General features: G+C 40.6%; 105 protein-coding genes and 1 tRNA gene. 80 read left to right on the top strand and 26 right to left on the bottom strand.

What is annotated here, in order from left to right; genetic code table 11:
* Positions 1-32: 32 nt before the first annotated feature.
* Entirely contained in the window at positions 33-1,112 is a 1,080-nt protein-coding gene (gene dinB / locus DBR32_RS03900) for a DNA polymerase IV (RefSeq protein ID WP_124634995.1), read from the bottom strand.
* Complete coding sequence (locus DBR32_RS03895; protein ID WP_124634994.1) at positions 1,112-1,921, bottom strand: LexA family transcriptional regulator; 810 nt, start codon at positions 1,919-1,921, stop codon at positions 1,112-1,114. Before DBR32_RS03895 ends, dinB begins: the two co-directional genes overlap by 1 nt.
* 68 nt (positions 1,922-1,989) lie before the next feature.
* On the opposite strand from DBR32_RS03895, the gene DBR32_RS03890 reads away from it, so the two are divergent.
* The 5 genes from DBR32_RS03890 to DBR32_RS03870 all read left to right on the top strand — a co-directional run bounded on the left by DBR32_RS03890 (position 1,990) and on the right by DBR32_RS03870 (position 8,679).
* Positions 1,990-2,742, top strand: a complete 753-nt coding sequence (locus tag DBR32_RS03890; RefSeq protein WP_124634993.1) for an ImuA family protein — start codon at positions 1,990-1,992, stop codon at positions 2,740-2,742.
* Positions 2,739-4,238 carry a DNA polymerase Y family protein gene (locus DBR32_RS03885; RefSeq protein ID WP_124634992.1) on the top strand — a complete coding sequence of 500 codons (1,500 nt, stop codon included), beginning with the start codon at positions 2,739-2,741 and terminating at the stop codon, positions 4,236-4,238. Before DBR32_RS03890 ends, DBR32_RS03885 begins: the two co-directional genes overlap by 4 nt.
* Before the next feature lie 3 nt (positions 4,239-4,241).
* Entirely contained in the window at positions 4,242-7,403 is a 3,162-nt protein-coding gene (locus DBR32_RS03880; protein ID WP_233559652.1) for an error-prone DNA polymerase, read from the top strand.
* A gap of 8 nt (positions 7,404-7,411) precedes the next feature.
* Positions 7,412-8,005, top strand: coding sequence for an alpha-ketoglutarate-dependent dioxygenase AlkB (locus DBR32_RS03875; protein ID WP_124634991.1), 594 nt, complete (start codon positions 7,412-7,414; stop codon positions 8,003-8,005).
* 218 nt (positions 8,006-8,223) lie between these two features.
* Entirely contained in the window at positions 8,224-8,679 is a 456-nt protein-coding gene (locus DBR32_RS03870; RefSeq protein WP_124634990.1) for a DUF1801 domain-containing protein, read from the top strand.
* A gap of 271 nt (positions 8,680-8,950) precedes the next feature.
* Here DBR32_RS03870 and DBR32_RS03865 read toward each other — a convergent pair whose 3' ends face one another.
* The 3 genes from DBR32_RS03865 to DBR32_RS03855 form a co-directional block, all read right to left on the bottom strand.
* Complete coding sequence (locus tag DBR32_RS03865) at positions 8,951-10,852, bottom strand: T9SS type A sorting domain-containing protein (RefSeq protein ID WP_124634989.1); 1,902 nt, start codon at positions 10,850-10,852, stop codon at positions 8,951-8,953.
* A gap of 259 nt (positions 10,853-11,111) precedes the next feature.
* Positions 11,112-11,195: transfer RNA gene (locus tag DBR32_RS03860), tRNA-Leu, on the bottom strand.
* 114 nt (positions 11,196-11,309) lie between these two features.
* Positions 11,310-12,596 (bottom strand): pitrilysin family protein, encoded by a 1,287-nt coding sequence (locus tag DBR32_RS03855; RefSeq protein WP_124634988.1) that lies wholly within the window; start codon positions 12,594-12,596, stop codon positions 11,310-11,312.
* A gap of 114 nt (positions 12,597-12,710) precedes the next feature.
* Here DBR32_RS03855 and DBR32_RS03850 point away from each other — a divergent pair, with 114 nt between their 5' ends.
* From DBR32_RS03850 to DBR32_RS03675, 36 genes are all read left to right on the top strand, one after another.
* Entirely contained in the window at positions 12,711-13,478 is a 768-nt protein-coding gene (locus DBR32_RS03850; RefSeq protein WP_370453694.1) for a phosphosulfolactate synthase, read from the top strand.
* Positions 13,479-13,486: 8 nt separating this feature from the next.
* Positions 13,487-14,416, top strand: a complete 930-nt coding sequence (locus tag DBR32_RS03845) for a class I SAM-dependent methyltransferase (RefSeq protein WP_124634987.1) — start codon at positions 13,487-13,489, stop codon at positions 14,414-14,416.
* A 108-nt stretch (positions 14,417-14,524) separates the two neighbouring features.
* Complete coding sequence (locus DBR32_RS03840) at positions 14,525-14,953, top strand: peptidylprolyl isomerase (protein WP_124634986.1); 429 nt, start codon at positions 14,525-14,527, stop codon at positions 14,951-14,953.
* An 89-nt stretch (positions 14,954-15,042) separates the two neighbouring features.
* Positions 15,043-15,750: a MotA/TolQ/ExbB proton channel family protein gene (locus DBR32_RS03835; protein ID WP_124634985.1), complete on the top strand. Its 708-nt coding sequence runs from the start codon at positions 15,043-15,045 to the stop codon at positions 15,748-15,750.
* Positions 15,751-15,760: 10 nt separating this feature from the next.
* Positions 15,761-16,816 carry a dTDP-glucose 4,6-dehydratase gene (gene rfbB, locus DBR32_RS03830; protein WP_124634984.1) on the top strand — a complete coding sequence of 352 codons (1,056 nt, stop codon included), beginning with the start codon at positions 15,761-15,763 and terminating at the stop codon, positions 16,814-16,816.
* Positions 16,817-16,820: 4 nt separating this feature from the next.
* A complete protein-coding gene (gene rfbC / locus DBR32_RS03825; RefSeq protein WP_124634983.1) occupies positions 16,821-17,354 on the top strand; it encodes a dTDP-4-dehydrorhamnose 3,5-epimerase in 534 nt (177 codons plus the stop codon).
* A gap of 21 nt (positions 17,355-17,375) precedes the next feature.
* On the top strand, positions 17,376-18,236 hold the full coding sequence (gene rfbA, locus DBR32_RS03820) for a glucose-1-phosphate thymidylyltransferase RfbA (protein WP_124634982.1): 861 nt from the start codon (positions 17,376-17,378) through the stop codon (positions 18,234-18,236).
* 10 nt (positions 18,237-18,246) lie between these two features.
* Positions 18,247-18,834 carry an acyltransferase gene (locus DBR32_RS03815; RefSeq protein ID WP_124634981.1) on the top strand — a complete coding sequence of 196 codons (588 nt, stop codon included), beginning with the start codon at positions 18,247-18,249 and terminating at the stop codon, positions 18,832-18,834.
* Positions 18,824-19,846: a Gfo/Idh/MocA family protein gene (locus DBR32_RS03810; protein WP_124634980.1), complete on the top strand. Its 1,023-nt coding sequence runs from the start codon at positions 18,824-18,826 to the stop codon at positions 19,844-19,846. The genes DBR32_RS03815 and DBR32_RS03810 overlap by 11 nt, the downstream gene beginning before the upstream one ends.
* A 152-nt stretch (positions 19,847-19,998) precedes the next feature.
* Entirely contained in the window at positions 19,999-20,784 is a 786-nt protein-coding gene (locus DBR32_RS03805) for a polysaccharide biosynthesis/export family protein (RefSeq protein WP_158605901.1), read from the top strand.
* A gap of 4 nt (positions 20,785-20,788) precedes the next feature.
* Positions 20,789-23,167: a polysaccharide biosynthesis tyrosine autokinase gene (locus tag DBR32_RS03800; RefSeq protein ID WP_124634978.1), complete on the top strand. Its 2,379-nt coding sequence runs from the start codon at positions 20,789-20,791 to the stop codon at positions 23,165-23,167.
* A gap of 77 nt (positions 23,168-23,244) precedes the next feature.
* Positions 23,245-24,570 carry a nucleotide sugar dehydrogenase gene (locus tag DBR32_RS03795; protein WP_124634977.1) on the top strand — a complete coding sequence of 442 codons (1,326 nt, stop codon included), beginning with the start codon at positions 23,245-23,247 and terminating at the stop codon, positions 24,568-24,570.
* 76 nt (positions 24,571-24,646) lie between these two features.
* Positions 24,647-25,513 carry an ABC transporter permease gene (locus tag DBR32_RS03790; RefSeq protein ID WP_124634976.1) on the top strand — a complete coding sequence of 289 codons (867 nt, stop codon included), beginning with the start codon at positions 24,647-24,649 and terminating at the stop codon, positions 25,511-25,513.
* A gap of 26 nt (positions 25,514-25,539) precedes the next feature.
* The gene (locus DBR32_RS03785) at positions 25,540-26,781 is read left to right on the top strand and encodes an ABC transporter ATP-binding protein (RefSeq protein WP_124634975.1); all 1,242 of its coding nucleotides are present in this window, start codon (positions 25,540-25,542) and stop codon (positions 26,779-26,781) included.
* Positions 26,778-28,067, top strand: coding sequence for a glycosyltransferase (locus DBR32_RS03780; RefSeq protein WP_124634974.1), 1,290 nt, complete (start codon positions 26,778-26,780; stop codon positions 28,065-28,067). Before DBR32_RS03785 ends, DBR32_RS03780 begins: the two co-directional genes overlap by 4 nt.
* Positions 28,068-28,141: 74 nt before the next feature.
* A complete protein-coding gene (locus DBR32_RS03775; protein WP_124634973.1) occupies positions 28,142-29,257 on the top strand; it encodes an acetyl-CoA carboxylase biotin carboxylase subunit family protein in 1,116 nt (371 codons plus the stop codon).
* Positions 29,254-29,886 (top strand): acetyltransferase, encoded by a 633-nt coding sequence (locus tag DBR32_RS03770; RefSeq protein WP_124634972.1) that lies wholly within the window; start codon positions 29,254-29,256, stop codon positions 29,884-29,886. The genes DBR32_RS03775 and DBR32_RS03770 overlap by 4 nt, the downstream gene beginning before the upstream one ends.
* Positions 29,887-29,888: 2 nt before the next feature.
* The gene (locus DBR32_RS03765) at positions 29,889-31,037 is read left to right on the top strand and encodes an acyltransferase (protein WP_124634971.1); all 1,149 of its coding nucleotides are present in this window, start codon (positions 29,889-29,891) and stop codon (positions 31,035-31,037) included.
* Positions 31,034-32,164 carry a dTDP-4-amino-4,6-dideoxygalactose transaminase gene (gene rffA / locus DBR32_RS03760; RefSeq protein WP_124634970.1) on the top strand — a complete coding sequence of 377 codons (1,131 nt, stop codon included), beginning with the start codon at positions 31,034-31,036 and terminating at the stop codon, positions 32,162-32,164. Before DBR32_RS03765 ends, rffA begins: the two co-directional genes overlap by 4 nt.
* 18 nt (positions 32,165-32,182) lie before the next feature.
* Entirely contained in the window at positions 32,183-32,800 is a 618-nt protein-coding gene (locus DBR32_RS15680) for an acyltransferase (RefSeq protein WP_124634969.1), read from the top strand.
* A gap of 11 nt (positions 32,801-32,811) precedes the next feature.
* Positions 32,812-33,723, top strand: a complete 912-nt coding sequence (locus tag DBR32_RS03750; RefSeq protein WP_124634968.1) for a glycosyltransferase family 2 protein — start codon at positions 32,812-32,814, stop codon at positions 33,721-33,723.
* 23 nt (positions 33,724-33,746) lie between these two features.
* A complete protein-coding gene (locus tag DBR32_RS03745; protein ID WP_124634967.1) occupies positions 33,747-34,562 on the top strand; it encodes a hypothetical protein in 816 nt (271 codons plus the stop codon).
* A gap of 4 nt (positions 34,563-34,566) precedes the next feature.
* Positions 34,567-35,397 (top strand): glycosyltransferase, encoded by an 831-nt coding sequence (locus DBR32_RS03740; RefSeq protein ID WP_158605900.1) that lies wholly within the window; start codon positions 34,567-34,569, stop codon positions 35,395-35,397.
* A gap of 11 nt (positions 35,398-35,408) precedes the next feature.
* Complete coding sequence (locus tag DBR32_RS03735; protein WP_124634965.1) at positions 35,409-36,350, top strand: glycosyltransferase family 2 protein; 942 nt, start codon at positions 35,409-35,411, stop codon at positions 36,348-36,350.
* Positions 36,347-37,504, top strand: a complete 1,158-nt coding sequence (locus tag DBR32_RS03730; RefSeq protein WP_124634964.1) for a glycosyltransferase — start codon at positions 36,347-36,349, stop codon at positions 37,502-37,504. Before DBR32_RS03735 ends, DBR32_RS03730 begins: the two co-directional genes overlap by 4 nt.
* 157 nt (positions 37,505-37,661) lie before the next feature.
* On the top strand, positions 37,662-39,053 hold the full coding sequence (locus DBR32_RS03725) for a hypothetical protein (RefSeq protein ID WP_124634963.1): 1,392 nt from the start codon (positions 37,662-37,664) through the stop codon (positions 39,051-39,053).
* A gap of 60 nt (positions 39,054-39,113) precedes the next feature.
* Positions 39,114-40,151 carry an acyltransferase gene (locus DBR32_RS03720; RefSeq protein ID WP_124634962.1) on the top strand — a complete coding sequence of 346 codons (1,038 nt, stop codon included), beginning with the start codon at positions 39,114-39,116 and terminating at the stop codon, positions 40,149-40,151.
* 43 nt (positions 40,152-40,194) lie between these two features.
* Positions 40,195-41,304, top strand: a complete 1,110-nt coding sequence (locus DBR32_RS03715) for a glycosyltransferase family 4 protein (protein WP_124634961.1) — start codon at positions 40,195-40,197, stop codon at positions 41,302-41,304.
* Between the two features lie 17 nt (positions 41,305-41,321).
* Positions 41,322-42,476: a glycosyltransferase family 4 protein gene (locus DBR32_RS03710; protein ID WP_124634960.1), complete on the top strand. Its 1,155-nt coding sequence runs from the start codon at positions 41,322-41,324 to the stop codon at positions 42,474-42,476.
* A complete protein-coding gene (locus DBR32_RS03705; protein WP_124634959.1) occupies positions 42,477-43,559 on the top strand; it encodes an EpsG family protein in 1,083 nt (360 codons plus the stop codon).
* 8 nt (positions 43,560-43,567) lie between these two features.
* Complete coding sequence (locus DBR32_RS03700) at positions 43,568-44,467, top strand: glycosyltransferase family A protein (protein ID WP_199724344.1); 900 nt, start codon at positions 43,568-43,570, stop codon at positions 44,465-44,467.
* A 5-nt stretch (positions 44,468-44,472) separates the two neighbouring features.
* Positions 44,473-45,570 carry a glycosyltransferase gene (locus tag DBR32_RS03695; protein ID WP_124634957.1) on the top strand — a complete coding sequence of 366 codons (1,098 nt, stop codon included), beginning with the start codon at positions 44,473-44,475 and terminating at the stop codon, positions 45,568-45,570.
* Positions 45,548-46,708 carry a glycosyltransferase family 4 protein gene (locus tag DBR32_RS03690; RefSeq protein ID WP_124634956.1) on the top strand — a complete coding sequence of 387 codons (1,161 nt, stop codon included), beginning with the start codon at positions 45,548-45,550 and terminating at the stop codon, positions 46,706-46,708. Before DBR32_RS03695 ends, DBR32_RS03690 begins: the two co-directional genes overlap by 23 nt.
* Positions 46,709-46,792: 84 nt before the next feature.
* Positions 46,793-47,398, top strand: coding sequence for a sugar transferase (locus DBR32_RS03685; protein ID WP_124634955.1), 606 nt, complete (start codon positions 46,793-46,795; stop codon positions 47,396-47,398).
* Positions 47,395-48,027, top strand: coding sequence for an acetyltransferase (locus DBR32_RS03680; protein ID WP_124634954.1), 633 nt, complete (start codon positions 47,395-47,397; stop codon positions 48,025-48,027). The genes DBR32_RS03685 and DBR32_RS03680 overlap by 4 nt, the downstream gene beginning before the upstream one ends.
* A 25-nt stretch (positions 48,028-48,052) precedes the next feature.
* The gene (locus DBR32_RS03675; protein WP_124634953.1) at positions 48,053-49,051 is read left to right on the top strand and encodes a bifunctional phosphoglucose/phosphomannose isomerase; all 999 of its coding nucleotides are present in this window, start codon (positions 48,053-48,055) and stop codon (positions 49,049-49,051) included.
* A 46-nt stretch (positions 49,052-49,097) separates the two neighbouring features.
* Here the strand turns inward: DBR32_RS03675 and lpxB are convergent, their stop codons facing one another.
* From lpxB to DBR32_RS03650, 5 genes are all read right to left on the bottom strand, one after another.
* Positions 49,098-50,210, bottom strand: coding sequence for a lipid-A-disaccharide synthase (gene lpxB / locus DBR32_RS03670; protein ID WP_124634952.1), 1,113 nt, complete (start codon positions 50,208-50,210; stop codon positions 49,098-49,100).
* 51 nt (positions 50,211-50,261) lie between these two features.
* Complete coding sequence (locus DBR32_RS03665) at positions 50,262-51,143, bottom strand: NAD(P)-dependent oxidoreductase (protein WP_199724343.1); 882 nt, start codon at positions 51,141-51,143, stop codon at positions 50,262-50,264.
* Between the two features lie 6 nt (positions 51,144-51,149).
* Entirely contained in the window at positions 51,150-51,983 is an 834-nt protein-coding gene (locus tag DBR32_RS03660; protein WP_124634950.1) for a glycosyltransferase, read from the bottom strand.
* A 34-nt stretch (positions 51,984-52,017) separates the two neighbouring features.
* Positions 52,018-52,932: a glycosyltransferase family 4 protein gene (locus tag DBR32_RS03655; RefSeq protein WP_158605899.1), complete on the bottom strand. Its 915-nt coding sequence runs from the start codon at positions 52,930-52,932 to the stop codon at positions 52,018-52,020.
* A gap of 108 nt (positions 52,933-53,040) precedes the next feature.
* Complete coding sequence (locus DBR32_RS03650) at positions 53,041-54,180, bottom strand: DegT/DnrJ/EryC1/StrS aminotransferase family protein (protein ID WP_124634948.1); 1,140 nt, start codon at positions 54,178-54,180, stop codon at positions 53,041-53,043.
* 138 nt (positions 54,181-54,318) lie between these two features.
* Between DBR32_RS03650 and DBR32_RS03645 the strand changes: the two genes are divergently transcribed.
* Positions 54,319-55,056, top strand: a complete 738-nt coding sequence (locus DBR32_RS03645; RefSeq protein ID WP_124634947.1) for a tyrosine-protein phosphatase — start codon at positions 54,319-54,321, stop codon at positions 55,054-55,056.
* Between the two features lie 5 nt (positions 55,057-55,061).
* Here the strand turns inward: DBR32_RS03645 and DBR32_RS03640 are convergent, their stop codons facing one another.
* Positions 55,062-55,814, bottom strand: a complete 753-nt coding sequence (locus DBR32_RS03640; RefSeq protein ID WP_124634946.1) for a LytTR family DNA-binding domain-containing protein — start codon at positions 55,812-55,814, stop codon at positions 55,062-55,064.
* A gap of 237 nt (positions 55,815-56,051) precedes the next feature.
* On the bottom strand, positions 56,052-56,279 hold the full coding sequence (locus DBR32_RS03635; protein ID WP_124634945.1) for a hypothetical protein: 228 nt from the start codon (positions 56,277-56,279) through the stop codon (positions 56,052-56,054).
* A 151-nt stretch (positions 56,280-56,430) separates the two neighbouring features.
* Between DBR32_RS03635 and DBR32_RS03630 the strand changes: the two genes are divergently transcribed.
* Positions 56,431-57,048 carry a hypothetical protein gene (locus DBR32_RS03630; protein ID WP_124634944.1) on the top strand — a complete coding sequence of 206 codons (618 nt, stop codon included), beginning with the start codon at positions 56,431-56,433 and terminating at the stop codon, positions 57,046-57,048.
* A 69-nt stretch (positions 57,049-57,117) separates the two neighbouring features.
* On the opposite strand, the gene DBR32_RS03625 is transcribed toward DBR32_RS03630, so the two are convergent.
* The 3 genes from DBR32_RS03625 to ispG form a co-directional block, all read right to left on the bottom strand.
* Entirely contained in the window at positions 57,118-58,437 is a 1,320-nt protein-coding gene (locus DBR32_RS03625; protein ID WP_124634943.1) for a polysaccharide deacetylase family protein, read from the bottom strand.
* A gap of 75 nt (positions 58,438-58,512) precedes the next feature.
* Complete coding sequence (gene dusB, locus DBR32_RS03620) at positions 58,513-59,502, bottom strand: tRNA dihydrouridine synthase DusB (protein ID WP_124635067.1); 990 nt, start codon at positions 59,500-59,502, stop codon at positions 58,513-58,515.
* A 103-nt stretch (positions 59,503-59,605) separates the two neighbouring features.
* The gene (gene ispG, locus DBR32_RS03615) at positions 59,606-61,600 is read right to left on the bottom strand and encodes a (E)-4-hydroxy-3-methylbut-2-enyl-diphosphate synthase (protein ID WP_124634942.1); all 1,995 of its coding nucleotides are present in this window, start codon (positions 61,598-61,600) and stop codon (positions 59,606-59,608) included.
* 268 nt (positions 61,601-61,868) lie between these two features.
* Here ispG and DBR32_RS03610 point away from each other — a divergent pair, with 268 nt between their 5' ends.
* Positions 61,869-62,228: a DUF4907 domain-containing protein gene (locus DBR32_RS03610; protein ID WP_124634941.1), complete on the top strand. Its 360-nt coding sequence runs from the start codon at positions 61,869-61,871 to the stop codon at positions 62,226-62,228.
* Positions 62,229-62,304: 76 nt separating this feature from the next.
* The gene (locus DBR32_RS03605) at positions 62,305-64,260 is read left to right on the top strand and encodes a gliding motility-associated C-terminal domain-containing protein (RefSeq protein WP_124634940.1); all 1,956 of its coding nucleotides are present in this window, start codon (positions 62,305-62,307) and stop codon (positions 64,258-64,260) included.
* 240 nt (positions 64,261-64,500) lie between these two features.
* On the opposite strand, the gene DBR32_RS03600 is transcribed toward DBR32_RS03605, so the two are convergent.
* Complete coding sequence (locus DBR32_RS03600) at positions 64,501-64,914, bottom strand: hypothetical protein (RefSeq protein WP_124634939.1); 414 nt, start codon at positions 64,912-64,914, stop codon at positions 64,501-64,503.
* Between the two features lie 96 nt (positions 64,915-65,010).
* Entirely contained in the window at positions 65,011-66,468 is a 1,458-nt protein-coding gene (locus DBR32_RS03595; protein ID WP_124634938.1) for a thiol protease/hemagglutinin PrtT, read from the bottom strand.
* A 337-nt stretch (positions 66,469-66,805) separates the two neighbouring features.
* On the opposite strand from DBR32_RS03595, the gene rplF reads away from it, so the two are divergent.
* The 10 genes from rplF to DBR32_RS03545 all read left to right on the top strand — a co-directional run bounded on the left by rplF (position 66,806) and on the right by DBR32_RS03545 (position 73,982).
* On the top strand, positions 66,806-67,360 hold the full coding sequence (gene rplF / locus DBR32_RS03590) for a 50S ribosomal protein L6 (protein WP_124634937.1): 555 nt from the start codon (positions 66,806-66,808) through the stop codon (positions 67,358-67,360).
* A 201-nt stretch (positions 67,361-67,561) separates the two neighbouring features.
* The gene (gene rplR, locus DBR32_RS03585; protein WP_124634936.1) at positions 67,562-67,924 is read left to right on the top strand and encodes a 50S ribosomal protein L18; all 363 of its coding nucleotides are present in this window, start codon (positions 67,562-67,564) and stop codon (positions 67,922-67,924) included.
* 59 nt (positions 67,925-67,983) lie between these two features.
* On the top strand, positions 67,984-68,502 hold the full coding sequence (gene rpsE, locus DBR32_RS03580; RefSeq protein ID WP_124634935.1) for a 30S ribosomal protein S5: 519 nt from the start codon (positions 67,984-67,986) through the stop codon (positions 68,500-68,502).
* Positions 68,503-68,563: 61 nt separating this feature from the next.
* Positions 68,564-68,746 (top strand): 50S ribosomal protein L30, encoded by a 183-nt coding sequence (rpmD, locus tag DBR32_RS03575; RefSeq protein WP_124634934.1) that lies wholly within the window; start codon positions 68,564-68,566, stop codon positions 68,744-68,746.
* A 95-nt stretch (positions 68,747-68,841) separates the two neighbouring features.
* A complete protein-coding gene (gene rplO, locus DBR32_RS03570) occupies positions 68,842-69,288 on the top strand; it encodes a 50S ribosomal protein L15 (protein WP_124634933.1) in 447 nt (148 codons plus the stop codon).
* Between the two features lie 133 nt (positions 69,289-69,421).
* Entirely contained in the window at positions 69,422-70,750 is a 1,329-nt protein-coding gene (gene secY / locus DBR32_RS03565; RefSeq protein WP_124634932.1) for a preprotein translocase subunit SecY, read from the top strand.
* Between the two features lie 208 nt (positions 70,751-70,958).
* Entirely contained in the window at positions 70,959-71,333 is a 375-nt protein-coding gene (locus tag DBR32_RS03560) for a cytochrome c (protein ID WP_124634931.1), read from the top strand.
* 14 nt (positions 71,334-71,347) lie between these two features.
* Positions 71,348-71,890, top strand: a complete 543-nt coding sequence (locus DBR32_RS03555) for a YceI family protein (RefSeq protein ID WP_124634930.1) — start codon at positions 71,348-71,350, stop codon at positions 71,888-71,890.
* 24 nt (positions 71,891-71,914) lie between these two features.
* Complete coding sequence (locus DBR32_RS03550) at positions 71,915-72,814, top strand: DUF5777 family beta-barrel protein (RefSeq protein ID WP_124634929.1); 900 nt, start codon at positions 71,915-71,917, stop codon at positions 72,812-72,814.
* Between the two features lie 94 nt (positions 72,815-72,908).
* Positions 72,909-73,982 (top strand): PA0069 family radical SAM protein, encoded by a 1,074-nt coding sequence (locus DBR32_RS03545; protein WP_124634928.1) that lies wholly within the window; start codon positions 72,909-72,911, stop codon positions 73,980-73,982.
* 89 nt (positions 73,983-74,071) lie between these two features.
* On the opposite strand, the gene rny is transcribed toward DBR32_RS03545, so the two are convergent.
* Entirely contained in the window at positions 74,072-75,649 is a 1,578-nt protein-coding gene (gene rny / locus DBR32_RS03540; RefSeq protein ID WP_124634927.1) for a ribonuclease Y, read from the bottom strand.
* Positions 75,650-75,904: 255 nt separating this feature from the next.
* Here rny and DBR32_RS03535 point away from each other — a divergent pair, with 255 nt between their 5' ends.
* Positions 75,905-76,771 (top strand): bifunctional 5,10-methylenetetrahydrofolate dehydrogenase/5,10-methenyltetrahydrofolate cyclohydrolase, encoded by an 867-nt coding sequence (locus DBR32_RS03535; RefSeq protein ID WP_124634926.1) that lies wholly within the window; start codon positions 75,905-75,907, stop codon positions 76,769-76,771.
* A 147-nt stretch (positions 76,772-76,918) separates the two neighbouring features.
* Positions 76,919-78,052, top strand: coding sequence for a T9SS type A sorting domain-containing protein (locus DBR32_RS03530; protein ID WP_124634925.1), 1,134 nt, complete (start codon positions 76,919-76,921; stop codon positions 78,050-78,052).
* On the opposite strand, the gene hxpB is transcribed toward DBR32_RS03530, so the two are convergent.
* Together hxpB and DBR32_RS03520 are read right to left on the bottom strand one after the other, a co-directional pair.
* Positions 78,049-78,711 carry a hexitol phosphatase HxpB gene (gene hxpB / locus DBR32_RS03525; protein ID WP_124634924.1) on the bottom strand — a complete coding sequence of 221 codons (663 nt, stop codon included), beginning with the start codon at positions 78,709-78,711 and terminating at the stop codon, positions 78,049-78,051. The genes DBR32_RS03530 and hxpB overlap by 4 nt on opposite strands.
* A gap of 29 nt (positions 78,712-78,740) precedes the next feature.
* Positions 78,741-79,598: a DUF6089 family protein gene (locus tag DBR32_RS03520; protein WP_124634923.1), complete on the bottom strand. Its 858-nt coding sequence runs from the start codon at positions 79,596-79,598 to the stop codon at positions 78,741-78,743.
* 121 nt (positions 79,599-79,719) lie between these two features.
* Between DBR32_RS03520 and DBR32_RS03515 the strand changes: the two genes are divergently transcribed.
* The 5 genes from DBR32_RS03515 to DBR32_RS03500 all read left to right on the top strand — a co-directional run bounded on the left by DBR32_RS03515 (position 79,720) and on the right by DBR32_RS03500 (position 83,384).
* On the top strand, positions 79,720-80,376 hold the full coding sequence (locus DBR32_RS03515) for a DUF2461 domain-containing protein (protein ID WP_124634922.1): 657 nt from the start codon (positions 79,720-79,722) through the stop codon (positions 80,374-80,376).
* A 7-nt stretch (positions 80,377-80,383) separates the two neighbouring features.
* On the top strand, positions 80,384-81,568 hold the full coding sequence (locus tag DBR32_RS03510) for a GlmU family protein (protein WP_124634921.1): 1,185 nt from the start codon (positions 80,384-80,386) through the stop codon (positions 81,566-81,568).
* Between the two features lie 21 nt (positions 81,569-81,589).
* On the top strand, positions 81,590-82,351 hold the full coding sequence (gene tpiA / locus DBR32_RS03505; protein ID WP_124634920.1) for a triose-phosphate isomerase: 762 nt from the start codon (positions 81,590-81,592) through the stop codon (positions 82,349-82,351).
* Positions 82,352-82,411: 60 nt separating this feature from the next.
* Positions 82,412-82,555 carry a hypothetical protein gene (locus DBR32_RS15545; protein ID WP_158605898.1) on the top strand — a complete coding sequence of 48 codons (144 nt, stop codon included), beginning with the start codon at positions 82,412-82,414 and terminating at the stop codon, positions 82,553-82,555.
* Positions 82,556-83,018: 463 nt separating this feature from the next.
* A complete protein-coding gene (locus DBR32_RS03500) occupies positions 83,019-83,384 on the top strand; it encodes a hypothetical protein (RefSeq protein WP_124634919.1) in 366 nt (121 codons plus the stop codon).
* Positions 83,385-83,494: 110 nt separating this feature from the next.
* On the opposite strand, the gene DBR32_RS03495 is transcribed toward DBR32_RS03500, so the two are convergent.
* The 3 genes from DBR32_RS03495 to DBR32_RS03485 are packed head-to-tail and all read right to left on the bottom strand — an operon-like array spanning position 83,495 to position 84,914.
* Positions 83,495-84,169: a DUF1345 domain-containing protein gene (locus tag DBR32_RS03495; protein ID WP_199724342.1), complete on the bottom strand. Its 675-nt coding sequence runs from the start codon at positions 84,167-84,169 to the stop codon at positions 83,495-83,497.
* 13 nt (positions 84,170-84,182) lie between these two features.
* Positions 84,183-84,488 (bottom strand): DUF59 domain-containing protein, encoded by a 306-nt coding sequence (locus DBR32_RS03490; RefSeq protein ID WP_124634918.1) that lies wholly within the window; start codon positions 84,486-84,488, stop codon positions 84,183-84,185.
* 9 nt (positions 84,489-84,497) lie between these two features.
* On the bottom strand, positions 84,498-84,914 hold the full coding sequence (locus DBR32_RS03485) for a SufE family protein (protein WP_124634917.1): 417 nt from the start codon (positions 84,912-84,914) through the stop codon (positions 84,498-84,500).
* A gap of 139 nt (positions 84,915-85,053) precedes the next feature.
* On the opposite strand from DBR32_RS03485, the gene DBR32_RS03480 reads away from it, so the two are divergent.
* On the top strand, positions 85,054-86,280 hold the full coding sequence (locus DBR32_RS03480) for an exo-beta-N-acetylmuramidase NamZ domain-containing protein (protein ID WP_199724341.1): 1,227 nt from the start codon (positions 85,054-85,056) through the stop codon (positions 86,278-86,280).
* Positions 86,281-86,382: 102 nt separating this feature from the next.
* Positions 86,383-88,167 (top strand): arginine--tRNA ligase, encoded by a 1,785-nt coding sequence (gene argS, locus DBR32_RS03475; RefSeq protein ID WP_124634915.1) that lies wholly within the window; start codon positions 86,383-86,385, stop codon positions 88,165-88,167.
* 51 nt (positions 88,168-88,218) lie between these two features.
* On the opposite strand, the gene DBR32_RS03470 is transcribed toward argS, so the two are convergent.
* Positions 88,219-89,058, bottom strand: a complete 840-nt coding sequence (locus tag DBR32_RS03470) for a VanW family protein (protein ID WP_124634914.1) — start codon at positions 89,056-89,058, stop codon at positions 88,219-88,221.
* Between the two features lie 211 nt (positions 89,059-89,269).
* Here DBR32_RS03470 and DBR32_RS03465 point away from each other — a divergent pair, with 211 nt between their 5' ends.
* The 6 genes from DBR32_RS03465 to DBR32_RS03440 all read left to right on the top strand — a co-directional run bounded on the left by DBR32_RS03465 (position 89,270) and on the right by DBR32_RS03440 (position 97,514).
* Entirely contained in the window at positions 89,270-90,880 is a 1,611-nt protein-coding gene (locus tag DBR32_RS03465; protein ID WP_124634913.1) for a DUF349 domain-containing protein, read from the top strand.
* A gap of 147 nt (positions 90,881-91,027) precedes the next feature.
* Entirely contained in the window at positions 91,028-93,643 is a 2,616-nt protein-coding gene (gene alaS, locus DBR32_RS03460) for an alanine--tRNA ligase (protein ID WP_124634912.1), read from the top strand.
* A gap of 33 nt (positions 93,644-93,676) precedes the next feature.
* The gene (gene mqnE, locus DBR32_RS03455; protein ID WP_124634911.1) at positions 93,677-94,843 is read left to right on the top strand and encodes an aminofutalosine synthase MqnE; all 1,167 of its coding nucleotides are present in this window, start codon (positions 93,677-93,679) and stop codon (positions 94,841-94,843) included.
* A gap of 166 nt (positions 94,844-95,009) precedes the next feature.
* Positions 95,010-96,155 (top strand): hypothetical protein, encoded by a 1,146-nt coding sequence (locus DBR32_RS03450; protein ID WP_124634910.1) that lies wholly within the window; start codon positions 95,010-95,012, stop codon positions 96,153-96,155.
* Positions 96,156-96,389: 234 nt separating this feature from the next.
* Positions 96,390-96,830: a hypothetical protein gene (locus DBR32_RS03445; RefSeq protein ID WP_124634909.1), complete on the top strand. Its 441-nt coding sequence runs from the start codon at positions 96,390-96,392 to the stop codon at positions 96,828-96,830.
* Positions 96,831-96,887: 57 nt separating this feature from the next.
* Positions 96,888-97,514: a group 1 truncated hemoglobin gene (locus tag DBR32_RS03440; RefSeq protein WP_124634908.1), complete on the top strand. Its 627-nt coding sequence runs from the start codon at positions 96,888-96,890 to the stop codon at positions 97,512-97,514.
* A gap of 142 nt (positions 97,515-97,656) precedes the next feature.
* Here DBR32_RS03440 and DBR32_RS03435 read toward each other — a convergent pair whose 3' ends face one another.
* Positions 97,657-99,528 (bottom strand): DUF4139 domain-containing protein, encoded by a 1,872-nt coding sequence (locus tag DBR32_RS03435; RefSeq protein ID WP_124634907.1) that lies wholly within the window; start codon positions 99,526-99,528, stop codon positions 97,657-97,659.
* Positions 99,529-99,665: 137 nt separating this feature from the next.
* A complete protein-coding gene (gene dnaK, locus DBR32_RS03430) occupies positions 99,666-101,561 on the bottom strand; it encodes a molecular chaperone DnaK (protein ID WP_124634906.1) in 1,896 nt (631 codons plus the stop codon).
* 333 nt (positions 101,562-101,894) lie between these two features.
* Here dnaK and DBR32_RS03425 point away from each other — a divergent pair, with 333 nt between their 5' ends.
* From DBR32_RS03425 to DBR32_RS03380, 10 genes are all read left to right on the top strand, one after another.
* Complete coding sequence (locus DBR32_RS03425; RefSeq protein ID WP_124634905.1) at positions 101,895-103,226, top strand: pitrilysin family protein; 1,332 nt, start codon at positions 101,895-101,897, stop codon at positions 103,224-103,226.
* An 85-nt stretch (positions 103,227-103,311) separates the two neighbouring features.
* On the top strand, positions 103,312-105,387 hold the full coding sequence (locus DBR32_RS03420; protein ID WP_124634904.1) for an insulinase family protein: 2,076 nt from the start codon (positions 103,312-103,314) through the stop codon (positions 105,385-105,387).
* A gap of 79 nt (positions 105,388-105,466) precedes the next feature.
* Positions 105,467-107,737 carry a S9 family peptidase gene (locus DBR32_RS03415; protein WP_124634903.1) on the top strand — a complete coding sequence of 757 codons (2,271 nt, stop codon included), beginning with the start codon at positions 105,467-105,469 and terminating at the stop codon, positions 107,735-107,737.
* Between the two features lie 152 nt (positions 107,738-107,889).
* A complete protein-coding gene (locus DBR32_RS03410; RefSeq protein ID WP_124634902.1) occupies positions 107,890-109,149 on the top strand; it encodes an ABC transporter permease in 1,260 nt (419 codons plus the stop codon).
* Positions 109,150-109,168: 19 nt separating this feature from the next.
* Positions 109,169-109,681 (top strand): heavy-metal-associated domain-containing protein, encoded by a 513-nt coding sequence (locus DBR32_RS03405; protein ID WP_124634901.1) that lies wholly within the window; start codon positions 109,169-109,171, stop codon positions 109,679-109,681.
* Between the two features lie 9 nt (positions 109,682-109,690).
* Positions 109,691-110,647 (top strand): hypothetical protein, encoded by a 957-nt coding sequence (locus DBR32_RS03400; protein ID WP_124634900.1) that lies wholly within the window; start codon positions 109,691-109,693, stop codon positions 110,645-110,647.
* Positions 110,648-110,819: 172 nt separating this feature from the next.
* Positions 110,820-111,512 (top strand): succinate dehydrogenase cytochrome b subunit, encoded by a 693-nt coding sequence (locus DBR32_RS03395; RefSeq protein WP_124634899.1) that lies wholly within the window; start codon positions 110,820-110,822, stop codon positions 111,510-111,512.
* 93 nt (positions 111,513-111,605) lie between these two features.
* Complete coding sequence (locus DBR32_RS03390; protein ID WP_124634898.1) at positions 111,606-113,582, top strand: fumarate reductase/succinate dehydrogenase flavoprotein subunit; 1,977 nt, start codon at positions 111,606-111,608, stop codon at positions 113,580-113,582.
* 75 nt (positions 113,583-113,657) lie between these two features.
* Complete coding sequence (locus tag DBR32_RS03385) at positions 113,658-114,428, top strand: succinate dehydrogenase/fumarate reductase iron-sulfur subunit (protein WP_124634897.1); 771 nt, start codon at positions 113,658-113,660, stop codon at positions 114,426-114,428.
* 85 nt (positions 114,429-114,513) lie between these two features.
* Positions 114,514-114,987 carry a hypothetical protein gene (locus DBR32_RS03380; protein ID WP_124634896.1) on the top strand — a complete coding sequence of 158 codons (474 nt, stop codon included), beginning with the start codon at positions 114,514-114,516 and terminating at the stop codon, positions 114,985-114,987.
* Positions 114,988-115,343 lie beyond the last annotated feature (356 nt).

Here is a 115,343-nt window from a genome sequence, read left to right as displayed (position 1 = left end):
AGAGTGTTATGCGTTACGAAAACAACTAAGGGTTAAAAAAGCTTCAATTGCCTGTTGTCGGAAGGCCTTGTATCAAAATTTGATATGCCCACTCCTAAAAGGCGCACTCGCTTCTCCTCTATAGGAGCCATTTCCAATATGGCATTCACTGCGCTGATCATCCCCTCCCGATCATTCATTACATCCGCTACAGAAAGACTGCGGGTCATTAAAGTAAAATCATGAAACTTGAATTTCACTGTTACGGTTCTGCCTTTTAATCCTGAACGCTGCAATCTTTTGGCTAAACGTTCCGATAAAATTTCCAGCTCCGGCAGCATCGCATCTTTTGTGATAATATCATGCTGGTACGTATCTTCTACACTCACGGATTTTGTTTCGCGATGTGGGTGTACGGCACGGTTATCAATACCTCTAACAATTTGGTAATAGAATTTGCCGGGCTTTCCAAAGTGTTTTATCAGGTCATGCTCTGACAATCGTTTAAGATCTATGCCCCTGTGTAAACCCATCGATTTCATCTTAGCCGCAGTTACTTTACCCACGCCAAAGAAGCGCTCGACCGGCAGCTCTTCCATAAAGACCTCAATCCTGGAAGGACCGATAAAAGTTAAGCCATCTGGTTTATTCATATCAGAAGCAATCTTAGCGACAAACTTATTGATCGAAACACCCGCCGATGCTGTAAGTGATAATTCATCCCTGATTGCATTTTTTATCTGTGTTGCAATCTCAATAGCAGAGCCGATGTCCTGCTTGTCTTTAGTTACATCCAGGTAGGCTTCGTCTAGAGAAAGGGGTTCTATAATATCTGTGTATCGGCTAAAGATTTCACGAATATGATTAGATGCGGTTTTGTAGGCATCAAACCTTGGAAATACAAAAATGGCATCCGGGCAGAGTCGCTGCGCGGTTTTGGAAGGCATAGCAGAACGAATGCCATACTTCCGGGCTTCATAGCTGGCGGTAGCGACTACACCGCCGCGTCCTTCAGGAGTACCACCTACAATGAGCGGCTTTCCTTTATATTCCGGAAAGTCCCTTTGCTCCACAGAGGCATAGAAGGCATCCATGTCAATATGAATAATCTTACGTTGTACGGCATCTATCATTATCCATTCCGGTTCTTTATTTTAAGTTCATTTTTTAAATCTTGCAGCATCGCTTTGATCTCTTGCATATCGGTCTCCGGTTCAGGGATAGTGCCTGTTTGGTGTTTGAGGTATTTCCATACTTCCAGCACCTCATGGCTATCTACAGTATAAGGTTCATAAGCTTTATTAAGCGATTTGAGGAGTAGTGTGCCATCCTCTTGTACGGTAACTAATTTAAACACAAAGTCTTGCTCTCCTTTTAATATGACAATACTAGGTGTTTCCGGTTTCAGGCTGTTCCAATCCTGCACATATTGGGCAATCACATCGCTACCTTCCGGTATGGGTAACATAGAATCCCCGGTAGTGGGAAACATCCGGTAAGTACCATGTTTAGGGAGATTGGGTAAACTTAATTTAGGGAGACTGGCGATAAACTCCGGGTTATTATACCCGGACCGGTATCCGGCTTTGGCTTTTATGGGTACATATTCAGCATTTTCTTTATTATGCTTATCTACGGTAATGGCCAGCACCCTTAACTGGCTTCCGGTCAGGTATGTTTTATTCGCCGCCTGGAGCGTTCTGATTTCCGATTCGTTAAGCAGCGTCAGGTCCATCCGCATTAAAGCATCGATACTAATCTTAAAATGGTCAGAAAATTTCAGCAAATCTTCTGCAGTAGGATTTTTCGTTTGTCCCGATTCTAAAGCATGTAATTTGGTACGTTTGATACCCATTAATGCGGCAAAATCTTCCTGGCTAAACCGCTTGCGTTCCCTTAAAAAACGAAGATTGCTATAGAAAAAAATTTTTAAAACTTCCATTTTATTGTTATTATTGATAACATCTAATATGTCATTATTAATGACAAAGATACTTAATAATCAATAACATGATACAAGAAGCAGCAAAAAAAGAGGTGATGGATCGATTGCGGAAAGAGATTCTTGCAGCTGAGGGATTACAACGCCCAACTTACGAACCCCGATTGCATTTGGGACTACAGGCACTGGAAATGGCTTTCCCTGATCAGACCTTCCCCACGGGATGCATCCATGAATTTATTAGTCCGGACACGGAGCGTGCCGCTGCGACCACAGGGTTTATAGCAGCCCTGCTCAGTCATATTGCCGTGCAAAAAGGCCCCTGTGTATGGGTGAGCCGGCAGCACCGGATTTTCGCGCCGGCGCTGCTCAGCTTTGGGCTGCAGCCCGACCAGGTTATTTTCATTAATCCTGATAAAGATAAAGACCTGCTTTGGACAACAGAGCAGGCGTTAAAATGTAGCAGTCTTACGGCCGTAATCGCCGATGTACAAGAACTGGATCTTACGGCTTCGCGCCGACTGCAATTGGCGGTGGAGCAGAGTAGGGTAACCGGCTTTTTGCACCGGCACAATCCTAGGACTATGGGGCATACGGCTTGTGTAGCCCGCTGGCAGGTGCAATCACTGTGCAGTGAAGCGACCGCTGTTCCGGGTCTTGGTTTCCCACGTTGGCAAGTAAACCTTTTAAAAGTGCGTAATGGCAGGCCCGGAAGCTGGATTGTAGACTGGACTGCTGATCAGTTCCGGATAACGGAGCCTGTACCCGAAACGATAACAAGGGAAGAAGCTTATACTTATACTAAAGTGGCACAGGCATGAGTCGGTATTTAGCAATATGGTTTCCCTACCTCGTTCCTGATCGGTTGGCCAGGCGCAAACCAGCACTCAGGAAGCAGTCATTTGTAACCAGCTTGCCTGAGCGGGGGCGTCTGGTTATCCAGTCCGCAAGTGCACAAGCTGTACTCAGCGGGATTAAGCCCGGTATGATCCTGGCCGATGCCCGTGCCATTTATCCCGATCTTATAACGATAGATCATGATCCTAAATTGCCGGAAAGGCTCTTAACTATTTTAGCGGAATGGTGCCTTCGGTTTACCCCGATAGCCGCTACGGATCTTCCTGATGGATTGATACTTGACATTAGCGGTTGTACACATCTTTGGGGTGGAGAGTCATCTTATTTGAAAGAGATCATTAAAAGATTATCAAAAGGAGGATACCATGTTCATGCAGCCATCGCAGATACTGTTGGCGCTGCCTGGGCATTAAGCCGCTATGAGCAAAATGGAACGATAATAGAAAAAGATAAGCAAAAAGATGCTCTGATATGTTTACCGGTATCTGCCTTACGGTTACCTGTAAATATTAGTGATCGCTTGTACCAGTTAGGTTTGACAACTATTGGCGGCCTGCTCGCTATACCACGACAGGGATTGAAAAAACGTTTCGGGCAGGAGTTGCTGACCCGGATTGACCAAGCATTGGGTATGCTATCGGAACCGATAAAACCTGTTTGCCCTGCACCTGTTTTTCAGGAACGGCTTTATTGCCTAGAACCGGTGTGTACCGCAAAAGCCATAACGATTGGCTTACAACAATTGCTGGCATCGCTGTGTAGTCGTCTTGTAAAGGAAAAAAAAGGTTTGCGCAAAGCGGTACTTACATGCTATCGTATCGATAATAAAGTACAGCAAATAGAGATCGGTACCCATAGGGCGGCAAGAGATACTGCGCATCTCTTCCGTTTATTTGAAAACAAGATCGCCAACATTGCACCCGGCTTAGGCATTGAACTTTTTGTATTGGATGCTCCGGTCACAGATCCGCTGGATGTACAGCAGGAAAGCCTGTGGATGGATGCCGGTATGGAGCAGAACCGGGCGATAACCCAACTATTGGATCGGATCGGCGGTCGTTTAGGCCCAAATGCCATACAACGCTACCTGCCTGCCGAGCACCATTGGCCGGAACGCTCTTATATGCCTGCTGCTACCTTATCAGAGCGGCCTGCAATACCCTGGCCGAAAGGCTTAAGCAGACCGGTATATGTACTACCTCGTCCAGAACCGATAAAGGTTTCGGTGCCGATACCGGATTATCCGCCCATGTTGTTTATCTACAATGGGGTCGTGCACAATATTAAAAAGGCAGATGGGCCCGAACGCATAGAGCGGGAGTGGTGGATCGATAAAGGGCTGCAAAGAGATTATTATTGTGTAGAGGATACTACAGGAAAACGTTATTGGCTATTTCGTTCAGGACATTACGACAGTGCACATGCACCGGATTGGTTTATTCATGGATTTTTTGCATAAAGGATGGAACACATATTATATACAGAACTGGAGGTGACCAGCAATTTTACTTTTTTGCGGGGCGGTTCGCATCCCGAAGAACTGGTGGAACAGGCCGCTGCTTTGGGTTATAAGACGATCGCTATTACGGATCACAATACTTTGGCCGGTATTGTAAGAGCACATGCTGCTGCGCGGAAATGTAGCATTAGGATTATTCCTGCCTGCCGCCTGGTTTTGTCCAATGGCCCCGACCTGTTAGCGTATCCTACCAATAAAGCCGCATATGCACGGCTGTCTGCCCTGCTTACCTTAGGTAATTTACGTACAGAGAAAGGTAAATGTGAATTGTACAAACAAGATATTTATGATCATAAAGAGGACATAAAATTTATATTGGTGCCGCCTGATCGGCTCAATAAAACATTTGACTTTGAAGCTGATTTTTACAAGGCGGCAGAGGAATATAAATTGCATTTGGGTGACAGTCTTTACATAGCCGCTACCTGTAACTACCAGGGTTTTGATCAAAAAAGATTGTATCGTATAGCCCAATTAGCCGGTGCGCTCAATATGCCCATGGTCGCTACCAATAATGTACATTATCACCATACAGAAAGAAGGGAGCTGCAGGACATATTAACCTGTGTGCGGGAAAAGAAAACGATCTATAATGCAGGTTTTCTGCTATACCAAAATGCAGAGCGGTACCTAAAACCTAATGGGGAAATGCACCGCCTGTTCCGGCAATATCCTGATGCGATCACCCGCACACGGGAAATTGTGGAGGCTTGTCAGTTCTCTTTAGATAGCCTGCAATATGTGTATCCTGAAGAATTGACTACCGAAGGGCGAACGCCCCAGCAAGAATTGACAATGCTGGCTTGGCAAGGAGCAACAGAAAAATTTGGGGAAGAGATACCAGAAAAAATAAGAGCGGCTATACAATTTGAGCTGGACTTTATCGAACGGAAAAACTACCCTTCCTATTTTTTAACGGTATACGACTTTGTGCGCTTTGCCCGAAGCCAGAATATACTCTGCCAGGGCCGCGGTTCAGCGGCTAATTCTGTGGTTTGTTATTGCCTAGGCATTACCTCTGTAAATCCGGCTAAGTTTAAATTGCTTTTTGCAAGGTTTATGTCAGATGCCCGGGATGAGCCGCCCGATATAGATGTAGATTTTGAACACGAACGCCGGGAGGAAGTGATGCAATATATCTATAACAAATACGGTCGCGACCGGGCAGGTATTGTCGCTACGGTTACACAGGTACATTGGAAGGGTGCCATACGTGATGTGGCCAAAGTAATGGGCTTGTCGGTCGATAGTATTGACCGATTAGCCAAGTATGGATATGAACTTACCGAAGCATGGAAAGAAGGGGAAACCGCCTCCACGGAAGGATTCAACCCTAACGATCCGCATTTACGAAAAGTGCTTGAGCTGACCAGGCAGTACATCGGTTTTCCACGGCAATTGGGACAGCATACCGGGGGCTTTGTCATTACACAAGGTAAACTCTCGGAACTTTGTCCGGTTCTGAACGCGCGCATGGATAACCGGACAAATGTAGAATGGAACAAAGATGATATCGAAGCTTTAGGTTTTTTAAAAGTGGATGTATTGGCACTAGGTATGCTTACCTGCATCCGCAAGGCCTTCGACCTGGCCAAACAACATTACGGGCTTCATCTAACCCTGGCTACTGTACCGCAAGACGACCCTGCAGTATATGAGATGATCTCGCATGCAGATACCATCGGCGTATTCCAGATTGAAAGCCGGGCGCAGATGTCGATGTTACCCAGGCTACGGCCAAAGAATTTTTACGATCTGGTTATAGAGGTGGCTATTGTGCGGCCGGGGCCAATACAAGGAGATATGGTGCATCCCTATCTGCGCAGGCGTAACGGAGAGGAACCGGTATCTTTTCCATCTAAGGAATTAGAAGAGATACTAGGCCGTACGCTGGGTGTACCCTTGTTTCAGGAACAGGCTATGGAAATCGCCATAGTGGCCGCGGGTTTCACCCCTGCCGAAGCAGATGGTTTACGCAGGAGCATGGCCACCTTTAAATCGCATGGGCAAGTGAGTAATTGGCGTACCAAGCTGGTAGAAGGTATGAAAGCCAAAGGCTATGAACAGGCATTTGCAGAGCGGGTATTTAAACAGTTAGAGGGTTTCGGTAGTTATGGTTTCCCGGAGAGCCATGCCGCCAGCTTCGCTTTATTGGTGTATATCTCCTCCTGGATCAAATGCTATTACCCGGATATATTTGCTACAGCATTGCTCAATAGTATGCCAATGGGCTTTTACCAACCTGCTCAAATTGTAATTGATGCCCAAAAACACGGAGTAACCGTATTGCCCGTCGATGTTAATTATTCCCGATGGGATAATCAATTAGAAAAACAGGAAGGAAAATATTTTGCAATCCGGCTCGGATTTCGGCAGGCAAAGGGTTTGAAGGAAGAAGATATGCAATTGCTTACCGATCGACGCACTGCGCCTTATCAACATCTGCATGTTTTATACGAAGCCGGTATATCTATAACCGCACTGGAATACCTGGCGAATGCCGATGCCTTTCGCTCTCTGGGTTATGACCGGCGTAGAGCCTTATGGGAAATAACCGCTTTGCAGGACAGGCCGGATGGCCTGTATAAAGGGCAATTGATGATCGATGAGATAGATCGGCAAACGGAGCTTCCTGAAATGACCCTGACAGACCATGTACTACATGATTATAAGAGTACAACGCTATCGCTTAAAGCGCATCCCGTAAGTTTTGCAAGACCACAGCTTTTTAAACGCTGTGTGTTAAGTACAGTTGAACTCAATAACTGGCCCGATGGAACACCCGTACAAGTGGCCGGGCTGGTACTGGTACGCCAGCGCCCCGGAACAGCTACCGGCGTTTGTTTTATTACCTTGGAAGATGAAAGTGGTATAGCAAATCTGGTTGTATTTAGTAAAACATTCGATCTATATAAGAAGGTGATTTTACAGTCCAAGCTGCTAATGGTAAGCGGAAAACTGCAAAGAGAGGGCGAGGTAACACATGTAGTGGTAAGTCGATGCCAGGACCTCACAAAACTGTTATACCCTGTATCGCCCACTCATCACAAAAGTATGAAAGCCGTACAGGGAGAGATTTTCCCGGATGGCAGAAATTTTAAATAGCAATGATCATGCAACCTAAATTATTTGATGATATAGAACAGCTTGTTTGGCCCGAAGAGCTATTAACTTATACACCGGGCTTTATCAGCCGGGAAGAAGGAGATCGCTTGCTGAAACTATTGCTGAAAACGGTGCCCTGGCAACAGCATAAAGAGATCATGTATGAAAAGGAAGTGATCACTCCACGGCTATCTGCCTGGTATGGCGACCAACGAAAACGGGATGAAGGGAAAAGGGAAGCTTTGTCCTGGCTGCCTGAGCTATATGACCTGAAGCAACGAATAGAACAGCATACCGGTGTTCACTTCCAGGGAGTATTACTGAATTATTATCGTGATGGCAATGATTCCGTAGCTTGGCATGCCGATAAGGACACCATACCAGGACTAAAAACAGACATTGCCTCCTTTAGTATCGGGCAGGAGCGGGATTTTGATTTTCGTAGTAAAGAAGACCATCGCAAAAAATACAGCATCAAGCTGGAGCATGGTTCTTTATTATTAATGAAGGCCGATCTGCAGAAAAGATGGGAACATCGTATCGCGAAGTCTTCCTTTACCATGAAAGCCAGGATCAATATGACATTTCGGAAAGTGATGTAATTATTGATCAGGAATACAGGATTGAAAAAAATAGTCTAAATCGGTTCATTTGCGATGATCTTTTTATCTTCTTCGTAAAAAATGGTAATTTTATTTTGGTTATGGAAAAGAGATTAAGATAAGAATTAAAGCAGTATTGTTGCAACATAATTGTAAACAAAAGCCTGCGATCTGGTGACCATTCAATCAAACAAGAAAACCGTTAAAGCCAATAATATATGAAAGCATCCGGAAAAACAGTAGCAGAAATCCTGGCCAATATTCCTGAAGACCGGTCTGCATCCTTCAATAAACTACATGAGACCATTATAAAAAGCCTGCCCAAAGGTTTTGAAGCAGCGATTAGTTATGGTGGATTGGGTTATGTTGTACCACATAGCATGTATCCTGCAGGCTATCACTGCAAGCCCAGCGAGCCGCTTCCATTTGCAGGTATTGCGTCGCAAAAAAATTCCATTAATTTTTACCACATGGGTATTTATGCTGATCCGGAATTGCTGGAATGGTTTCAGTCAGAATATCCCAAACACAGCAAGCAAAAGCTCGATATGGGGAAAAGTTGCATCCGTTTTAAAAAACCGGATGAGATCCCCTTTAAGCTTATTGGGGAATTAATGAAAAAAATGAGCGTAAAAGAATGGGTCAATATGTATGAAACTAAGATGAGAAAATAGCCGGTCAAGCAATTTGTTTCGTCCTGAAATATCCATACACTAAAGAAGTTCCAAAATGGAATCAGCTCACAATTTTGACCCTTTTGTATTCTTCATCGGGGTTAAAGTATCTTTTGCTTTCGTAAAAGGACATCAAGCGTATAAAGTACCGGAATTTCAATTTAGTATTTTTACTTGTATTTCAACATGGAATACTTAAAATGCCAGAGAGGCTGTCTCGAATGGGACAGCCTCTCTGGAGATATAAAAATGAGCTATTAAAAGGTATAGATTACTGTTTGATGAACATCTGGCGTGTGATTACCTTTTTGTTTTTATGGATAACAACGATATAGTATACCCCATTGGATAAAGCTGAAATATTCATGCGCACCTGAGGCTCATTTGGTGTAACTGTCCTTGTATACAGTTCCTGGCCCAGGGTATTAATGATGTTGATCACAGCACTTTCCGCAAGTCCGGCTACAACCAGTTCATCGGAAGCAGGGTTTGGATAAACAGATACGGAATGCTCTTTGTCTAAGGTAATCAGTACAACACTGCTGTAGTGGAAGTTGCCATTCTGATCCAGTTGTTTTAACCGGTAGAAACTTTTACCGACTTCCACATCCTTATCCATGAAATTGTAGTCGAGGTTTGCATTACTGTTGCCATTTTCTGCTTTAGTATTTACAAATCCAATCGGACTCCAGCTGTTTCCGTCGTTGCTTCTTTCTATATTGAAACCTTTATTGCTGCGCTCGCTTATCGTCGACCAGTTCAACTGCACGCTTGTATTAACTTTAGCGGCTTTGAAATAAAGCAGGTTAACGGGTAATGGCGTGGAGGTGGCAATGCCAAAATTTTTGTTGTTTACACTGCTTGTGCCCATAACTACAGTCAGGGAACCATCTGGCGTTCCATCTCCGCTGCCTGCATTATTATTGCCATTCTCGCCGGTAGTGCTCCAGCCTGCTGGCGGTGTTGTATTGATTGGTGTGGTCTGTACTTTGGTACCCAGAGGGTATTGCTGTGTAGAAAGCTTAACCGTATAGGTCTGGTTAGAGGATGCCTGCAGGATATAACTTCCGTTAGCAGCTACACGGGAAGAATCAACTATGATATTATTGCTGTTGACGAGGTACACATACAAGGGTGCGGGTAATGTGGTAAAATTTTCTCCGGCATTGATAATCGTATTGCTGTTACCGTCGTTAAACAGGCTTCCGCTGATCTCCAGGCTGCCACAGGGGGTTACGGTCAATGTCGTGACTACGATACTATCACAGGCATATTGTGATGCACCAATTAATGTGTCTGAATAGGTACCGCTGGAGGTATAGCAAACCTTTTCACTGGCATTGATTGTTTTAGCACCCATGTCCGGATGTACGATACATACAGAATCGCCGGCACAAATGCTCAGGCTTCGGGTATTAACCGGTATCGGGCGAATGACGAATGTTTGTGTGCTGGAACTATTGGCACATCCTCCTGTGCCCACTATATCGTAGCGAAAAACACTGTTGACGGCGGTGCTGGTCAGCTGTGCGGTTCCTGCCGCAGCGTTAAGCGTAAAACCTGATCCCGATTGGTATGTCCATGCCCCTCCGGCATCGGCGGGTAGGGATTGGTAAGCTGATAAGGGTAATATAGAGGTATCATTGGCGCAGAGATCAAAGGTCTCGCTACTACCGGCACGTTTACAAGCGATACCGAAATTCCTGTTTGCTAGGGGTGTTGTACCCACGTTGCCCTGGATAATGCCATTTGGATTGGCATCACCGAAACCGGAGTTGCTGATATTCTCACCGGTGGTTACATAACCGGTTGGTGCTGTATGGTCGATGGGTGTACTGGTAATATTGGTACTGATTGCATATTGCAACGTTGAAAGATGCAGGGTAAATCCGCTACTATTTACCGCATCAACAGTATAAGTCCCGTTTGCCGCCACATAAGCAGAGTCAATAATAAGGTTCGAGGGATTAACCAGATAGATATATAGTTGAACGGGCAGACCGGCAAAGTTTTCGCCAGCGTTGATTACGGTATTTCGGTTATCATCTCTGAATACAGTACCGCTGATCGTTGTTTGGGCTTGTGCCTCTTCAGCCAATCCCATCGTTAAGGCCATAAGGCCAGATAGGATCAGGGATTTTTTTAGCCCCGATAAAAAATTACGTTGTTTCATGATTGTTATGTATTGGGTGAATTTCGGGGCGAAAGTAGGTCAATACACAACTGCTAAATGAAAGTGTAGTAATACTTGAACAGATATATTAAGGAAATACGTAATTGTTTCGTTAATGGTTATTACGTTGCGGAATATTTGCGATTTGGGAGACCAATTATAGCTGTTTTAAGAGGGGGGCAAGTATGGTAGGGATACCTCACTGGATTTGTCGATAGTTAAAAAATAAAGGTGATGAGCATTTGCTCATCACCTTCGGTGCCCGAGACTGGATTCGAACCAGCACATCCTTGCGAACGCTGCGACCTGAACACAGTGCGTCTACCAATTTCGCCACTCGGGCAACGGGCTGCAAATATAAGATAAAATCAATTAAATAAAACAAAAAAAGAGTTCCTTTTTTCCAAAATAATTTTATCCCAGAATACTTGCCGGATTATTATCACCCTTCATGATCTTACACCACAATCAACTCATAAAATGCCTCCGGATTCAGGTATTGCTGTGCGAGTTCCTGTAATCGTTCTGCGGTAATATTTTTATACACAGCAATGCTTCTGTGGAAATCTGCTTCCGTTTGGTTGTTTAGGATAAGGTTTTTCCAACGTTGCATGATGGAAAATGGGCCATCAAGATCGCCCAAGATACTGCCTAATAAATAATTTTTGACCAGCATCAGTTCTTCTGCATCAATAGGGCTGTCTTGTAGCAGTTTCATTTCCTTGTGTATTTCCGCTACCGTCTGTTCGCAGACATCTTTCCCGGCTTCCGTGGCAATCATCATCATGCCCTCATACTGATAACTAATCAGGCTGCTGTAAATGCCATAGGTAAATCCTTTTTCCTCCCGGATATTAGCCATAAGTCTGGATCCGAAATATCCTCCGAATACCGTATTCAGCACTAATGTTTCGGCAAAGATGGGGTCAGTACGCATTAAAAACGGACGGGCCATGCGCACGGCACCCTGCACCCCGTTGGGATCATTATTGATGCGATGCTTTAAAACCTCGTTCGGTTGTTTATCATAGCCAATAATGGAAGTTGTCGCTTGAGTATCATTCCAGCTGTCTTTTCCGAAATGATCCATCACCAGGTTCAGGTTGGATTCCTCAAAATTGCCGGATACGAAAATGGTACAATTCCCTGCGGAATAATGTTTTTTATGAAAATCATTCAACACCGAAGAAGACAACGCTTCTATGTCTGGTTGTTCGGTAAACTTACCATAGGGATGTTGCCTGCCGAATACAAAAGCATCAATATGCCTGTTGGCCACAAAGTCGCACTGGCGAAGGTTTACCGACAATCTTTGCAAAGCATTTTGTTTGTATATATTCACCTCTTCTTCGGGGAAAATTGCTTCTGCAATAATCTCTTTAATGACCGGAAGCAAGAGGGGTAAATGTTTGCTGAGGGCGTGCAGGGTAACCGTCGAAAAATCATTATTCGCCGTTACTTTAAGGGAGGCACCGTAATATTCGATAGCTTCGTTGAGCCTGTAAGCCGATTTGTGTGCCGTACCATTTTTTAATAATGCAGCAGTAGCCTGCGCGACAGCTGTTTGAGATTCTGCCCATATGCCCGCTTTAAACACCCAAGAGACTTCTACCACTTCTTGCGTGCCTGCCTGGAGCCAATATATAGGAATCTGGTTCAGACATACGGTTTTTTGACAGGCTGGTAACTCAAATGTGAAACTTACGGCATCATGGATCGCCGGAGCAATGGATCTATCTAACATGGCACAAAAGTAGTGTTTTAATATATGTATACAGAAGGGAAAATCATAAAACTATCTAGTGTTTAATATGCTTTTGTAAAAGATGTGTATTTTTGCACGAATAAACAACAACGAATGATTAATTTTAATTTAACCCAACTTCCGGAAAGAACCACAGCACCCAGAGTAAATGGGATTACGATGGTTATGGATAAAGGCCTTAGTATTCCGGAAGTACATAATTTTCTTTCTATTGCGAAACCGCATATAGATGTCGTGAAACTGGGATTTGGAACGGCTGTCGTCACTCCCAATCTGAAAGAAAAATTAAAGGTTTATAGTGATCAGGATATTCCTGTATACTTCGGCGGTACTTTGTTTGAAGCCTTTTTGGTAAGAAATCAGTTGGATGATTATATCAAATCGCTTAAAGATTACGGAGTACAATATGTAGAAGTTTCTGATGGCTCTATTTCCATTCCCCATGAAGAAAAGTGTGCTTATATCTCCCGCTTAGCAGCCGAAGGGTTTACCGTATATTCTGAAGTAGGAAGTAAAGATGCGTCTAATGTAATGCCTCCATATAAATGGATCGAGCAAATGGATGCAGAGCTTACTGCTGGTTCTTCCTGTGTCATCGCAGAAGCTAGAGAAGCCGGAAATATTGGTATTTACAGAGGTTCAGGAGAGGTGAGAGAAGGTTTGGTGCAGGAAATTTTAACAAAAATACCGGCAGAAAAGATTTTGTGGGAAGCACCACAGAAGGCGCAACAGGTCTATTTCCTTAAATTATTAGGTTGTAATGTAAACCTGGGAAATATTGCCCCTAATGAAGTTATTCCTTTGGAAGCCATGCGTATTGGTTTGCGCGGCGATTCGTTCACCATGTTTTTAGATAAATAGTTGCATTGATGGAAGCGTTTGCGAATCGATTGCAAAAAAATAAAAAGCATTTATTGAAATGGGCTAAACGGCAGGGAATCAGTTGTTTTCGTATTTACGATCATGATATCCCTGAGTTTCCTTTTTGTGTAGACCGCTATGAAGATTGTGTACATATTTCCGAATATGTACATCGTTATAAAATGACGGAAGAAGAGCATGAACAGTGGCTTATCGATGCGGTCAGTACCGTAGCGGAGCAATTGGCGGTACCCGGGGAATCTATTTTCCTGAAAGAGCGGAAAATCCTTTCCAGAAGGGTAGAGCAATATGAAAAAGTAGCGGTAGCAAGCAAGAAAATCGTGGTACAGGAAAGTGGCCTGAAATTTTGGGTCAATCTGACCGACTACCTGGATACGGGTTTGTTTTTAGATCATCGTCCCTTAAGGCAATTGTTTCAGGCGGAATCGGAAGGCAAAAAAGTATTGAATTTATTTGCGTATACCGGATCATTCTCTGTATATGCGGCTGCGGCAAAAGCCAAATCCGTCACCACCGTAGATCTTTCTAATACCTATTTGAACTGGGCTAAAGAAAACTTCGAGCTAAATGGTTTTGCAGTGCAGGAGGGTGACTTTATACAGAGTGATGTAATGGACTTTTTAAAGAAAGCGCCCGAAACATTATATGACCTCGTTATTGTAGATCCGCCCAGCTTTAGCAATAGCAAACGCATGAAGGGTACATGGGATACGCAAAGAGACCATGCCACAATGTTGCACCTGTTGTTACAGCATGTTGCCAAGGGAGGCGTGGTTTATTTTTCTAATAACTTCAGGAATTTTACCCCTGATTTTACCCGGCTTAAAGTGAGTAGTATCGCAGAAATTACCGATAAAACGATTCCGGAAGACTTTAGAAATAAGAAAATACACCATTGCTACAAAATCGTACATTAAGCATCTAAAACAATAAATTAACTAATATTTCGGGGGAATTAAGTTTGTCAGTATATAATTAAAAGATATATTGCATCCAATTTTTAAAAATCAATATAATAGTAAATTATGGCACAAGTAAAAGCAGGCGATACCGTAAAAGTGCATTATCATGGAAAATTAACTGATGGCACAACTTTTGATAGCTCAGAAGGACGTGAACCACTGCAATTTGTAGTTGGAGAAGGTCAAGTGATCAAAGGATTTGATAACGCATTGATCGATATGCAGGTTGGAGACAAAAAAACAGTAAATATTCCTGTTGAGGAAGCTTACGGTCCTGCAAGTCCGGAAAACCTTGTAGAATTTCCAAAAACAGAATTTCCTCAGGATGCAGAACCTCAGGTAGGAATGCAAATGCACTTAAGCGATAATCAAGGAAATGTATTCCCGGTTATTATTGCGGAAGTAAAAGAGGAATCTGTTGTATTAGATGCCAACCACGTTTTAGCGGGTAAAGACCTGGTATTTGATATTGAATTGGTAGAGATCGTATAGTATTACACTCTTATAACATTTAGTATGGGCGAAAGTTTTACATTTTTGCCCATTTTTTTTACTTTTGTCTTTGACCTTAAATTGATAGCATGAACTTCAGCCCAATTTTACTACAAGTAGTTGCAGATACAGTGCAAGCAGCTGCAGTGCCCCTTGTAAAGCCCGCCACACAAGAACAATTGTCCTTATGGTATTTGCTAAAAGAAGGCGGTGTATTGATGATTCCGCTTTTAATCTGTAGTCTGATCTCTATTTATATATTTTTTGAACGTTTTTTAGCCATTAGAAAAGCGATGAGTGCTCCTGCAGACTTCATGCAGCGGGTAAAAGAAAAAATTACCGAAGGAAATTTAAGTGGCGCACAATCCCTTTGTAAAAACTATGAAGGTGCTGTTCCGCGCGTTGTTTCCAAAGGAATTAGCCGCATCGGCAAACCGATTGACCATATCGAAAAATCCATGGAAAACTCCGGAAAACTGGAAGTATATGCGATGGAGAAAAACGTAGGTATCCTGTCTACTATTGCCGGTATTGCACCTATTTTTGGTTTTTTGGGAACGATCGTAGGGATGATCATTATGTTCTATAACATTCAACATGATCCTGCCTTTTCAATCAATAGCGTAGCAGGCGGTATTTATACCAAACTGGTTACTTCCGCTGCCGGTTTGATTATCGGTTTGGTGTCTTTCGTTGCCTATAATTATTTAAATGCCTTAATCAACAGAGGGGTTAACAGAATTGAAACGTCCGCAACGGAATTATTAGATATTCTGCATGAACCTGCTCACCATTAATCCTATACCCATGTCCACAAATAAAACGATTATCATTACCGGAGGTGCCGGATTCATTGGCTCTCATGTGGTAAGAAGATTTGTAAATAACTATCCTCAATATAAAATTATTAACCTGGATAAACTTACCTATGCCGGTAATTTAGCCAACCTGACCGATATCGAAAAAGCACCGAATTATATCTTTGAAAAAGGAGATATCTGTGATGTCGCTTTTGTCGATGCATTATTTCAAAAATATACGCCTGATGCGGTTATTCACTTAGCAGCAGAAAGCCATGTAGACCGCAGTATTGCAAACCCTGTGGAGTTTGTAATGACCAATGTAGTGGGTACAGTTACCTTATTGAATGCGGCACGTCATGCCTGGAAAGGTGCTTATGATACACACCGTTTCTATCATGTATCTACCGATGAGGTGTATGGTGCGCTGGGTGCAGAAGGGATGTTTACCGAAACAACTGCCTACGACCCGCATAGTCCTTATTCGGCCTCTAAAGCGAGTTCTGACCACTTTGTAAGGGCTTATCATGATACTTATGGAATGGACTGTGTGATCTCCAATTGTTCGAATAATTATGGATCGCATCACTTCCCGGAAAAACTGATTCCATTATCTATCAATAACATAAAAAATATGAAGCCGATACCGGTATACGGTAAAGGGGAGAATGTAAGAGATTGGCTTTGGGTAGAAGATCATGCTAGGGCAATCGATGATATTTTTCATAAAGCGAAGACCGGTAAAACCTATAACATCGGTGGGCATAATGAGTGGACCAATATTGATCTGATCCATTTATTATGCAAAATCATGGATAAAAAACTGAATAGAGCAGAAGGCACATCGGCAGCGCTGATTACTTTTGTTACAGACAGGGCAGGACATGATTTACGTTATGCCATTGATGCTACTACTTTGAAAGAAGAGCTGGGATGGTTACCAAGTTTGCAATTTGAAGAAGGTTTGGAAAAAACGGTAGATTGGTATTTGGAAAACGAAGAATGGCTGAATAATGTAACCAGTGGTGCTTATCAGAAATATTACGAAAATCAGTACAATTAAAGATATGACAGCACAGGAAACGAAACTTAAAGGATGTTTTATCTTATCCCCACAGGTTTTCAAGGATTCGAGAGGTTATTTTTTCGAAAGTTTTAATGAAGAAAAATTTACTGAATTGACGGGTGCATCGGGCCGATTTGTGCAGGATAACCAGTCTTTCTCTGAATATGGTACTGTTCGTGGATTACATTTACAAACGGGGGGTGCTGCACAGGCAAAATTGGTACGCGTAATAAGTGGTGTGGTGTTGGATGTCGCGGTCGATCTTCGTCCCGATTCAGAAACCTATAAACAATGGGTAGCTGTGGAGCTGAATGCAGAAGATAATAACCAGTTATATGTACCGAGAGGGTTTGCACACGGTTTTTCTGTATTAAGCGAAACCGCTGTTTTTGCCTATAAATGCGATAATTTTTATAATAAAAGTGCCGAGGGAGGGATACGCTATAACGACCCTGCCTTAAATATTGATTGGAAAATTCCACAAGATAAAATGTTGCTGTCTGAAAAAGACCTCATTTTACCATTTTTAGATTAAAAATATTTTAAATATCAAATCATGAAGGGTATTGTACTCGCCGGTGGATCCGGAACCAGATTGTATCCCATTACAAGAGGTATTAGTAAACAACTGATGCCCATCTATGATAAACCTATGATCTACTACCCTTTATCGGTATTGATGATGGCTGGGATTAAAGATATTCTGATTATTACCACACCTGAAGACCAGGCAGGATTTAAAAGATTATTAGGAGATGGCGCACAATGGGGCTGTAATTTTGAATATGTGATTCAGGAAGTTCCCAATGGTTTGGCTCAGGCATTTGTATTAGGGGAGTCATTCATCGGAGCAGATAAAGTCGCCTTAGTACTTGGAGATAATATCTTTTATGGCTCCGGTATGGGCACTTTGCTACAAAGTAATACGGAAGTAGAAGGTGGCGTGGTATATGCTTACCAGGTACATGATCCGGAGCGTTATGGCGTGGTAGAATTCGATGAGGATTTTAATGCCTTGTCCATCGAAGAGAAACCGGCCAATCCGAAATCTAATTATGCCGTTCCCGGACTGTATTTTTACGATAATGATGTAGTGGAAATTGCAAAAAACTTAGCACCTTCTGAAAGAGGAGAGTATGAGATAACGGATATCAACAAAATATACCTGGAGCAAGGACGATTAAAAGTAAGCGTACTTAATCGCGGCACCGCCTGGTTAGATACAGGAACTTTTGACTCCATGATGGAAGCCAGTCAGTTCGTACAGATTTTGGAGAACCGTCAGGGTCTAAAAGTGGGGTGTCCCGAAGAAGTAGCTTACCGGATGGGCTTTATTTCCAAAGAACAATTGCTGGAGGTTGCTGCTCCATTGAAGAAAAGTGGTTATGGGGTATATTTGGAGCGATTGGTAAAATAATAAAATATACATGAGTATACATATCGATTATTATGTACATGAAACAGCTGTAGTAGATGCGGGGGCCACGATAGGAAAAGGCACCCGCATTTGGCATTTTAGCCACCTGATGTCTTCTGCTGTTTTAGGAGAAGGTTGTAACATCGGGCAAAATTGTTTTGTGGGCGATAAGGTTGTGCTGGGTAATAATGTAAAAGTACAGAACAATGTATCTATATATGAAGGGGTGACCTGTGCTGATGATGTCTTTGTGGGGCCTTCTGTTGTATTTACCAATGTGATCAATCCGAGAAGTGCCATTAACCGTAAAGAACAATATTTACAAACAAGAATAGGTAAAGGAGCTTCTATAGGGGCTAATGCAACCATTATTTGCGGCAATGATATTGGCGCTTATGCATTTATTGGTGCAGGAGCAGTCGTCTCTAAGGCGGTCAAAGCCTATGCACTGGTGGTTGGAAATCCTGCAAAACAAATAGGCTGGATCAGTGCCTACGGACACCGTCTGGTTTTTGATGAAGACCAGCTTGCGGTATGTACTGAAAGCAAGGAACAATATTCTTTAATCAATAATGAAGTAATTAGAATTGAGTCATAAAATAAAATTTATAGTCATCGGTTGCGGGCATATCGGAAAAAGGCATGCGGCAATGATTTTGAATAATCCCGAAGCCGAATTGGTGGCGCTGGTGGATATTAAAGACAGGAATGAGCTTTATATTGATCAATACGATGCTCCTTTCTTTAATTCCTACGAGGAACTGAAGCAGGCCGGAATTGATTTTGACGTGGCCAATATTGCCGTGCCTAATGGCTTGCATGCAACATTGGCATTGTCGGTATTAGAAGATTGCAAAAATGTAGTGATCGAAAAACCTTTGGCCTTGTCTACCCGGGAAGCACAGCAAATTATTGATCTTGCAGAAAAGGTAGAGCGCAAAGTGTTTGTCGTGATGCAAAATCGCTACTCCCCGCCTTCTGTATGGCTAAAAGAGTTGGTTGAATCAGGTAAATTAGGGCAGATCCATATGCTGCAGATGAATTGCTACTGGAACAGAGACGAACGATATTACACTCCGGAAGGCTGGCATGGTAGCAAACAATTAGATGGAGGTACATTATTTACCCAATTTTCTCATTTTATAGACATCCTATATTGGGTATTTGGACAAATAAAAAATATTGATACAAGGCTATACGATTTCAATCATCAAAACCTTACAGAATTTGAAGATAGTGGTCATGTATTATTTGAATTAGTGCAAGGAGGAGCGGGAAATATTAATTTTTCAACAGCTGTTTGGGATAAGAATTTAGAGAGCTCGTTAACTATAATTGCAGAAAAGGGGAGTGTGAAGATCGGGGGGCAATATATGGACAAAGTGAGTTATTGCCATATTAAGGATTATGTAATGCCCGAGCTGCCACCAACCCTTCCCGGAAATGATTATGGGTTTTACAAGGGGTCTGCCGCAAACCATGCTTTTGTCATACAAAATGTGATTGATGTATTGAACCATAATGCCGCTATAACGACAACCGTTTATGATGGTCTGGAGGTTGTACATATGATAGAGCAAATATATCAGGCACAATATGAGAAAAAATAGATATTATTGTATGAAATAATATGATTTTGGGTTGATAGACCTATCATTGATAAGTGCTAAATGTTTTTGTTTAAATGTTAACGGCATTTTATTTAAAGGATTGCAAATTTATAAAATCATATTTTAACATTAACTTCGCGCAAAATCCTGTTATGAAATTAAAATCATATATACCTGTTTTTCTTGCCTTTAGCCTTTTTTCTTGTAGTCCTAAGAACAAGAAAGCCTTAACTTATTTCAATAATTTACCGGATAGTACTTACACGGTAAAACAAGTTGAGAATAAAACGGAGCAAAGGATAAAAGTAGACGATGTTCTTTCTGTGAAAGTAAGCACGCTTAATGCCGAATCCAATACCTTATTCAATGCGGGTGTACTGACCGGGGCACAAAGTGAGAATGCGCTTAATGAAGGGTATAAAGTGGACAAAAACGGAGATATCAATTTTCCCGTACTCGGTAAAATAAGCTTGGCTAATAAAACATTGGAGGAAGCGCAGGATTTAATTACACAAAAAATCAGTACTCAGGTTAAAAATCCTATTGTAAATGTACGCCTATTAAATGCTCAGGTTTCCGTTTTGGGAGAGGTGGGTGCTCCGGGTATCATCAACATATCGGCGCGTAAGACGACGATTTTAGAGGCTTTGGGTAAAGCAGGTGATATTACGGCTACCGGTAGAAAAGATAATGTATTGCTGATTAGAGAAAACGGAGATAAACGGGAAATGATCAGATTAAATATGAATGATGTAGTCACCATGTCCTCACCTTTCTATTATCTGCAACAGAACGATGTGATTATCGTAGAAGCGACTAGGCGCAAACAAAGACAAACGAAAGGAATTCCGGACGCCATTACTATTTCGTCCTTAACCCTATCTTCCGTAGCCACTATTTTAGGCTTATTTTCAACCATCAGATACCTGAAAAACTAATAGAATGGAACCATTAATAAATGATAATACGACTTCAGGCAATAAGATAGGCAATGTTATTCCTAATATTAATCTTAAGGACTGGCTTTTTAAGATCCTAAGGTACTGGCCATGGTTTCTGATATGCATAATCGCGGCTTTAGCACTGTCTTTTATCTATTTACGATATGCAACAAAGCAATATGTCTCTTCGGCAACCCTAATGGTAAAACAGGACAACAAGGAAGCAAAGTTGTCGTCAATAATGGGGGCTGCGGGTCCTGGATCAGGTGTTGATCTCCAAAGTGAGATCATGTACATCAAGAGCCGCTCTATTATGCAACGTGTAATCGAGGAATTACAATTAAATGTAAGCTACTTTGTAGAGGGAAAAGTAAAGAAAATGGAGCTTTATAAAGCCGAATTCCCCTTTAACTTAGTGGTTAGTGATTACAATAAAATGCAATACGGCCAATCGGTAACACTGGAAATAAAAAATGTTTCGAGTTTCTATTGGATTGAAAATGAGAAAAAATACCTGGCCACCTTTGGCGTTCCTTTTAAAACGGGAGCCGGTGTGTTTAATCTCAATAATAAAATGAAATTAGACAATGGTACTTATGAGATCATATTCTCCGATCCGACCATTGTTGCCTCGCAATACAGTTCAACCCTTTCTGTTAATCCTTTGGATAATACGAATGTGTTAGTTTTGTCGATGGTGGATGCCCTTCCTCAAAGATCGGTCGATATCATCAATAAGCTAATGGAGGTGTACTCTGTTGAAGTCATTAAAGATAAGAATGTCGAAAATGACAATACAATTACCTTTATTGATGGCAGGTTACGCCTGTTGGTTTCAGAACTGGGAGACGTGGAGCGAGATGTGGCCAATTATAAAAGCCAATATTCTTTGGTTGAAGACAATAATGCCAGTGTTTATATGGGTCAGGCTACTGACTATGCTAAGCAAACGGAACAATATAATATACAGCTCAATATATTAAATTCTTTGAAGAGTTATATGTCTTCTAAAGATAAAAATAACCTTGTGCCCACAAGTATGGGGATTAACGACCCTACCTTAAGTGGGCTAACTGCTAAATATAATGATCTGCAAAACCAACGGAAGCAATTACTAAATACGGTTGAACCAACGAGTATTCAGGTTAAAAATTTAGATGCGGAAATTACCAGTTTAAAATCAAACATTAATGAAAATATTAATAATGTAAAAAAAGGATTGGAAATCACCCGGAATAACCTGAATCAGAATACCAATACTTTTGAAAGCAAAGTAAAAGCCTCTCCGAATATTGAAAGACAGTTATTGAGCATTAAAAGAGAACAGGGAATTAAATCAGCTATTTATGGCTATTTACTACAGAAACAGGAAGAAACCTTAATTCTTGCGGCGGCTACGGCACCTAATTCCAAAATAGTGGATGCTGCAGCAACGAATACGAATCCGGTAAGCCCCAATAAAAAAGGAGTTTATGCTGCAGGGTTTTTACTCGGATTATTAATACCATTAGGTATTGTGTTTCTAAAAGAAATCCTGAATAATAAAATTACTAGCGTTAATGATGTAAAATCGGTTGTTGATGTACCCATTATTGGAGAGATCAGCCATCATGATAACCAGCAAATGCTGATTGTCAAAGAAGGCAGCAGAGATGCGGTATCTGAATTATTCCGATTAGTGCGTACGAACCTTCGATTTTTACATAAAAGCGAAGACCATAAAATCATATTAGTCACCTCTAGTATGAGCGGTGAAGGTAAGACCTCTTTTACGACCAATCTCGGAGCCAGCTTAGCCTTAACCGGAAAAAAAGTAATTTTACTGGAATTTGATATCCGCAGGCCTAAAATGTTAAGCGGTATCGGGATGAAATCACAGTATGGTATTACCAATTACCTGATTGATGATTCGATTACTTTAGGAGAGATCATCCACCCCGTAAAAGGCTCCAAAAATCTGTATGTAATGGGGGCAGGTCCGATTCCGCCTAATCCTTCAGAGCTGATGTTGAGCCCGAAATTGAAGCAAATGATGAGTATGCTGAAGCAGGAATTTGATTATGTACTGTTAGATTCGTCGCCGATCGGTCAAGTGGCAGATGCCTTTAACCTGAATGATTTTATTGATACGACCATCTATATAGTACGCTACAATTATACTTATAAAGAGCAAGTAAATATTATTAAAGATATTGTTATCCATAAAAAGTTCAACAATCTGGTTGTGGCTATGAATGATGCCAATGTAACCAACTCTCAGGGTTATGGTTATGGTTATGGTTATGGCTACGGTTATGGTTATGGAGAAGATAAGGTTAATGCCTTAAGTGATTCCAATACAATCTTAGCCAGATTTAAAAGACGAATGGGAAAAGGTTAGTATTTTAAAAGAGGGTAGCATATATTGCACCCTCTTTTAGGATAGGGCCGGGTGAAATAAATTATTGCGATTTTACAATGAGTATCGAAACAAATTCAGAAAAGACTATAAATTTTCTAAGCGCAAATCCCAAGATCGCCATCATTGGATTGGGTTATGTCGGACTGCCTTTAGCTTGTTTAATGGCGGGGAAATACAGGGTTACCGGCTTCGATATAAGCGAAAGCAGGGTTGATGCCTTAAGAAAGGGTAAAGACAGTACCCTTGAGATAGAGGCCGTTGATTTGGGTAAAGTGCTGTTAGCTGATAACACGCATGCCGAAAAAGGATTGTATTGTACTGATAAAGAACAGGATATAGCAGATGCGACGGTATACATTATTACGGTACCCACACCGGTAGATAATAATAACCAACCCGATCTTTCCCCGGTTATCACAGCGAGTAATACTGTAGCACAATACCTCAAAGAGGGAGATGTGGTGATTTATGAATCTACGGTATATCCGGGTTTGACGGAAGAAATATGTGTACCCCTGTTAGAACAAGGGAGCTCTTTAATATTCAATAGTGGATTCTTTGTGGGCTATTCACCCGAAAGAGTAAATCCGGGTGATAAATCTCGTACCATAGAGAATATTCTGAAAATTACTTCGGGTAGTACGCCTGAAATTGCAGCATACGTCGATCAGTTGTATCGATCCGTCATAAAAGCAGGAACCTATAAAGCGACCTCGATTAAGGTAGCGGAAGCAGCCAAAGTGATTGAGAATGCCCAAAGGGATATCAATATTGCTTTTGTCAATGAATTAGCAAAAATCTGCAACAAGCTGGGTATCGCAACAAAAGAAGTTTTAGATGCAGCAGGAACGAAGTGGAATTTTCAGGCTTATAAACCCGGCCTTGCCGGTGGGCACTGTATCGGCGTTGACCCTTATTACCTGGCCTTAAAAGCGAAACAAGTGGGTTATTATCCCGGACTGATTCTGGCCGCGAGAAGATTGAATGAAAGCATGGCAGAATACATTGCTTCCCAGATTGTAAAGTGCATGATCACAAAGGAACTGACCATCAAAGGAGCCAGGGTACTGATGCTAGGGATTACGTTTAAGGAAAACTGTCCGGATGTCCGGAATACTAAAATCGTGGAAGTCATTCATGAATTAGAAACCTACGGTTTAGTTGTGGATATTTTTGATCCTTGGGCCGATTCGGAAATAGTGGCATCGGCTTATAATCTGACGAGCCATAAGGAGTTACCAATTGAAAAATATGACGCGATTGTACTTGGGGTGGCACATCAGGAATTTCTGCATCTTAATTATGAAAATCTTAAAAAAGACCAATCTATTATTTATGATGTAAAATCTTTTTTACCAATCAAGGTTGATGGTGCGCTGTAAAGGATTGTGAGATGATGATTTTGTGATTAGGTCAATATAATATTTGTGAATTTCTATAATAACTTACTTTTGTAAAATGGATAAAAGCATAGAGAATAAAAGTGAATGGACAGAAGTGATTAAACCCCAAGTCAGTCTATTTGATTTGCATTTAAAGGAAGTCTGGAGATACCGGGATTTACTCAGTTTATTAGTGCGTCGGGACTTTGTATCCAATTTTAAACAAACTATTTTGGGTCCTTTATGGTTTTTTATTCAACCATTAATGACCACGATTATATTTACGATAGTCTTTGGGAATATTGCAGGATTAGCTCCTGCAGGTATTCCTACATTACTATTCTATCTTTCGGGAATCACGATGTGGAGTTATTTTTCGGAATGTTTGACCAAGACGTCAACAGTATTTAGAGATAACGCCAGTATTTTTGGTAAGGTCTATTTTCCAAGACTGATTATGCCGCTGTCAATTATTGTAAGCAATCTCTTGAGAATGGGGGTGCAATTGGTATTATTTCTTTGTTTTTGGCTTTATTATTATTTCTCAGATAGTTCAATAGAGCCCAATTGGGCTATGGCATTATTCCCTTTGTTAATTGTATTAATGGCGGGTATGGGCTTAGGTTTAGGATTAATAATTAGTGCTTTAACAAATAAATATAGAGACTTAAGTTTCCTCTTGACTTTTGCGGTGCAACTAATGATGTATGCAACGCCCGTGATAACACCTTTGTCAAAAGTAAGCGGGAAGTATTTGTGGATTCTTAAGATTAACCCGATGACCTCTATAATTGAAACCTTTAGATATGGATTTCTTGGCAGTAAAAGCGCGGTGCTTGACTATGGAATGTTGGGATATAGTGCGTTATTTACGGTAGTAGTAGTAGTAGTAGGGGCCATAATCTTTAATAAAGTGGAAAAAACGTTTATGGATACGGTATAATCTTTTCTACAAATATATTTTAATAGATGTCAAACATAGCAATCAAAGTAGAAGATGTAGGTAAAATGTACCGTTTAGGTCAAGTCGGTACAGGTACTATTTCTCAAGATTTAAATAGGTGGGTTGCCAGAATCAGGGGGAAAGAAGATCCCTTCACAAAGATAGGCGAAACAAATGATCGAACAATTAAGGGAGAAAGTAATATGGTATGGGCCCTTAAGGATGTCAATTTTGAAATTCAAAAGGGAGATGCTGTTGGCATTATTGGTAGAAATGGAGCAGGTAAAAGTACTCTTTTAAAACTACTCAGTAAGGTGACCAAACCAACAACAGGTTCCATTAAAATAAATGACAGAATCGCAAGCTTATTAGAAGTTGGTACGGGATTCCACCCGGAAATGACGGGTAGAGAGAACATTTATTTAAATGGGGCCATTTTGGGTATGACCAAGAAAGAAATTAAACGAAAATTTGATGAAATAGTTGATTTCTCGGGCGTAGAGCGCTATATCGACACCCCTGTTAAACGATATTCTTCAGGAATGTATGTTCGCTTGGCTTTTGCGGTAGCGGCACATTTAGAATCAGAAATACTTATTGTTGATGAAGTTTTGGCGGTAGGAGATGCAGAGTTTCAGAAGAAGTGTTTGGGTAAAATGGGGGATGTATCAAAAGGTGAAGGCAGAACGGTGCTATTCGTAAGCCATAATATGGCTGCAGTTAAGACCTTATGTAATAAGGGCATATTAATGCAATATGGATCCGTTGCGTATCAGGGAGATATTGCAAAAGTGATTGATCGGTATATTGCGAGTACCGCAAAACCTAAAGAGGAAATGAAGTATGAGATTGATGCCAATAAAAAAGCGCAGATACTGCTAGTCGATATTTTTAATGAAAAAAATATTCCGACTACAGAGTTCTCTCATTTAGAAGATATTAGGATATGCTTGAATATCCTGAATGATAGAGGGGGAGAAGGAACTAGGATCAATATTGCTGTTTTAGACCAGTTCGAAAATGTATTATTTATCTCCAGACGTAAATTAGATAAAGGATTCAATTCTTTGGAAATAATGCTTAAGGGAAATGTACTTATCCCCAATAGGTATGTTTTATCCATAGCGATTGATAATCCTGGAGTAGAGTTATATGATGTAATTGATGGGGGCATAATCTTTGATATTATTGATCTTGGTAATGAAAACTCCATAAATGGAGATACTGAAAATGGAATATTTGTTGCGCCTTTAATTTGGAATGCATGATAAAAAATATATTGATTATTTCTACCGGCGATATCAATGGAGCTTATGATGCGGCATATAAGTTGGCAACAATTGCTATTAATATGGGTCATAATGTAAAGATGCTGGTAAAGTATAAATCCCGGCCAGATCATTTTATTGTTCAATACCCTCAGCCGGTACTGACGCTTGGACAAAGAGCTTTATTAAAGATTAATAATAAAATAAAAAAAAATGAGCCACTTAGAACAGATAGCGAATATGGATTTCTAAGTATAAACGAAACGGTGCAAAATGTAGATGTTGCGCTTATCTTAAAAACTATTGGATTTAAGCCAGACTACATTTTTGTTGGAATGACGATTCAATTTATGAATACTACAGATTTATATAATTTATCGCAAAAAGCAAATGCTCAGGTGGTAAATGTGACTGTAGATATGAACCATTTCACAGGAGGATGTCATTTCTCTTGGGGTTGCAAAGGATATGTTTATGGATGTAATGAGGAATGCCCGGCTATAATAGCGCCTAAGGATAAAATAATTGCCAAACACAATTTTGAACGTAAGTTGCTTAATGCTACCAATGGTAATTTTCAGATATTAGCAGGTTCTGGATTGACTTTAGAGCAAGCAAAAGAATCTAAAATTTATAAGAATCAAAAATATATTGAAAATATCAACAGTTTGATTGATATGAAGATATTCAATGACAATAATAAACAGTATGCTAAAAAAGTTTTCGGCCTGAATGAAGACAAATTCTATATTTTGGCGGGCTCTCAGACCACTAAAGAAAGAAGAAAAGGGTTTTCTTTTCTTATAGAAGCGCTAAAGGAGTTGGAATTGTTATTAACGCCGGAATATAGGTCAAAAATTATTTTATTAGTTGTTTCCCGTGAGGTTACTCATGTCTTTGACGAAATTAATTTTCAAACGCAACACCTAGATTACATAAAAGACCATCGTTTACTTTCCCAGTTGTACCAAGCTGCAGATGTCTTTGTAAATACTTCCATTGAGGATTCAGGTCCTATGATGGTGTCAGAAGCTTTAGCCTGTGGAACGCCAGTGGTCGGATTTGATACGGGGATTGTTACAAATATGGTTATTGATGATTATAATGGATACAAAATTAGGATGAAAAATAGTAAAGAATTGGCTTTGGGAATCAATAAGATATTTGATCTCTCTAAAGACGATTATGCTACGTTTTCTAAAAATAGTGTTAGACAGGTTCAGGAATATTCCTCTTTTGAATATGCAGAATCAATATTGAACAAAATAATTTTTCGTAATCTGTAGTAAACGCTGTTCAGATCTGAAAATCATAAAGAAGCATTTTTATATTCATACATGATTATTAGAGGTCATTTATTATGAAAAAATTAGCCATAGTTGGAGCAAGTTATTTGCAGTTACCTTTAGTTGAAAAGGCGAAATCAATGGGTATTGAAACCCACTGTTTCGCATGGGATGATGGTGCCGTTTGTAAAATGATATCAGACTATTTTTATCCGATTTCTGTTTTGGATAAAGAAAATATACTGATGAAATGTCAGGAAATCGGTATAGATGGTATTACAACAATAGCAACAGATATTGCAATACCTACAATTTGTTATGTGGCACAAAAAATGAACTTAATTTCAAATTCCCTGGAATCTTCGTTGAGGACAACCAATAAGGGAATAATGAAAAATAGGTTTATCGAGTATGGTATAGTAACACCCAAATCATTACAAATAGAGGCTTATCAAGAAGAGGATTTTCGCATGTTTTCATTTCCACTTATTGTTAAACCCATAGATAGGTCAGGGAGTCTAGGGGTGTGTAAGGTGGATAATGCAATTGGGCTGGAGCAAGCAGTAAAAGAAGCTATAACATATTCTTTTCAAAAGAAATGTGTTGTAGAGGAGTTTATTGAGGGGAAAGAGGTAAGTGTCGAGAGTATTTCTTGGAAAGGCAATCACAAAGTATTGGCTATTACTGATAAAGTAGTTACAAAAGAGCCATATTTTGTTGAATTGGCGCACCATCAACCAGCAGTGCATCAACAGGGAATTTTGGATAGAATCGAAGACATAACGGAAGCGGTATTAAATGCAGTAAATGTTGAATATGGTGCCGGCCACACAGAGCTCATGATTACACCTGAAGGGAAGATATATGTAATCGAAATCGGCGCGCGAATGGGTGGAGACTTTATTGGCTCACATTTAGTACAGCTCTCAACCGAATATGATTTTCTGAAAGCGGTAATTGAGGTTGCATTAGGTAATTTTATACTTCCCGACAGAATTAATAATAAAACCTGTTCTGGGGTTTACTTTTTATCACATGATACTAGAGAACTCCTCCCTTATTTTGAAAAGGATAATGTATTTGATGTGCAGAAGGTGATCAATAATGATAATTTGATCGCAGCGAAGAGTAGTAACGACCGTTCAGGATATTTAATTTATAGTTCACCTAATAAAATAGACCTCTTGTGAAAAGGTTGGCCATTATCGGAGCTGGGCATCTGGGGCAACAAATCGCCTATCATGCAATTGCAGATAAGCAATATAATGTTGTCGGTTTCTTTGACGATACTCACGACAAAGGTTCCATAATAAATGGAATTATGGTATTGGGCAACATCAAAGAAGCGAAGGATAGTTATGAGGCAGGAGTGTTTGATGAGTTACTTATTGGTATAGGCTATAAGCATATTCAAATGCGCAAAGTACTATTTGAACAGTTTTCTGGTAAAGTACCATTTGCAACATTTATACACTCGTCATGCTGGGTAGATGCTTCTGCAACAATTAAACAGGGTGTTGTGATGTATTCGGCTTGTGTTATTGATAAACATGTTGTAATTGAAGAAAATGTGCTTTTAAATATTGGCTGTTGTATTGCACACGATACAAAAATCGGAAAGCATAGCTTTCTATCCCCCCGAGTTGCAATCGCGGGTTTTGTCGTTATTGGGGAACTCAATATATTAGGGATAAATACAACTGTTATCGATAATGTTTCGATTGTGGGTAATACACAGGTCGGAGCTGCGGGAGTGGTAATAAAAAATATAGTAAAACCTGGATTATATGTTGGTAATCCGGTAAGATTTATAAGGTAAATATGGCTTCTTCTCACTCAAAATCAGGTTTCTTTTTTAACGGTCTAAATGAATTACGGGCTTTTGCAGCATTAGCTGTATTATTTCACCATATAGAAATGTTGAAGTTTAAAGATGGCATCATTAGTTTGTTTGATTATAAAATATCCCGCTACTTTATAGAGAATGTAGGGAAAAACGGAGTATATCTTTTCTTTGTTTTAAGCGGATTTTTAATCACATTTTTATTGTTGAAAGAGAAGGCTAAGACCGGAACCATATTGTTTAAAAATTTTTACTTGAGGCGCATTTTTAGAATTTGGCCATTATATTATATTATATTACTGATTTCATTTGTTATTATCCCCTTGCTTAATCAGTCGTTTGCCATATTTTCCGATACTTCATATTATTTTAATAGATTGGTTAATGAGGGTAATTACCGCTTGACAACAATATTGCTATATGTATCATTCTTGCCTAATGTCGCTTTGCAGCTAGGTACAGTTCTTGTTGGATGCTCTCAATCATGGTCCGTTGGGGTAGAGGAGCAATTTTATATTATATGGCCCTTTTTGATCTATTTTTTCTCTAAAAAGAAAATATTAGGCGTATTTTTCGGCATCCTTATATTGTTTATTTTGTTCAATTTGCAGTCGATATTGCCCATCATTAAATTTGTAACCTCTATCTTTCCTTTTGAATTCATGGCCATAGGCTCTATTGGAGGGTTTATATACTTTTATTATAAGGAGCATATTGAATTGATCTCTAACAATAAATATGTATACTTGTTATGTATACTGGGCATCATTTTTTTATTGGCAGTACCTGTTTTAGGTCTATATATACAAAATGTATTATTAGCATTTCTTTTTCTTGCCTTAATAATTATTAGTGTAAACGATTCTAATCCATTGGCATATCGAAATCGCGTATTCTCTTTTCTTGGGAAAATCTCGTATGGAATCTATATGTACCATTCTTTTCTCATGTTTTTAATATTTCCTATTGTTGCAAAACTACTTCCTGCTCATGAAAATATAATTATCTATAACGTATTACTGTATTTTTTACTCGTAACGAGTACGATACTTATAAGCCACTTATCTTATAAGTATATTGAAACCTATTTTATTAAAATTAAGGATACAAGATTTAAATCTATATGATACCATTTAATAAGCCATTTATTGTTGGCAATGAATTGAAGTATATTGAAGAAGCTGTAAATGCCGGAAAAATTTCCGGTGATGGTATTTTTACAAAAAAATGCCATGCCTTTTTTGAGGAAAAATATGGATTTCAAAAAGTATTACTCACGACATCGTGCACCGATGCTTTGGAAATGGCGGCAATTCTTATTGATATCCAACCTGGAGACGAAGTCATTATTCCGAGTTATACTTTTGTTTCTACCGCGAATGCATTCGCATTAAGAGGGGCAAAAATCATTTTTGCCGACTCTTATGCTGGCAATCCAAATATTGATGCAGAAAATCTGGAGCAATACATTACTTCAAAAACAAAGGCAATTGTACCGGTGCACTATGCAGGTATCGCTTGCGATATGGATAAGATAATGGAATTGTCAGAAAAATATAGATTTTATGTTATAGAAGATGCGGCTCAGGCTATTGATAGTTATTATATTAGTGAGAATGGAGAGCGAAAAGTTCTGGGTTCAATCGGCCATATGGCTGCGTTTTCATTTCATGAAACGAAAAACATAATTTCAGGAGAAGGTGGATTGTTGGCCATTAATGATGCTTCCTTCAATGAGCGGGCAGAAATTATTAGAGAAAAAGGGACAAACAGGAGTGCCTTTTTTAGAGGAGAAGTGAATAAATACGGTTGGGTAGACTTAGGGTCTTCTTTCTTACCTTCAGAACTTATTTCCGCATTTTTATATGCACAATTAGAAGAAATTGAAAAAATACAAAAGAAAAGAAAAGAATTATGGGACTATTACTATAGTAGATTCTCCGGATTATCAAAGCAATTAGGGATAACGCTGCCTGCGGTGCCGGATTATGCGACTAATAATGCACATATGTTTTACATCGTCTTTAATGATCCTAATAAGAGAAGTGAATTTATTTCAATATGTAAAAATAATGATATCCATCCCGTATTTCACTACCTTTCACTCCATAAAAGCGAGTTTTATACTAAAAGCAATCCAGATATTACAACTGAATGTCCTAACAGCGATAAGTTTACAGATGCATTGTTAAGGCTACCATTGTTTTATACACTTGAGAAAAGTGATATAGATAAAATAGCTGATTTATTTTAATGGAAAATAAGAATTTGAATGGGACTAAAAAAAATATTAAAAGATAGAATTTATTTATTTCTGGATGGTTACTACTCCGATTTGAAAATACGCAGATCCGAATATATCAAAAAGGAATTTAGTAAAGTGGGCATCAATTTTATTATTGAGGAGCCTTTACGCTATTTAGGACTAAAGAATGTGACGGTTGGTGATAACGTTAGTATTGGGAAAGATTGGAGAGTAGAGGCCTTTAACAAGCATAATGATCAGGAATTTGATGGCCGTATACAAATAGGCAATAATGTGAATATTGAATCCTGTTTTCATATTGGGGCTATTGGAAAAATTACTATTGGTGACAATGTATTAATGGCAAGTAAAGTATTCATCTCAGATCATTCTCATGGCAATGTTAATAATCCTGATGAATTTAAACTTGCTCCTGCAAAAAGACCCTTATATAGTAAAGGAGATATTTATATCGGTAATAATGTCTGGATAGGGGAGGGTGTTTGTATTTTATCGGGTGTTACAATAGGGGAAAACGCAATAATAGGCGCAAATAGTGTTGTTACCACTAGTATTCCTTCTAATGTGATCGCTGCCGGTGTTCCGGCCAAGGTCATTAAATATATTGATATTCCCCAGAATTAATCCGGCAAAAAATGAAGCAATTAACGATCGTCATTGCCTATTATAATATCCAATACTTTGAACAAACGCTGATTTCTTTGCGTAATCAGTCTTGTAAGGATTTTAAGGTTTTTGTTGGGAATGATAAAAGCCCGAATGATCCTCAGGGGATTATTGAAGCATATCAAGAGCAATTAGACCTGCAATATATCCATTTCGGAGAAAATCTGGGCGGTCGTGATCTAACCTTACAATGGAAACGGTGCTTGCAGTATGTGAATACAGAATGGTTCATGATTTTAGGAGATGATGATATGCTGTCTGCTGATGCTGTAGAAGGGTTTTATAAGGCTATTAAGACGCCGGAGCCTCAAGCTAAGGTGTTGCGGTACGGTATACAAATCATAGATGGCGAAGGTGTGGCTCAGACAGATATTATTCGGTATGAAGATATGGAACCCGCTACTGAGTTCATCTACAAGCGAGCGAAAAATGCAGTACGAAGTAGTTTGGGCGAATATATATTTCGCTTAAAGGATTATAAAGTAAATGGCATTACTTCCTATCCTAAAGCATTTTATTCCGATAACATGATGGTACTTGAAAATGCGCATTTCGGTCCTGTGAAAAATGTGCCCTTCGGACATGCCCTTATTCGGATTTCCGAAAATAGCTTCTCTGGCAACGATGCCAACAAAAAAGAATTAACGAGATCGGGCTATTTATTTTATACAGACTTATTAGTGAAGTACGCAGTACATTTTAAGACCCTGCATAAAGATGAATTTTTGGATTATGTATTGGCTGGATATTTGACAGAGAGCAACAACCTTAAGTTAAGTCAGATCATAAAACTTGTATTTAAGAATGCAAGTTTTAAAAAATGCATAATAATATTCCTGAGGCTATTGAAGCGTAAACTTACTGCTGGTAATAGATCTTAGTTTAGCATTTTAAGTATAAGAGTATGGGATTTATAGATAAAATTATAGGTAAGATTCAATATTGGAAAAATAGGATCGCGTACAAACGGGCGATTAGTACTCCGTTGGTAAAGGCTCAGATAAATAATCCTTTTTCAATACCTATTTTGATTATTAACTATAATCAATTGTTTTTTTTAAAACAACAGGTTGACTTCTTGGTTGGGAGAGGTTTTCATAATATTGTCATAATAGATAATCTGTCTGATTACCCACCTTTATTGGCCTATTATAACGATTTACCCAAAGGTGTTATCGCAGAACGGATGGACAAAAATTACGGGCATATGGTCTTTTTTGAAAGTGACTATTTGCAAGAGAAATATGGAAAGGGATATTATGTGGTTTCTGATGCAGATATCGTACCCAATCAAAGTTGTCCGGCTAACTTTATGTCAGTATTAATTAACCAACTCAATAAACACTTCCAGAATATTACGAAAGTTGGATTCGCTTTGCGTATAGATGATATTCCTGATAGCTACGCCCTTAAAAAAAATGTACACAAATGGGAACAAAAATTTTGGGAAAATGAGTTAGAAAAAGACGTGTTTGCGGCGAATATAGATACAACATTTGCATTATATAAGCCGAATTACCCAAGTAGTTTTTTTAAGCTACCATTCCTCGCTGGTTTACGCATTGCAGGAGATTTTACAGCAAAGCATGGAGGTTGGTATTTAGATGTAACTAATCCTAGTGCCGAAATGCTTCACTATCAAAAAACGGCTTCTGCGTCAAATTCCTGGAAAATGGATGCGTCAGGCGACATTAAAGGCGATTTTAAAGGTACATACTAATTTTATGATCTCAATTATTATTTCTTCCTATAAACCAAAATTGTTCGCGGCTTGCATCAGCAGCATCGAGCAGACAATTGGTGTTCCCTATGAAATGATACAAATAGAGAATCCCGGTTTGATGAGTATTGCAGAAGCATATAATAAAGGGATTGCTCAAGCGAAAAATGAGATACTTTGTTTTGTGCATGAAGATGTAGTCTTTCATACACCGGATTGGGGGAAACGATTGGAGCAGGCATTGGCGGATAAAACAATAGGTCTATTGGGTGTTGCCGGCTCTAAGCTGATGGGCAATGCGCCCGGTGCCTGGTGGGATTTTGGCGCCGTAAATTATGTTCAGAATATTATCCAGCACAAGAAAGGGCAAATACAACACAACAGAACATTTTCGGAAGGAAATGGATCAACCATAGTGGAAGTGGCGGTTATCGATGGCGTCTTCATGGCCTCCAGGAAAAGCGTGCAGGTAATGTTTAATACCGATGTGCCGGGGTTTCATGCATACGACCTTAGCTACTCGATGGAGCTGCAAAAACGCAATTTAAAAGTAGTCGTAGCCGATGGCATACTCCTTGAGCATTTTTCTTCAGGCAACATCGATCCAGGTTGGTTTTATGCTATGGATCATTTCTATACCAATTACTGTAATAGCCTTCCGGTTGCAGTACAGGCCGACCCGCAGCAAAGCAGATATGAAGAAGAAGCCATAAAGTATTATATCTTAAATGCACCGACAAAAAAGCTACAACGAAAATACTGGCGTATTTTTTTTCGGAGAAAACCATTTGCAAAATTTAATATTGCATTTTTAAAGACCTATATTTTAGGTTAATTTTATTGACTATGGTTAGTATCATCGTTCCCGTATACAACACTGCTGCTTATCTTAAAGAATGCATCCATTCTATAAGGAGCCAATCTTATGCCGATTTAGAAATAATACTGGTCGACGATGGCTCAACCGATCACTCTTTATCTATCTGCCTGGAAGCCGCAAAACAGGACGAACGGATCATTGTTTTAGACAAAGAAAATGGTGGGCAGGCTTCAGCCCGTAACCTGGGATTGGATATCGCTAAAGGAGATTATATTGCCTTTGTGGATAGTGACGATACCATATCACCAGACCTTATCGCGGAGAATATTAAGCTTTTTGAGCAAGATCCGATGATAGAGGTAGTGCAATTTCCTATTTACAGAAATTATGGATTACCGACTGCCTTTAAAGATATTGCGCGCACGGGCCTGATAGAGGGTCTTGAGGAACTATACCGCCAATGGATAGAAAAGGATCGTATTTCCTGGATTGTATGCAATAAAATATTTAAAAAAGAGGTCTTTGCAGGCCTGCGCTTTAAAGAAGGGATGGTCTATGAAGATAATGATATGGTTACCGAAGTATTATCGGTAATTCAGAAACTCTATATCTCTGATGCAGGAATGTATTATTATCATTCAAGAGACAATTCTACAACAACATCGGCGCATACCCTTAAAAAAGAACAGGATACCCAAAAAGTAAGTTTCAATATTTATCAAAAACTCCTGTTACACCCTTTATTAAAACAGGGAAGAGTTATCATGGAAAGCCGTATCCTCAACGTTGCTTTATCGATACAGAAGAATTACGGGGAGCAAGCGATAGGATATCTTCCCTCCGGTTTCAGACAGCGTATTAATTTAAAAGATGTTCAGGCAAGTCATTTGCCCGCAAAAGAAAAGATTAAATTATATTTACTGAAAATACTGGGTGTACCCTCTTTTATAAAAATATTTGCCCGATGAACACGCCTAAGAAAATAGCATTTGTAATCGAATCTTTAGACTGCGGTGGCGCAGAGAAGAGCTTGGTTACCTTATTGCAAAATCTGGATTATAAGCAACTGAAAGTCGATCTGTTGCTACTGAACAGAGGGGGGGTGTTTGAGCAATTTGTTCCTGAAAATGTAGTCATCAGGCACTTGGATCTATTTTCAAAGGGAAATAAAATAAACAATCTTTTGCAGAGAGCCCGATACTTTTACCTTCGTAAATTCGGCAATAAACAACAACATTCCGCACAGAAATTTTGGAAAGCATTTAAGTCATCCATTCCCGTCTGGCCCCAAAGCTACGATGTGGCCATCTCTTATAGCCAGGGCTTTTGTACCTATTATGTGGCCACGCGTGTAGAGGCAGCGAAAAAAATCACCTGGCTCAATACCGATTACCTTAAGGCAGGCTATGATGCCGCGTTTGATTTTCCCTATTATAAACAATATGCTAAGGTGGTGCCTGTTTCGGAAGAAGGAGCAAGTGTTTTTAATCAGGCCATGAATCGTTTCGGGAAGCTCGATACACATATTATTAAAGATATTTCGGATAAGAAGGTTATTGTTGCACAGAGTAAAGAGGGGATAAAAGAAGTATTTGATGCACAACAGACCAATATTGTTACCGTATGCCGTTTGGAACCGCCTAAAGGATTAGACCTTGCTGTAGCAGCCTGTAGCATCCTAAAAAAGAAAGGATACAACATACATTGGTACCTTGTGGGGGATGGTTCTGAAAGAAGAAAAATTGAATCAGAAATTAGTGCATTACAACTTACCCATCATTTTACCCTATTGGGGTTTAGAGAAAACCCATATCCATATATGGCCCGGGCGGATATCTATGTGCAGACATCAAGATATGAAGGCTGGGGACTTACCCTTATAGAGGCTACACTGTTACAAAAGCCAATAGTGACGACCAACTTTCCTACAGCCCAGAATATTGTGCAGGAAGGGATTAATGGCTATATTGTAGCAATGGACGCAGCAGCTTTGGCAGAAAAAATAATTTTTCTGATGGAGCATAAAGAGATTGCAATCCGTATGTCCGAACAAGTAGATACGTACAGTGAACAGAATAAAGAGCATTCTCTGGCAAATTTTTATCAGTTAATCAATAATTAGAAATTTTTCTGCTTTAACCTATGATATCAATACCTATATTTGTCTGAATATAGGTTAGTTAAGTGAGCCGAGTGATCATGTGTTATAATAGAATATGCAGAACTTAATATTGGTACATTCCGAGATATACGCGTATCAAAAAAATATAATTGAAACGTTGATAAAAAATAGTGAAGTTCTTATTGCACTATTTATTGTCGCCGGCCAACCAAAACCTTATAAGGATAATCCCCTGACCTTAGGCATTGATAAAAGATTTTTTCAGAGTAAAATAAAGGCCACAGAAAAGTATGATCTGGAGCACTTGATAAAAGCATGGCCCCAGGTGACCCTACTTCGGGAGGCCGCTGGACTGGATTTTAATTGTATTATCAATTTAGCAGATAGCCCTGTAAGGGATCTTAATATTGGTTCTTTTAAGGAAGTATTAAAACCCGATATTGATCCCCAAAATTGGTTTTCGGCTGCCATGCATCATAAAAAATACACCAATATTCGATTACTTTCCGCTGATAAGGAACCCGATCATTTCAAAACCTGCCGGCAACTTTCTTTACGCACGATAAAAGGTATCTATAATAATAGAGATAAGGCCTTGTATTATTTTTCATACCTTATTTCTGGTTACTTTAAGCGGGCGAACTACCCTTTCTTTCACACGAAGCCATATAAATATAATGTATTGTGTCTTTTTATATATTATCTGGGATTGATCACAGAGATCTTTCTGCGCAGAGGACGCAGTATTTTGTATAAATTCAATTGGAAGATAGCAACCATCACGAATAACACGGTAACATTCTTAGACCAACCGAAAAATACCTTTTGGGCAGATCCTTTTATCGTATCGGAAGCGGGAAAAAAATGGGTGTTTTTTGAAGAGCTGGACAGAAAATCAGATTTAGGTCATATTTCGGTTGTAGCCCTGGAGGAACACAATAAAATAGGAATACATCAGAAAGTGTTACAAAAAAGCTTTCATTTATCTTTTCCCAATGTTTTTAAAGTGGGTGCTTCTTATTATATGCTGCCCGAACAAAGTAGTGCCAACCGGCTGGTCCTGTATAAATCAACAAACTTTCCCTATACATGGGAAGAGCATAAAGTTCTCATTGACAATATGAAAATTATTGATCCGGTCTGGTTGTTACATGATAATAAGTACTGGCTGTTTTTTAATAAGATTGAAGAACATGAATATGAGAATAATGAGCGTTTGTATATCTACTATGCCGATGATCTGTTCAGCTCAAACTGGAAACCCCATAAAATGAACCCCGTAATCATAGATATCCCCAAAGCAAGAAATGCCGGACAATTTTTTACTAAAAATGGAGAAATCTTTCGACCTTCGCAAAATTGCGGAGAAACCTATGGCTCAGAAATTACGATTAATAAAGTCGTAAAGCTTACGGTAGAAGAATATGAAGAAATTGAAGTAGAAAAGTTGAGGAATGAGGAAAGTTATTATGGAATGCATACGGTCAATGAAGCCGGTGGCGTAACCGTTACAGATTTTTTGTTTAAAGAGCGAAACTATAAAAGATAAATATTGTATATATGAGTAGCCCTAAAGATATAAGGACATCAATAATTGCATAAAAAAGTAATGGAGATAAGCATAAAACAATCTAAAATATTGAAAACCATAGCCATATTAATGATGCTATGCCTTCATTTGTTTAATACCTTAGATTATAAGTATTTGTTTACCCCTTTAGTGTTTGTTGGATCCAAACCACTGATCTATTATATCTCATTATTTTGTGATGCCTGTGTCCCCATTTTTGCTTTTGTTAGCGGTTACGGCCTGTTTTTTAATTTTCAAAAAGAAGGAAAGCAGTATAGTGTCAAAAACCGAAAACGATTATTAAAGCTGTATATAAACTATTGGATTATCCTGATCATTTTTGTCGGGATTTTGTCCCATATTTTGTCGCATCCCATAGCGCCCCACAGCTGGGCTAAGTTTTTACTTAATTTTACGGCTTTGATCGGTAGTTACAACGGAGCCTGGTGGTTTTTGTTGATTTATATCCTCTTGGTTTTAAGCGCTCCATTCCTGTTTAAGCTAGTTTTAAAGTATAACATTGTAGTGATTCTGCTTGCTACATTTGTGTTGTATGTATTGTCTTTTTATTTGAGAATCTACAGACCTAATATTTTTCAGAATCATTTTTTACAATGGCTGCAAACCAACGGCACACTATATGGCTGTACTTTACTGCCGTTTTTAGCGGGAGCGATTGCACAGAAGGATCAATGGAATACAAAAGTCAGTATACTATTTAAAGAGCGTAAGTATACTGCTATTTGGGCCGTTTCAGGTATTATTGTGCTGATTGTCATCCATGGCTTGGTTCCCAATTTTATTATTGCCCCATTTACCGGCATTGTATTCGTTTTTCTGTTTAACCAGATCCCGATCCATCCGGCCATAGAACGGTTTTTGCTATGGTTGTCTGATCATGCGACAAACATGTGGCTGATACATATGTTCTTCTATATGATTTATTTCAAACAGTTTATTTATAGCCCCCGATACGTTTTGCCCATATTTTTACTATTAGTGACTTGTTGTGTCTTATCTTCCTTAGTCATTAATTATATTAATCAAAAAACGCTTGAGGTATGTCGCATCAGATAAGCACCGGTCTTATATCAGATCAATCACTTAGAACTTATACACTATGAACCAGGTTTTGAAATTACTTTATATAACAAATGGAATTGATGGTTCGGGTGGCTTAGAGCGAGTCTTATCTATTAAGGCAAGCATGCTGGCAGAAGCGCCGGACTACGAAGTACATATCATTACTTTAAACCAAAAAGGAATTGACACCTTCTTCCCGTTCTCAGAAAAAATACAGTTTCATAATTTATCTGTTTCGGGTAATCCGATACAGTATATGCGCGCATACAGAGCAGCCCTGAGGCATGCCGTGGCGGCAATCAATCCTGATCTCATTTCTGTATGTGATGACGGCTTAAAAGGTTTTTTTGTACCCCGGATGCTGAACAATAAATACCATACTATATACGAGCGGCACGCCTCAGTACACATTACTTCAGGAAGCTCTATAATCAGTAAACTGAAAAATAGCTTAGTTCATAAACTCATGATGTCCAGAGTTCGGACATTTGATCGGTTTGTGGTCTTGACAGAAGGCAATAAAAAGGAGTGGCGGGGTAATAATATTTTAGTCATCCCTAATCCCATTAGCGACTATCCGGCACAAACAGCCGATCTGTTACAGAAAAGAGTAATCGCGGTGGGCAGCCAAAGCTATAATAAAGGCTATGACCGACTTCTTCAGTCCTGGGCATTAATACAAAAGATACATCCGGATTGGGAATTGGTCGTTTATGGGAAGAAAAATGAATCCCTGGGCCTGGAACAATTGGCTACAGACCTCGGTATCCATAATACCGTAACCTTTTATGATCCCGTTCAGCAGATTACAGAACAATATTTAAGGGCCTCCATTATGGTATTGCCCTCCCGTTCAGAAGGGTTTGGAATGGTATTAATTGAAGCAATGGCATGTGGCCTGCCCTGTGTTGCTTATGATTGTCCGCATGGACCAAGAGATATTTTGACCGACAATGTAGATGGTTACCTGATTCCTGATGGGGATATAGAAGCATTTGCCCAAAAAATAGCCTTCCTTATGGAGCATAAAGAACGCCGTCAAGCCTTCGGAACGGCTGCACTGGAAAAATCGAAGCGTTACGATCCACAAGTAATCGTGGCTACCTGGAAAGATTTGTTCCGGTCACTTGTGGCCCCTATCCGATAAAAATATTTTGTTTTTATTTGCAGAACTATTTTCCATTAACAGACTATACCTATACTATGAAGATCGCCTACTTAATTGATCAGTTTTTTGAACATGGAGGCATTGAGAAGATACTGGCTCAAAAAATAAATTACTGGATCACCCATTTTGGATATGAAGTGGTCTTGATTACCTGTCGTCAGCAGGAAAAGCCCTTTGTGTATCCTTTGGTGGAACAGGTACAGCATATTGATCTGAATATTCAATACGATTTGAGTAAAAGCTATTTTACCCGTGTAAACATTCTTAAAAGCCAAAAACATTGCTCCGCATTAAAGCAGATCATAAAAAAGATCAAGCCTGATGTGGTGATTTCTACAAGTTTCACCCCGGATCAATATTTCCTACCTTATATCAATAAATCAATACCCAAAATAAAAGAATTGCATGCTTCAGGCTTTACCTTAACCAAAAATATGGGAGGGCTTAAAAAAAGGCTGTTTCAGACGTTAAAGAAATATGACCGCCTTGTCGTGCTAAACGAAAGAGAACAAGCCTATTTTCCGGATTACCCTACAGCCATTATTACTAACTTTATAGAAGCGGCTGCAACTGAGGTAGCTGATCTAGACAAGAAGAAAAATATTATATTGGCGGCCGGCAGAATCGCTCCGGTAAAGCAGTACGACCATCTCCTAAAAGCCTGGGCAATAGTCGCCAAAGATTTCCCGGATTGGGTCCTGCACCTGTATGGGGCAGGAGATGCCACGTTAAAAAATAAATTGCAAGACCTGATCAATACACATCAGCTCACAACGCAGGCATACTTAATGGGCGGAACGCAAGTACTTGCAGAGAAAATGGATGAGGCGAAGATATTTGGGATGACCTCAGAGACCGAATGTTTTCCTATGGTATTGTTGGAGGCACAGCGATCCGGAATGGTGGTGCTCAGCTACCAATCCCCGCATGGCCCCGAAAGCATTATTAACCACGATATCGACGGCCTCCTGACGAAATATAACGATTTTGAAGAATATGCCCGTCGATTGGCCGGGTTGATTGGGGACAATCAAAAAATGCATTATCTTGCGCAAAATGCCCGGCGCAATGTTTCCCGGTTTAGTGCCGATGTGGTGATGGGCGCATGGAACCATTTACTGATGACCCTGACCCAAAAAGATAAAAAATAAATGTTCGATTTCTTACCCATATTTTATTATACCACGATATATTTTCATGTATTACTCCTCATCATGCTTGGGTTATGCGTGCATCTATTATCCATCAATCTGCAAAACCTGAAAGCCATAAATATGACCGGGGTTTTGGGCTATTTGGTATTGATCTGGGTGATATTATACATGGGTACGCGACCCGATTCTCCTCAGTTTGGGGACTCTTATTTTTATGCACACTCCTTTAGAATGGAGCAATTAGGGCTTGTCTCTTATAAAAGCAAGGATTTTGTCTTTTCCAACTTTCTAAAGTTCAGTGCCCAGACGATGACCTTGCAGCAATTCTTTTTATTAATTGATGTCATTTATATTGTTCCCTGCTTTCTTTTTGCCAAAAAGCATTTTAAAAACTACTGGTTCTATGCCTTTTTTATGTTTATCGGCTCCTTCTCCTTTTGGTCGTATGGGGTAAACGGACTTAGAAACGGGATTGCGACCTCTATTTTTATCCTGGCCTTAACCTTTTATGATCGAAAGCTCATATGCTATGCTTTAATGTTTTTAGCTTTTGGGTTTCACTCCTCTGTTATTATACCGGTGGTCGGTTTTGTAATGGCTACATTTTATCGAAATACAAGGATATTATTAATCGGTTGGCTGTTGCTCATCCCGATTTCTTTGGCGAGCGGAGGCTTTTGGGAAGGGCTGTTTAGTGGTTTTATGGATGACGGGCGCACCACATATTTAGGAAGTGCTAATGTAGATAATCAAACCGTACGTGGGTTCAGATGGGATTTTATCGTCTACTCGGCCATGGGCATATTTGCCGGATACTACTTTATCCTGAAACAAAAATTCACAGAAAAATTTTATGTGCATTTATTTAATACTTTTCTGACTGCCAATGGTTTTTGGATATTAGTTATCCGTGCCAATTATAGTAATCGGATTGCTTACCTGTCTTGGTTTTTGATGGCTCCAGTCATTATTTATCCTTTAGTGAAGATGAAATTCTGGAAAAATCAGAATATGATCTTGGCCGCAACCATTGCAGTATATTATATGTTCACCTACTTCATGCTCGTAATCAAAGGATAATGCAAAAAATGTTAACAGTATTTACACCGGCTTATAACAGAGCACATACTTTGCCGAGGCTATACCAAAGCCTTTTACAGCAAACAAGTACTGATTTTGAATGGCTTGTGATCGATGATGGCTCAATAGACGAGACCAAAGCATTGATGGAACAATGGATTCTGGAAAAGAAAATTACGATCAGGTATATTTATCAGCAGAATCAAGGTATGCACGGTGCCCACAATACCGCTTATAAACATATTCATACAGAACTAAATGTCTGTATTGATTCAGATGATTATATGCCGGATAATGGGGTAGAAGTAATTGTTGGTTTTTGGCGAAAATATGGAACCGATCGTGTTGCCGGCATTATCGGATTAGATCAAATGATCGGTGGGGGTATCATCGGGGCTTCTTTTCCCGAAGATCTAAAGGAAACGACCTTATTGGGCTATTATGAAGCCGGCGGTAGTGGCGACAAGAAATTAGTATATCGAACGGAAATTATTACACAATATCCGGAGTATCCTGTTTTTGAAGGAGAAAAATATGTAGGCCTGGCTTATAAATACTATTTAGTAGACCAGGATATGCCTTTATTAGTTTGTAACGAGGTCTTGTGTGTTGTCGAGTACCAGCCCGACGGTTCGAGCTTTAGCATGTTTAAACAATATTGGAATAACCCCAGGGGATTTGCCTTTTACAGAAAAGAGCGCATGAAAGTAGTGCATTCCGTGAAAAGACGGTTTGTCGAAAACATACATTATGTATCCAGTTCGCTAATGGCTGGAAACAAACACTTTATAAAAGAATCCCCCTTGAAATTGTATACCGCACTGGCATTGCCTTTCGGATGGTTATTAAAGCAATATATTGCCCGTAAGGTGAAGAAAGGAGCACAAATGAATTTTAATAAATCATAATCCGCATGAAAATATTACAAATTGTCAATAGTTTGGGTACAGGCGGGGCAGAAAAATTATTATTAGAGACCATTCCTTTGTATTGCCAAAAAGGGATAGAAATGGATATCCTGCTTTTAGATGACAAAAAGACTCCTTTTTATGAGCAGCTGGAAGCCCTGAATTGCTGTAATATATACCATACTTTGCATGATGTAAGTGTTTACAGTCCTAAGCATATTAGACAAATAGCAAAATACCTGAAACAATATGACCTGGTACATGTACACCTTTTTCCGGCACAATATTGGACGGTATTGGCTAAAAAACTGAAAGCCGCTAAAACGAAACTAATATTTACAGAGCATAGTTCTACAAATCGGAGATTAGAACACAGATGGCTCAAGAAAATAGATAAAGTACTGTATAAATATTATGAGAAGATAATCTGTATCACAGCCGAAATACAAAATATAATACACCAGCATACAGGATTAAACAAAGAGCGATTGCCCGTTATTCAGAATGGCGTCAATCTGCAACAGATTAAACATGCCCCGGTTTTAGAAAAGCGGCAAATAGATCCCACATTTAAAGACAGCGATGTTTTATTGATCCAGGTGGCCGGATTTCGGGAAGGCAAAGATCAGGGCACCCTTGTCAAATCCCTGCAACACCTTCCGGAACAGGTTAAGGTATTGCTCGTTGGCGATGGGGTAACCAGGCCAAAAATCGAGGATCTGGTCGCGTCTTTGCATCTGCAGGATCGTGTTTTTTTCTTAGGGCAAAGAATGGATGTACCCAGCCTGTTAAAATCGTCCGACATCATTGTACTTTCTTCTGATTTTGAAGGATTATCGCTTTCCAGTATTGAAGGCATGGCTTCCGGCAAACCCTTTGTCGCCAGTAATGTACCGGGTCTTAGAGAAGTGGTGTCCGGCGCAGGGATATTGTTTGAACGTGCCAATGAAAGAGCACTTGCAGAGATTATTCAAAAATTATCGTCTGATAAAGAATTGTATGCCCAAACAGTACGTAACTGTGAAGCACGCGCCGGGCAATATAATATAGATACTATGGTAGATAAACACATCGCATTATATGAGCAAGTTGTTAAAGCCTAAGATCATCAGAACCGCCACTATTGCGCTTTCATTAGATTATTTACTGAAAGGGCAACTTGCCTATTTAAATCAGGACGCAGCAGTTATTGCAGTATCCGGTCGGGACGAACATTTGGAGACCGTAAGGGAACGCGAAGGTGTTAAGGTTATCTCCTTGAAGATGGAGCGGGCCATAAGCCCTTTAAAAGATCTAGTCTCCCTGATTAAACTGTATCGGTTATTCCGAAAAGAAAAGCCTCAAATCGTGCATTCCATAACGCCTAAAGCAGGCTTGCTCAGCATGCTGGCCGCAAAAGCGGCAGGGGTACCGGTACGGATACACACCTTCACCGGTTTGATCTTTCCTTCAAAAACAGGTATGCTGCAGCAGATATTGATTCGAATGGATAAGTTGCTGTGTAGCGCAGCCACCTATATTATTCCGGAGGGATTAGGCGTAAAACGGGATTTGGAGCAATATAAGATTACCGCTAAACCCCTTAATATCCTGGCTAATGGAAATGTAAATGGTATAGATACGGCATATTTTGACCGAAATGCGGTAACACCGGAAACAATAGCAGCCCTAAAAGCCTCTTTGCAAATAACAGAAGCGGATTTTGTATTCGTGTTTGTAGGGCGATTGGTGAAAGATAAAGGAATTAACGAATTGGTTGCCGCTTTTAATGAGGTTTCAAGGCAGCATCTGCAGGTAAAATTACTATTGGTAGGAAATTATGAAGAGGAATTAGATCCCTTATTGCCGGAAACGATTGCCTGTATCCAAACCAACACTAATATTATATCCGTTGGTTTTCAAAAAGAAGTAAGATCCTATTTTGCGATCAGTGATGCTTTGGCCTTTCCGAGTTACAGAGAGGGTTTTCCGAATGTGGTTCTTCAGGCCGGAGCGATGGGGCTGCCCGCGATCGTTACAGATATTAATGGTTGTAATGAAATTATTATACCAAAACAAAATGGGATCATTATTCCTCCGGGTAGCACCGATGCATTAAAAGAAGCGCTAGAGACATTTTTACAGGATAAAGCCTTACTGGCTCAGTTACAAGAGCATGCACGTCCCATGATTGTTACCCGTTATCGGCAAGAAACAGTATGGTCTGCTACCAAAGCCTTGTATGGTGAATTGTTATCTTAATGTAATTAATTTCGAATCGGTAGCGCATATATGTGAAACAAAACAAAAAGAAGTACATTTGCAAAAAAATATGTATATTGAAATATGTATAGTGTGGGCCTAAAAAGAATAATAGATTTTTTCGTTGCGATTGTTGGCTTTATACTACTCTTTCCTATATTTTTACCGCTTACCGTTTTATTGTTCATTGCCAATCAGGGAAAGCCTTTTTTCTTTCAGCGCCGGCCGAGTAAAAACGGAAAGGTATTTCGTATCATAAAGTTCAAAACGATGAACGATAAGAAAGATGCCCATGGTATGTTATTGAATGATGCCGAAAGAATGACCGGGATCGGCAATTTTGTACGAAAAACATCCTTAGACGAAATTCCTCAATTACTTAACGTAATTAAGGGAGATATGAGCTTAATAGGGCCAAGGCCTTTACTGGAAGAGTATCTTCCCTTATACAGCAAAGAGCAGGCCAGGCGGCATGAAGTAAGGCCCGGTATTACAGGTTGGGCCCAGGTGAATGGCAGAAATGCAATTTCCTGGAAACAAAAATTTGAATATGACGTTTGGTATGTTGATAATCTCTCTCTTGGATTAGACCTGAAAATTGTAGCACTTACAATTAAGAAGGTCTTTAAATCGGAAGGAATTAACGCCGCTGCAAATGTTACGATGGAAAAATTTAAAGGAGAGGCATGAACACAGGAAATTTCATATTATACGGCGCCAGTGGGCATGGTAGTGTGATTCTGGATACACTGGAAACAGGGGGGCACGATGTTGAATATTTTATAGACGATAATCCGAATTTGACTATTTTTGAAAATGTTGCAGTAATTTCGAGAATAGGCTTCGACAATTTGGTAAAAGATAAAGCAAGGAGTCTTATTATATCTATTGGAAATAATAAAATTCGTAAAGCTATTAGTACCACCTTATCAGATTATGATTTTGGCCAGGCAATACATGGAAAAGCAGTTGTCTCGCGAAAAGTCTCTGTTGGGCAAGGTACGGTGATTATGGCAGGAGCCATAATCAATGCAAACGTGACGATTGGCCGGCATGCAATTGTCAATACAGGAGCATCAATAGACCATGATTGTGTCATTGCCGATTATGTACACATCTCTCCCGGTGCTACATTATGTGGTAACGTGGTCATTGAAGAAGGAGTGCATGTCGGAGCAGGCGCAACCATTATTCCGGGCGTACGGATAGGAGCATGGGCAACCATAGGAGCCGGAGCTGTTGTGCGTAAAGATGTACCTAATGGAGCGATGGCTGTGGGCAACCCGGTAGTGATAAAAAACGCGGGAAACATTAAATAAACTTATAGAAAAAATTAAAACATACATGAGTGAGTATAGAGTAATGAATGAATATATACAGGAATTTCCTGAACATATTACGGAGGGATTGAATATTGGTCGCCATTATCAGTTTAAACACCAGGCAACAAATATCAGGAATGTAGTGTTGGCCGGTTTAGGAGGTAGTGGTATTGGGGCGGAGATTGTCGCTAACTATATAGATAAGCAATTAAAAGTGCCGGTCGTAATCTGCAAAGATTATTTCCTGCCGGGTTTTGTAGATGAATATACTTTAGTTATTGCCTGTTCTTATTCCGGCAATACCGAAGAAACCATGATGGCACTGGAAGAAGCGAATGCAAAAAATGCCCGCATTGTTTGTATTACCTCAGGAGGAAAGATTGCTGCATATGCCAATGACCATAATATGGATTTGTTACAGATTCCCAGCGGCATGCCGCCAAGGGCCTGTATCGGTTATTCCTTTATCCAGATCCTATTTGTCTTAGCACATTATGAAATCATCGGCCGTGACTTTGAGCAAGAGCTGGAGGAAACGGTAACCTTTTTAAATGCACAGCATAGCGATATTAAAACCCTGGCATTAGAAATTACCCAACAGATAGGCGATAAAATGCCGGTTATCTATGTAGACCAACATATCGCCGGTATCGGTACGCGTTGGCGCCAGCAATTTAATGAAAATAGCAAGATCTTAGGTTGGGAGCGGGTGATACCGGAAATGAACCATAACGAGCTTGTCGGATGGAAAGACCAAAGTGAGCATTTAGCCGTTTTGTTTTTACATACCGGAAATGAGTATGAGCGTATAGTAAAACGCTTTACCATCAATAAAAATATTGTTTCTCAATATACCGCTACCGTTATTGATGTATATGCCAAAGGGGAAACCTATTTTGAGAAAGCAATGTATCTCGTACTTTTGGGTGATTGGATCAGCTGGTACCTGGCGGAACAAAGAAACGTAGATGCCGTAGAAGTGGCTGTTATTGATTATTTGAAAAAGTCACTTTGTGAATAGGATCAGAAAATAGTTTAAAAAATAGACGTGGGCTTTTAGCCTACGTCTATTTTTTTTGTGCCAGTTGAGATACAATATGAGCTACCTCTAAAGAAGCCTTGTTTTGATGCGCTAAACTCTGCCATAAAAGCTTATAATCGGCTAAGATGGGTTGGCGCCTTGCACCCTCGTCAAGAATATCTTTTAATGCTGCCGAAAGCCGGACTACCGTGCAGTCTTCCTGTATCAGTTCCATTACAGAAGGTTTATCCAGGATCAGGTTGACCAAAGAGATGTATTTTACCTTAACAAAATGCCGGGCAATCCGGTAAGTGGTTGGGCTGGTTTTATATACCACTACCTGCGGTACACCCAATAGCGCCGTTTCCAGCGTGGCCGTGCCACTGGTTACGATGGCCGCGTCGGCTATTTTCAGAATATCGTACGTTTTATTTTTTAGCAGGCGTACCTGCTTATTATCTCCGATAATGCTTTTGTATAAGGTCTCTTCCTGTGCCGGTGCCTGAGCAATAATACAATCATAATCGGGATACGCTTGCATGCATTCCAGGATAACCGGTAGCATCTTCTTAATTTCCTGTGTGCGGCTTCCGGGTAAGAGGGCGATCGTCTTTCTGCCTTGCTCCGGGAGGAGGCTGGAAGGTATGGCCAATTCTTTTTCCATCACCTCAATTAGAGGATGTCCTACATAATGCACCTTATAGCCATACTTGTCATAATATGCTTTTTCAAAAGGTAGGATCACCATCATTTTATCTACATATTTATGGATGTGGTGCACCCTTTTTTCCTTCCATGCCCATACCGTTGGGGAAACATAATAGGCGGTCTTAAACCCTTGTAGTTTGGCCCATTTGGCCATACGCATATTGAACCCCGGGTAATCGACAAAAAGAATCACGTCCGGTTGGTATTGAAGAATATCTTCTTTGCAAAATTTAATGTTTTTTAAAATCGTACCCAAGTGCTGGATCACCTCAATAAAACCCATAAACGCCAGGTCCTTGTAATGTTTTACAATATAGCCGCCGGCAGCCTGCATCAAATCGCCTCCCCAACACCGGAAATCGGCCTGGGAATCCAGCGTTTTTAATGCCTTTAAGACATTACTAGCATGCAAATCGCCACTAGCTTCTCCGGCTATAATATAGTATTTCATTACACTTCAGGTTTCTGCAAAAGTAGGAGATGCCGCGTATAAAACAGCAAATTACTTGTAAAAGTCCAATACCGGATGCGGGTTCCATAAACCCGTCTGCCGGGCTTTATCATCATTATAGGTAAGATCGGTCGTTATCTTCTTTAAAGTGTTGGTATTTAGAGGTATCCAGGGTATAAAATTACCCATTATAGAAGTGCTTTTTGCCAGGAAGCGCGGGATTGTTAAAGGCAGTCTCTTTCCGGATTGAAGGGCTATTGCTTCACTAAGCGCCTTAAAACTGGGGTGTATACCATCCGTAAGATTATAGATCCCACCCAGGGCAGATAAGCCTGATAGTACCTGAGCCACATCCGAAGCCAGCACCATACTTTTATGTGCATCGCTTTTGTAAATATTAAAATAGGTCCCTCTTTGGATTGCCTGCTGCATACGTGCCAGATTGCCCGGAGCATTATGCCCCACTAAAAGAGGTAAACGTAAAATGGTACAAATAACCTTGTGTTTGGTACACCAATCCTGGATTATTTTTTCTGCCAGGATTTTACTTTTCCCATAAGCCGATTCGGCTGCTAAGGGCGTATCCTCCTTAATATTCTGACCCGATTCACATCCGTAAACGGCTACAGAACTGATAAAAGTAAAGGATTTTGGTTTTTGAGGTAACTCTTCCAGTGCAGCCAGTAAGTGTGCAGTACCGGTTACATTCGTATCGAAAAAAGCCTGTTCCTCTTCCTTGGTATTGGGGATCATGTGCGCCTTTCCGGCGGTGTGGATGATGTGTTCAAATACCAGATCGGGGAGGTCAAACGGACTTCTGAGATCAATATTAAGCATGGCATTATTTCGAGAAAGGGTGTATCGTTGTGCTTGTGGTATTTCCGCACAAATGTATTTTCCTAAAAAACCGTTGGCACCTGTTACCAGTATCATAATAGACTATCTGTTATACGCTAATTGAGACAAAGTTTTGGCATTGATTCGCTTACGTTCTTTATCGCAAAACCAACCCCACTTATTAAAATAATAGACGGCAGATTGCATGCCAATCTTAGTTAGCCGAAACGATTTATGTGATCCTTTTTCAAAGGCATGGTATATGGTGGCATCGGGAAAAAAAATAGTTTTATAACCTGTTGCGATCAATCTTCGGCACAAATCGGTTTCTTCTCCATACATAAATATCTGCTCATCAAAAAAGCCTGTTTCCTTGATGGCCTTCATATTCAGCAACATAAAACAACCGGATAGATAAGGCACTTCCATGATCTTATTATAGCCACTGAACCGCAATTCAAACAATTCATTGCGCTTGTCCACCATCTTCTTTACAGGATTAAACCTTCTTCCGATCCAGTCATAAGGGCTCGGAAGCAATTTGCATAGATACTGCAGGCGGCCATCGGGGTATAATACTTTAGGCATGATATTGCCCACATCAGGATGTGTAGAGAGATAAGCCATTAAGCACTCCAAGGTACCCGAATCAAAGTGAACGTCCGGGTTTAATACCAGATGGTAAGGTGTCTTTTGGGCAATACTTTTATGTAACGCAATATTATGTCCGGCCCCATAACCCTTATTGGTATCCATAAATTGATAATGCACCCTTTTGTCGTCAAAGGTATCTGAGTATAGGGGCTTGGGAGAATGATCTATCAAATATAGGTGTTGAACAAGACCACATTGCAGCACGCTTTTTATCGCATTGCTGAGCACTTCATGGTCATTATTATACAACACAATGCTACAGGATAGAACAGGTAGAGTCATTGTGGTAAAAATACACTTATTCTTGCTTAGCCGTTTAGGAAAAACACAAATATTTTCTTTTGAGCAGGAAGTACACAATACTCAGAGGAGTAATGATGACTAAGGTCGTTATAATAATATTCCAGTCTGTAAAGACAACGATACTATTGACCAATAGCTGTACTGCGGCATATATGGTTGCAATCACCAGGTGGCTATGCTTTCCTTCATTTGCAAGGCGCTGATATAAATGTTGGCGGTGCGGATTAAAAATGTTTTCTCTCTTCTTTAATCGTTCTAAGATCGTATAACCCGTATCAATACCATATACCGATAAGAAAAGGATGTATTCAAAGTGATGTTGTAGAAAGATGATATACCCCAAAGCTGCGACGGTCCAAAAACCTAAGCCGATAGAGCCCACATCACCTAAGAAACAGATGGCTCTTTTGCGGAAGTTGAAAAACAAAAACACCAGGCAGGAAACAATCCCATAATTTACAAAAGCCGTGCTCTCCATGTGTTCCGTATATTTAATGACATACCAGAACGAACAAAAGGATATGAGGCTATACAATGCCGTCATCCCGTTGATGCCATCCATAAAATTGTAGGCATTAATGATCCCCAACATAATAAAAAGCAGGCTTACGGATACCCATATCGGCCAGTTTTCAAAAACACTAAAGCCATGCATCAGCATTAATACGGAGATGATGTGGATGGGCAAGCGGACATATACGGGTAAACTCTTAATGTCATCAACAAAACTGATAAAGGAGATCAGCATGGCTCCGGCAAATACATAAATAAAATGCGGATAATATTGCGAAAACGTAATCGTGTAGGCAATCAGGGAAAAAGGAAATACGATACCCGCCCCGCGCACAATGATGTGATTATGGGAAGACCGGAGATTAGGAACGTCGACAATATTAAAGCGCTTGGCAATAAATATATACAACAACATTAAACAAAATAGGGCAATGCCGTACTGTAGGTAAAACATTAATGATCTATAGTTTCGAAGTTTTATGGGGATGTTTAAAATACTTTTTGCTTTTAGTAGAACGGAAAACTACTTAAAGCAAGTATCAAAAACGTTAAAAATACGTTCGAAATCTATATCAGTAAGGTTAGAGCCCGAAGGTAAGCATAAGCCGTGGGTAAATAAGTCTTCCCCTACATGGCCTCCATAATAAGGAGCCTGCTCAAATATCGGTTGCAGGTGCATCGGCTTCCATAAGGGGCGGCTTTCGATTTGGTGTTCGAGCAATTTTTCTCTCAGCGCTTCTCTGTCCAGGCCCTTTGTTTTGGCCGGATCAATGACGATGGCCGTAAGCCAGCGGTTACTTTTATTTTCAGGAAGCTCCTGTTGTAACGTAACCCCTTCTATAGTAGCAAAATAGGCCGCATAACGGTCAAAATTGGCCCTTCTCTTTGCAATCCATTGGTCCAGTACTTCCATTTGCCCCCTTCCGATACCCGCTACGATATTACTCATCCGATAATTATAACCGATATGAGAGTGCTGGTAGTGTGGTGCATTGTCGCGGGCTTGTGTAGCCAGGAAGGTGGCTTTCTGTGCCAGGTCGTCATTTTGGGCTACCAAAGCGCCGCCACCTGAAGTAGTGATAATTTTATTACCATTAAACGATAAACAGGCCATGGTGCCAAAGGTACCGCATTGTTGATTTTTATAAGTAGATCCAAGGGCTTCAGCTGCATCTTCCACGATAGCGATGTTGTACGCCTGGGCAATACGCATCAGTTCATCCATCTTGGCCGGCATGCCGTAAAGATGTACCGGAACAATGGCTTTTACCTGTTTCCCTTTAGCCAGCCGGTCTTTTATTGCCGTTTCCAAAGCAATCGGGCACATACACCAGGTATCGGGTTCGCTATCCACAAAAACGGGCGTTGCACCCACATAAGTAATCGGATTGGCGGAGGCCGAGAAGGTCATGGACTGACAAATGATTTCGTCGCCGGGCTGTATGCCCAAAAGGATGAACGCAAGGTGTAAAGCTGCGGTTCCGGAACTGAGTGCAGAGATAAATACTTTATTTCCTAAATAAGTCTTTAGGTCTTCCTCAAAACCATTGACATTGGGGCCTAAAGGAGCTACCCAATTGGTGTCAAATGCTTCTTTTACATACTTTTGTTCTGTGCCACCCATATGGGGAGACGAAAGCCAAATTTTTGTTGGAACCGACATTGTTTTGTTAAATTTATTTAATTTTGTGCCTTTGAAAAGGAGCATTTGCGCAAATTTAATAAGAATATCTTTGTTTGAACCCTTTTTCTTAATAATACAGCCGCAACTGACACTTATTTTTAAAAGGAATAAAGCTACATGTTTTCAATATTTAAGAAGAATAAAAAAGTTACCGTACATATTGGCAATATCGTAGAGCAGGACATGCACTCGCATATCTTGCCGGGTATAGACGACGGTGCAGCAGATGTAGATATTTCTATTTCCTTAATCAGAGGAATGATGGCATGTGGCATCAAAAAATTTATAGGTACACCCCATATTATGTCTGAACTGCATAAGAATAACAGAGATACGATTACTAATGCCTACCAAAAGCTAAAAACAGCATTGGATGAGCAGCAAATAGAAATCGCAGTCCGATATGCGGCAGAGTATATGATAGATGAAAATTTCCCCAATCTATTGAAAGAAGGTAATCTTTTAACCGTTACCGGAAATAAAATATTAGTAGAAACACCTTTTTACTATGAACCCATTGATATTGAAGACATTCTTTTTCAGATAGAAACAGCAGGTTATCAGGCTATTTTGGCTCATCCGGAGCGATATCATTTTGTAGATCATAAACTGGGTATCTTTAAGAAATACTTCGATCATAATGTAGAACTACAGCTCAATATCTTATCCCTCTCCGGGTATTATGGTTCTAAAGAGAAAGAAGTAGCGGAAAAATTGTTAGATGCAGGATTGTATACCTACATCGGTACAGATCTTCACCATGAACGGCATTTGAAAAGATTATCTCATATACAGATAGACCGGAGTGTGCTAAAAAAATTAGAAAATACCGATTGGCTTAACAAACATATCTAAACAGATCAAACTGGCTGCAGGTAAGATAACAGTTCCTTTAATGATAAGGTAGTGCTCACATAGATGTTATTGGATAATAACAGGCTTGCCGTACTGTTATCGTAAGCGACAATATGCTTTTTGTTGATAATATAAGATTTGTGCACTTTAATAAAATCGGTGCTATGCTTCAGCAATTCACTGATCTTTCGCATATTTCTGCTGGAAGTCACGTGTTCCCCATTGCCTAGCCAGATAATGCAATAACTGCCCTCGGCCTCTAAGTGAGAGATGTCCTCTATTTTCAATACCTGAAAACCGTTTCTATTAGACACAATAATATTTTCTTCTTCAAAAGAAAGGCCCGTTCTGTTTACCGTATGGCTATTTGGTTTGGCCTCACGTATACTGCCGTGTTTTTGGATTAACTGGTCCATATCCGATTGTACAAAGGGAAACAGGAGGTAGTCTTGTATCCCTTCTCTAATGGCTTCATAAGCATGAGAGCGGTTGGGGGCAAAAAGCACGATAGTCGCAGCCTCCAAGGTTTTGACCGGCTTTAAAATATCGAAAACCTTTATAGCTTCTATCGAAGCCGATAAGAATAAGATATCGGTCTTAAATAATGCCTTTTGTAATAAGGCCTCCTCGTAGGTATATGCGCTTGCGGTAATGGATATGTCTTGTCCACTATGCTTCAGGCTTGCCACAATTAAGTCAACAGATTCCTGCTCGCCAATAATGCTTACAGAAATCCTATTGGATTTTATACGTTCCATTAATTTTGTTTTTATATAGGTATAGCATTATAATACCACAAGTCTATTGGGCCGGATCGCGATGGTTTTAGTGGTATCGGATCCTGTCCATATGTTATCTACCTGTGTGTATAACAGCAAGTGTATAGCTACAAAACGATTATAGTCGATTGTAGCATAAACCTGTTGTTTTTACTAAACAAAGATAAGGGACTGATTTCATATTATGACTATTTTATATAATAGAACGATGGACATTCATATAGTGAAAGTATCCATGTCCGGGCTCTCATTAGCGGCTCCTTTTAGCTTTTCATATTTCCAGTAATATAATTTCCGGATCAGTTCCGCTTTTTCTCCTACAATATTGCGGTCGTTTTTTACTTTTCGTACCCATTGTTCCGATGTGGCTACGTCTTTATGATGGGCTACCCATTTTATCGCCTCTGCTTGGATTGCATCGTATTTTCTGTTATATTTGTTCATTTGTGCGGCTAGTTTCGTTGTTTACAAGTACAAAATAGAAGATAATTTTCAATAAAACCAAAACCTGTAGAAGAATATTTTCAATATTATGAGTAGTATTTTGAAAAGAATAAGTCAAATTGCTGAGAGCGAGCATCTTACTATCACAGCAATGGAACAGCTTATTGGCGCCAGTAAGGGTGTTTTATCCCGAGCTTTGGCTAAGGATACCGATATTCAAAGTAAATGGATTATTAAGATTGTTGAAAACTATCCCCACTATAATGCGGAATGGTTGCTAACCGGAAAAGGAGAAATGCTCAAAGAGCTAATCCCCAAAAAGGCCAATCTGATACATCTTTATAAAGATCTTGGGCATATGGAAGCCGGCGATCAGGTAGCGGAGTCTAATCAAGCACTATATCAAACGGAGTATATTGATGCCGGAGACTGGTTTCCGGGAGCAACGGCGGCAACCCGTTATTACAATACCAGTATGAAAGAGTATCCTTCCGGTTGTTTACTTATTTTAAGACAACAAAAAGATCTGGAAGCCCTAATTTGGGGTGAGCACTATATTATAGAATATGGAGATAATAGTGTGATGAAAGAAATACAACCTGACGAGGATGAACAACATTTGCTGGCGTATTCCACCAATGATGTTACCTATCCTGACGGAAGATTAAAATACCCACCCATAAAAATTCCTAAAACGCAAGTGCGCAGGGCCTTTCAAGTATTGGGTCATATATACAAACGACACAACAGGGATTTGATTTATACATAATCGGGGCCGTATAATGCATCATTTTGATGATGCTTTTCAAAATAGATTTTATAAAATCATTTTGCTTTATCAGCGCTGTACCAGCTCAATCATTTTTTGATAAAACTTATGCCAGCCTTTATTTTCGCGTCCGTTCCCCAGGTTATTATTGTGAAAAATACTCACAAATCGGCCATGCACATTTTTAGTAGCCATAATCAACCGTTCTACTTCCTGGTACGCTTCATTTTTTGATCCCTCATACAGGTTAATGGCCGTTGTTTCCATAAAACAAAATGGATGTACCCTTAGTTCTGTCTTTTCTTCCCGCGACAGATCAAACCAAAGGAAAGGTTGTGAGGTGCCTGCTCTGAACCCGTTAACGGTAGGGTAGCCCATAGAATAATCTTCTTCTATACCAGCTTCTATCAGATCTCTGTAGGTATCCGGAAGGGCCATCTTTATATAATGCTGCCGGCTACATAAGAGGTAACGGTTTACAATTTCCTGTAGTGTATTTAATTCTTTTTGTAATACTCCCGGTTGGTTATAAGAACCATAAGAGGGATGCAGGCCCACCTGGTATTGGGCGGCAGTTTCTTTAATAAGGTTTTGCATGGCCGGAATAGCCGGATCAAGATTCTTATCGAAAGGCCCGTTTTTGCCCACAAGGAAAAAATACATTGGCTGCAAGTTGTAAAACTTGTGTACATCATCCATCCATGCATAAGCATCGTAAGGGTCCTGCCGTTTGGAATTGGTTACAATAAGCCGGTCAAATGCCCAGCCAATTTTTAGCTTTAAGACATCTTTCAGTGCGCCTCCCCAGTTGTATTTTCTGGATTTATGCATATACGCCCAGGCAATATCAATGTCGTAGGTTGGTAGAAAGTCGAATTGGTTATGTGGTATGTCTATATTGAATTTGCGCTCCAGAATCCGCTTAAATGCTATGATCCACTCATCCACTACCGGTTGTTGCAAAAAAGAATATTGCGCGGCAACCGAATTGGTATGCCAATAGCGGCCATGCTTATCTTTCTTATGCGGCAGGTATTCTTCGTATCGGGAGAGGAGATAGAAAGTAGCAGAAAAAAGATCAAAAGGCACCAATGCGCCCGGCTGGTTGTAAAATAAGATCGTACTTTTTTTCCAGCGATTTACATTAAGCTGTTGTGGCGTTTCGCCGGTCTCAAAAATAAGCCGGTGTGGGATAATCAGAATATCCTCGTTCTGCAGGCGGGTTTCAGAATAATTTATTTTAGGTCCCTGATGATCGAGCCAAACCGATTTGTCATAAGTAATCTTATAGTCAATACTCAACTGCTCTCTGAATACCCAATCCAGGACATATTGCAGCCTTGTGGTGATTTGGACACAGTAGATCAGTATTTGATGAGGAAAATCCATAAGATTAATATTGATGTTGCAAGGGACTTAGGATTCAAAAGAACCGTTTCTGGATCGCTTCACAATGATAAGTATTTAATTGCATTCAGACAATACAGCTTCGCTCTGTATCAAGATAGCACTTACCTCCTCTAGACTTTGGGCATTGACCAGTTGCATCCTGAATTCTTTGGCATTGCGCAATCCTTTCAGATAAGTGGCATAATGACGCCGCATTTCCAGAATACCCAATTTTTCACCTTTCCAGTCTACCGATTTATTTACATGATTGCGGCATACCGCTATTCTGTCCGCAACCGTTGGCGGTGCCAATAGTTCTCCTGTGGCAAAATAGTGTTTTACTTCCTTGAAAAACCAGGGATAGCCGATTGCAGCACGACCAATCATAATACCATCTACACCATATCTGTTTTTGTATTCAAGTGCTTTTTGAGGGCTATCAATATCTCCATTGCCAAAGATTGGGATCTTGATCCTCGGATTGTTTTTTACTTTTCCGATTAGGGTCCAGTCTGCCTCTCCTTTATACATCTGCATACGCGTACGCCCGTGTATTGCAAGTGCCTGGATACCTACATCCTGCAGGCGTTCTGCGACCTCTTCAATGTTCTTACTGCTATCGTCCCAACCCAGGCGGGTCTTAACCGTAACCGGAAGGTCGGTAGAGTCTACCACGGCCTTCGTAAGTTGTATCATTTTGGGTATATCCTTAAGGATACCGGCACCCGCTCCTTTACACACTACTTTCTTTACCGGGCAACCAAAATTAATATCGATCAGATCGGGATTGGTTGCGGCAACGATTTTTGCCGACAGGGTCATGGCTTCCTCATCCCCACCAAAAATCTGAATGCCGATAGGGCGCTCATAATCGAATATATCTAATTTCTGTCTGCTCTTAATTGCATCCCTGATCAGCCCTTCTGAAGAGATAAATTCGGTGTACATAAAGTCTACACCTTGTTCCTTACACACTGCACGAAAAGGCGGATCACTCACATCTTCCATGGGAGCGAGCAATAAAGGGAAATCGCCTAGTGTTATATTATTACCAATTGTTACCATAATAGCGTCGGCAAAATTACGATAAATATATGGGATCACCTTTTGTTGCGCTCCGAAGGCGCGCAACAAAAGGTGATCCCAATGTTAAAAATTGAAGTTCAATTTATACCTTATCGACCCAGGCATGGTTGTCTTTGATCAATTGGATCAGTTCATCTACTGCTACTTCACTATCCACATTCCGTTTGATCACTTCCTGGCCTTTGTATAAGGTTATTTTGCCTACACCACTACCCACATAGCCAAAGTCGGCATCAGCCATTTCTCCCGGACCATTTACGATACAACCCATAATGCCGATTTTCAGGCCTTTAAGGTGATGGGTTGCTGCTCTGATCTTTGCCGTAGTTTCCTGCAGGTCAAATAAAGTGCGGCCACAACTGGGGCAGGAAATGTATTCGGTTTTAGATATTCGGGTACGGGTTGCCTGCAAAATGCCAAAAGCTGCATCATTCAGGAATTTTTCTATGTGTAGTGTTTCGTTTTGATTTTGCAGTTGTGCATAGGAGGCTTGTTTCATGCCTAGCGCCAATCCGTCTCCAAATCCGTCAATCAACAAAGCACCGCATTCGGTGGCATAGTGTATTAGGTGCTCATCCCAGGTATCCCAGTAACTGTCATTCATCAGAATAATGGGATGCTGGATTTGTTGCTCCATTAAGCTGATTCCCATTCTGCGAATGGCCTGCATGGCATTTTTATGTTCATTGCTAAGGCAAAGGACCACAGTCTTGTCTTCTTTTAAAAGTGCAATATCTTCAGTATTGGTCGGGAATTCGTTGTTGTAACAATCGACCATCACAAAATTAATGCGGCTGCTTTTTGCTTCGGCAGGCGCATTCAGGTATTCTTCCAATAGAAATATCGGAAAGCTTTGATCTTTAATTTGTTGTTTAGCCCATTCACTAGCCCAGGTGATGACTTTCAGGGTACCGGGCAAGGCAAAATTCAGTTCCGGATTTTCCACGAAAAGATAGTCGGCTGCAGCGTCTGCAATCTGCCATTTATCCAGGTCGGGACTGTATGTATAGCCAATGGCTTGCATGTCCTCCGGAATTAGGGTTCTGTTGATTTTAGAATAATCTGCAATAACAACAGGTACTTGTTGCGCACCAATATTTTCTACCGCAAACGTTGTTCTGCGTTTGTATTCAAAAGGATTGTAGGGGAGTGTTGTTATGGCCGGGATTTGTGCATCACTTAAATGATGTTTATTCGTTTCGTAACGCTTCACCAGGTCTCTGCATACCGGAATTTCATATTCCGGGTTTTCCGTCAACGATACCCGTACGGTGTCTCCGATGCCGTCTTCCAGCAAAGTTCCGATACCTACGGCACTTTTGATACGGCCATCCTCTCCGTCTCCGGCTTCTGTTACACCCAGATGTAGCGGATATAACAGGCCAAACTCATCCTGCATCGTTTTGACCAACAGGCGATAAGCATGCACCATTACCTGCGGATTGCTGGATTTCATGCTGATCACGATATTGTGAAAATCCTGGCTACGGGCAATTCTGAGAAACTCCATAGCGCTCTCTACCATACCGTTATGTGTATCGCCATAACGGCTCATGATGCGATCGCTTAGCGAACCATGATTGGTGCCAATGCGTATAGCGGTGTGGTATTCTTTACAGATATCCAGTAAAGGAATAAATTTTTTTGCGATCCGGTCTAGTTCTTCCTGATAATCTTCATCTGTATAACTTAAGGTTTCAAATTTTTTCTTATCTACGTAATTGCCCGGATTGATGCGCACTTTTTGAATATGCTTTGCCGCAACCTCCGCTGCATTGGGCGTATAATGGATATCGGCCACTAAGGGGACATGATAGCCCAGTGCTTCGATTCCTTCACGGATCATAAGCAGATTTTCGGCCTCTTTTTTTGAGGGCGCTGTGATACGCACCAATTCCGCTCCGGCTTTAATACAGCTAATCGTCTCCTGAATAGAACCGGCTGTATCCATAGTATCTTTAGTGGTCATGGTTTGCAGGCGTATCGGGTGCTCCTTGCCTAAGAGCAGTCCGCCTACATTCACTTCCAGGGTAGGTATTCTTTTGTAGCTTGTAAGGGAAGAGGTATAATATTCCATTTGACAAAAGTAAAATATTAACTGATACGCTTAGTAAATTATAGAGAATGTCTATCCAAATAAGTTTGTTTGCTGTCTATCTAGATAAGTTTTTGTTTGTGCTTAAATAACATAAACTTCCGTAACCAGAGAAGGGTGCATTAAGGTTAATTAAGGTTAATATTTTATATGATTTTTTGCAACTACGTACTTTTTTCTTATATTTCACTAATGTGTGTATTTTTGTTGCGGTAAAAACAATAAACCCTAATTAAAATTATAGATAAACATGAAGAAAGTAATTATTCTAGCAAGCATTCAATTGGCCTTTGCACTCAACGCTAATGTGCAGGCCCAAGAACAAATAGTATATACTTCTACCAAGGTTGTCAATGCTATTGACCCAAATAATGGCGTTGTCACCTATACTTTTCAAGTGACCACAAATGGTGATGGTAGTTTTGGTTATGATATTCTGGCCAACGGGAAAGTATATTTTCATCAGCCCTACTATCCGGGAAGAACAACTGGCTTTTCAGATAAAAGAATCTGTGAGTCGATTGCTAAAATGATCATTATGAAGCTGGAGCGGCCGGTCAGTCCTCCAATGATCAGTGATCGGGAATTAAAAGCATATGGTGTTCAATAGCACTGACAAGATTCTATAGCCCTATTACGATCCTAATTCATAAAAATATTACGATTATCATTAAACCAATAAGATCATGAAATTGAAATGTAAACAATTTTTTTATAGCCTTATCACATGTATGCTCCTGGGTACCACTACCTGGGCGCAATTACCACAATGCGACCATATTTATATGGATGATTACCTTACCAATTCTATTGTTTTGTTTCCGGGTTTTCCTCCTTTTCCTATTTCTCAGGCACCTACAGGGAATATCTACGGTTACAATCCGGCATTGCCGACTTCTGCAACCAATCCTGCATTAAATACCATACAGTTACCGGCCAATTATATTGGTGGCATTACTGTTAGCGAGGTGCTTAATTCAGGTAGCCCTACCTTGACTTTTTACTGTGTGACCGGAAATGCAAATAATACGACTACCTGGCGGTATAGTTACTATAATCCCGTGACCAGTGCATGGGTCAATACAGGCCATAATCCAGGCCCCGCACCCAATATCGCAGGTGGTGGCGGTTTTTTATATAGTTTAAATGGAGGTACAGGAGAGGTATATAAATATAACGGTACCGGAAACGCTACGTTGTTATTAGATGTTCCTGGCTTTACCAATGAAGGGCCTTATGACCTGATTGCCGATTGTGAAGGAGATTGGTATATCTTAAACCTGACGGGTACCAATGCACCTCCTTTCTTAAGAAAATATTCTGCTACAGGAGCTTTAATGCAATCCTGGACTGTGAATAACCCTAATGGTTACCAATCCGGAGCCGGTTTCGGTATTCTGGGTACCACCATCTATGTAGATGCCGTGGTAGGAACGACCGGACAAACTGGTATGGCTATGGGGACTATTGGTACCACAGCGATTAACTTTACAAGTATCAGCCCGGGTTTCCCGAGTACCTATACCAATAATGTATCTGCCTTCCAGGTAGAGGAAAAGCGCTTTTATGATATGGCGACTTGTGCAGGTGCCATTCCGGCTCTTGCCACTATAGCCATTACTGCCAATCCCGCTTCTATTTGTTCCGGTGCTTTGGTTAATTATACTTCTGTTATTACGAGTGGCGGTACTGCTCCACAGTATCAATGGTTTGTAAATGGTATCGCTATTACTGGTGCTACCGGAGCCACATTCTCTCATGCAACCAACACAGGCGATAAAATTACTTGCCGTTTAACGAGCAATTCTCCTTGTGTTACAGAACCGGTCGCAATGAGCCCGGTTGCAGTGATTGATATCGTTGACGGAACCCCACCAAAATTAGAGTATAGTCATGATAAATATTGCCGTGTAAGTAATACCAAACCCGTGAACTTTAGTCCCGCAGGCGGTACTTTCAGCAGCAGTTCCTCTGGGCTAATCATTAATCCGACTACCGGCTTTATCGATCTGGAAAATAGTGCTGTAGGTGCTTATACCGTTTCATATGCGACGATAGGCAATGCCGGGTGTCCGTCCAAAACGGTTACGGTTCCTTTGACGATAACACCAAACCCGACGATAACGATTTCTACAGTGACAGATGTAAAGGAATTATGTGAGACGGAAACAATTGAACTGAGAGCAACCAATATTGCCGGAGCACAATATGCTTGGGGGCCTAATAAATATTTTGAAAGAACCTTATCTGAAGGTCAGAAGGTTACGGCCAACCTGTTTCCCGGCCGTAACAAGATCAATGTATGGGTAACGGATGTAAACGGCTGTATTGGTACGGACACGATTACCCTTGTGCCTAAGCCTTGTTGTGAGCTGATGATGCCAAATGCCTTTACGCCTAATAGTGATGGAAAAAATGACTATTTTACCTCCGTTTCAAAAGTAGAGATGACTATTGTAAACTTTACGGTATTTAACCGTTGGGGTACCCTTGTGTATGAAGGTTCTGGCAATAAAGCGAAGTGGGATGGTATGTACGAAGGGAAGCCGGCTGAAGCAGGTACTTATGTATATCATATTTCCTATAACTGCAGTAATGGGGTACGCTATGAGAAAAAAGGCGATATTACGTTAATACGGTAAGTCTTTGTATTAAAGCAGATATAAAAAATAAAAGGATTAAAAAAACCGGGCGCAAATATATTTGCGCCCGGTTTTTTTAATCCTTTTTTAGTGCTTGCTATAAAACTGCTTAACGTGAATCTTTTAGCAATAGAAGACTTATAAAGAAAATATACCTTCCCGTCTTTTTTCTATATTAAAGGAGCCGTTTTTGTTTAACCTTGCACCCCTAGACTAGCTGTCAACAATCAGAAGAATGGATTATTTTATTTTTTTAAATATGGAACCTGTTTTCCCTGCCTGAATAACTTCGTTAATCTGTTTAGCTTTGTCTGTATAGCTATAGGTTGCGCCACAGTTATACATTTCGAGAATAGGATCGCTGTCTATAACCCATGCCAACAACTCCGAAGTGGTCGGGGCTGTTGTCCGTTTAGCATAATCCTGGTAAGTTATATTTAGAAAAGCAACCTGATCATTGATCCCTCTGTTATCGAGCCAATACCCTTGAGCGAGCGCGGTGGGCGTGGGCTGGTTTCTGATATCTGCAGGGTCTGGGTAGCTAACCACTTTTTTCTTGTCTGACGACAGGATAACCGGAACGAATTTTGAATAATCTTTCCGCGTCTTATAAATAATAACGGAAGGACTCGCATTGAACGTTGGATGTACCAATTGGACAGGTTGAGCAGGCTTATGAAAAGTTTTGGGGGCACAAGCCATTGTGCCCCCAAAAAATGATAAAATAATAAATTTGTATAAATGCATAACTTATCTGGTAATAGAAACCGGTTTTGTAATAAGGCCGTCAGTAGTATTCAATTGAATATAATACAGCCCTGTACTAAGTGTACTGGTATTAATACTAAATTTGTTAGCAGTCGTTTTGTTCGTCATTTGAGTTTGACCCAAAGTATTGTAGATAACATATTCAGTTATTTTACCGGAATAATTCTCTGCATCGAAATTGATCGTATTAGTTGCAGGATTAGGGTATAATAAGAATTTATTGTTGATGTCAACCTGGCTGATTGATGTTGCGTTTTTGTTCCATGGATTTGTAGCCAAAGTACTGCTTGGTGGTTCAATCATAACAATAACCTGTTGGTTAAAATTGAAGTTTCCGGAACCGCCACCGGTACCTAAAGCAGAAGGGTTAAGATTATCCACGATGAAATAACCATTGCTGGAACCGCCCCATCCCCAGTTGATATGGAACATCTCATTTGCATCATATCCATCAAATACAAATGCGTGGCCGCCTACTGTTCCGAAGCCTGCATATAAAAGCGGTCTGCCGGTTCTGATTTCAAATAATAACATGCTATGCCAGGTGAAGTCGCTGACAAAATCCTCACGCTTATATCCTTTGATTGAACTTTTGTATCCAAAGTAGTTTGTAAAAGCATTCTTTGCAGAAGCATTTCCCAGGATTACCTGCGCGCCGCTGGCTGTGGTGTTATAATCCATGTCTACAGAGATCCCGCAATGAGACATTAAGGTGCCGACTGCCGCTTTTTGAGCCGACTGGCTAGTCTGTGTCAGTTGTCCAGGCATGCTACTCCAGTTATAGGTAGTTGCTCCGAAGTTTGCAGACAATGTACCCCCAACACTACTTGTGCTATAACTGTGTTGTCCGGTACCTTGTGCAGGGTAATTCCAGAATTTCATAATCTGAGCCATTGCAGTAGCTACACAACCTGTAGGTGTGCCGGTCGGGCAGTAATAATTGTAGAGCGGCATCTGATCCCACAAAGTAGTTAACAGCGGTGCTACGGGAACAGTCGGTGGTGTTGGTCTGGTTTGTGATTGTAACCAGCTGTTCCACTGAGCGGTAACTTTGGCAGTAGCAGCAATATTGTTATCAATTACGTATTCGATCTGTTGTGTATACGTATTTAGCCAATACGCAGCCTCCGGGGAGTTGCGGCCGTCTACAGCATAAAACTTGCTTTCAGTAGAATACCCTAAGATAGGTTGTACATGATTTTCTGCAGATACAATAACGAATCCGTTTCCTGCTTGGTTTTCAAAAACATATAAAGTAGGAATATCGCCTTTTTCGGTCTTATACGTTCCTGCCAGCTGAAGCTGGGGTGCCAGACTACCTGTTTGGCTAGCATAAAAATTGCGGGCAGCGGTCAACGCTACATCCGAACTTACAGTCTCTGCATTTGCATTGACAATCATGCCCAAAAGTAAGCATGCAGATATGGATATTTTTTTCATTGCTTTTACAAATATTACATGTATATAAATAAATAAGGGTATGAAGTTACAAAAAGAAAATGTTATTTAATTTGTAATTTTTTGGTATTCAAGTCTATTTGAACTAAATCGACAGCTTAAATTAATGGTAATTGATTGATTTACACTGTAATGAATCTATTTCAATCTAGAAGTCATTCTATGATTTTAAAATTTTTGGAATATATCATGAAAAAAGGATACCTTTGCAAACATTTTTAGAAAATCTGTATACTGACCATCTAAAGTTCTTTCCTATACGTGGAACTGAACACGGTAACAGGTGACTATTTTTATTAACTTTTTTAATTTTTTAAACATGTCTCGTATAGGCAAAAAGCTAATTACATTAGCAGAGAACGTAACCTTAACGGTATCTCCTTCCAATGAAGTAACTGTTAAAGGTCCAAAAGGAGAGTTGAAAGAACAACTTGACCGTGATATTAAAGTAGAAGTAAACGGTAATGAAGTTACCTTGATACGTCCTACAGAACAAATCCGCCATAAGGCAATGCACGGTTTATACCGTTCTTTGATCAACAATATGGTTATTGGTGTAAGCCAGGGATATGAGTTGAAATTAGAGTTAGTGGGTGTGGGTTATCGTGCTGCCGTAAACGGTCAACAACTGGATATGGCTTTAGGATATTCTCATAACATCATCGTTGAATTACCAAAAGAAGTTTCTGGAATCGCAGTAATGGAAAAAGGTAAGGCTCCTTTGGTAACTTTATCTTCTATCGATAAACAATTAGTAGGCCAGGTAGCAGCGAAAATCCGTAGCCTGCGTAAACCAGAACCATACAAAGGTAAAGGGGTACGTTTCCAAGGTGAGATTATCCGTCGTAAAGCAGGTAAAACAGCTGGTAAATAAATTTAATTTTGAATGTTTAATAAGCTTCACAGCGATTTTTATTAGACATTCAAAATATTTTCTTATATATAGTAACCTTCGGAAGCCTTCTTTAAACCTTGTATGGTGATATGATGCAACAAAAGGTATTTTGGTGCAAACCAAAACATTTTATTGCCAGTATTACAATTTTAAAGTAGAGCCCGTACAAATAGAGATAAAATGTCAAAAACAGCAAAAAGCGTATTGCGTCGTAACAAACTTCGCTTCAGAGTACGTAAAAACGTAAACGGAACTGCACAAAAGCCTCGTCTTTCTGTGTTCCGTTCTAACAAAGATATCTATGCACAAATCATAGATGATACTAATGGTGCTACAATCGTTGCGGCAAACAGCCGTCAAAAAGACATCGTTGCACAAAAAGGTAATAAAACAGAATTAGCAGCTTTAGTAGGTAAGACAATTGCTCAAAAAGCAAAAGATTTAGGAATTGAGACTGTAGTATTTGATAGAGGTGGTTATTTGTACCATGGTCGTGTGAAATCATTGGCCGATGGCGCACGTGAAGGTGGCCTTAAATTCTAAACTAAATTATTTATTAAGCAATTGAGGCCTTAAAACCTCGCAATTCAAAAAAAATTACAATGGCAAATTCAAATACCAACCAAGTTAAAACTGGTGAATTAGAATTAAAAGACAAAGTGGTTTCGATTAACCGCGTTGTTAAAACTACAAAAGGTGGCCGTGCATTCAGCTTCTCTGCTTTAGTAGTAGTAGGTAACGGTCAAGGCGTTATCGGTCAAGGTTTGGGTAAAGCAAAAGAGGTACAAGAAGCAATTCAGAAAGGTATTGATGATGCAAAGAAAAACCTGATTAAAGTACCGGTAATGAAAGGTACTGTACCTCACGACCAATATACAAAATTAGGTTCTGCAAAGGTACTGATCAAGCCAGCAGCAACCGGTACGGGAGTTCTTTCCGGAGGTAGCATGCGTGCAGTATTAGAGGTAGCAGGTTATACTGATATCCTGGCAAAATCTTTAGGTTCTGCTAATCCTCATAATGTGGTAAAAGCAACAATCAAAGCGTTGAGCCAAATGCGTCAACCAATTGAAGTAGCAAAATCCCGCAACGTAAACCTTAAAAAAGTATTTAACGGATAATTTGATTGATTTTTCGTCTTACAATTATTCTATTCAATTATCTTTTTAAATAATAAAGATCATGTCAAAAGTAAAAATCACTCAAGTAAAAAGTGGTATCGATCGTCCGGAGCGTCAAAAACGTACTTTACAAGCTTTAGGTTTGAATAAAATGAACGCTACTGTTGAAAAAGAGGTAAATCCTCAGATTCAAGGTATGATTACCAAAGTATTACACTTAGTAAAAGTGGAAGAAGTAAAATAATTCTTTACTATTGTGGCCGATAAACGGCCGCAATATATTTTATAACCAGCGAGCGGACTTGTTTCCGCGCAAGTAAACAAAAACAATTTTCAATTATGCAATTGCACAATTTAAAACCAGCAGCAGGTAGTACCCATAGCACTAAACGTGTAGGTCGTGGAGAAGGTAGTGGTTACGGTGTTACAGCCGGTAAAGGTAACAAAGGTCAGCAAAGCCGTACCGGTTATCAATCTAAAATCGGTCACGAAGGTGGTCAGATGCCTATCCAACGCCGTATGCCTAAGAGAGGTTTCAAAACAATGAATCGTGTAGACTACAAAGTATTTAACTTGGGTCAGATCGAATATTTTGTTGAGAAATATGCTTTAGAAGAATTCTCTTTAGAAAACTTATATATCAATGGTTTGATCAGCCGTACTGATGTTGTTAAAATATTAGGTACTGGTGAGTTGAAAGCTAAAGTAACCGTTAAAGTAAATGCAGTAAGTGCAAGTGCTAAAACGGCGATTGAAGCCGCAGGCGGAACCGTTGAATTAGGTTAATATTTATTTGGAACACGCATTTTACCAGATGTTAAACCTTTAAAAAGGTTCCCTTAATATAAAAATATATATTAAGGTTTGGTAAAATGCGTTTTTTGTTGTTTATTCGCACCTCGTTTAAATCTTAAATTTCGTGAAAAAATTTATTGAAAAAATTAAAGACGTTTGGGGTATTGAGGAATTGCGTAACCGCATTCTGCTTACTTTAGGGCTCATATTGGTTTACCGTTTGGGAACTTTTATTGTATTGCCGGGTATTAACCCTAATGCTTTAAATCAGAATCAAAATCAAGACGGTCTTCTCGGCTTGATTAATATGTTTGCGGGTGGTGCATTTAGTAATGCCGCTATTTTAGCTTTAGGTGTAATGCCATACATCTCTGCCTCTATCTTTATGCAGCTTGCCGGTATTGTGATACCACAATTCGCCAAGTTACAGAAAGAAGAAAGCGGAAGAAATAAGATAAATCAGTATACACGTATTTTAACCATTATTGTTGCCGCCTTCCAGGGTAGTGCTTATATTGGTACTTATCTGAAGCCCATTCCCGGTGCGATTGTAAGTGATACGATGTTGTTTTATGTATCTACTGTTGTCATCTTAACTGCAGGTACCTTGTTTGTAATGTGGTTAGGAGAGAAAATTACAGATAAAGGAATTGGTAATGGTGTGTCTATCCTGATTATGGTAGGTATCCTCGCCCGTTTCCCTCATGCTGTAGTACAAGAGTTCAGTACTAAAATCAGTCAGGATAAAGTATTGTTCTTATTGATCGAATTAGCAATGTTTATTGCAGTATTGATCGGCTTAGTGTTATTAACGCAAGGGGTTCGTAAGATTCCTTTGAACTACGCCCGTCGAATTGTAGGCACAAATGCTGCTAAAGAAATTGGTGGTTCCCGTAACTTTATTCCATTAAAAGTAAACTCTGCAGGGGTAATGCCGATCATCTTTGCACAAGCCTTATTGTTTATTCCGGCTATGTTAGCAGGAGTTGTTTCGCAAGATGGTAGTGCGGCAGGTTGGTTAAGAGCCGTTTCTGATCATACCTCTCTTTGGTACAATCTGATTTATGCCTTCCTTGTAATTGTATTTACTTATTTCTATACAGCCTTAATCTTCAATCCGACAGAAATGGCGGAGAACCTTAAGCGTAATAATAGCTTTATTCCGGGCATCCAACCGGGTCAGCCTACGGCAGACTATATCGGTGCGATTATGGATAGAATTACCTTGCCAGGTGCTGTATTCCTTGCCTTAGCAGGTATCTTACCGGGTATTGCAGCCTTATTAGGTGTTACAAGCGGTTTCTCTAGCTTCTTCGGTGGTACGTCTATGTTAATCGGTGTTGCCGTAATTTTGGATACCATTCAGCAAATTGACAGTTATCTGTTAATGCGCCAATATGATGGTATGATGAAGACAGGCAGAGTATCCGGCAGACAAGCCGTTCAGCTATAATGTACGATCAAAAAATAATTATAAAAAAAGTTCACTAACATAGTGAACTTTTTTTTATTTAATGTCGTAACTATATATACTTGCGCGGATTATGTAAACAACCGCTTGTTAAAACATATTTTTAACAAATAACTAACTTAGTTGTAGGTACAACTAATGAGTCGAGACCATTATCTTTATCAAAAATCTTATTAAAATATTTATACAAATGAAGAATTTATTTTGGTCTTTTGGGGCTGTGGCGGTTATCGCAGTAGCATTTGCATCCTGTAGTAAGGACAATGAGTATGACCTGGCGAATAACAACAATGTAATCTGCGATACGACTGCTGTTTCCTATGCCAATACGGTTGCCGCTATCATGAGTGCAAACTGTAATGTGTGCCACTCCGGAGCGAATCCCAGTGCAGGCATTGCTACGAATACTTATCAGGGATTAAATGCTTTTTATAGTGTTACTTTACTCGGTAGTATTCGTCATGAGGCCAATTATTCCCCTATGCCTAATAACGCACCGAAATTGTCTGATTGTGATATCAACAAAGTAACTGCCTGGATCAACCAGGGTAAATTAAATAACTAATCTAAACTGTTTTTATGAAAAAAATTATTTGTTCCGCATTATTAATCAGCGGCATGGTGACTGGCACTTATGCCCAGAAATTTTTCACCAATAAAGGCACCACACAATTCTACTCCAGTACGCCGGTAGAGGATATTAAAGCCACGAACAAACAAACTTCGGCCTTGCTGAATACGGATGATAAATCCTTGGTTTGTGTGATGGAAAATACCAAGTTCATCTTTCCTAAGTCGTTGATGCAGGAGCATTTCAATGAAAACTATATGGAAAGTACCAAATACCCGAAATCTACTTTTACCGGTACATACGATCAAAAAATTGATGCCTCGGTAAATGGGAAATATAATGTTACCGTTTCCGGAAAACTATCGATACACGGTGTATTGAAGAGTGTAAGCATGCCGGCAACTATAGAAGTTAAGAACGGGCAAATAATCGGGCATTGCGTTTTTAAAGTGAAAACCAAAGACTATAATATTAAAATTCCTACATTGGTCGTTGCTAAAGTTGCAGAAGACATACAAGTAACTATTGATTTTATCGCCACAAAAATGTAATTCCGAAAGCTATAATATATTGATATGAACTTTACCAAAAAGGCAATTGCCTTAATCGCGCTGCTTGGGCTCAGTCAAGGCCTGTTACACGCACAGACCGATTCTACACAAAGTAATATGTTGTCAGAAATCGATAAATTGAATGACGCCAACAACCCTAAAAGTTCTGAGCGAGTATCTGCTACTTTTAAAGGAATCTATATTCAAAATTTCCAAAGCGTAGAAAACATTGGAAAGGGCGTGCTGCAGATCATGTTTATGCACCGATTCGGAAGAATCAACCAAGGCGCTTATGAATTTTTTGGTCTTGATAATGCTACTACCCGTTTTGGTTTAGATTACGGTGTCACCAAAGATCTGATGGTTTCCCTGGGGCGTAGTTCCTACGGAAAATCCTTCGATTTGTCAGCTAAATATAAAGTGCTGGCTCAAACACAGGATAATAAAATGCCGGTAACCCTGAGTGTGTATCCGGGTTTAACCTTTTCTACTTTAAAACAACCGGGTAAAGACTGGTATAAAGATAAACATCGCTTTGTCTATTTTGCACAAGCCTTGCTTGCGCGTAAATTCAACGAAAACTTTTCGGCGCAGATTATACCCACCTTCATTCACTATAATCTGGTCGCAACCCCTGCCGACAAAAACGATATTTTTGCAGTGGGTATAGGAGGGCGCTATAAGCTGACCAAACGCCTTAGTATTAACGCAGAGTATAGTTATATGCCCGATAAGCAGGTAAGCTCTGCAAAGGTCTATAATGGCCTCTCTGTAGGTGTAGATTTAGAGACAGGCGGACACGTTTTTCAGTTTATTGTCTCAAACTCTCGAAGCATGACGGTACCGGGTTATGTAGCCGGTAATACGGATAGCTGGAGGGATGGCGGTATTTTCTTCGGATTTAACCTGTCACGGGTATTCTAAACAAAATATAGTAATAAAATAAATACAAAACGGTGCATAACTTGCACCGTTTTTTGCATTTATAATAAGGGCTTCTCTTTAATTTTATGTGGTGATGGAAGAGCAGCAACATGAATTTATAAAAGGTAGGGGAGCACAGTTCAACCCGCAAAACCGGTTTAGCCGCCAGGCATACGAACAGGGAAACTATGAACAAGAAGAGGACTGGGAAGCTGTTAGGAAACAGCCTACTCAAATTCTGCTGGATAATAGTAAGAATGTCGTAAACAAATTGAATATCCCGGATGTACCTTTAGACTATTCTATTAATCCTTATCAGGGTTGTGAACATGGTTGTATTTATTGCTATGCCCGTAATACACACGAATATTGGGGCTATAGCGCCGGTATTGATTTTGAAACAAAGATCATCGCCAAGCATAACGCTGCAGAGTTGTTACGGAAGACTTTTGAGAAGAAAATATGGAAACCTGCGGTAATCTCTTTATCGACCAATACAGACTGTTATCAACCGGCAGAACGTAAACTGCGCCTGACCCGCCAAATCCTTGAAGTATGCCTGGAGTATAAAAATCCCGTAAGTGTGCTCACGAAGAATGCTTTAGTCTTAAGAGATATGGATGTATTGCAAGACCTTGCGGCAGAGCGCCTGGTACAGGTGGCTAGTTCCATCACCACCACGCAAGAGTCGCTAAGACAGGTATTAGAACCCCGTACCAGCACAATAAAGACCCGGTTAAGCATCATCGAAACCTGTGCTAAACATAATATTCCCACCGGGGTTATGTTTGCACCAATTATACCCGGGCTTAACGATCAGGATATGTATGAAGTATTGCAAAAAGCTTCAGACGCGGGCGCTTATTGGGCTGGATATACCATCGTAAGGCTAAATGGCGCCATAGAGCCTATTTTTAAAGATTGGTTGCAAAAAGCATTTCCCGACCGGGCAGAAAAGGTATGGCATCATATCCAAAGCTGCCACGGGGGTAAAGTAAGTGATAGCAGGCCGGGCGTCAGGATGCGTGGAGAAGGAGAAATGGCTACGATTATCCGGCAGCAATTCAAACTCTATTGCCATAAATTAGGCTTGAATAAAACAAGTTTTGCTTATAATATGGAAGCTTTCAGACGGCCCCCTAAAAACGGGCAATTAAGCTTGTTTTAGCCTGGGACCATAAAAAGGGAATGGACCTAAAAGCAATTGGGATGGTATCATAGATGCCATCCCAATTGCTTTTAATATATGAACGCTGTTTAGCGTGCTACATTTACCGCTCTTTTCTCCCGGATTACGGTAACCTTTACCTGACCCGGATATTGCATTTCTTTCTGGATCTTATCGGCAATCTCGAAGCTTAAACGGTCGCTGTCGGCATCCGTTACTTTATCAGCTTCCACAATCACACGCAACTCACGGCCGGCCTGGATGGCATAGGCTTTTTCTACACCATTGTACGCAACGGCAAGATTCTCTAAGTCTTTAATACGTTGTAAATAGCTTTGCATGATCTCGCGACGGGCACCCGGACGGGCACCGCTGATGGCATCACAAGCCTGGATAATCGGGGAGATGATATAGGCCATTTCCATTTCATCATGGTGTGCGCCAATGGCATTGACTACGGCTGGATGTTCTCCGCATTTCTCCGCTAATTTGGCACCTAACAAGGCATGGCTTAATTCTGTTTCTTCATCAGGTACTTTACCAATATCATGCAGCAAACCGGCACGTTTCGCCAATTTGACCACTTTTTGTCCAAGACCCAGTTCTGCAGCCATGATCCCACATAGGTTAGCGGTTTCTTTAGAGTGCATCAATAAGTTTTGTCCATAGGAAGAACGGAAACGCATTTTACCGATCATTCTTACCAGGTCTTTATGTAAACCATGAATACCCAATTCAATAATGGTGCGTTCGCCGATTTCCATTACCTGGTCTTCAATTTGTTTTTTCGTTTTTTCTACCACCTCTTCAATACGGGCTGGGTGTATACGGCCATCCTGTACCAAACGCTGGAGTGATAAACGTGCGATTTCTCTTCTTAGCGGGTCGAAACAACTCAAAACGATCGCTTCCGGGGTATCATCAATCACTAAATCGACGCCGGTTGCGGCTTCTAAAGCACGGATATTACGCCCTTCACGACCAATGATCTGTCCTTTGATCTCATCGCTTTCCAGGTTGAATACCGTAATGGCATTCTCAATGGTTTGTTCCGCAGCAACCCTTTGAATACTTTGAATAACAATTTTCTTCGCTTCTTTGCTGGCATTGGTTTTAGCCTGCTCAACAATTTCCTGAATATGACCCATAGCACTTGTGCGGGCTTCTTCTTTCATGGCTTCAACCAATTCTCCTTTAGCTTCTTCTGCAGAAAGGTTGGCAATCTTTTCCAAACGTTTGATCTGTTCTTCCTGATGTTTGTCTAATTCTGCTCTTTTGATTTTTGCCGATTCGATTTGGTCGGTTAATTCCGTCTTTAACTCTGTATTCTCGTTAATTTGGGTCTGAACAGACTTTAATTTATCATTGAGGGACTGTTCTTTTTGCTTTAACCGGCCTTCTGCTTCGTTATTTTTTTGTGTTCTGATTAAGGATTCTTTCTCGTGTTCTGTTTTTAACTGTAGAAAATGTTCTTTTGCTTCCAGTATTTTTTTCTCTTTTAAGGTTTCCGCGTGAATTTTTGCGTCTTCTTTAATTTTCTCGGCTTGTTGCTCTGCTTCTTGTACTCTGAGGGCTGTATTTTTAGCAAATAGCATTTTTCCTATGAAAATACCTACCGCTACAGCGACCAAAGCTACAATCGCGGTGACGATTGCGATGTTGTCCATTGTATGTAAATTGTTCTTTTGGGTTTGTAAATATGTTAAAAATATATAAAATGTCTTATAAGACACTATAACCTGCGAAGTTAATTTATTTTTTGTTTTTTTGAGATATAAGGAGTTTTAATTTGAAAGAAGAAGATATTTTATACGGGCTAAGGTACTAGCCCCGTTTAAGCCCCTGTTTATTTTTACATTTTTACCCCTAATTTTTACCTTGCGGGGCTGCGATTCCATCTTATTTTATCTTAATTTTGCCCCATGCAATTATTAGACGGTATCAAAGTATCCAATGCTATTCTAGAAGACATTAAAAATGAAGTAGATAGCCGCATCAAAAATCATAAAAAGCGGCCGCATTTAGCAGCCATCCTTGTGGGTGATAATCCGGCGAGCCAGACTTATGTGGGGGCTAAGGTAAAAACCTGTGAGTATGTAGGATTTCAATCTACCTTATCCAAATTAGCAGATGATGCTTCGGAAGCTGAATTGTTAGCTTTAATTGAAAAATATAATAATGATGCTGATATAGATGGTATTTTAGTGCAATTGCCCTTGCCAAGACATATTTCTGAAGATAAAGTGATTAATACCATTAGTCCGCTTAAAGACGTAGACGGTTTTCACCCGGTAAGCATCGGTAAGATGGTTTTGGGGCAGGATACGTTTATTCCTGCGACCCCCAATGGTATTATGATGATGCTGGCACATTATAATATTGACACAAGCGGTATGCATTGTGTGGTGATCGGAAGAAGCAATATTGTGGGTACGCCGATGAGCTTACTTATGAGCCGGAATACAAACCCGGGAAACTGTACCGTAACAATGTGTCATTCCAAAACAAAAAACCTGAAGGAAATGTGTCTGCAGGCAGATATCATAGTGGCCGCTATCGGCAGACCAAACTATGTGACCGCTGATATGGTAAAACCCGGAGCGATTATTATTGATGTGGGGATTAACCGCATCGAAGATGCCAGTAAGAAATCGGGTTTCCGTTTAGTGGGCGATGTAGATTTTGAAGCTGTAAAAGAAAAAAGCAGTTATATTACCCCTGTACCCGGCGGTGTGGGTAAAATGACCATCTGTGCTTTAATGAAAAATACACTATTGGCCTGTAATTAATACAGACCTTTCTGCTTAATTGATGTCCTTGTATCATAATCTCGTTAAATGATGATTATGTTACGAGGACATTTCTCTTTTTTTGATGAATAAATTCTTTATTTATCAATATTCCAGTATCTTAGATGTGAATATTTGATATATATTATGAGAAAAATATTATTTTTACTGTGTGCCTTTTTGAGCATCCTGTTTCATTCCTTTAATGTACAGGCGCAATTTGCACCCTTAGGCGCAGAGTGGACCTATCGGGGTGTTTATGTTTCTTTAGGAGGCTCGGGTCGGGAAAGCCTGCTGAAATATAAATGTACCCAAGTTGACACCGTTGACGGTAAATCAATCAAGACCCTTGCTTATACTGCATACACGCAAAATTTGCAATATGGAAGCTGGGGCGCCTATCCTTATATCAGCAATCGCGATACATTTGAGAAGAGCTACAAACTCTATGAAACACAGGATACTATTTTTGTATATAATTCTCTTTTTCAGCGGTATACACCATTATATATCTTCAATGTCCAAGAAGGGGATACCCTTAGAATACCAATCCTCGATACCATTGCCGGAGGCGTAAACCGTACACCGCAAGGAGATTCTGTTACCGTATTGATTGTGGATTCTATTCGTAATGTAAATTATGCAGGAACAATTGCAGAAACCTATTATGTGACGAATTATTACGGAGATACTACCGGGATGGACTGGAGTAATATGAATGGAGCGCAGGATCTCCCTAATCCTATTCAAAACTGGGCTTATGATGTAGGATATGCTCCTCTTCCATCTGGAACTGGACTGGCTATTGCTCATGGGGCATATACCCGTCTTTTTGGAGGGCTGGGTGCGGGCGTTATCCCCAATAGGTTTTTTATACCGCCGACAGGTTCCATTGTCGAGTTCGAGTTGCCTATAGATAAGATTTTCTGTTTTAGTAACGATACCGTTTCCTTTAGCCGGAATATAAATATATCCTGCGATACATTCCAGCATAACAGAACGGTATCGCTCAAAGAGGTAAGCGCGGCGCAACAAATCCGGATCTATCCCAACCCATCCTCAGGACAATTCCTGATCGAATCGGATAAGCCATTTGGGAAGAACAGCAGTTTCTCTGTGATTGATATTTTAGGAAAAACGGTTATTGCCCAAACCTCGTTGACCCAAAAGCAGCAGTATGCCGTCCATACGGGAGCATTGAATGCCGGTATTTATTTTGTTGTATTGGAGATAGAAGGGCAGCGATATTATAAGAAAATGATCATCAGCAAAGCGCATTAAGCTTCTAGCAGACGAATATAATCGGCATAAGAAAAGTCTTCCAGGCTTGACAGTACCTGATCTGCGAGGCCAAATTTCGAACTATTGATCTGCGTGCGTTCCGGCACCGCCACCAATATCATTCTGGCCGCTTTAGCGGCGATCATACCATTAACAGAGTCCTCAAAAGCAACGCATTTCCAGGGAAGGGCGTTCAATGCACTGGCACATTGCAAATAAACTTCCGGATGCGGTTTTCCTTGTACGCAGGTATCTGCAGAGCAAATGGCTTTAAAATAAGTGCTTAGGGCAAAATGATCTAAAAGCTGATGCACCATTCTGGCTGGGGAAGAAGTGGCCACGCCTAAATGCACCTGATGTTGTGTAAAGTCTTCTAATAAAGGCAATACACCGGGCATGATCTTTCCTTTACGGATCGTTCGGGCTATAATATCATCTATGATATCTTCTGCAATCATTTGCGCCCTTGCTGCATCGTGCCAGCCAAAACGCTCATTCCAGAATTCCGTTACTTCATAGATGCGTAGACCCTTTGTGTGTCGTAACAAATCCGTAGAAATGTCAATGCCATGAGCCTTTGCTACTTCATACATACTTTCTACCCATAAAACGGGGTCTGTATCAAAAAGCAGGCCATCCATATCAAATATTGCCGCCATAAAACTGATCGTCTGAAAAATCGAGAAAATTAATAATTATCCCATAAAGGGCTGTTGGAAGGACATTTATAGGTCTTCAACTGAAAAGAAAGCGTGATCTGACCAACCAAGTATTGGTCTATTGTCGCATTATCACCTCTTTGTTTTCCTATCCTGCCCAGTTTTTGGCCATTCACGATTTTGGAAGGATCTTGCAATAAAGAAGCCGTGTTTGCATTGCCGCTGGGGGTAAAACTATTAACGCCCACATAGCTTTGACTGACATCATCCAGGTAATCAGTAAAGGCAAATCGGTGTACGACCTCTACGCCCAGGTTTACACCGGGAGCCAGCCAACACTTAATGCCCGCTCCGAAAGGAACAACCGCATTGATCTTATTATACCTTCTGTTACGGTAGTCCGTCAAGTTCTGTCCCTCGGTTCCTAAAGGTTGCAGGTATGTTTTCTTTCCATTGTGCATCACAAAAGGATTCGAGTATAAAGCACCTACACCAAGCACCATATAAGGGGTATATCTACGGTCTATATTGCCCGTTTGGAAACGAAAGAAATTAAATTCACCAATCACTGTAGCCTCCAGGAGATTGTTCTGAAAACTCAGGTTCCGGGTTTGCTGATAGGCATTACTGGAATAGCTGTCTTTATAGCCCAATTGTACATAGGAAAGCCCTACCCGAAGCGAAATGTAGGGATTAAAGTAATAACGATAAAAAATACCTCCGGCAGGTCTGATGTTTTTGAATCCGTATTCAGGGTTGAGGTCTCCAAAGTATTGTGCGGCACCGGCCATAATCCCGTATTCCTGGCGTTCAAAAAATTTTTGCGCGTTGGATACGATACTGCTCCCGATACATACTGCCAATACCATGAATTTTTTTAATCGCATAAGGTTACTTTACAGAGTTAAAACGCGAATTTACACTTTTATTGTATAAGCCCATTTTTGGATGAGCAATATTAGTAAAATGGTTGTAATTTCACAGCATCTGTATATTTAAAACATAGCTATGAGTCTAGAGCGTAACCTCGCGTTCCTGCAAGCGCTGAGTGAGCATAATGATAAATCATGGATGGACGAGCACCGCAAGTGGTATGAGGAAGAAAAAAAGTCTTTCGAATCCTTTGTAGGAGCAGTGATCGCAGCGATCGCTGCTTTTGATCCGGCGATCGGTGACCTGTTGCCAAAAGATTGTATCTTCCGGATCAACAGAGATATTCGGTTCTCAAAAGATAAAAGCCCTTATAAAAATAATTTTGGCGCATCTTTTTCAGATGGGGGTAAAAAAAGCCCTAAAGCCGGTTATTACATTCATATCCAACCCGATCAATGTTTTCTGGGTGGCGGCATGTGGATGCCAGAAGCGCAAACGCTTAAAAACATACGCCAGGAGATCGATTATAATTTTGAACACTTTCAGCAGATAATTAACCATAAGGAATTTGCTACTTATTTTAAAAAAATAGATGGCGACAGGTTATCCAGGCCTCCTAAAGGTTATGAGGAGACCAACCCTGCTATAGAATTTCTGAAACATAAAAGTTTTACGGTGGGGCTGCGCTTGAGTAATAAGCAAGTGCAACAAAAGGATTTTGTAGAATATTGTGGCAAAGCATTTGCTGCCATGAAGCCTTTTGTCGACTTTTTGAACCAATCTTTAGATTAATGTATCCATGAACCTTATTTTATTTGATACCCAAGTAATACATCAATTATTACCTTTTACCCATACGCGCCCTATTGCCGATATCCGTTGTGGTATCCTCACCATGCGCGGACGATGGGAACTATATTTACAAGCCGTATCGTCAACCGTTTCGGTAACTCCTCTGCAGGAAGTATTTCCGGTAAACTATACAGAAGATAATCTGTACGTCAATGCGCAGGTATTTGCGACACCCGCTTTGGGTATTGTGATCAGCAACCTGAACCCGGGACAAGCCCTGATACAGGACGAAACAATTATTGCACTGCGCAGCGCAGCACAACTTGATTTTGAACAGATCAATAAAGCGTCCTTAAAAGACTTTGAGCCCGTTTTGTTTGGAGAACCTTTTACGCAATTACAAAATGCTTGGGATATTTTTAGCCTTAACGACTATGCCATCCGTGCCGACTTTGCGATCCTCACCCATCAAAAAACAGCTCAGCCCATACCGGAAGAAGTGACCTTGATCGGTAAAGCAGAGGATGTGTTTATTGAAGCAGGAGCGGTGGTTTCGGCCAGTATTTTAAATGCTAAGACCGGACCTATATATATTGCTAAAGATGCAGAGATCATGGAAGGTTGTATGCTGCGTGGCCCATTGGCTTTAGGCGAACATGCAGTAATCAAGATGGGGGCTAAGATCTATGGTGCCACCACGATTGGTGCCGGTAGCAAGGTCGGCGGGGAGATCAGTAACACCGTGTTTTTTGATAATGCCAATAAAGGCCATGACGGTTTTGTCGGCAATGCCGTGATCGGGGAGTGGTGCAACCTGGGTGCCGATACCAATTCCAGCAACCTCAAGAATAATTATGATGAGGTCAGTATCTGGAGCGAATATGAAGATAAAATGGTTAAAACCGGCTTGCAATTCTGCGGCCTGTTGATGGGCGACCATTCTAAATGCGGTATCAATACCATGTTTAATACCGGAACCGTAGTGGGCGTGAGCTGTAATATTTACGGAGGTGATTTTCCGGATAAATATATTCCCTCCTTTAGCTGGGGTGGAAAAAATGATACCGTAACCTATCGTTTCGATAAAGCGATAGATACGGCCAACCGTATGATGGCCCGTAGGGGTAAATCCTTATCTGTGGCAGAAACGACGCTTTTGAAATATATTTTTGATAACAAGAAAACTTTATAAACACACATAAAATTTACCGTGATGACAAGAAAGAAAATAGTTGCCGGCAACTGGAAAATGAATAAGAACTTATTTGAAGGAAAACAGTTGGTGAGCGACATCTTAGAGAGTGGTCTCGAATTACGTGACGATCAGGAAGTAATTATAGCACCCCCTTTTACCAGCCTGGAACTAGCGGCCAGCCAGCTTAAAGATTCAAAAAATATATTCCTGGCTGCGCAGAATTGCCACCAAGAGGCTTCCGGAGCATATACCGGCGAAATCTCGGCCGAAATGTTGAAGGGCTTAGGTGTACGTTATGTAATCTTAGGCCATTCAGAGCGTCGCCAGTATTTCGGAGAAGGAGATGCCCTGTTGGCACAAAAGACAGATATCGTCCTGAAGAATGGTATGAAAGTGATCTTCTGTTGTGGAGAACCTTTGCAGATCCGTGAAGCAGGTACGCAAAATACGTATATTCAGACACAGATCGAACAAGGCTTATTTCATTTAACTGAAGCGGAGTTCAAAAATATTGTGATTGCCTACGAACCCATCTGGGCTATCGGCACAGGCCTGACTGCCAGCGATGAGCAGGCACAGGAAATGCATGCACACATCAGAAGTCTGGTAGCGGCAAAATATGGCGATGCTATTGCCGAGGCAACTTCTATCCTGTATGGCGGAAGCTGTAAGCCTTCCAATGCTGCCGGCTTATTCAGCTGTCCTGATGTGGATGGCGGTCTGATCGGCGGCGCTGCTTTAGTAGCCCAGGATTTTGTTGGTATTATTAAGGCAAGATAATTTAGATGCAATTCATAATAAAAAGCCAGCGCTCAAGCGCTGGCTTTTTATCTTCTATATGTGTTTAATGTACAAGAAGGAGATACGCTTAACCTGTCGGTAATCAGTACCGAATTTCTGTCGGAGAACGACGATGCCCGCGATAGTATCATGTCTTTTACAATTGATTCAGTACGAAAGATCAACTATGGTGGGACTAACTAAAAAATATTATACAGCTACACGGTATGATAGTTTGCTTTGGTCGCAACAGCCCATAAAAGTATCGAATTCATTATTCAACTTTAACGTATAATATCGGCTACCGGCACCTTACAAATCCATCGGATACCAATGATTATTTTTATGAAATGGTCATGATAGGTGCATATTCAGAACAATGGAGAGGGGGGATGGTTTAGTACCTATGAATTATCTATTGGATCGGACAGTAATATCTTCACTACAACTCGAGCCGGATACAGAACAGATCTTAGATGTGTCGCAGCGGACCGTCGGGTATATATTCTGGTCATCGAAATGGAGGAGCGGGAAGGTATCTGTTACATAGTTATACATTCCAATATACATTGTGTACATATAAGTGCAGAGTTATGAGATGGTGGTTCTATGTGCTCAGTTCTCATTATAAATTTGTGGTATTCTTTAACGCTATAAATTTTATTATATGAAAAAAAAGCTGTTTTCTTTATTGTTTATCGGAATGGTATTCGCATCATTTAAAAGCAATGCGATCTGGAGTTATTGCCAATATGCTGTACTGGTAGGTCCTAGTTCCTGGAATCTCTATATAAACAAGGCTTGGTCCGGAGGGCAAAACCAGCTATTTACACATGTACAATATCGGTATTCTCTTTACACACCTTCTTCGGGTACTTGGACCATTACTACGTGGCAGGATTTACCTCCATCAGGTTTTATTGGAAACTCTTCGGCGAACGGTGGTATTAATAACATTGAAATTAGGGAAATATTGTTTTGGACAGAAACGGGTCCCGTTTTTGGGAGACAGTTATATGTAGGTCCCTGTTAAGGAAAGATTTTGTAGTAACATGAAAAGCNNGCTTTTCATGTTACTACAAAAAATAAACGCTATCTTCTGCCTCTTCAATATTGACTGTAAATACTATCTATTGTATCTTTTTACATCAATGCCGCAATAAGGTTGATTGAGAGTGCCACGATAACCGTATTAAAAGCAAAGGCCAGCAGGCAATGGAATAAGACTAGTACTCGCATTGGCTTAGAGGTTACAGAAACATCAGACACCTGAAAAGTCATACCATTCACAAATGAAAAATAAGCAAAATCGAGATAGTCGGGATGTTCTTCTTCCGGAAATTTTAAACCCTTCTTTAAATGCGTGGCATTGCCGGGAGCAGCCATGTAATATAGATGTGCGTAGTGGATTGTAAACAGGGTGTGAAACAAAGTCCAGGAGAGCAACAGGCCACCAAAGCCCACGAGTATATTCATCCAGTCCCGGGTATGTTGGGCTTGTTGATGTTGTTGTACAAATAATAAAATAATAATGCCCAGAGAGGCAATGGTTAGCCCCGCAGCCAGTAAAAATACAAGGGGTGTGCTGGTTTTGAGTACCTGTGCTTCGTCTTTTACCTGTTGGTTATTGATAGAGAAGAACGTGATCCAGAACAATACAACACTACTCAGACAGAAAATGTCCCAGGCCATGAGGATATTGAAAACCAGTGCCCTTTCCGCCTGCCAAAACAGCAAAGCCACAAGGCTTCCCAATAATAAACCGAAAAGCAATTTCGGGGCTGTATGGATCCTGTTGAAGGGTTGCGTTAAAGACATCAGTTCCGTATATTTATAAGAATCCTAATTCCAGCTTCGCTTCCTCTGTCATCATATCTTTTGTCCAGGGTGGATCAAAGGTCAGCTGCACATGTACATCCGACACGCCTTCTACTGCCTGAACCTTTTGCTGTACTTCAAAAATGATATCGCCGGCCACGGGGCATGCCGGAGCTGTTAAGGTCATCGTGATCTGTACCGCATTACTATTGTTAATGTCGATATCATATACCAGGCCCAGTTCATAAATATTTACCGGAAGTTCCGGGTCAAACACGGTATGCAATACCGCAATAATCTTATCTTTCAGGGATTCCATACCGGAAGTTTATTTATTGTAAAGCGCTATTGCGTAGAGTTTCATTTGTTTCAGCATCGAGAGTAAACCATTTGATCTGGTTGGGGATAAATGGCTTTTTAAACCGATCTTATCGATAAAATAAATTTCGGTATCGGCGATCTCTTTTGGAGTATGCCCGCTCAATACCGCTATCATCAGACCCACCAATCCTTTGGTGATGATGGCATCACTATCTGCTGTAAAATGGATTAAACCATCCTTGTAATCTGCATGGAGCCATACCCTGGACTGACAGCCTTTGATCAGGTGGTTTTCCGTTTTATAGGCCTCATCAATCAAAGGCAATTCCTTGCCCAGCTCAATAATGTGTTCATATTTATCCATCCAGTCCTCATAGAAAGCAAACTCTTCTACAATGGCATCCTGTTGTTCGTTGATCGTCATTAAACTTAATGTTTTCAATGGCAAAAATACTTCAAAATTGCATCTGCCAAGGCATAAATTTATGTTGTTGCTTTGCCGTTCGTGATCTTTCCTTATATAAATTTTTACTTTTGCCCTAACTTAGCGTCAAATGATCTGTATGAAGAAAATAGCCCTGGCAGTATCCTGCCTGCTCCTGTTACCCAATATAGCCTGTAAGGCACAGAATGCCAGACGTACTTCCGAAAAAGAAGCGCCTGCTAACCCCCGTGCCAAGCATTCCATAGAAGTAGCTGTAGGTGCAGAGCGGTTTACAGAATACCTGCCACTGCTGCAAGGTAAGCGCGTAGCGGTATTGGTGAACCAAACCTCCCGTGTTGGCGATCAGCTTTTGCCGGATGTTTTACTCGCTAAAGGCGTTAATGTGGTGACCATTTTCTCTCCGGAGCATGGTTTTCGGGGTACCGCCGATGCCGGAGCACATGTGAAAAGCGGAAAAGATGAACAAACAGGGCTGCCGGTTATCTCCCTGTATGGCGATAATAAGAAACCCAAACCAGAGCAGTTGAAAAATGTGGATGTTGTGATCTATGATTTACAGGATGTGGGTGCGCGTTTCTTTACCTATATATCTTCATTAGAATACCTGCTGGAAGCCTGTTCTGAATCCAAAAAAGAAGTGCTCATTTTAGATAGGCCCAATCCCTTGGGAAATATAGTTGATGGTCCGGTATTGGAAACTAAAAACCGGTCTTTTGTAGGGATGCAGCCCATCCCGATTGCCTATGGCATGACGGCGGGAGAATATGCCAAAATGCTGATCGGCGAAAACTGGATCAAAGCAAAAGATGTTAAACTGACCGTTATTCCTTGCGATAACTACACGCATAAAAGCCTGTATCGTTTACCGGTATCTCCCTCACCCAATCTGAAAAATATGGCGGCGATCTACCTTTATCCATCCTTATGCCTGTTTGAAGGTACGGTGGTTAGCCTGGGCCGCGGTACCGATGCACCTTTTCAACAATACGGGCATCCCGATCTGAAAAACTATACCTATAGCTTTACGCCTAAAAGTATGGAGGGAGCTACCAACCCGCCCCTAAAAGATAAAAAGTGTTTTGGGGAGAAAGTCGCTTCCGATGCTAATACCGCTTATCGTTTGGCAGAAGATAAAGTACAATTGCAATGGTTACTGAAAGCCTATCAAAATTATCCTGATAAAGCCAATTTCTTTAATTCCTTTTTTATTAAGCTGGCCGGTACAGACAAATTGAAAAGCCAGATACAACAAGGGCTTTCTGAAACCGCTATCCGCCAGTCCTGGAAAGCAGACCTCGATAAATTCAAGGCGATCAGGGTCAAATATTTACTGTATGAAGAATAAACAATAAGATTGTGTTTTTGTATAAAAAAGGGATAAGGTTTTCAAAACCTTATCCCTTTTTTGCGGTACCTTTGCAGCTTATATTACAAAAATAAACACATCATGAAATCTTTAGCAGAACAGGTGAAAGTATCGGCAGCAAAGGCTTTTCAATCTTTGTTTCCAGAAGCGAATGTACAAGAAAACGATATTTTGGTTAATGAGACGAAACCCGAATTTAAGGGTGACTATACCATTGTATTATTCCCTTTTGTAAAATCGCTGCGACAAAACCCTGTGGCTTTAGGAAATGCTTTGGGCGCCTGGTTGGTCGATAATAATGAACTGTTCACGGCACATGAAACCGTTTCAGGTTTCTTAAACCTGAGCGTTTCTGATGCTTATTGGAGCACTTTCCTGAGCGATTATACACTCGATACAGATACAAAAGATACCAGCCTGAGCGATAAAAAAGTAATGGTAGAATATTCTTCTCCCAATACCAATAAGCCCTTACACTTAGGGCATTTACGGAACAATTTTTTGGGCAATGCAGTAGCCGGTATTGTGGCTGCGGCCGGAGCCGAAGTGACCAAAACCTGTGTCGTCAATGATAGAGGTGTACACATCTGTAAAAGTATGATTGCCTGGCAGCTGTTTGCCAATGGCGCAACGCCGCAAAGCGAAGGCATCAAGGGCGATCACTTTGTAGGGGATTACTATGTACAATTCAACGACGAATATAAAAGACAAATCAAAGAACTGGTTGCCGGCGGCATGGAAGAAAAACAAGCCGAGCAGGAAGCGCCTATTATGAAAGCCACACAGCAAATGCTGGTGGACTGGGAAGCGGGTAAGCCCGAAGTAATGTCTCTTTGGAATACCATGAATAGCTGGGTGTATGAGGGCTTTGATACGACGTATAAGGCCATTGGCAGTACTTTTGATAAAATATATTATGAAAGCAATACCTATCTTCTGGGTAAAGACCTGGTAGAAGAAGGATTGGCCAAAGGCGTGTTTTACCAAAAAGAAGATGGTAGTGTCTGGATCGATCTTACGACAGACGGGCTCGATGAAAAACTGGTGAGAAGAAAAGATGGCACTTCCGTATACATCACCCAAGATATTGGCCTGGCTGTAGAGAAGCAGAAAGAGTACGGAATCGAAGAAAGTATTTATGTAGTGGGTGATGAACAAAACTATCACTTTAAGGTATTGAAACTGATCTGTCAGAAGTTAGGCTTGCCTGCGGCTGATGGTATCTATCATTTAAGCTACGGAATGGTAGAATTGCCAACAGGGAAAATGAAAAGCCGGGAAGGTACCGTTGTAGATGCAGATGACCTGGTAGCCGAAATGGTGCGCCTGGCGCAGGAGCAAACCGAAGCCGCGGGTAAAACAGAAGGGTTTAGCACAGAAGAGCTGGCTGCTTTATATGAAATGATTGGTTTAGGAGCATTGAAATTTTACCTGCTTCGGGTAGAACCGAAAAAGAAAATGATCTTTAATCCCGAAGAATCTATCGATCTGCATGGCTTTACCGCAACATTCATACAATATGCACATGCGCGGATCTGTTCTGTACTGAGAAAAACGGGCTATCAGGCAACCACTGTTGCGCTTGATACGCATGATATATTCCCGGAAGAAAAAGCATTGTTAGTTCAATTGGAACAATATCCCGCTATCTTGCAACAAGCTGCTGCAGAACTGAATCCAGCCGCCTTGTGTAATTACAGTTTTAAACTGGCACAAGCGTTCAATTCATTTTATGATAAATGCAGTATTGCCAATGCAGAGTCTGCAGCGAAAAAACAATTGCGTTCTGAAATAGCGTCCTTAACGGCCAAAACACTGAAACATGGTTTAGGTTTATTGGGTATCGGTGTACCGGAAAAAATGTAAACAATATTTAGACGTATAAAAGCTAAGGGACTGCNNGCAGTCCCTTAGCTTTTATACTAATCGTTCGTCGGGGTTGTCCGATATCACATACTCTTCAGGAATATAACTGAGCCGGGCAAAATTCTTGGTCAGCAGTTCCGCAGTAACGGTATTCCCCGTCTGCCGGTTTACCTTTTTGCGCCAGATCTCATTCTTCCGGAAAAACTGATCACCAATTTTCAAAAACTGGTGGTCTTCTTCGAAAATGTGGTATTTGTATCTGGGCTCGGCACTTACCCTTAATTCTCCTTCGATTGTTTTATCCGTCAGCCAGATATCGACCTGGTACGTATCATTCGTATTATTCGTAAATTGATAATCGATATAATTGTAAAATATAGCGGCACCGCTTCCAAAAGGCAATACCCTTCCTTCATCAGGAAACGGGTCAAACGAATGTTGTGCCCTTTGGGTAACGGTCAGAGGGCTATGGATCACCAGCCAATGGATCATATTGGAGATCTGGCAGATGCCCCCACCAATGCCGGGCCGAGCTTTTCCAAAAGATAATTCCATACCCAGAAGGTATCCTTTTTTTTGAGTAGGTCTACCCACCAATTTGCAAAAAGAGAAGGTCTCACCGGGTTTGATCACAATGCCATTGATGTGCTGTAGTGCTATCCGGAGATTCGTAACCTTATTGAGTTGTAATTGTAATTCACTATTACCCAATTTGCGCAGTAAAGTCGACTGGTGCTTTTTTACCCGGAAGGGCAGCGGTTCTTGCTGGTAGGCTTTGGTAAAAGTCTTATTGCCCAGATACCATTTAGCATAAGTGCGTATTCTCCGGTACCATACCGCAAGAAAGTAAAGGATAGGATGCCTTTGACTGAGTAATTTTCTTTGTTTCACTAAAGGTTTTTCGGTTAATAAATAGTTAGTTAAATATGAAGGAAAATTCCATGTTTTCGAGGGGTTTTAAAACGGGAATCAGCGATCCATATTATCGTAAATGTACTCAATTTATAATTTTTCATAAATCTTAATATTTTTGATATATTATAATTAATATTGTATCATTGTATAAGATATTTTTAATAGTGAATCTTATTTCTCAGAAACGATGGAAAATACTACGAACCAAGAAACGCCACAAAACGAATCCCCGAATCTTAAAGAAACCATTTGGAGTCAACTTGAGTTTAACGGAAAAGAATTCTGCAAACTAGATGAGTCGGGTAATTTATCGCTCCTTGCTTCAGCACACTATCCGGAAAGGATTTTGTCGACAGTTACCGCTACAAATGCACAAACAGTGGTTAATGCCTTAACCGAAAAATTTAAAGAAGTATTGGCCAAAGCCGATGAACTGAAACAAGAGTTTGCGCAACAGCCGGAGGTCGTGAAACTGCAAGGAAAGGTACAACGCCTTAAAAGCTATTTGATGAATGCCAATGCAGTGGGCGACTACCAACCCTTATTTCAGTTTATTGAAACAAAAGAAACGGAAATCGCCGAGCAACTAAAAAGTAATGAGGCACAGCGAAGGCAATTGGTAGAAAAAGCGATGACCTTGAAAGATTCAGAAGACTGGAAAGCCACGACAGAAGCCTATCGGCAACTGATAGAAGAGTGGAAACAGGCACCTCATGTAGAAAAAGAAATCAATGATAAATTCTGGGAGCAGATAGAGCAGGCACGCAATACTTTTTATGAGAAAAAGCGGGCACACCAGGAAGATGTAGAGAAAGATATGATGCAGAACCTCGATTTGAAAATGGAGATCTGTGAGCAGGCTGAGGCCTTAAGTAATTCAGAAGATTGGAAAAGTTCTTCAGAAGTTTATAAACAACTAATGGAGCGTTGGAAGACGATAGGAAGAGTCGCAACGGTAGATAAAAATGAAGAGTTATGGAGCCGCTTTCTGAATGCAAAAAATAATTTCTTTGACCGGAAAGCCCTGCATCAAGGGCAAATTTTGGTAGAGCAGGAAGGTAATTATGAAGCGAAATTAAAATTAGTAGAGCAGGCCGAAAGTTTGAAGGAGAGTGTCGATTGGAAAGAGACTTCGGCAACCTATGCCACCATCCTTGAGGAATGGAAAGCAATTGGTAAGGTGCCTTTTGAAAAAGCAGATGAGTTATGGAACAGAATGCAGGCGGCTAAAGATCATTTCTTTAATGCAAAACGCCAGCATACTGAAGAGTTTAAAGTAGGACTGGAAGATAATTACGCTCAGAAAAAAGCCCTTGTAGATCGTATTGAGACCATTAAGCATTCCACCAATTGGCGAGATGTAACTACCGAGGTTAATGAACTGATGGCGACCTGGAAGACTATTGGGCCTATTCCGAGAGAATATGGCGATTCACTTTGGGAGCAATTTATTTCCGCAAGGCAACACTTTTTTAAACGGAAAGATGAAGACCGGGATGCCCGCAAAAACCGCTTTGTGCAGCAAATTCAAAATCGTTTGGTACAAAGCAAAAGCTTCTTGGCGACTATAGAAGAGGAATTGCAGGAAGAAGAATCCAAGTGGACAGAATTTACAGAGATCCTGGCACAGACCGGCGAAGAAGATGCGAAAGATGCAGAGATCAAACAAAATCTGAAAAACCTGGTGGCGCAGATTGAAAAGCGGCTTCCGGGCAGAAAGGCCAAAATAGAAGAAGTAAAGGCGCAAATAGCCGAACTGGAACAAAAAATAAATGAAAACGATCATAAAGAATCGTAATCTTCGGAAAATAACATAAAAGACAAAAGAGCATCAGACTGATGCTCTTTTTATATTGTACTTATTTAAGCCGGTATATAATATAATTCTATACTACAGACCAAAAAATGACGTAATTTTGTCGCAATTTTCAAATTAAAAACAGCAATGACTTCTTCTGAGATACGGCAACAGTTTTTAGATTTTTTTAAGTCTAAAGAGCATACAATAGTTCCTTCTGCACCCATTGTGGTAAAAAACGACCCTACCTTATTGTTTATCAACTCCGGTATGGCACCCTTTAAAGATTATTTTTTAGGCAACAAACCGGCGCCGCATAAACGCATCGCAGATACTCAAAAGTGTTTGCGCGTAAGTGGTAAGCATAACGACCTGGAAGAAGTAGGTGTAGATACCTACCACCATACCATGTTTGAAATGCTGGGTAACTGGAGTTTTGGAGACTATTTTAAAAAAGAAGCAATTGCCTGGAGTTGGGAGTTGCTGACAGAGGTCTATAAACTGGATAAAGACAAGCTTTATGTAACCGTTTTTGAAGGCGATGAAAAAGAAGGATTATCTTTTGACCAGGAGGCCTATGACGAGTGGAAAAAATATATTGCGGAAGACCGTATTCTGAAGGGAAATAAAAAAGATAACTTCTGGGAAATGGGCGATACCGGTCCTTGTGGCCCTTGCTCTGAAATACATGTGGATTGCCGTTCTGAAGAAGAACGCAAAACCGTAAATGGCGCAGATCTGGTAAATGCAGACCATCCGCAGGTAATTGAGATCTGGAATAATGTATTTATGGAGTTTAACCGCCTGAAAGACGGAAGCCTTCAGAAATTACCGGCGCAACATGTGGATACCGGAATGGGTTTTGAACGTTTGGTGCGTGTATTGCAAAGCAAACAAAGCAACTATGATACCGATGTTTTTACCGGTACCATTGCCGCGATTGAAAAGATTACGAAACAAACCTACGACCGTAGTGATAGCAAAGAAGCAGTTGCCTTCCGTGTATTGAGCGATCATATCCGGGCCATCTCCTTTACCATTGCCGACGGGCAGTTGCCTTCCAATACTGGTGCGGGTTATGTGATACGCCGTATTTTGCGCAGAGCAGTGCGTTATTACTATTCCTATTTAGGCTATAAATCACCTTTGTTATTCCAATTGATTCCTACTATTGCCGCTCAGTTTGAGCAGGTATTCCCTGAATTGAAGCAGCAGGAAGATTTTGTAACCAAAGTGATCAGAGAAGAAGAAGATGCGTTCCTGCGTACCTTGGAAAAGGGTTTGAAGAAAATGGACGACATCATCGAGAAAGAAAAAAATAGTAAATTAATCGGTGGAAAAGAAGCCTTTGAATTATATGATACTTACGGATTCCCTTTAGATCTGACCCGTTTGATTGCCGTTGAAAACGAATTGAACGTAGATGAAAAAGGGTTTGAGGCAGAAATGCTGGAGCAGAAAAACCGCTCCCGTAAAGCTACCGCGATTGATGCCGAAGATTGGACGGTGTTGAAAGATGCGGCCAAAACAAGTTTTGTCGGTTATGATGATTTGAACATCATGACGCAGGTTGTGAAATATAGAAAAGTAACCGCAAAAAATAAAGAACAATTCCAGATCGTACTGGAAGCGACGCCTTTTTATGCCGAAAGCGGCGGACAGGTAGGCGATAGAGGGGTGCTGGTATTTGGTACAGAAGAGATCGAGGTTACGGATACTAAAAAAGAGAATGATCTGATCATTCATTTTGCGGATAAATTACCGGCCGACATTAATGCCGAGGTCAATGCGAAAGTAGATTTCGAAAAGCGTTTATTTACCATGTACAACCATACTGCGACACACTTGCTGCATGCGGCATTGAAACAAGTATTGGGTGCGCATGTAAACCAAAAAGGTTCTTTAGTAAATGAAGATATTTTGCGCTTTGATGTATCCCATTTTGCAAAAGTGACGGATGAGGAATTGAAATTAGTGATGGCGATTGTAAACCAAAAGATCAGGGAGAATATTCCGGTAGTGATCAAAGAAATGCCTAAGGAAGAAGCCCTGAAATCGGGTGCCATGGCTTTGTTTGGCGAAAAATATGGCGATACCGTGCGTGTCGTGACCATTGATCCGGAATTTTCGGTAGAACTTTGTGGCGGTACCCATGTGGGCTATACCGGTATGCTTGGTTCTTTTGTGATCACGGCAGAATCTGCAGTAGCGGCCGGGGTGCGTCGTATTGAAGCCCTGACCGGAGGTGCGGCTTTCCGTTATTTTGCTGATAGGGTAGAGCAAACAAAAGTATTGGTAGAATTACTGAAAACAAAAGATCCGATAAAAACCATTGAGAAATTACTGGAAGATAAAGCGGCACTGGAGAAAAAAGTAGAAGCCTATGAAGCGAAGGAATTGGCTTTAGTGGCTAAGGCTTTAGCCTCCAAAGCAGAAGAAGTAAATGGGGTGCAATACCTGGGGCAGCATATCGAAGTATCCAGCCTGGATGCTTTGAAAAAAGTGGCCTTTGATATGAAACTGCATCTTAAAAATTACTTGGTTGTCCTGACAGCCAATATTGGCGGAAAAGCTTCAGTAGCGATCGCGATCGAAGATGCTTTGGCCACTGCTAAAGACCTGGATGCCGGTAAAATCATTAAGCAACACATTGCGCCCCTGATCAAGGGCGGCGGCGGCGGACAGAAAGCGTTGGCTACTGCTGGCGGACAGGATGTAAGCCAGTTGAACGAGGTGCTGGCTGTAGTAAAAAGTTTATTGTAATTCATAAGGGAACTTTCCTTTTAAAATAAGAGTATGTCAGAAGAATTGAATGTAGTATTTCCCGATATCGTGCTGGAGCAGGTAGCTGCCGATGCTGTATTGACGACTGTTGCTACAAAAGTTAAAAATGGTACGCGCATTACAGAAGCAGAAGGTCTGTATCTTTTTGAGCATGCCGAATTGAATTTTGTCGGGGCTTTGGCCAATTATTTAAATATTAAGAAGCATGGTAAGAAAGTTTATTTTAATAAGAACTTTCATATAGAACCGACCAATGTATGCATCTTTACCTGCGATTTCTGTTCTTATTCCAAAACGTATAAAAACCGGGAAAAAGGCTGGGAACTGGGCATAGACCAAATGCTGGATATTGTAAAAAAATACGATGGGCAACCGGTAACGGAAGTGCATATTGTGGGTGGGGTACATCCTAAGATGAACCTCGATTATTTCTGTGAACTTTTGGAAAAGATCCATGCACACCGTCCTGAGTTACACTTGAAAGGTTTTACAGCGGTAGAATTGGATTATATGTTCCGCAAAGCAAAACTAACGACGAGAGAAGGTTTGGAACGCATGAATAAAGCGGGCCTGCAATCGCTTCCCGGCGGTGGTGCGGAGATTTTTGCGCAGGAGATCAGAGATAAGATTTGCCCGGATAAAGTAGATGCCGCAGGTTGGCTGGATATTCACGAAACCGCGCATGAATTGGGTATGCCGACTAATGCAACCATGTTGTATGGCCATGTAGAGACCTATGCACACCGTATCGATCATATGAGCCGCTTACGAGAGTCTCAGGATCGTGTCGGAGGGTTCAATTGTTTTATCCCTTTGAAATTCAGAAATGGCGATAATGACATGTCGCATGTACCGGAAGTAAGCCTGGTAGAGGACTTGAAATTATATGCTATTGCCCGTATCTTCCTCGATAATTTTGCTAATGTAAAGGCCTACTGGCCGATGTTGGGTAGGGAGAGTGCCCAATTGACCCTTGAATATGGGGTGAATGATCTGGATGGCACGATCGATGATACGACCAAGATTTACTCTATGGCCGGTAGCGAAGAACAGAACCCTTCTATGAGTACCGAACAGCTTTGTGCCCTGATATCAACAGTTGGCAAAGTACCGGTAGAAAGAGATTCTGTCTATAATGAAATTGAAGTGTACGGTAATACAGAAGAAGCGACTGTATAACAAGCATTACTATAAAAGAATACCAACAATAAAGCAGCCGGATCATTCCGGCTGCTTTATTGTTGGATAAAGGGTGAGATCTGAGATTGAAAATATGTTTAATAAATCTCTTTGTTGTTAAATAATAATTTTGTTTATTGTATTTTTCTTCAAACCCCAATTTTTTATGAAAAAAGAGAAACTGATCATTTTTTCCTTTTGTCTGGCAGGCTTTGTTACCTTTTTTACCTCCTGTAAGAAAGAAACCCTGACAGAAACCCGCAAACAGCCTCTAAGTACTTTTTCTTCCGAGTTCCTCCCACCGCAGGATGAAGTTGTTTATGCTATTGAACGCTACTGGACAGATCCCGTTGATCCGGCGAATACAGTCCGTTTGCTGCATCTCAAACCGGGTGATTTAGATTTGTTGTCTCCACCGATCGTAATACCCCAGATTCCGGAACAAAGAGGCTTTTATAAAGGTGTATGTTATGACCCCGGAAAGGATGAACTGATCTGTATGACGAGAGGATATAAAAGAAGGGATGATGCAGTGATCGGTTCTCAGTTTGTGTATGTCGATAAAAATACCGCCCAATTATTAAGTACTCCCGTGGAGGTTATCACCAAAGATGGTAAACCATTTGTCTTAGGCGGGGGAGATTTAGAGTACCGTTATCTCGGTTTTAGTGATGATTTTCCACCGCCATTTGGTTTAGGTGTGCCACGCGGTGGTATAACGATGTATGCTTCTGTTAACGCCTATGCCGAAAATGATTTCCTGTACCATCCGACGGCTCCTGGTATTTACAGAATAATTTGGGATGGGGTATCAGCTACAGCTGAGGCTACCATGCTGGTCGACTTTGCGCCGCTCGGACTGGCTAGCGGAAATGCACACCGCTGGGATGGAATTACGGCCCGTTTCAGACAATTTACTTTAGATCAGGGAAATGGTGTGATCGCGCTAGTTGCTGATGAACAAATCTTTTATACCAACGATACGAAGATATATAAATTTGATAAGTTTGGGAATCACATGGGTACTGATCCGATTAACGTAATCCCTTATGGCGCCTGTTATGGATTATTCAACAGGAATACTTCTGCCGCCGCCGAAAATCATGTTGGCGGTGGATTCACACAGACTTATGCGGTACATCATATTACCGGGCCGATACCAGGTGAGGTATATGCCGGCATGAATATGTATAGGACATACCCAAGTTCCGGAGGCGAGGGGCTTTCTGTATTGGATTTTGCAGCAAAGTTCGTCATTGAAAAGGAGTCTGACGGCACGCAGTGGACTAAAAGTACAATTACAATTCCCTAGACATTGTGCTACTATAATTGATTTAGGTCTATAACATGGACAAAAGGAGCCTTTCCGATTTCGGAAAGGCTCCTTTTGTATGCATTTCTTCTAATTTCTTCTAATACAGTACTATAATTGTCACTGCTTCGTAAAATTTTTTTTCGTTTTTGAAAACCGAGCAGCATCCTATCTCGTATCTGATAGAAAGCTGCCGTTCTCCGACCGGTTATTGTTCACGCTAAATCAAGCATTATGAATATCAAAAAAGTAATCAAATACACTAGTATCAGCGTATTTAGCCTTGCCTTCCTGTTTTTCGCCACATTGATTATTCATATCGCGGTTATGGTAAAAGGCAAAACACCACAGGCATCTGCAACCACGCAGTTGGCAAGAGTTGATTTTGGTGCGCAGGTAGGTGCGCAGGATGTGGCAGCGATTGAATCTGATTTGAAAGCAACCCCCGGTATAAAGTCGACTTATTATAATCCGCAGACCCGTGTTTTGGTGTATTCCTTCGATAACAAGCAACTCAATGCCGATCAGGTTTTTCAGTCCCGGATTTCCAGCAAAAATATTGATGCCGTGAAGTATACCGTTGCCGCATCTGATCTTATGAAAGGTTGTCCTGCTATGGATCATAACTCTTTCTATGCCCGGTTGACCAGAGCCGTTTCTGCAGTAGTTAATTAATGCTTTTAAATATAAACCAGTATAATTTTATTCAATTCAATTTAAAAAATGGACAACATGAACACGAACCTCAAAAAAATTGCGATTATCTTACTAGCGGCCTTTAGTATGGGAGCTGTTACGCTTTCGTCTACTTCCTGTAAGAAAAAAACGACCACACCGACACCTTTAGCCACCAGTCCTTTATATGATACCTTAGGTTGGTTTATTCAAGGTGGTACGGGTATGGTAGAAGGTAATGGTACCAAGATGATCAACGATCCCGATAATCCGGGTAAAACGATTCAGGCCGGCAGATTGGCTATTCGTAAAGTAGTAGACAAATCTTTAATGGTTATTGCTGGCGATAATCGTTTGGCAGAATACTTCCCAACTTTATTAGCAGAAGTAGGTGCGGGTAATACCACAGGTTATAATGACCTTTTGGAAAGCTTTACAGACTTCGTACAACAAGCGGTAAGCACTCAGGCAGGCGTATATACCGGCAAGAGTATGAGAGATGCACATAATCACGCTACCTATAGCAGATTTGGAAGCACTACTGCGCCTAAATCAAGTGCTGCAGATTTCGATGTTTTCGTAGGTGATGTTGCTTCTGCAGCCACTTCCTTAAGCGTTCCGAATAGTGTAATTGGCCAATTAGGTGCATTATTATACACCACTAAAAATGATATTGTAAACTAGTACGATACTCCTTTGAGACACGAGTGTTATTGAATAGAAGTACAAGGTGTGTTGATTAGTAAAAATGCGGTGGTTATCTTTTTCAAGACGACCGCCGCATTTTTAATGTTTGTAATTCGCATGGGTATTCATACAAGCCCTTTTACAGATTACCTATATATTGGTCTTTCGGGTATTTTACAGAATAGCTGAAACGTACTTTTTTGGTTTCGCCCGGATTGATTTTTAATTTCCAGGTTAAGACCCCCGTTTCTTTATTCACCGCCGCATTATCGGAAGATAATAATTCAATCTCCATATTATTATCCGTGCCTATAGGATACTGATCTTTCAACAGCATATCTATAGCTTCTTTTTTACTGTTCTTTAGGGTAAGTTCATAAGTGAAGGTCTGCTTCCTGTTACTGCCCATCATTTTTATACCGGCAAGATCTGCAATTTTCTCTCTTTTTATCGTAATGCGTTTGTCGCGGCCCATACTCAGGTTAAGGGTATCCTGTGTGTTGTATGGGTTCAAAAATGTTTTACCTACATAAGTGTTTTCAAAAATGATATTGGCTTCTCCCGGTATCAGGTTCAGTTGCTCATATTGGGTAACTTCTGCAAGTAAAAAGGCATCCGGATCTAATTTGGGCACCGCATAATACTTGTAAGAGGCCGGCACTTTTAACTCCTGTAGCAAAACACTATGCGGTTTATTATTAGAGGCAATACTGTAGGGAATATCAATGTCAAAAGTAGTATTGAGTTCTTTCTCTGCTACATCTGTATAATCGCTTACCCCTTTTCCTTTAGTGGTAATTAGTGTGACGCCATTGGCGGCACGGGATCCATATACTGCTAAGGCGTTTGCATCCTTTAAGACGGTCATTTCTTTTACATCCAAGGGATTAATATCGGTTAAGGCGCCATTGTAAGGAACACCGTCCAAAATAATTAGTGGTGGTGTACTGGCTAAGGTCGACTGACCGCGCAGCGCAATACCCGATGAAGAACCATTCACAACTTCTGCCAAATTCATTGTTGGTTTTTGGGATATTTCATACGCCGAAACCTGGGAGCTACTGGCATTGTACTTTTGATCGAAGCTTTGTATCGTATTGTAGGTTGCCTGATTTTTATACTGGGCAGCGACGGCACCATACCTCAGGAACCAGGTACTTAACAGCGGGGCATTACTGCCTACAGTAGGATTGCCTGTAGATAAAGTGAGTTTTACTTTCTTCCAGTCTAAGCCCGTGTTTTGCATCACATTGGCTTTGTACATAATCTTTACCGGATCACTGGTCTTTTCGGCTTTAAGGTCATAAGCTGCAGCCCAGCCTGCATTCTGACTAATATAGCTGATGTTGATACTGTTATTCAGCGCCGGAGCATTGGTCATCACTTGTAAGATCAGTTGCCCGCCGGTATTCACGCCCTGTCCGTTGACTTCTCCCAATTGGGTTTTGTATTTTTGAATCGCAGCCACCTGATCTTGCTCCTGTAGCTTAAGCGCAGAAATCTGGTCTTTCAATTCAATTTGTTTTGTAAGGTAATATTCGGCCATCTTGCCCAATTCAGACACGCTCATGCCGGTATTCATACCTTTGATCTCTTCGTTACGCGCCAGCATACCAAGGGTCCGCTCATAGGCTTCCCTTTTATTACTGACCTTTTGTAAGGCCTGTTCCGTCTCTTTTATTTCGGCTGCTTTCTTTTGGTATTCGGGTGTTTCTGTATTGGCTTTTGGCTTATAGTTCTTGGCCAGCATGACAGACATGATGGTGATATTGCCAGGAGCATTTACCTGGATGCTGTTTTCGTCGATGTTGGCGGCCACATCATTGATGATAAGTTCCGTGCTGCCTTGAGGCAGGTTTACTTTAGCAGTATGTTTCAACTCTGCGCCCAGTTTATATACGGTAACATTGTTTAGAAAGGCATTGGTACTTACCGATTCTTGTGCCCATACCTTTGCGGTGTAGGAAGAGAGGGTGAGTGTGCTGAGGATCAGGAGTGATTTGAATTGCATATAAAATGATGTTTATGTTTGCTTTTGTAAGATTGGGTAAAGGTAAGATGCAATAAAGAGCGTAAAGGTTGGAACGGGCAAAAAAAAGGAGCTACTTGGTTAGTAGCTCCTTTCACTATGTGAATGCGTTTAAGGCATTATTTTACTTCTTCAAAATCGGCATCAGCAACGGTATCATCGCCACCTGCATTTTGTTGTTGCGCGCTGTTAGCAGCATCTGCACCCGGCTGGCCTTGTGCATAGATGTCTTCGCTGGCGGCATTCCAGGCAGCATTTAATTTCTCCATAGCCGCATCGATCGTAGTCAGATCTTCTGCTTTATGGGCTTCTTTCAATTCTGCAACTGCTGTTTCGATCGCTGCTTTTTTATCTGCAGGGATTTTCTCGGCATGTTCTTTCAATTGTTTCTCCGTATTGAAGATCAGACCATCAGCCATATTCAGTTTCTCAACTTTCTCACGTACTTGTTTGTCCGCTTCTTCATTCGCTTTCGCGTCATTCTTCATCTTTTCGATCTCTTCTTTGCTCAAGCCAGAACCTGCTTCGATACGGATATTTTGTTGTTTTCCGGTTCCTTTGTCTTTAGCCGTTACATTTAAGATACCATTGGCATCGATGTCGAAAATAACTTCGATCTGAGGTACGCCTCTTGGTGCCGGTGGAATATCATTCAAGACAAACTTACCTAAAGACTTATTTTGGTTCGCCATCGGGCGCTCTCCTTGTACAACATTGATTTCAACACTTGGTTGGCTATCACTTGCAGTAGAGAAAGTTTCAGATTTTTTAGTCGGAATGGTTGTGTTAGACTCGATCAATTTGGTCATTACGCCACCATAAGTTTCGATACCTAAAGAAAGTGGGGTAACATCCAATAATAAGACATCTTTTACATCTCCGGTCAAAACACCACCCTGAATAGCAGCACCTACAGCAACTACTTCATCAGGATTTACACCTTTATTTGGTTTTTTACCAAAGAACGCTTCTACTACTTCCTGTATTTTTGGAATACGGGTAGAACCACCCACGAGGATAATTTCGTCGATATCGCTTGTGCTCATACCTGCATCTTTCAATGCTTTACGGCAAGGTTCCAAAGTACGCTCTACCAGGCTGTCGGCTAATTGTTCAAACTTAGCACGAGACAATTTACGCACTAAGTGTTGTGGTACACCGTCTAAAGCCGTGATATAAGGTAAGTTGATTTCAGTTTCCTGAGAAGAAGACAATTCGATTTTTGCTTTTTCAGCCGCTTCTTTCAAACGTTGCCAAGCCATAGGATCTTTATGTAAATCCATGTTAGGTACATCTTTTTTGAATTCGTCTGATAACCAGTCCATGATTACTTTATCAAAATCATCACCACCTAAGTGAGTATCCCCATTAGTTGATTTTACTTCAAATACGCCATCGCCTAATTCTAAGATCGATACGTCAAAAGTACCACCACCAAGGTCAAATACAACGATTTTGCTATCTTGATTTTTCTTATCTAAACCATAAGCCAAAGCCGCAGCGGTAGGCTCATTGATAATTCTTTTTACGGTTAAACCAGCAATCTCGCCGGCTTCTTTCGTCGCCTGACGTTGTGCATCATTAAAGTATGCAGGCACGGTAATTACTGCTTCGGATACTTCCTGACCCAGGAAATCTTCCGCTGTTTTTTTCATTTTTTGCAAGATCATTGCAGAAATTTCCTGAGGCGTGTACATTCTGCCGTCGATATCTACACGAGGTGTATTGTTATCTCCTTTTACGATCTTGTAAGAGTTATGCGACATTTCGCCCGTAACCTCATCATAGCGTCTACCCATATAACGTTTGATAGACATAATGGTGTTGATCGGATTGGTAATGGCCTGGCGTTTTGCAGGATCTCCTACTTTACGCTCTCCGTTTTTCAAAAATGCCACTACCGATGGTGTGGTACGACGACCTTCGTCGTTTGCAATAACAACCGGTTCGTTACCTTCCATTACAGATACGCAAGAGTTAGTTGTTCCTAAGTCGATTCCTATAATTTTTCCCATAATATTTTATAAACTATTTTATTTTTTTCTCTGTTAATTACGATAGTAAGCCTACTTCAATTTCTTTGCCAAAGGGGTGGAGGTGCAAAATTGTCAGTTTTTGTGTCATAAGTATAGGGTAGATGATCTAATAACTTCCTTTTTTGCAGGCCGATGGGCTGTAAAGCTGACATTTTTAATCAAAGTATTGGTTTCTCAACACACTTTGAAACAGAGCACCATATATAAGGTAAAGACATTCTTTTTTAATTTCCCCCTTTTAGGGTGATGGTTTTCCGCTTATGGATAATTATCTTTGCTCAACAAAAATCATTAAATTCATATAGATTCCTTATGAAACGTATCATTTTAAGCATGTCTTTATTAGCTTCGGCTACAATCGGGGCAACTGCACAAGAGAGAAAAATAAACTTTACAGAGTATGATCTGCCAAACGGCCTTCATGTAATTTTACATGAAGATCATACTACGCCCATTGTAAACGTATCGGTAATGTACCATGTAGGTTCTAAAAATGAAGATCCAAAACGTACAGGGTTTGCGCACTTCTTTGAGCACCTGATGTTTGAAGGTACAGAGAATATTGGCCGTGGAGAATACTTTAAAATGATTCAGGCAAATGGTGGTGTGTTAAATGCAAACACTTCTCAGGATCGTACCTACTATTTTGAAACGATGCCTTCTAATCAGGAAGAGCTGGCTTTGTGGATGGAAGCGGAGCGTATGGTGCACGCCAAAATTGACAGTACCGGTATTGAAACACAACGTAAAGTTGTAAAAGAAGAGAAAAAACAAAGCTACGATAACCGTCCTTATGGTCACTTAATGGAAGTAGTATTCCAAAATGCCTATACCAAGCATCCGTATAACTGGATGCCAATTGGTTCTGCCCAATATATTGATCAGGCAGGTTATGGCGAATTCATGGATTTCTATAAGACCTTCTATGTACCGAACAATGCAGTATTAGTCGTAGCGGGAGATATTAAACCGGAGCAAACCAAAAAATGGATTGAAAAATATTACGGCGGTATCGCTAAAGGTACTAAAGCAATACCTCGTCCTACAGAAGTAGAACCGGCTATCGGTCAGGAAAAAGTGGCTTATTATTATGATAATGTACAATTACCTGCAGTAATTATTGCGTATCATATTCCTAAAATAGGTTCTGATGATGCTTATGCTTTGGAAATGTTGAATAAATTATTGTCAAACGGTTCTAGCTCTCGTTTTCAAAAAGAAATCGTAGACAAACAGCAAAAAGCCGTTGGTGTAGGTGCTTTCAACTTCCCATTAGAAGACAATCCGGGATTATCCATGATGTTTGGTATTGCCAATATGGGTGTAGACTATAAGGATATGCAAAAATCTATGGATGCCGAAATAGAAAAAGTAAGAACACAACCAATCGGTGCAGAAGAGTTTAAAAAATTACAAAATCAGGTTGAAAACGATTTCGTTAATTCCAACTCTAAAATTGCCGGTATCGCGGAAAACTTAGCGACCAATTACGCTTATTTTAAAAATACCAATTTAGTGAACACCGAATTGGCTAAATACCAAAAAGTAACGGCCGCAGACCTGACCAGAGTAGCGAAAAAATATTTGAATAAAGATAACCGCTTGATAGTATATTATTTACCGAAATCAATGGAGAAAAAATAAGCGCAGATCACGCCCGTATTCAATCAATATTCAATAAAAATTTGTAAAATAAAGTAGCCATCCCGATGGCGTAAAAATATTAAAGATGAAAAAAATAACGCTTTCTATTGCAGCACTAGCCCTATTTTCTGCATCATTTGCACAAAATTTAGATAGAAGTATTCGACCAAAACCAGGTCCGGCTCCGGAGATCAAATTAGGCGATGCACAGTCGTTTACTTTACCCAACGGACTGAAAGTATTTGTGGTGGAAAACCATAAATTACCTACAGTAAGTTACTCCATTCAACTGAACATCGATCCCCTGGAAGATCCTGCCAAATCCGGTTTAGGTGATTTTATCGGTTCTCTGATCACTGCAGGCACCAAAACAATGCCTAAAGAAAAGTTTGATGAAGCCACCGATATGATCGGTGCGACGTTACAGGCAAGTAGTGGTGGTATTTTTGGTAACTCCATGACAAAACACCAGGATGTATTGTTGAAATTAATGAGCGACGCCTTAATGAACGCTGATTTTCAACAATCAGAATTGGATAAATTGAAAAAACAAGCCTTAGCGGGTTTAGAGCAAGCGAAGAATGAGCCGGATCAGATGTTGGAAAATGTAACCAACGTATTGAATTATGGCAAGGCGCACCCATACGGTATTGTGACTACAGAAAAAACAGTAGGTAATGTAACTTTGGCAGATTGTAAAAGTTATTATACCACTTATTTCCGTCCCAATGTCGCGTATATGGCGGTAGTAGGTGATATTACCTTAAAAGAAGCACAAACTTTGGTGACTAAATATTTCGGTAAATGGGAAAAAGCAACCGTACCAAGTATCACTTACCCTAAAGTAGCTGCACCGACAAAAACCACGGTCGATTTCGTACCACGCGACAATGCGGTACAAAGTGTCGTAGGTGTAACCTACCCGATCGATTTGAAACCGGGTACGCCTGATGTGATCAAAGTAAGAATGCTTAACGAGATCCTGGGTGGTAGCGGTACAGGCCGTTTGTTCCTGAACCTGCGTGAAAAACACGGATGGACTTATGGTGCCTACTCTTCTTTCAAAAACGATAAAGAAGTAGGTGAATTCCAGGCATATGCTAAAGCAAGAAACGTAGTAACCGATTCTTCTGTAAATGAAATTATGGAAGAAATGAAACGTATTCGCAACGAAAAAGTAGATGCGGCTACCTTACAGGACATGAAAAACTATGTAACCGGTACTTTTGCTATTGGTTTGGAGAGCCCTCAGACAATTGCACAATACGCAATTAATATTGAGCGTTACAAAATGCCAAAAGACTATTATAAAAACTATCTGAAAAACGTAGCAGCTGTTTCTGTAGATGATATCCAGTCTACAGCGAAAAAATATGTAAATCCTGATGCAGCACACATCCTGGTTGTCGGCGATAAAGCAGAAGCAGATAAATTAAAACGTTTTGCAGCAGATGGCGTTGTGCACTATTATGATAACTATGGTAATACCGTAGAAGCTCCAGTGGTGAAAGCAGTTGCCGCAGACGTAACGCCGCAATCGGTTATTGCTAAATATATCGATGCAATTGGTGGTAAAGCAGCTATGGAAGGATTGAAATCTTTGGTTACCGAAGGTGCTGCAGAAGCCCAAGGCCAGCAGATCAAGATCGTTCAAAAAGTAGTAAGCCCAGATAAATACCTGATGTCGGTAGTGGTACCGGGTATGGGTGAAGTACAAAAAATCACCGTTAGCGGTACTTCCGGAAAGATGTCTTCTATGGGTCAATCTCAAGACGTTCCTGCTGATATGTTAGGTTCATTCTTAGAGCAAGCCGATTTACAAGCAGATCTGCATCCTGAAAAATATGGCATTAAAATGTCTATGAAAGGAGTGGAGAAAGTAGAGGGCGCAGATTGTTACGTGGTGGAAAAAGTATCCGATAAAGGAAGCAAATCCGTGAGTTACTACGATCAGAAGACCAACCTGTTACTTAAAGAAGTAAAAACAGATGCTTCGGGAACGACGCAGACTACTTTATTCTCTGATTATAAAGCCGTAACCGGTGGAAATGGATATAAAGCGCCTTACGGCATTAAAATCCAGTCTGCTCAGGGCACACAAGAGCTGAAAGTTGTTAAGATGGAGGCGAACAAAACTGTCAGTGACAGCGAGTTTAAATAATTAAATTTTAAAAAGCCTTCTTGTAAAACAAGAAGGCTTTTTAATGAAACATGTATTCTAACCACTAAAACATATACCTATGCGACACACTTTTTTAACCATAACACTATTGTTTACTATGGTTGCAAATACATTTGCACAGATTAGCGGCTCCTGGAAAGGGTCCGTAACCACACAAGGAACCACAATGAACATGATTGTTCATATAACAGAAGAAAAGGGCAAGCTGACAGCCTCTTTGGATATCCCGGATCAGGGCGCTACCGGACTGCCTTTTGATAAAGTTGAATTCAGCGATCCTACACTTAATCTCTCCATGTCACAGGCAGGATTAAGCTATTCCGGTACGCTAAAAGGAAATACCATTACCGGTACCTTTAAGCAAGGAGGGGGAGCATTGCCATTAAACCTTGAGAAGACCACGATTACGAAGCCGGGAGATGTTTCTTTACCCTCTTCTCAGCAAGAGATCAATAAGCTTATTGCTGCAGATAAGGGAACATTTAAATATAAAGCAGAAGACTATTTTGCAACCCCCAAATCATCCCAGTTTCAACTTTCTCCGGATGGGAAATACCTTTCTTACATGGAGAAGGAAGAAGATGGAAAACGCCATGTATATGTAAAAGATGTGGCCACCGGAAAAGTGACCCGTGCGATCGAAGAGAAAAAAGAACTGATTAAGGGTTACGGATGGGTGAATGATCAGCGCTTGATTTATTTGATGGACAATGGGGGGAATGAAAACTATCATGTGTTTGCGGCAAATATTGATGGCAGCAATACCATCGACCTTACTCCTTATGAAGGTGTGAAGGCCAGTATCATGAACATGCTGAAAGAGCAGAAAGACTATATCATTGTCTCAATGAACAAAGAGAACAAACAAATCTTTGAACCCTATAGAGTCAATGTCGTAACCGGTGCAGCAGAAAAATTATATAGTAATACAGATGTTGCTAACCCTATCTCAGATTATATCTTTGATAAAGACGGAAACCTCAGGGGCTATTCCAAAATGGTCAACGGAACTGAAACCCATACTTATTTTAAAGTGAGTGGTGCTAAGGACTTTGAATTGGCCACCAAAAGCAAATGGGATGAGAGCTTTGCCATAGAATCGTTCAACTACGCTTCACTCAATCCTGATGATGCTTATGTGTTGACCAGCCTGGATGCGGATAAGGCCAGGATCGTATTGTATGATTTTAAAACGAAGAAGATCCTTAAGGAAGTTTTTTCTAATAAAGATTATGATGCATCTATTATCAGCCTGTCCCGGAAACGAAACTATGAAATTGATTTCTTAGGCTACGAAGGAGAGAAAGAAGAAATCGTTCCGGTAAGCCAAACATTTAAGAAGATATATGCTAGCCTGTCTAAACAATTTAAAGGCTATGAATTCAGTATCGCAGGCAAAACAGACCAGGAAGATAAATACCTGATTGTAGTACAAAGCGATAAGCTTTATGGCAGATACTATATCTACGACAGTAAATCGGGTAAGGCGACTTTGTTGTACGACCTGATGCCGCAATTAAAAGAAGCAGATATGGCGGTCATGAAGCCGATTACCTTTAAAAGCAGGGATGGTTTAACCATTCACGGATATATTACCTTACCTAAAGCCGCTTTGGAAGGCAAGAAAGTACCCTTGATTGTCAATCCGCATGGAGGGCCACAAGGTGTAAGGGATAGTTGGGGTTTTAATCCCGAAACCCAATTGTTTGCCAGCAGGGGCTATGCTACGTTACAGGTCAACTTCCGGATTTCCGGTGGATATGGAAAAGAATTTTTGAGAGCCGGATTCAAACAAATTGGCCGTAAGGCGATGGATGATGTGGAAGATGGCGTTAAATATGCCATCAGCCAGGGCTGGGTCGATAAGGATAATATTGCGATATATGGTGGCAGCCACGGCGGTTATGCGACCTTAATGGGACTGGTAAAAACACCGGAACTGTACAAATGTGGGATTGACTATGTGGGTGTCTCTAATATTGAAACCTTTTTTGCCTCTTTTCCGGAGTACTGGAAACCTTATACCGAAATGGTAAAAGAAATATGGTATGACCTGGATAAACCGGAAGAAGCCAAAATCGCCAAAGAAGTATCTCCTTTCTATCAATTGAATAAAATTAATAAACCACTCTTTGTTGTACAAGGTGCTAATGATCCAAGGGTGAATATTAATGAGTCTGATCAGATCGTAAAAGCGCTAAGAGCTAAAGGTTTTGAAGTACCTTATTTAGTCAAATATAACGAAGGGCACGGATTTCAGCGGGATGAAAATTCAATCGAATTTTATAAAGCCATGCTTGGCTTCCTTGCAGAAAACCTGAAGCAATAATGTTGGAATGCTCGCTTAAAGGAGCCGTTCATATATCTTAAAGGATACAAAAAGGTGGGATAGATTCCCACCTTTTTGTATGTTTGCCGTTGGAACAAAAATTAAACAGCGCTTAGATCCGAATCCTAAGACGCTCAGCCATATTTTCTGTCATGTTTGCTACCGCTTTAAAAGAATTAAAACTCCTGCTCAGAGACCCCGTCGGCCTTTTGTTGCTTATTTTTATGCCCGCGATCCTCATTATCGTGATGGCCGTAACGCAGGACAGTGCCTTCAAAGATATGAAGGACGTACAATTCGTGATTCTAGCCATCAATAAAGATAAAGGAACTGTAGGGCAGGATATTTTACGGTCCATCAATTCGAGTCCGCTTTTTGCCGTTAACCAATATACCGACGAAGCCTTATTACGGGAGCATATCAACTCCGGAAAGAGTAAGATCGGCTTAATCATACCGGAAGAGGCGACAGGCGCCCTGGTAAATACCGCCAATAAAGTCGTGAATGCAGTCGCCCATAATTCAGGGCTACCTGCAAATTTCGCTCAAAACCAGAAGTTAGACAGCGTGAATGTCGAAGTATTGTTTGATCCCACTTTAAAACCCTCCTTCAAAAATTCATTCAAATTTGCCTTAATGCAATATGCGACACAGGCAAAGATGAATGTACTCATGAACCGTTTGGGTAAAATGGAAAATAACGAGACCGTATTGGATACCGCCCTAACCAATGAATTATACAATACACTATCCATAAAAGAGAAGACCGAAGACAAATCAGCGGCATTGACCTTAAATTCGGTGCAGCATAATGTACCCTCCTGGGCTATCTTCGGGATGTTCCTGATCGTTGTACCCATTGCCGGCAATATGATCCGGGAAAGAGAAGACGGCAGTATGACCCGTTTAAAGCTGATTCCCAGTGCGCCGATCAAAGCCACGATTGGGATGATCTTGTTTTATACCCTGTTTTGCTTCCTGCAGTTTTATATCATGATGCTGATCGGAACCCACCTCATTCCATTGTTGGGATTGCCGAAGCTTTATATGGGTACGCATCCTTTAGCAACCCTTCCATTAGTACTGTCTACGGCTTTTTGCGCGACGGCTTATGGTTATTTCATTGGTAATATCTTTAAGACCGCTAACCAGGCGATGCCGGTTGGCGCAATTTTTACCGTTATTTTGGCTTCTTTAGGTGGAATATGGGTTCCTTTGGAAATCTTGCCTCCTGTCATGACGACGATAGCCAAGTTTACCCCCATGTATTGGGCATTCAACGGCGTTAATAATATCTTCCTGCGGGGACAAGGTTTGAAAGAGGTTGCCCTTCCCATTTTTGTGATGTTGTTCTCCGGATTTGTGATGACCCTGGCCAGCGGATTTCTTTCCCGCAGAAGAATTGTTCATTAATTTTTTGTAACTTTAAGGGATGAAGTACTTGTGGTTATGGCTCTTGATAAGTCTTGCGGGGAGCAGTTATGCTCAGTTTCAGTCCGTAAAGATCGGGGTAGATGGCTTGACCTGCTCTCAGTGTAGCCGTAGTGTGGAAATGCAATTAAGAAAACTGGACTTTGTTAAAGACGTAAAGATGGATTTGAGCCATACGGAAGGGCTATTGTCCTTAAAACCGAATAAAAAAGTGGCTTTTCATCAGATTGCCAAAGCTATAGAAAATGCCGGGTTCTCGGTACGTTACATCAAAACAAGCTTTAAGACGGATGCGATCAGTACTAAAGGAACTAATTGCTTTACCTTTAAGACCGATGCTTATATTGCTTTAGATCCGGTTCCGGAAACACAAAAAGTCATTTCTATGGAATTGGTCGGGCAGGGGATGAGTACGAAACAGCTTTATAAGAAAAATCAAAAGAAAATAGAGGCTATGCAAGCAGATTGTGCTGCGGGCGCAGAGCATAAATATTATTATATACTTGCAGAGTAACCTTTTTGGATGAAGAAAATAATATGTTTGGTATGGTTAATGGGCATTGTGCTTTCGGTACAGGGACAAGAATTGTTTCCCAATGCAGAACCGGCCAGCAATATTCCCAAAGGAACCTTAGGCGTGCGTATCATGTCCGAATTCTATAAAGAATATGCACAAGTCCGTAATTTTAATGGCTTAAGGTTGATGTACGGGCTGACCCCAAAATTATCTGTTTACCTGACCGCTGTCAGCTCCAATCATCATAAATCCAAGCTTCCCGAAGAGTTTCCCTATCATAATACTCCTGAAAGAGGGGTGTATAAGCCTTATAAGTTTAACGGCTTTAGCCTGTATACAAAATATCGTTTTGTGACCAAAGATGGTCCTAATGAACATTTTAGAATGGCCGGCTATATGGAAGCGTCAGCTGTAAATACAGCACATGATGAAGGCGAACCGCGTTTAATGGACGATACCAAAGGTTTGGGCTTCGGCTTGATTGGTACTTACCTTAAAAATAAGTTTGCCGTTTCCCTGACGACCGGTATCATCTTGCCCGGAAAATATTCAGGTGTACAGGTAGATCCTATATCCAGCCTGCCCGATATCCCTACAGTCGTAAAATACCCTACTACATTTAATTACAGCCTGTCTTTCGGCTATTTACTGTTTCCAAGGCGTTATAAGAGCTATCGGCAGACCAATATCAACCTGTATTGTGAGTTTATGGGTAAGTACTATAAGGACGTACGCGTATGGTTGACCCCGCTCAATGCCCCGGAATACGAAATCCGTACCTCTTATTTCCCTGCGGCCTTACAAGCAGGCTTTTATGTTGATGTCGTACCCGGAGTACAATTTATTATCAATGCCAACACTCGTATAGACCTTTCTGCCAATCTGCAGATGGTCAAGTTGTCTTATGCCCGTTTATATCCCCAATATAATATTGGGATTCAGCATTATTTGCATTGGAAATAAACTTTTGCGCCTTCTTTTTATTAAGGATTATCTTAATGTTATTTGCTCAAACGCAAGCCAATATAGGCTTTTATTTTTTTTTAACAAGGTTGTATTTTTAAAAATTGCTTGGTATCTTTGCATTTAAATTTTTTACAAAAAAATTACAATTCACTTTTTCTTAGTCAACAGAATGAAAAAAATTTTCACGTCCTCAATCGGAAAGAAATTAGTGATGGGTTTTACAGGTGTATTTCTCATCTCTTTCTTAATCGTACATTGTTACATTAACGCATTAGTATTTTTACCCAACGGTATTGAAAAGTATTTAGCCGCAGGTCATTTCATGGGAACCAATTTTATCGTAAGAACGATGGAAGTAGGTCTGATGGCCGGAATTATTTTACACATCGTACAAGGATTGATGTTAACCGTACAGAATAGAAGTAAAAGACCTGTCGCATATAACGTAGCACCGGGCAATAAAAGCAGTAAATGGTATTCCAGATCAATGGGCCTTTTAGGTACGTTGATTTTGTTGTTTTTAGTCTTACACTTGACACACTTCTGGATGCCTAACCGTTATGAGCAGCATTTTGGAACAGGACATGAAATTAATCTTTACGAGAAAATGGAATTGGTATTCCAAAACCCATGGATCGTATTGGTATATGTTTTAGGATGTATTTCTTTAGCATGGCACCTGATACACGGTTTTTGGAGCGCATTTCAAACATTAGGTTTGTATACCCCGAAATATGCCGCGTTAATTAAAGGAATTGGTATGGCCTTCTCTATTATCGTACCCCTGATTTTTATTGCAATGCCCGTTGCGTTCCACTTTGGATGGTTACCTCCGTCTTCAAGTTACGTACCTGCGCATTAATACGAACGGAGAAACACGAATCAATTGATCCGGTCAATTCGTTCGACAATTTGAAAATCATTTAAGTTTTATACTTATATTATAATATTAGTTATGTCTTTAAATTCAAAAATACCTGCTGGCGAACTTCCGCAAAAATGGTCTTCTTATAAAAATAGTTGTAAAATCGTAAATCCTGCTAATAAGCGTAGTTTAGAAGTAATCATTATTGGTACCGGTTTGGCCGGAGCCTCTGCTGCTGCTTCTTTAGGAGAACTGGGTTACAAAGTAAAAGCATTTTGTTTTCAGGATTCTCCGCGCCGTGCGCACTCTATCGCTGCACAGGGGGGTATTAATGCCGCTAAAAACTATCAGAATGATGGGGATAGCGTTTACCGTTTATTTTACGATACCATTAAAGGTGGTGATTACCGTGCCCGTGAGTCTAATGTACATCGTCTGGCCGAAGTAAGTGCCAATATCATTGACCAGTGTGTGGCTCAGGGTGTACCTTTTGCCCGTGAATACGGTGGTATGTTGAGTAACCGTTCTTTCGGAGGTACTCAGGTACAACGTACGTTCTACGCTGCAGGTCAGACAGGACAACAATTATTGATCGGTGCTTATCAAGCCCTGGAGCGCCAGGTAGCTTTAGGTAATGTAACCATGTATAACCGCCATGAAATGCTGGACATCGTTACAATCGACGGTAAGGCACGTGGTATCATTGCCCGTGACCTGATCACCGGTAAGCTGGAAAGACATTTCGGACATGCGGTATTGCTGTGTTCCGGTGGTTATGGTAACGTATTCTATTTATCCACCAATGCGATGGGTAGCAACGTAACCGCAACCTGGAAAGCACACCGTAAAGGCGCTTATTTTGCGAATCCTTGTTATACACAAATTCACCCTACTTGTATTCCCGTATCAGGCGATCATCAGTCTAAACTGACCCTGATGTCTGAATCCTTACGTAATGATGGTCGTATCTGGGTGCCTAAAAAACAAAACGATACCCGTAAAGCCAGCGAAATTCCGGAAGAAGAAAGAGATTATTATTTAGAAAGAAGATACCCTGCCTTTGGTAACCTCGTTCCGCGTGACGTAGCCTCCCGTGCGGCTAAAGAGCGTTGTGATGCCGGTTATGGCGTGGGTACTTCCAAGCAAGCTGTTTACCTCGATTTTGCCGCTGCGGTGATCCGTTACGGAACCATCGAATGTAGCAAAGTAGGCAACCATAGCCCATCTGCAAAAGAAGTGCGTACACTTGGTTTAGCCGTAGTAAAAGAAAAATACGGTAACCTCTTCGATATGTATGCGAAGATTACCGGGGAAGATCCATATGAGGTACCAATGCGTATTTACCCTGCGGTACACTATACCATGGGTGGCCTTTGGGTAGATTATGAACTGATGACCTCTGTAGAAGGTTTGTATTGTTTAGGAGAGGCTAACTTTTCTGATCACGGAGCTAACCGTTTAGGTGCCTCTGCACTGATGCAAGGTCTGGCCGATGGATATTTCGTTATTCCATACACTTTAGGTAACTATCTGGCAGACGATATCCGTACCAAAGCAATCCCGACCGATCATCCTGAATTTGTAAAAGCAGAAAAAGAAGTTGCAGATAGAATCAATACTTTAATGAACATTAAAGGAACACAATCTGTAGAAAGCTTACACAAGCGTCTGGGTAAGATCATGTGGGATAAATGTGGTATGGCACGTACAAAGCAAGGGTTGACAGAAGCCATTGCGGAGATTCAGGCTTTGAAAAAAGAATTCTGGAGCGATGTGAAGATTCCGGGTACTGTAGAAGGAATGAATACAGAGTTGGATAAAGCTAACCGTGTAGCAGATTTTATTGAGTTAGGAGAATTAATGTGTAAAGATGCCTTAAACCGCGCTGAATCTTGTGGGGGTCACTTCCGCGAAGAGTCCCAAACAGAGGATGGGGAAGCATTGCGTCACGATGATGAGTTTATGTATGTAGCCGCTTGGGAATTTATGAACGAGAGCGACTGGAGCTTACATAAAGAAGTACTGAATTATGAAGTGGTACATCCGTCTCAACGTTCTTATAAATAATATCATTCAAATAATAAATACATATTAAGCATCATTTGTGAAGAGGGCTTAATACACAAATAAACGTTTTATACAATGGAACATTATAATATGAATTTGACGCTTAAAGTATGGCGTCAGCAAAATGCTCAGGTTCAAGGTAGTTTTGAAACATATCAGGTAAAAGAAATTTCTTCCGAAATGTCTTTTCTGGAAATGTTCGATGTACTGAACGAGCAATTGATTCATGAAGGTAAAGAGCCCATTACATTTGACCACGATTGTCGTGAAGGGATTTGTGGTGCTTGTTCAATGCACATTAATGGTCAGGCACATGGTCCATGGGCAGAAACCACTACTTGCCAGTTACACATGCGTGCCTTCAAAGACGGCGATACAATTGTTGTTGAGCCTTGGAGAGCAGGTGCCTTCCCGGTTATCAAAGATTTAATGGTAGACCGTTCTTCTTTTGACCGTATTATTCAGGCGGGTGGGTACATTTCTGTAAATACCGGTAATGCACAGGATGCGAATAACCTGCCGATCGCTAAAGATAAGGCAGACGAATCCTTTGCTGCTGCAACCTGTATTGGTTGTGGTGCTTGTGTGGCTTCTTGTAAAAACTCTTCTGCAATGTTGTTCCTTTCTGCAAAAGTATCTCACCTGGCTTTGCTGCCACAGGGAGAGGCAGAACGTGCTACCCGTGTCGTAAACATGGTAGATCAGATGGATAAAGAAGGATTTGGTTCTTGTACCAATACCGGTGCTTGTGAAGCAGAGTGTCCTAAAGGAATTTCGATCATGAATATCCGTCGTTTGAATAGCGAATATATCAAAGCCGGTTTTACCGGAACATTAGCGAAATAAGCAAAAGGTATATATTATTATAGGAAAACAGGAGGAGTCATGATATGGCTTCTCCTGTTATTTTTTTAGTACCACTCGTTATGATATGAAAAAAGTCAAATGCGAACAAATGAATGCTGAAGAAAAGGAATTCATCAAGTTTGTTTGTACAACAAGAAGTAAGCATAGTGCCGGAATATTTGCAGGCATGTTCGCTATTGTAGGATATTTTATGATGCGTGGAAGACTGTATCAGGATATATCTTTTATATATCTAGTGCTTATCGATACAATATTCTCCTTGCTTTGTGCGGTAGTCGTATTCGCAGTCAGCGCTTTGTCTTATTGTAGAGATGTGTTGGGATGTCAGGTTTTTGTTATGGAGTATCAAATAATTGATAAGGTGGCTTTTCCTGAGGTCAGTCAATACTATATTAAACTTGACGATGTATTAAATCCATTTCTGGAAGTATCTCCCGAAGATTACGTTTCACTACAGATCGGTCAAATACAAAAAATTAGAATTGCAAAACATTCCCGATACCGTTTTAATAATATGGGTAAATACCAAAGGATGTAAAGCTTTATAAATACATACAATTTTGTTGTTTGTATGGATTGAGGGATGTCTTATATATAAATGGTATATTTTTCCGGATAGTGTCCTATTGATAGAATGTCTTTGCTTATGATACATTTCCGAGTGGGGATTTAGCTGTTTTTGCCTTTATAGCGCTTCATTAAGTTACATTACGGACTACTAACACACTACACACTGTTTATTTCAAAAAAGATTTCGTTGGTTGATAATCAATACAGCATTGCGTTTCAGGGGAAAATTAGCGGTATTTTAAACGTTTACGCTGCTTTCTTTATAGAAAAGATTTGTTTAGGAAAGTAAGGAGTGCTACCTTTGCAACCTGACGAAAACAGGTG

The organism is Taibaiella sp. KBW10 (assembly GCF_003852495.1).
GTDB lineage: Bacteria > Bacteroidota > Bacteroidia > Chitinophagales > Chitinophagaceae > Edaphocola.
The sequence above is the reverse complement of the archived record's forward strand: the minus strand, read 5'-3'. Positions and strand labels throughout refer to the sequence as shown.

Bases quoted from the DNA above. Each gene is read 5' to 3' on its own strand.
- dinB (WP_124634995.1), bottom strand. From the start codon at position 1,112: ATGATAGATGCCGTACAACGTAAGATTATTCATATTGACATGGATGCC.
- DBR32_RS03895 (WP_124634994.1), bottom strand. From the start codon at position 1,921: ATGGAAGTTTTAAAAATTTTTTTCTATAGCAATCTTCGTTTTTTAAGG.
- DBR32_RS03890 (WP_124634993.1), top strand. From the start codon at position 1,990: ATGATACAAGAAGCAGCAAAAAAAGAGGTGATGGATCGATTGCGGAAA.
- DBR32_RS03885 (WP_124634992.1), top strand. From the start codon at position 2,739: ATGAGTCGGTATTTAGCAATATGGTTTCCCTACCTCGTTCCTGATCGG.
- DBR32_RS03880 (WP_233559652.1), top strand. From the start codon at position 4,242: ATGGAACACATATTATATACAGAACTGGAGGTGACCAGCAATTTTACT.
- DBR32_RS03875 (WP_124634991.1), top strand. From the start codon at position 7,412: ATGCAACCTAAATTATTTGATGATATAGAACAGCTTGTTTGGCCCGAA.
- DBR32_RS03870 (WP_124634990.1), top strand. From the start codon at position 8,224: ATGAAAGCATCCGGAAAAACAGTAGCAGAAATCCTGGCCAATATTCCT.
- DBR32_RS03865 (WP_124634989.1), bottom strand. From the start codon at position 10,852: ATGAAACAACGTAATTTTTTATCGGGGCTAAAAAAATCCCTGATCCTA.
- DBR32_RS03855 (WP_124634988.1), bottom strand. From the start codon at position 12,596: ATGTTAGATAGATCCATTGCTCCGGCGATCCATGATGCCGTAAGTTTC.
- DBR32_RS03850 (WP_370453694.1), top strand. From the start codon at position 12,711: ATGATTAATTTTAATTTAACCCAACTTCCGGAAAGAACCACAGCACCC.
- DBR32_RS03845 (WP_124634987.1), top strand. From the start codon at position 13,487: ATGGAAGCGTTTGCGAATCGATTGCAAAAAAATAAAAAGCATTTATTG.
- DBR32_RS03840 (WP_124634986.1), top strand. From the start codon at position 14,525: ATGGCACAAGTAAAAGCAGGCGATACCGTAAAAGTGCATTATCATGGA.
- DBR32_RS03835 (WP_124634985.1), top strand. From the start codon at position 15,043: ATGAACTTCAGCCCAATTTTACTACAAGTAGTTGCAGATACAGTGCAA.
- rfbB (WP_124634984.1), top strand. From the start codon at position 15,761: ATGTCCACAAATAAAACGATTATCATTACCGGAGGTGCCGGATTCATT.
- rfbC (WP_124634983.1), top strand. From the start codon at position 16,821: ATGACAGCACAGGAAACGAAACTTAAAGGATGTTTTATCTTATCCCCA.
- rfbA (WP_124634982.1), top strand. From the start codon at position 17,376: ATGAAGGGTATTGTACTCGCCGGTGGATCCGGAACCAGATTGTATCCC.
- DBR32_RS03815 (WP_124634981.1), top strand. From the start codon at position 18,247: ATGAGTATACATATCGATTATTATGTACATGAAACAGCTGTAGTAGAT.
- DBR32_RS03805 (WP_158605901.1), top strand. From the start codon at position 19,999: ATGAAATTAAAATCATATATACCTGTTTTTCTTGCCTTTAGCCTTTTT.
- DBR32_RS03800 (WP_124634978.1), top strand. From the start codon at position 20,789: ATGGAACCATTAATAAATGATAATACGACTTCAGGCAATAAGATAGGC.
- DBR32_RS03795 (WP_124634977.1), top strand. From the start codon at position 23,245: ATGAGTATCGAAACAAATTCAGAAAAGACTATAAATTTTCTAAGCGCA.
- DBR32_RS03790 (WP_124634976.1), top strand. From the start codon at position 24,647: ATGGATAAAAGCATAGAGAATAAAAGTGAATGGACAGAAGTGATTAAA.
- DBR32_RS03785 (WP_124634975.1), top strand. From the start codon at position 25,540: ATGTCAAACATAGCAATCAAAGTAGAAGATGTAGGTAAAATGTACCGT.
- DBR32_RS03780 (WP_124634974.1), top strand. From the start codon at position 26,778: ATGATAAAAAATATATTGATTATTTCTACCGGCGATATCAATGGAGCT.
- DBR32_RS03775 (WP_124634973.1), top strand. From the start codon at position 28,142: ATGAAAAAATTAGCCATAGTTGGAGCAAGTTATTTGCAGTTACCTTTA.
- DBR32_RS03765 (WP_124634971.1), top strand. From the start codon at position 29,889: ATGGCTTCTTCTCACTCAAAATCAGGTTTCTTTTTTAACGGTCTAAAT.
- rffA (WP_124634970.1), top strand. From the start codon at position 31,034: ATGATACCATTTAATAAGCCATTTATTGTTGGCAATGAATTGAAGTAT.
- DBR32_RS15680 (WP_124634969.1), top strand. From the start codon at position 32,183: ATGGGACTAAAAAAAATATTAAAAGATAGAATTTATTTATTTCTGGAT.
- DBR32_RS03750 (WP_124634968.1), top strand. From the start codon at position 32,812: ATGAAGCAATTAACGATCGTCATTGCCTATTATAATATCCAATACTTT.
- DBR32_RS03745 (WP_124634967.1), top strand. From the start codon at position 33,747: ATGGGATTTATAGATAAAATTATAGGTAAGATTCAATATTGGAAAAAT.
- DBR32_RS03740 (WP_158605900.1), top strand. From the start codon at position 34,567: ATGATCTCAATTATTATTTCTTCCTATAAACCAAAATTGTTCGCGGCT.
- DBR32_RS03735 (WP_124634965.1), top strand. From the start codon at position 35,409: ATGGTTAGTATCATCGTTCCCGTATACAACACTGCTGCTTATCTTAAA.
- DBR32_RS03730 (WP_124634964.1), top strand. From the start codon at position 36,347: ATGAACACGCCTAAGAAAATAGCATTTGTAATCGAATCTTTAGACTGC.
- DBR32_RS03720 (WP_124634962.1), top strand. From the start codon at position 39,114: ATGGAGATAAGCATAAAACAATCTAAAATATTGAAAACCATAGCCATA.
- DBR32_RS03715 (WP_124634961.1), top strand. From the start codon at position 40,195: ATGAACCAGGTTTTGAAATTACTTTATATAACAAATGGAATTGATGGT.
- DBR32_RS03705 (WP_124634959.1), top strand. From the start codon at position 42,477: ATGTTCGATTTCTTACCCATATTTTATTATACCACGATATATTTTCAT.
- DBR32_RS03700 (WP_199724344.1), top strand. From the start codon at position 43,568: ATGTTAACAGTATTTACACCGGCTTATAACAGAGCACATACTTTGCCG.
- DBR32_RS03695 (WP_124634957.1), top strand. From the start codon at position 44,473: ATGAAAATATTACAAATTGTCAATAGTTTGGGTACAGGCGGGGCAGAA.
- DBR32_RS03690 (WP_124634956.1), top strand. From the start codon at position 45,548: ATGAGCAAGTTGTTAAAGCCTAAGATCATCAGAACCGCCACTATTGCG.
- DBR32_RS03685 (WP_124634955.1), top strand. From the start codon at position 46,793: ATGTATAGTGTGGGCCTAAAAAGAATAATAGATTTTTTCGTTGCGATT.
- DBR32_RS03680 (WP_124634954.1), top strand. From the start codon at position 47,395: ATGAACACAGGAAATTTCATATTATACGGCGCCAGTGGGCATGGTAGT.
- DBR32_RS03675 (WP_124634953.1), top strand. From the start codon at position 48,053: ATGAGTGAGTATAGAGTAATGAATGAATATATACAGGAATTTCCTGAA.
- lpxB (WP_124634952.1), bottom strand. From the start codon at position 50,210: ATGAAATACTATATTATAGCCGGAGAAGCTAGTGGCGATTTGCATGCT.
- DBR32_RS03665 (WP_199724343.1), bottom strand. From the start codon at position 51,143: ATGATACTGGTAACAGGTGCCAACGGTTTTTTAGGAAAATACATTTGT.
- DBR32_RS03660 (WP_124634950.1), bottom strand. From the start codon at position 51,983: ATGACTCTACCTGTTCTATCCTGTAGCATTGTGTTGTATAATAATGAC.
- DBR32_RS03655 (WP_158605899.1), bottom strand. From the start codon at position 52,932: ATGTTGTTGTATATATTTATTGCCAAGCGCTTTAATATTGTCGACGTT.
- DBR32_RS03650 (WP_124634948.1), bottom strand. From the start codon at position 54,180: ATGTCGGTTCCAACAAAAATTTGGCTTTCGTCTCCCCATATGGGTGGC.
- DBR32_RS03645 (WP_124634947.1), top strand. From the start codon at position 54,319: ATGTTTTCAATATTTAAGAAGAATAAAAAAGTTACCGTACATATTGGC.
- DBR32_RS03640 (WP_124634946.1), bottom strand. From the start codon at position 55,814: ATGGAACGTATAAAATCCAATAGGATTTCTGTAAGCATTATTGGCGAG.
- DBR32_RS03635 (WP_124634945.1), bottom strand. From the start codon at position 56,279: ATGAACAAATATAACAGAAAATACGATGCAATCCAAGCAGAGGCGATA.
- DBR32_RS03630 (WP_124634944.1), top strand. From the start codon at position 56,431: ATGGAACAGCTTATTGGCGCCAGTAAGGGTGTTTTATCCCGAGCTTTG.
- DBR32_RS03625 (WP_124634943.1), bottom strand. From the start codon at position 58,437: ATGGATTTTCCTCATCAAATACTGATCTACTGTGTCCAAATCACCACA.
- dusB (WP_124635067.1), bottom strand. From the start codon at position 59,502: ATGGTAACAATTGGTAATAATATAACACTAGGCGATTTCCCTTTATTG.
- ispG (WP_124634942.1), bottom strand. From the start codon at position 61,600: ATGGAATATTATACCTCTTCCCTTACAAGCTACAAAAGAATACCTACC.
- DBR32_RS03610 (WP_124634941.1), top strand. From the start codon at position 61,869: ATGAAGAAAGTAATTATTCTAGCAAGCATTCAATTGGCCTTTGCACTC.
- DBR32_RS03605 (WP_124634940.1), top strand. From the start codon at position 62,305: ATGAAATTGAAATGTAAACAATTTTTTTATAGCCTTATCACATGTATG.
- DBR32_RS03595 (WP_124634938.1), bottom strand. From the start codon at position 66,468: ATGAAAAAAATATCCATATCTGCATGCTTACTTTTGGGCATGATTGTC.
- rplF (WP_124634937.1), top strand. From the start codon at position 66,806: ATGTCTCGTATAGGCAAAAAGCTAATTACATTAGCAGAGAACGTAACC.
- rplR (WP_124634936.1), top strand. From the start codon at position 67,562: ATGTCAAAAACAGCAAAAAGCGTATTGCGTCGTAACAAACTTCGCTTC.
- rpsE (WP_124634935.1), top strand. From the start codon at position 67,984: ATGGCAAATTCAAATACCAACCAAGTTAAAACTGGTGAATTAGAATTA.
- rpmD (WP_124634934.1), top strand. From the start codon at position 68,564: ATGTCAAAAGTAAAAATCACTCAAGTAAAAAGTGGTATCGATCGTCCG.
- rplO (WP_124634933.1), top strand. From the start codon at position 68,842: ATGCAATTGCACAATTTAAAACCAGCAGCAGGTAGTACCCATAGCACT.
- DBR32_RS03560 (WP_124634931.1), top strand. From the start codon at position 70,959: ATGAAGAATTTATTTTGGTCTTTTGGGGCTGTGGCGGTTATCGCAGTA.
- DBR32_RS03555 (WP_124634930.1), top strand. From the start codon at position 71,348: ATGAAAAAAATTATTTGTTCCGCATTATTAATCAGCGGCATGGTGACT.
- DBR32_RS03550 (WP_124634929.1), top strand. From the start codon at position 71,915: ATGAACTTTACCAAAAAGGCAATTGCCTTAATCGCGCTGCTTGGGCTC.
- DBR32_RS03545 (WP_124634928.1), top strand. From the start codon at position 72,909: ATGGAAGAGCAGCAACATGAATTTATAAAAGGTAGGGGAGCACAGTTC.
- rny (WP_124634927.1), bottom strand. From the start codon at position 75,649: ATGGACAACATCGCAATCGTCACCGCGATTGTAGCTTTGGTCGCTGTA.
- DBR32_RS03535 (WP_124634926.1), top strand. From the start codon at position 75,905: ATGCAATTATTAGACGGTATCAAAGTATCCAATGCTATTCTAGAAGAC.
- DBR32_RS03530 (WP_124634925.1), top strand. From the start codon at position 76,919: ATGAGAAAAATATTATTTTTACTGTGTGCCTTTTTGAGCATCCTGTTT.
- hxpB (WP_124634924.1), bottom strand. From the start codon at position 78,711: ATGGCGGCAATATTTGATATGGATGGCCTGCTTTTTGATACAGACCCC.
- DBR32_RS03520 (WP_124634923.1), bottom strand. From the start codon at position 79,598: ATGCGATTAAAAAAATTCATGGTATTGGCAGTATGTATCGGGAGCAGT.
- DBR32_RS03515 (WP_124634922.1), top strand. From the start codon at position 79,720: ATGAGTCTAGAGCGTAACCTCGCGTTCCTGCAAGCGCTGAGTGAGCAT.
- DBR32_RS03510 (WP_124634921.1), top strand. From the start codon at position 80,384: ATGAACCTTATTTTATTTGATACCCAAGTAATACATCAATTATTACCT.
- tpiA (WP_124634920.1), top strand. From the start codon at position 81,590: ATGACAAGAAAGAAAATAGTTGCCGGCAACTGGAAAATGAATAAGAAC.
- DBR32_RS03500 (WP_124634919.1), top strand. From the start codon at position 83,019: ATGAAAAAAAAGCTGTTTTCTTTATTGTTTATCGGAATGGTATTCGCA.
- DBR32_RS03495 (WP_199724342.1), bottom strand. From the start codon at position 84,169: ATGTCTTTAACGCAACCCTTCAACAGGATCCATACAGCCCCGAAATTG.
- DBR32_RS03490 (WP_124634918.1), bottom strand. From the start codon at position 84,488: ATGGAATCCCTGAAAGATAAGATTATTGCGGTATTGCATACCGTGTTT.
- DBR32_RS03485 (WP_124634917.1), bottom strand. From the start codon at position 84,914: ATGACGATCAACGAACAACAGGATGCCATTGTAGAAGAGTTTGCTTTC.
- DBR32_RS03480 (WP_199724341.1), top strand. From the start codon at position 85,054: ATGAAGAAAATAGCCCTGGCAGTATCCTGCCTGCTCCTGTTACCCAAT.
- argS (WP_124634915.1), top strand. From the start codon at position 86,383: ATGAAATCTTTAGCAGAACAGGTGAAAGTATCGGCAGCAAAGGCTTTT.
- DBR32_RS03465 (WP_124634913.1), top strand. From the start codon at position 89,270: ATGGAAAATACTACGAACCAAGAAACGCCACAAAACGAATCCCCGAAT.
- alaS (WP_124634912.1), top strand. From the start codon at position 91,028: ATGACTTCTTCTGAGATACGGCAACAGTTTTTAGATTTTTTTAAGTCT.
- mqnE (WP_124634911.1), top strand. From the start codon at position 93,677: ATGTCAGAAGAATTGAATGTAGTATTTCCCGATATCGTGCTGGAGCAG.
- DBR32_RS03450 (WP_124634910.1), top strand. From the start codon at position 95,010: ATGAAAAAAGAGAAACTGATCATTTTTTCCTTTTGTCTGGCAGGCTTT.
- DBR32_RS03445 (WP_124634909.1), top strand. From the start codon at position 96,390: ATGAATATCAAAAAAGTAATCAAATACACTAGTATCAGCGTATTTAGC.
- DBR32_RS03440 (WP_124634908.1), top strand. From the start codon at position 96,888: ATGAACACGAACCTCAAAAAAATTGCGATTATCTTACTAGCGGCCTTT.
- DBR32_RS03435 (WP_124634907.1), bottom strand. From the start codon at position 99,528: ATGCAATTCAAATCACTCCTGATCCTCAGCACACTCACCCTCTCTTCC.
- dnaK (WP_124634906.1), bottom strand. From the start codon at position 101,561: ATGGGAAAAATTATAGGAATCGACTTAGGAACAACTAACTCTTGCGTA.
- DBR32_RS03425 (WP_124634905.1), top strand. From the start codon at position 101,895: ATGAAACGTATCATTTTAAGCATGTCTTTATTAGCTTCGGCTACAATC.
- DBR32_RS03420 (WP_124634904.1), top strand. From the start codon at position 103,312: ATGAAAAAAATAACGCTTTCTATTGCAGCACTAGCCCTATTTTCTGCA.
- DBR32_RS03415 (WP_124634903.1), top strand. From the start codon at position 105,467: ATGCGACACACTTTTTTAACCATAACACTATTGTTTACTATGGTTGCA.
- DBR32_RS03410 (WP_124634902.1), top strand. From the start codon at position 107,890: ATGTTTGCTACCGCTTTAAAAGAATTAAAACTCCTGCTCAGAGACCCC.
- DBR32_RS03405 (WP_124634901.1), top strand. From the start codon at position 109,169: ATGAAGTACTTGTGGTTATGGCTCTTGATAAGTCTTGCGGGGAGCAGT.
- DBR32_RS03400 (WP_124634900.1), top strand. From the start codon at position 109,691: ATGAAGAAAATAATATGTTTGGTATGGTTAATGGGCATTGTGCTTTCG.
- DBR32_RS03395 (WP_124634899.1), top strand. From the start codon at position 110,820: ATGAAAAAAATTTTCACGTCCTCAATCGGAAAGAAATTAGTGATGGGT.
- DBR32_RS03390 (WP_124634898.1), top strand. From the start codon at position 111,606: ATGTCTTTAAATTCAAAAATACCTGCTGGCGAACTTCCGCAAAAATGG.
- DBR32_RS03385 (WP_124634897.1), top strand. From the start codon at position 113,658: ATGGAACATTATAATATGAATTTGACGCTTAAAGTATGGCGTCAGCAA.
- DBR32_RS03380 (WP_124634896.1), top strand. From the start codon at position 114,514: ATGAAAAAAGTCAAATGCGAACAAATGAATGCTGAAGAAAAGGAATTC.